Source organism: Mesorhizobium sp. LEGMi-168a (assembly GCF_058312955.1).
Map to the genome: position 1 here is coordinate 1 of NZ_JBZEGV010000011.1, position 115343 is coordinate 115343.

The 115343-nt window shown below is 62.5% G+C and carries 100 protein-coding genes and 6 pseudogenes (1 of these 106 running past the window's edge); 65 read left to right on the forward strand and 41 right to left on the reverse strand.

Annotation, left to right across the window (positions count from 1 at the left end):
• From AC4FWB_RS16200 to AC4FWB_RS16220, 5 genes are all read left to right on the forward strand, one after another.
• The coding region (locus AC4FWB_RS16200) for an amidohydrolase family protein (protein ID WP_491027223.1) at window positions 1-1015 on the forward strand (1015 nt) is incomplete at its 5' end.
• Window positions 1016-1020: 5 nt separating this feature from the next.
• Window positions 1021-1818 (forward strand): iron-sulfur cluster assembly protein, encoded by a 798-nt coding sequence (locus AC4FWB_RS16205; protein WP_491027224.1) that lies wholly within the window; start codon window positions 1021-1023, stop codon window positions 1816-1818.
• Window positions 1819-1894: 76 nt separating this feature from the next.
• Window positions 1895-3526, forward strand: coding sequence for a molecular chaperone GroEL (locus AC4FWB_RS16210; protein WP_491027225.1), 1632 nt, complete (start codon window positions 1895-1897; stop codon window positions 3524-3526).
• Window positions 3527-3556: 30 nt separating this feature from the next.
• Window positions 3557-4600 carry an NAD(P)-dependent alcohol dehydrogenase gene (locus AC4FWB_RS16215; protein ID WP_491027189.1) on the forward strand — a complete coding sequence of 348 codons (1044 nt, stop codon included), beginning with the start codon at window positions 3557-3559 and terminating at the stop codon, window positions 4598-4600.
• Between the two features lie 68 nt (window positions 4601-4668).
• Window positions 4669-5358, forward strand: coding sequence for an aquaporin (locus AC4FWB_RS16220; RefSeq protein ID WP_491027226.1), 690 nt, complete (start codon window positions 4669-4671; stop codon window positions 5356-5358).
• Window positions 5359-5450: 92 nt separating this feature from the next.
• Here the strand turns inward: AC4FWB_RS16220 and AC4FWB_RS16225 are convergent, their stop codons facing one another.
• Window positions 5451-7529, reverse strand: coding sequence for a sigma-54-dependent Fis family transcriptional regulator (locus AC4FWB_RS16225; RefSeq protein WP_491027227.1), 2079 nt, complete (start codon window positions 7527-7529; stop codon window positions 5451-5453).
• A gap of 100 nt (window positions 7530-7629) precedes the next feature.
• Complete coding sequence (locus tag AC4FWB_RS16230) at window positions 7630-8103, reverse strand: hypothetical protein (protein WP_491027228.1); 474 nt, start codon at window positions 8101-8103, stop codon at window positions 7630-7632.
• Window positions 8104-9935: 1832 nt separating this feature from the next.
• On the opposite strand from AC4FWB_RS16230, the gene AC4FWB_RS16235 reads away from it, so the two are divergent.
• From AC4FWB_RS16235 to AC4FWB_RS16290, 12 genes and pseudogenes are all read left to right on the forward strand, one after another.
• Complete coding sequence (locus AC4FWB_RS16235) at window positions 9936-12947, forward strand: SPM autocatalytic domain-containing protein (RefSeq protein WP_491027229.1); 3012 nt, start codon at window positions 9936-9938, stop codon at window positions 12945-12947.
• Window positions 12937-14040, forward strand: coding sequence for a calcium-binding protein (locus AC4FWB_RS16240; protein WP_491027230.1), 1104 nt, complete (start codon window positions 12937-12939; stop codon window positions 14038-14040). The genes AC4FWB_RS16235 and AC4FWB_RS16240 overlap by 11 nt, the downstream gene beginning before the upstream one ends.
• Window positions 14041-14054: 14 nt before the next feature.
• Window positions 14055-14756 (forward strand): annotated as a pseudogene (locus AC4FWB_RS16245) (calcium-binding protein); the annotation flags it as partial.
• A 317-nt stretch (window positions 14757-15073) separates the two neighbouring features.
• Window positions 15074-16963 (forward strand): calcium-binding protein, encoded by a 1890-nt coding sequence (locus AC4FWB_RS16250; RefSeq protein ID WP_491027231.1) that lies wholly within the window; start codon window positions 15074-15076, stop codon window positions 16961-16963.
• Window positions 16964-16989: 26 nt separating this feature from the next.
• Window positions 16990-18738: a type I secretion system permease/ATPase gene (locus AC4FWB_RS16255; protein WP_491027410.1), complete on the forward strand. Its 1749-nt coding sequence runs from the start codon at window positions 16990-16992 to the stop codon at window positions 18736-18738.
• Entirely contained in the window at window positions 18738-20045 is a 1308-nt protein-coding gene (locus AC4FWB_RS16260; RefSeq protein ID WP_491027232.1) for an HlyD family type I secretion periplasmic adaptor subunit, read from the forward strand. The genes AC4FWB_RS16255 and AC4FWB_RS16260 overlap by 1 nt, the downstream gene beginning before the upstream one ends.
• Window positions 20046-20473: 428 nt before the next feature.
• Window positions 20474-20785 (forward strand): annotated as a pseudogene (locus AC4FWB_RS16265) (iron-containing alcohol dehydrogenase); the annotation flags it as partial.
• A 698-nt stretch (window positions 20786-21483) separates the two neighbouring features.
• Window positions 21484-23064, forward strand: coding sequence for an ABC transporter substrate-binding protein (locus tag AC4FWB_RS16270; RefSeq protein WP_491027233.1), 1581 nt, complete (start codon window positions 21484-21486; stop codon window positions 23062-23064).
• Window positions 23065-23114: 50 nt separating this feature from the next.
• Entirely contained in the window at window positions 23115-24044 is a 930-nt protein-coding gene (locus AC4FWB_RS16275) for a carbohydrate ABC transporter permease (RefSeq protein WP_491027234.1), read from the forward strand.
• Window positions 24045-24046: 2 nt separating this feature from the next.
• On the forward strand, window positions 24047-24886 hold the full coding sequence (locus tag AC4FWB_RS16280) for a carbohydrate ABC transporter permease (protein ID WP_491027235.1): 840 nt from the start codon (window positions 24047-24049) through the stop codon (window positions 24884-24886).
• 60 nt (window positions 24887-24946) lie between these two features.
• Window positions 24947-26005: an ABC transporter ATP-binding protein gene (locus AC4FWB_RS16285; protein WP_491027236.1), complete on the forward strand. Its 1059-nt coding sequence runs from the start codon at window positions 24947-24949 to the stop codon at window positions 26003-26005.
• Between the two features lie 12 nt (window positions 26006-26017).
• Entirely contained in the window at window positions 26018-26977 is a 960-nt protein-coding gene (locus tag AC4FWB_RS16290; RefSeq protein ID WP_491027237.1) for a carbohydrate kinase family protein, read from the forward strand.
• Window positions 26978-27011: 34 nt separating this feature from the next.
• On the opposite strand, the gene AC4FWB_RS16295 is transcribed toward AC4FWB_RS16290, so the two are convergent.
• A complete protein-coding gene (locus AC4FWB_RS16295; RefSeq protein ID WP_491027238.1) occupies window positions 27012-28058 on the reverse strand; it encodes a sugar-binding transcriptional regulator in 1047 nt (348 codons plus the stop codon).
• A 131-nt stretch (window positions 28059-28189) separates the two neighbouring features.
• On the opposite strand from AC4FWB_RS16295, the gene AC4FWB_RS16300 reads away from it, so the two are divergent.
• The 14 genes and pseudogenes from AC4FWB_RS16300 to AC4FWB_RS16365 form a co-directional block, all read left to right on the forward strand.
• Window positions 28190-28969: a hypothetical protein gene (locus tag AC4FWB_RS16300; RefSeq protein WP_491027239.1), complete on the forward strand. Its 780-nt coding sequence runs from the start codon at window positions 28190-28192 to the stop codon at window positions 28967-28969.
• A 130-nt stretch (window positions 28970-29099) separates the two neighbouring features.
• Complete coding sequence (locus AC4FWB_RS16305; protein WP_491027240.1) at window positions 29100-29744, forward strand: hypothetical protein; 645 nt, start codon at window positions 29100-29102, stop codon at window positions 29742-29744.
• 278 nt (window positions 29745-30022) lie between these two features.
• Entirely contained in the window at window positions 30023-31351 is a 1329-nt protein-coding gene (locus tag AC4FWB_RS16310; protein ID WP_491027241.1) for an NAD(P)H-dependent oxidoreductase, read from the forward strand.
• A complete protein-coding gene (locus AC4FWB_RS16315) occupies window positions 31348-32382 on the forward strand; it encodes a thiamine pyrophosphate-dependent dehydrogenase E1 component subunit alpha (RefSeq protein WP_491027242.1) in 1035 nt (344 codons plus the stop codon). The genes AC4FWB_RS16310 and AC4FWB_RS16315 overlap by 4 nt, the downstream gene beginning before the upstream one ends.
• Window positions 32382-33380, forward strand: a complete 999-nt coding sequence (locus AC4FWB_RS16320; RefSeq protein WP_491027243.1) for an alpha-ketoacid dehydrogenase subunit beta — start codon at window positions 32382-32384, stop codon at window positions 33378-33380. The genes AC4FWB_RS16315 and AC4FWB_RS16320 overlap by 1 nt, the downstream gene beginning before the upstream one ends.
• Window positions 33381-33383: 3 nt before the next feature.
• Complete coding sequence (locus AC4FWB_RS16325; RefSeq protein ID WP_491027245.1) at window positions 33384-34748, forward strand: pyruvate dehydrogenase complex dihydrolipoamide acetyltransferase; 1365 nt, start codon at window positions 33384-33386, stop codon at window positions 34746-34748.
• A gap of 645 nt (window positions 34749-35393) precedes the next feature.
• Window positions 35394-36548: a TRAP transporter substrate-binding protein gene (locus tag AC4FWB_RS16330; RefSeq protein ID WP_491027411.1), complete on the forward strand. Its 1155-nt coding sequence runs from the start codon at window positions 35394-35396 to the stop codon at window positions 36546-36548.
• Window positions 36549-36638: 90 nt separating this feature from the next.
• Window positions 36639-37307: a TRAP transporter small permease subunit gene (locus AC4FWB_RS16335; RefSeq protein ID WP_491027246.1), complete on the forward strand. Its 669-nt coding sequence runs from the start codon at window positions 36639-36641 to the stop codon at window positions 37305-37307.
• Window positions 37304-39055, forward strand: coding sequence for a TRAP transporter large permease (locus AC4FWB_RS16340; protein ID WP_491027247.1), 1752 nt, complete (start codon window positions 37304-37306; stop codon window positions 39053-39055). The genes AC4FWB_RS16335 and AC4FWB_RS16340 overlap by 4 nt, the downstream gene beginning before the upstream one ends.
• A gap of 579 nt (window positions 39056-39634) precedes the next feature.
• The gene (locus AC4FWB_RS16345; protein WP_491027248.1) at window positions 39635-40522 is read left to right on the forward strand and encodes an ABC transporter substrate-binding protein; all 888 of its coding nucleotides are present in this window, start codon (window positions 39635-39637) and stop codon (window positions 40520-40522) included.
• Window positions 40523-40610: 88 nt separating this feature from the next.
• Complete coding sequence (locus AC4FWB_RS16350; protein WP_491027249.1) at window positions 40611-41765, forward strand: ABC transporter permease; 1155 nt, start codon at window positions 40611-40613, stop codon at window positions 41763-41765.
• The gene (locus tag AC4FWB_RS16355; RefSeq protein ID WP_491027250.1) at window positions 41762-42526 is read left to right on the forward strand and encodes an ATP-binding cassette domain-containing protein; all 765 of its coding nucleotides are present in this window, start codon (window positions 41762-41764) and stop codon (window positions 42524-42526) included. The genes AC4FWB_RS16350 and AC4FWB_RS16355 overlap by 4 nt, the downstream gene beginning before the upstream one ends.
• 88 nt (window positions 42527-42614) lie before the next feature.
• Entirely contained in the window at window positions 42615-42779 is a 165-nt protein-coding gene (locus AC4FWB_RS16360; protein WP_491027423.1) for a hypothetical protein, read from the forward strand.
• A 54-nt stretch (window positions 42780-42833) separates the two neighbouring features.
• A pseudogene (locus tag AC4FWB_RS16365) lies at window positions 42834-43124 on the forward strand (thiolase family protein); the annotation flags it as partial.
• Between the two features lie 122 nt (window positions 43125-43246).
• On the opposite strand, the gene AC4FWB_RS16370 reads toward AC4FWB_RS16365, so the two are convergent.
• Genes AC4FWB_RS16370 through AC4FWB_RS16390 form a run of 5 tightly spaced genes read right to left on the reverse strand, consistent with a single transcriptional unit; the run spans window position 43247 to window position 48228 of the window.
• The gene (locus tag AC4FWB_RS16370) at window positions 43247-44563 is read right to left on the reverse strand and encodes an aspartate aminotransferase family protein (RefSeq protein WP_491027251.1); all 1317 of its coding nucleotides are present in this window, start codon (window positions 44561-44563) and stop codon (window positions 43247-43249) included.
• Window positions 44560-45327, reverse strand: a complete 768-nt coding sequence (locus tag AC4FWB_RS16375; RefSeq protein ID WP_491027252.1) for an N-formylglutamate amidohydrolase — start codon at window positions 45325-45327, stop codon at window positions 44560-44562. Before AC4FWB_RS16375 ends, AC4FWB_RS16370 begins: the two co-directional genes overlap by 4 nt.
• Window positions 45327-46649, reverse strand: coding sequence for a type I glutamate--ammonia ligase (locus AC4FWB_RS16380; protein ID WP_491027253.1), 1323 nt, complete (start codon window positions 46647-46649; stop codon window positions 45327-45329). The genes AC4FWB_RS16375 and AC4FWB_RS16380 overlap by 1 nt, the downstream gene beginning before the upstream one ends.
• A complete protein-coding gene (locus AC4FWB_RS16385; RefSeq protein ID WP_491027254.1) occupies window positions 46646-47293 on the reverse strand; it encodes a cysteine hydrolase family protein in 648 nt (215 codons plus the stop codon). Before AC4FWB_RS16385 ends, AC4FWB_RS16380 begins: the two co-directional genes overlap by 4 nt.
• Window positions 47290-48228 carry a MurR/RpiR family transcriptional regulator gene (locus AC4FWB_RS16390; protein WP_491027255.1) on the reverse strand — a complete coding sequence of 313 codons (939 nt, stop codon included), beginning with the start codon at window positions 48226-48228 and terminating at the stop codon, window positions 47290-47292. Before AC4FWB_RS16390 ends, AC4FWB_RS16385 begins: the two co-directional genes overlap by 4 nt.
• 155 nt (window positions 48229-48383) lie before the next feature.
• On the opposite strand from AC4FWB_RS16390, the gene AC4FWB_RS16395 reads away from it, so the two are divergent.
• The 7 genes and pseudogenes from AC4FWB_RS16395 to AC4FWB_RS16425 form a co-directional block, all read left to right on the forward strand.
• Complete coding sequence (locus AC4FWB_RS16395; RefSeq protein WP_491027256.1) at window positions 48384-49550, forward strand: NAD(P)/FAD-dependent oxidoreductase; 1167 nt, start codon at window positions 48384-48386, stop codon at window positions 49548-49550.
• Window positions 49551-49564: 14 nt separating this feature from the next.
• The gene (locus AC4FWB_RS16400) at window positions 49565-51412 is read left to right on the forward strand and encodes a branched-chain amino acid ABC transporter ATP-binding protein/permease (protein ID WP_491027257.1); all 1848 of its coding nucleotides are present in this window, start codon (window positions 49565-49567) and stop codon (window positions 51410-51412) included.
• A 41-nt stretch (window positions 51413-51453) separates the two neighbouring features.
• Window positions 51454-52626: an ABC transporter substrate-binding protein gene (locus tag AC4FWB_RS16405; protein ID WP_491027258.1), complete on the forward strand. Its 1173-nt coding sequence runs from the start codon at window positions 51454-51456 to the stop codon at window positions 52624-52626.
• Between the two features lie 4 nt (window positions 52627-52630).
• Window positions 52631-53335: an ABC transporter ATP-binding protein gene (locus AC4FWB_RS16410; RefSeq protein ID WP_491027259.1), complete on the forward strand. Its 705-nt coding sequence runs from the start codon at window positions 52631-52633 to the stop codon at window positions 53333-53335.
• Window positions 53336-53338: 3 nt separating this feature from the next.
• On the forward strand, window positions 53339-54220 hold the full coding sequence (locus AC4FWB_RS16415; RefSeq protein ID WP_491027260.1) for a branched-chain amino acid ABC transporter permease: 882 nt from the start codon (window positions 53339-53341) through the stop codon (window positions 54218-54220).
• Between the two features lie 19 nt (window positions 54221-54239).
• Window positions 54240-54869 (forward strand): FMN-binding negative transcriptional regulator, encoded by a 630-nt coding sequence (locus AC4FWB_RS16420; RefSeq protein ID WP_491027261.1) that lies wholly within the window; start codon window positions 54240-54242, stop codon window positions 54867-54869.
• Between the two features lie 27 nt (window positions 54870-54896).
• A pseudogene (locus AC4FWB_RS16425) lies at window positions 54897-55100 on the forward strand (ornithine cyclodeaminase); the annotation flags it as partial.
• Between the two features lie 177 nt (window positions 55101-55277).
• Here the strand turns inward: AC4FWB_RS16425 and AC4FWB_RS16430 are convergent.
• The 5 genes and pseudogenes from AC4FWB_RS16430 to AC4FWB_RS16450 all read right to left on the reverse strand — a co-directional run.
• Window positions 55278-55420 (reverse strand): annotated as a pseudogene (locus AC4FWB_RS16430) (MerR family transcriptional regulator); the annotation flags it as partial.
• A gap of 109 nt (window positions 55421-55529) precedes the next feature.
• Entirely contained in the window at window positions 55530-56159 is a 630-nt protein-coding gene (locus AC4FWB_RS16435; protein WP_491027412.1) for an HAD family hydrolase, read from the reverse strand.
• A complete protein-coding gene (locus AC4FWB_RS16440; protein WP_491027262.1) occupies window positions 56159-57679 on the reverse strand; it encodes an FGGY-family carbohydrate kinase in 1521 nt (506 codons plus the stop codon). The genes AC4FWB_RS16435 and AC4FWB_RS16440 overlap by 1 nt, the downstream gene beginning before the upstream one ends.
• A gap of 164 nt (window positions 57680-57843) precedes the next feature.
• Complete coding sequence (locus AC4FWB_RS16445) at window positions 57844-58644, reverse strand: BtpA/SgcQ family protein (RefSeq protein ID WP_491027264.1); 801 nt, start codon at window positions 58642-58644, stop codon at window positions 57844-57846.
• A gap of 36 nt (window positions 58645-58680) precedes the next feature.
• Complete coding sequence (locus tag AC4FWB_RS16450) at window positions 58681-59541, reverse strand: DeoR/GlpR family DNA-binding transcription regulator (protein WP_491027265.1); 861 nt, start codon at window positions 59539-59541, stop codon at window positions 58681-58683.
• Window positions 59542-59702: 161 nt separating this feature from the next.
• On the opposite strand from AC4FWB_RS16450, the gene AC4FWB_RS16455 reads away from it, so the two are divergent.
• The 5 genes from AC4FWB_RS16455 to AC4FWB_RS16475 all read left to right on the forward strand — a co-directional run bounded on the left by AC4FWB_RS16455 (window position 59703) and on the right by AC4FWB_RS16475 (window position 65073).
• Window positions 59703-60509, forward strand: coding sequence for an SDR family NAD(P)-dependent oxidoreductase (locus tag AC4FWB_RS16455; protein ID WP_491027414.1), 807 nt, complete (start codon window positions 59703-59705; stop codon window positions 60507-60509).
• 162 nt (window positions 60510-60671) lie between these two features.
• On the forward strand, window positions 60672-61847 hold the full coding sequence (locus AC4FWB_RS16460; protein WP_491027267.1) for an ABC transporter ATP-binding protein: 1176 nt from the start codon (window positions 60672-60674) through the stop codon (window positions 61845-61847).
• Window positions 61844-62674, forward strand: coding sequence for a carbohydrate ABC transporter permease (locus tag AC4FWB_RS16465; protein WP_491027269.1), 831 nt, complete (start codon window positions 61844-61846; stop codon window positions 62672-62674). The genes AC4FWB_RS16460 and AC4FWB_RS16465 overlap by 4 nt, the downstream gene beginning before the upstream one ends.
• Window positions 62675-62768: 94 nt before the next feature.
• Entirely contained in the window at window positions 62769-64064 is a 1296-nt protein-coding gene (locus tag AC4FWB_RS16470) for an extracellular solute-binding protein (RefSeq protein WP_491027270.1), read from the forward strand.
• A gap of 295 nt (window positions 64065-64359) precedes the next feature.
• Entirely contained in the window at window positions 64360-65073 is a 714-nt protein-coding gene (locus tag AC4FWB_RS16475; RefSeq protein WP_491027272.1) for a carbohydrate ABC transporter permease, read from the forward strand.
• Window positions 65074-65833: 760 nt separating this feature from the next.
• On the opposite strand, the gene AC4FWB_RS16480 is transcribed toward AC4FWB_RS16475, so the two are convergent.
• The 5 genes and pseudogenes from AC4FWB_RS16480 to AC4FWB_RS16500 form a co-directional block, all read right to left on the reverse strand.
• The gene (locus AC4FWB_RS16480; protein WP_491027274.1) at window positions 65834-66151 is read right to left on the reverse strand and encodes a hypothetical protein; all 318 of its coding nucleotides are present in this window, start codon (window positions 66149-66151) and stop codon (window positions 65834-65836) included.
• Window positions 66152-66445: 294 nt separating this feature from the next.
• A complete protein-coding gene (locus tag AC4FWB_RS16485) occupies window positions 66446-67045 on the reverse strand; it encodes a helix-turn-helix transcriptional regulator (protein ID WP_491027275.1) in 600 nt (199 codons plus the stop codon).
• A 22-nt stretch (window positions 67046-67067) separates the two neighbouring features.
• Window positions 67068-67584, reverse strand: a pseudogene (locus tag AC4FWB_RS16490) (FAA hydrolase family protein); the annotation flags it as partial.
• A gap of 23 nt (window positions 67585-67607) precedes the next feature.
• Window positions 67608-69203 carry a GMC family oxidoreductase gene (locus tag AC4FWB_RS16495; protein WP_491027276.1) on the reverse strand — a complete coding sequence of 532 codons (1596 nt, stop codon included), beginning with the start codon at window positions 69201-69203 and terminating at the stop codon, window positions 67608-67610.
• Entirely contained in the window at window positions 69203-70705 is a 1503-nt protein-coding gene (locus AC4FWB_RS16500; RefSeq protein ID WP_491027278.1) for an aldehyde dehydrogenase family protein, read from the reverse strand. Before AC4FWB_RS16500 ends, AC4FWB_RS16495 begins: the two co-directional genes overlap by 1 nt.
• Window positions 70706-70911: 206 nt before the next feature.
• Here AC4FWB_RS16500 and AC4FWB_RS16505 point away from each other — a divergent pair, with 206 nt between their 5' ends.
• The 10 genes from AC4FWB_RS16505 (at window position 70912) to AC4FWB_RS16550 (ending at window position 79351) form a co-directional block, all read left to right on the forward strand.
• Window positions 70912-71808, forward strand: a complete 897-nt coding sequence (locus tag AC4FWB_RS16505) for a hypothetical protein (protein WP_491027279.1) — start codon at window positions 70912-70914, stop codon at window positions 71806-71808.
• A 39-nt stretch (window positions 71809-71847) separates the two neighbouring features.
• Window positions 71848-72435 (forward strand): YceI family protein, encoded by a 588-nt coding sequence (locus tag AC4FWB_RS16510; RefSeq protein ID WP_491027280.1) that lies wholly within the window; start codon window positions 71848-71850, stop codon window positions 72433-72435.
• Window positions 72436-72607: 172 nt separating this feature from the next.
• Window positions 72608-73396 (forward strand): SDR family NAD(P)-dependent oxidoreductase, encoded by a 789-nt coding sequence (locus AC4FWB_RS16515; RefSeq protein WP_491027281.1) that lies wholly within the window; start codon window positions 72608-72610, stop codon window positions 73394-73396.
• Window positions 73397-73409: 13 nt separating this feature from the next.
• Complete coding sequence (locus AC4FWB_RS16520) at window positions 73410-74204, forward strand: MoaF C-terminal domain-containing protein (RefSeq protein WP_491027282.1); 795 nt, start codon at window positions 73410-73412, stop codon at window positions 74202-74204.
• An 18-nt stretch (window positions 74205-74222) separates the two neighbouring features.
• On the forward strand, window positions 74223-74615 hold the full coding sequence (locus tag AC4FWB_RS16525) for a nuclear transport factor 2 family protein (RefSeq protein WP_491027283.1): 393 nt from the start codon (window positions 74223-74225) through the stop codon (window positions 74613-74615).
• Between the two features lie 67 nt (window positions 74616-74682).
• A complete protein-coding gene (locus AC4FWB_RS16530) occupies window positions 74683-75891 on the forward strand; it encodes an amino acid ABC transporter substrate-binding protein (protein WP_491027285.1) in 1209 nt (402 codons plus the stop codon).
• 163 nt (window positions 75892-76054) lie between these two features.
• Window positions 76055-76774 (forward strand): ABC transporter ATP-binding protein, encoded by a 720-nt coding sequence (locus AC4FWB_RS16535; protein ID WP_491027286.1) that lies wholly within the window; start codon window positions 76055-76057, stop codon window positions 76772-76774.
• Window positions 76767-77477 carry an ABC transporter ATP-binding protein gene (locus AC4FWB_RS16540; RefSeq protein WP_491027416.1) on the forward strand — a complete coding sequence of 237 codons (711 nt, stop codon included), beginning with the start codon at window positions 76767-76769 and terminating at the stop codon, window positions 77475-77477. The genes AC4FWB_RS16535 and AC4FWB_RS16540 overlap by 8 nt, the downstream gene beginning before the upstream one ends.
• A 3-nt stretch (window positions 77478-77480) precedes the next feature.
• Window positions 77481-78374, forward strand: coding sequence for a branched-chain amino acid ABC transporter permease (locus AC4FWB_RS16545; protein WP_491027287.1), 894 nt, complete (start codon window positions 77481-77483; stop codon window positions 78372-78374).
• A gap of 5 nt (window positions 78375-78379) precedes the next feature.
• A complete protein-coding gene (locus AC4FWB_RS16550; protein ID WP_491027288.1) occupies window positions 78380-79351 on the forward strand; it encodes a branched-chain amino acid ABC transporter permease in 972 nt (323 codons plus the stop codon).
• Between the two features lie 88 nt (window positions 79352-79439).
• Here AC4FWB_RS16550 and AC4FWB_RS16555 read toward each other — a convergent pair whose 3' ends face one another.
• Window positions 79440-80393 carry a helix-turn-helix domain-containing protein gene (locus AC4FWB_RS16555; RefSeq protein WP_491027289.1) on the reverse strand — a complete coding sequence of 318 codons (954 nt, stop codon included), beginning with the start codon at window positions 80391-80393 and terminating at the stop codon, window positions 79440-79442.
• 174 nt (window positions 80394-80567) lie between these two features.
• Window positions 80568-81314, reverse strand: coding sequence for an IclR family transcriptional regulator (locus tag AC4FWB_RS16560; protein WP_491027290.1), 747 nt, complete (start codon window positions 81312-81314; stop codon window positions 80568-80570).
• A 184-nt stretch (window positions 81315-81498) separates the two neighbouring features.
• Here AC4FWB_RS16560 and AC4FWB_RS16565 point away from each other — a divergent pair, with 184 nt between their 5' ends.
• The 3 genes from AC4FWB_RS16565 to AC4FWB_RS16575 are packed head-to-tail and all read left to right on the forward strand — an operon-like array spanning window position 81499 to window position 84440.
• Complete coding sequence (locus AC4FWB_RS16565; protein WP_491027292.1) at window positions 81499-82869, forward strand: transaminase; 1371 nt, start codon at window positions 81499-81501, stop codon at window positions 82867-82869.
• 3 nt (window positions 82870-82872) lie between these two features.
• Entirely contained in the window at window positions 82873-83670 is a 798-nt protein-coding gene (locus tag AC4FWB_RS16570) for an SDR family oxidoreductase (RefSeq protein WP_491027293.1), read from the forward strand.
• Entirely contained in the window at window positions 83667-84440 is a 774-nt protein-coding gene (locus tag AC4FWB_RS16575) for an SDR family NAD(P)-dependent oxidoreductase (protein ID WP_491027294.1), read from the forward strand. Before AC4FWB_RS16570 ends, AC4FWB_RS16575 begins: the two co-directional genes overlap by 4 nt.
• Before the next feature lie 141 nt (window positions 84441-84581).
• Here the strand turns inward: AC4FWB_RS16575 and AC4FWB_RS16580 are convergent, their stop codons facing one another.
• From AC4FWB_RS16580 to AC4FWB_RS16600, 5 genes are all read right to left on the reverse strand, one after another.
• On the reverse strand, window positions 84582-85283 hold the full coding sequence (locus AC4FWB_RS16580; protein ID WP_491027295.1) for an IclR family transcriptional regulator: 702 nt from the start codon (window positions 85281-85283) through the stop codon (window positions 84582-84584).
• A gap of 181 nt (window positions 85284-85464) precedes the next feature.
• Window positions 85465-86937 (reverse strand): aldehyde dehydrogenase family protein, encoded by a 1473-nt coding sequence (locus AC4FWB_RS16585; RefSeq protein WP_491027297.1) that lies wholly within the window; start codon window positions 86935-86937, stop codon window positions 85465-85467.
• Between the two features lie 25 nt (window positions 86938-86962).
• Entirely contained in the window at window positions 86963-87742 is a 780-nt protein-coding gene (locus AC4FWB_RS16590) for a MoaF C-terminal domain-containing protein (protein WP_491027298.1), read from the reverse strand.
• A complete protein-coding gene (locus tag AC4FWB_RS16595; protein ID WP_491027299.1) occupies window positions 87739-88149 on the reverse strand; it encodes a carboxymuconolactone decarboxylase family protein in 411 nt (136 codons plus the stop codon). The genes AC4FWB_RS16590 and AC4FWB_RS16595 overlap by 4 nt, the downstream gene beginning before the upstream one ends.
• Window positions 88146-89078 (reverse strand): fumarylacetoacetate hydrolase family protein, encoded by a 933-nt coding sequence (locus tag AC4FWB_RS16600; RefSeq protein WP_491027300.1) that lies wholly within the window; start codon window positions 89076-89078, stop codon window positions 88146-88148. Before AC4FWB_RS16600 ends, AC4FWB_RS16595 begins: the two co-directional genes overlap by 4 nt.
• Window positions 89079-89378: 300 nt before the next feature.
• Here AC4FWB_RS16600 and AC4FWB_RS16605 point away from each other — a divergent pair, with 300 nt between their 5' ends.
• The 8 genes from AC4FWB_RS16605 (at window position 89379) to AC4FWB_RS16640 (ending at window position 97057) form a co-directional block, all read left to right on the forward strand.
• A complete protein-coding gene (locus AC4FWB_RS16605; protein WP_491027302.1) occupies window positions 89379-89939 on the forward strand; it encodes a VOC family protein in 561 nt (186 codons plus the stop codon).
• 59 nt (window positions 89940-89998) lie between these two features.
• Window positions 89999-90823 (forward strand): MoaF C-terminal domain-containing protein, encoded by an 825-nt coding sequence (locus AC4FWB_RS16610; RefSeq protein ID WP_491027303.1) that lies wholly within the window; start codon window positions 89999-90001, stop codon window positions 90821-90823.
• Between the two features lie 114 nt (window positions 90824-90937).
• Window positions 90938-92050 carry an ABC transporter ATP-binding protein gene (locus AC4FWB_RS16615; RefSeq protein WP_491027304.1) on the forward strand — a complete coding sequence of 371 codons (1113 nt, stop codon included), beginning with the start codon at window positions 90938-90940 and terminating at the stop codon, window positions 92048-92050.
• A gap of 53 nt (window positions 92051-92103) precedes the next feature.
• Window positions 92104-93150 (forward strand): ABC transporter substrate-binding protein, encoded by a 1047-nt coding sequence (locus AC4FWB_RS16620; RefSeq protein WP_491027305.1) that lies wholly within the window; start codon window positions 92104-92106, stop codon window positions 93148-93150.
• Window positions 93151-93268: 118 nt separating this feature from the next.
• On the forward strand, window positions 93269-94390 hold the full coding sequence (locus AC4FWB_RS16625) for an ABC transporter permease (protein ID WP_491027306.1): 1122 nt from the start codon (window positions 93269-93271) through the stop codon (window positions 94388-94390).
• Between the two features lies 1 nt (window position 94391).
• On the forward strand, window positions 94392-95192 hold the full coding sequence (locus AC4FWB_RS16630; RefSeq protein WP_491027417.1) for an ABC transporter permease: 801 nt from the start codon (window positions 94392-94394) through the stop codon (window positions 95190-95192).
• 59 nt (window positions 95193-95251) lie between these two features.
• Window positions 95252-96376, forward strand: coding sequence for an ABC transporter substrate-binding protein (locus tag AC4FWB_RS16635; RefSeq protein ID WP_491027307.1), 1125 nt, complete (start codon window positions 95252-95254; stop codon window positions 96374-96376).
• Window positions 96377-96457: 81 nt separating this feature from the next.
• Window positions 96458-97057 (forward strand): NADPH-dependent FMN reductase, encoded by a 600-nt coding sequence (locus AC4FWB_RS16640; protein ID WP_491027308.1) that lies wholly within the window; start codon window positions 96458-96460, stop codon window positions 97055-97057.
• Between the two features lie 202 nt (window positions 97058-97259).
• Here the strand turns inward: AC4FWB_RS16640 and leuB are convergent, their stop codons facing one another.
• From leuB to AC4FWB_RS16675, 7 genes are all read right to left on the reverse strand, one after another.
• The gene (gene leuB, locus AC4FWB_RS16645) at window positions 97260-98333 is read right to left on the reverse strand and encodes a 3-isopropylmalate dehydrogenase (protein ID WP_491027309.1); all 1074 of its coding nucleotides are present in this window, start codon (window positions 98331-98333) and stop codon (window positions 97260-97262) included.
• Window positions 98334-98348: 15 nt separating this feature from the next.
• Entirely contained in the window at window positions 98349-98951 is a 603-nt protein-coding gene (gene leuD, locus AC4FWB_RS16650; protein WP_491027310.1) for a 3-isopropylmalate dehydratase small subunit, read from the reverse strand.
• Window position 98952: 1 nt separating this feature from the next.
• On the reverse strand, window positions 98953-100344 hold the full coding sequence (gene leuC, locus AC4FWB_RS16655; RefSeq protein WP_491027419.1) for a 3-isopropylmalate dehydratase large subunit: 1392 nt from the start codon (window positions 100342-100344) through the stop codon (window positions 98953-98955).
• A gap of 126 nt (window positions 100345-100470) precedes the next feature.
• Complete coding sequence (locus AC4FWB_RS16660) at window positions 100471-101433, reverse strand: LysR family transcriptional regulator (protein WP_491027311.1); 963 nt, start codon at window positions 101431-101433, stop codon at window positions 100471-100473.
• Window positions 101434-101435: 2 nt separating this feature from the next.
• On the reverse strand, window positions 101436-103190 hold the full coding sequence (locus tag AC4FWB_RS16665; protein ID WP_491027312.1) for a putative 2-aminoethylphosphonate ABC transporter permease subunit: 1755 nt from the start codon (window positions 103188-103190) through the stop codon (window positions 101436-101438).
• Window positions 103191-103194: 4 nt separating this feature from the next.
• Window positions 103195-104280 (reverse strand): putative 2-aminoethylphosphonate ABC transporter ATP-binding protein, encoded by a 1086-nt coding sequence (locus tag AC4FWB_RS16670; RefSeq protein WP_491027313.1) that lies wholly within the window; start codon window positions 104278-104280, stop codon window positions 103195-103197.
• An 88-nt stretch (window positions 104281-104368) separates the two neighbouring features.
• Window positions 104369-105439, reverse strand: a complete 1071-nt coding sequence (locus AC4FWB_RS16675; protein WP_491027315.1) for a putative 2-aminoethylphosphonate ABC transporter substrate-binding protein — start codon at window positions 105437-105439, stop codon at window positions 104369-104371.
• A 524-nt stretch (window positions 105440-105963) separates the two neighbouring features.
• Between AC4FWB_RS16675 and AC4FWB_RS16680 the strand changes: the two genes are divergently transcribed.
• Window positions 105964-106293: a hypothetical protein gene (locus AC4FWB_RS16680; RefSeq protein ID WP_491027317.1), complete on the forward strand. Its 330-nt coding sequence runs from the start codon at window positions 105964-105966 to the stop codon at window positions 106291-106293.
• A 16-nt stretch (window positions 106294-106309) separates the two neighbouring features.
• Here the strand turns inward: AC4FWB_RS16680 and AC4FWB_RS16685 are convergent, their stop codons facing one another.
• From AC4FWB_RS16685 to AC4FWB_RS16725, 9 genes are all read right to left on the reverse strand, one after another.
• Window positions 106310-107125: an IclR family transcriptional regulator gene (locus AC4FWB_RS16685; RefSeq protein ID WP_491027318.1), complete on the reverse strand. Its 816-nt coding sequence runs from the start codon at window positions 107123-107125 to the stop codon at window positions 106310-106312.
• Window positions 107126-107275: 150 nt separating this feature from the next.
• Window positions 107276-108307, reverse strand: coding sequence for a histone deacetylase family protein (locus AC4FWB_RS16690; RefSeq protein ID WP_491027320.1), 1032 nt, complete (start codon window positions 108305-108307; stop codon window positions 107276-107278).
• Window positions 108308-108347: 40 nt separating this feature from the next.
• Window positions 108348-108698, reverse strand: a complete 351-nt coding sequence (locus tag AC4FWB_RS16695; RefSeq protein WP_491027321.1) for a cupin domain-containing protein — start codon at window positions 108696-108698, stop codon at window positions 108348-108350.
• Window positions 108699-108724: 26 nt separating this feature from the next.
• Entirely contained in the window at window positions 108725-109477 is a 753-nt protein-coding gene (locus tag AC4FWB_RS16700; RefSeq protein WP_491027323.1) for an HpcH/HpaI aldolase family protein, read from the reverse strand.
• Entirely contained in the window at window positions 109474-110379 is a 906-nt protein-coding gene (locus AC4FWB_RS16705) for a DUF6282 family protein (protein ID WP_491027324.1), read from the reverse strand. Before AC4FWB_RS16705 ends, AC4FWB_RS16700 begins: the two co-directional genes overlap by 4 nt.
• A gap of 14 nt (window positions 110380-110393) precedes the next feature.
• Complete coding sequence (locus AC4FWB_RS16710) at window positions 110394-111452, reverse strand: beta/alpha barrel domain-containing protein (protein ID WP_491027326.1); 1059 nt, start codon at window positions 111450-111452, stop codon at window positions 110394-110396.
• A 78-nt stretch (window positions 111453-111530) separates the two neighbouring features.
• A complete protein-coding gene (locus AC4FWB_RS16715) occupies window positions 111531-112895 on the reverse strand; it encodes an aminotransferase (RefSeq protein WP_491027328.1) in 1365 nt (454 codons plus the stop codon).
• Window positions 112896-113009: 114 nt separating this feature from the next.
• Window positions 113010-114437 (reverse strand): NAD-dependent succinate-semialdehyde dehydrogenase, encoded by a 1428-nt coding sequence (locus tag AC4FWB_RS16720; protein ID WP_491027330.1) that lies wholly within the window; start codon window positions 114435-114437, stop codon window positions 113010-113012.
• Between the two features lie 228 nt (window positions 114438-114665).
• A protein-coding gene (locus tag AC4FWB_RS16725; protein ID WP_491027331.1) for an IclR family transcriptional regulator crosses the window boundary here: on the reverse strand, window positions 114666-115343 show its 3' portion. It continues 123 nt past the right edge of the window; the window shows 678 of its 801 coding nt (coding positions 124-801); its start codon lies beyond the right edge, outside the window; the stop codon is at window positions 114666-114668.

Sequence of the window (115343 nt, forward strand, 5' to 3'; positions counted from 1 at the left end):
GACACCTGAAGGCAAGGATATCTTCGTGGTCGACGGCCACACCCATTTCTGGGACGGCAGCCCGGAAAACCAGAAGAACATCCACGGCAAGCAGTTCATCGACTGCTTCTATGCCTATCACACGGGCTTGAGCCCGAAGGAGCAGCTCTGGGAGAAAGGCAAGTTCGAGAAATACAGCGCCGACGATCTCTATCGCGACCTGTTCATCGACGGCCCGGACGACGTGGCGATCGTCCAGTCGACCTATCTGAAGGATTTCTACAAGAACGGCTTCAACACGATCGAGCGCAACGCCGAGGTCGCCAAGCGTTATCCGGAGCGCTTCATCGTCAACGGCGCCTTCGATCCGCGCGACGGCGAGAAGGCGCTGGAATACATCCACTTCATGAAGGAGACCTACGACATCAAGGGCGTGAAGATGTACACGGCCGAGTGGAATGGGGCCTCCAAGGGCTGGAGGCTCACCGATCCCGATGCCTACAAATGCTTCGAGCTGTGCGAGAAGCTCGGCATCAGGAACATCCACGTCCACAAGGGCCCGACGATCATCCCGCTCAGCAAGGATGCCTTCGACGTGCATGACGTCGACCATGCGGCGACGGATTTCCAGGGGCTCAACTGGATCGTCGAGCATTGCGGCCTGCCGCGCCTCGACGATTTCTGCTGGATCGCGACGCAGGAAACCAACGTCTATGGCGGCCTGGCGGTGGCGCTTCCCTTCATCCACTCGCGCCCCCGCTATTTCGCCGAGGTCATCGCCGAGCTGCTGTTCTGGATCGGCCCGGAGAAGATCCTGTTCGGCTCCGACTATGCGATCTGGACGCCGCGCTGGCTGGTCGAGCGCTTCTGGGCCTACGAGCTGCCGGAGGACATCAAGAAGGAGCGGGGCGTCGATCTCACGCCCGAAACCAAGGAGAAGATCCTCGGCCTCAACGCCGCGCGCCTCTACAACATCGACATCGATGCCAAGAAGAAGGCGCTCGCAAGCTCGCCCTTCAGCATCGCGGCGGAGTAGGGACCATGGCAACCGCCAACGTTTCCGGCAGCCGCGAGAAGGAGCTCTGGCGGCGGCTCGGCGAGGTCAACGACCCGGAGCTCGACGAACCGGTCACCGAGATGGGCTTCGTCGAGCGGGCCGAGGTCAGCAGTGACGGCAGCGTGGAGGTCGACTTCCGCCTGCCGACCTACTGGTGCTCGCCCAATTTCGCCTTCCTCATGCTCGACGGCGTGCGCAAGGCGCTCGACCAGCTCTCCTGGTCGCCCGCCTATCGGGTCAAGCTGCACGATCACATGTTCGCGGAAGAGGTCAATCGCGGCATCGAGGCAGGCAAGACTTTTGGCGAAATATTCGCCGGGCTTGCCGGAGACCAGGACATCGGCGCGTTGCGCGAGACCTTCAGCAAGAAGGCGTTCAAGCGGCGCCAGGAAGCCGTGTTGCTGAGCTTAAGAAAGCAAGGGCTGACGGATCGCGAGATCCTCGGCATGGACTTGGCCGCGTATGACGTCGCCCGGCTCGGGTCCGGCGACGCAGCCAGCCAGAAGGCGAGATACCGGGCAGCGCTGGTCGAGCGCTTTCCGGCGCGAAGGCAGGACAATCCTGTCTTCGTCACGTGGGAGGGGCGGCAAATCCCACCCGCGGACCTCGATGCCTATCTCGCCGAACTGCGTGCCGTGCGCATCAACATGGAGTTCAATGGCGCGCTTTGCCGTGGGCTCAAGCAGGCAAGATACAAGGAACTGGACGTGATCGACGGAGAGCCGACGCTGGTCGATTTCATCCTGTACCGCGTGCCGGAGCGAAGCGCGCCGGTCACCTAAGCAGAACCGAAAGCAACGGCCTCCTTCGCACGAGGCCCCCAACCAACAAACCGCCCGTAAGGCGGAAGGAGGAGTCATGCCCAAAATTATGCTTCACAATTCCGAGGCGCGCCGTGCCCTTGCCCGTGGCGTCTTCCGGCTGGCGACGGCCGTTGAGCCTACGCTCGGTCCCAAAGGCATGAATGCCATGATCGACCGGCCGATCGGCACGCCGATGGTGACCCGCGACGGCGTCAGCATCGCGTCGGAGATCGAGCTCCACGATCGCTTCGAGAACATGGGCGCGCAGGTTGTCCGAGAGGTGTCGATGCAGACCAACGAGGTCGCCGGCGACGGCACCACGACCGCCATCGTGCTGGCCAATGCGCTGATCCAGGGTGGCATCGACGCGAATGAGCGCGGCGCGAAATCCGTCGATCTGTGCAAGGGCATCGAGCTTGCCGTAGGGGCGGTGGTGGCGGCCCTCAAGGCATCGGCCAAGCCCGCCAACGGTAACGGCGTACTCGCATCGGTCGCCAACATTGCCGCGACCGATAGCAAGCTTGGCGCGCTGGTGGCGGAAGCGCATCAGCGCGTCGGGGTCGATGGCGTCATCACCACCGATTTCAGCGTAACCACCGAGACCACGCTCGACGTGGTCGAGGGCATGTCGTTCGACCGCGGCTACCTCTCGCATCACATGGTGACCGACCAGGAGAAGATGGAGGCCGTGCTGGAGCGGCCGTTCATCCTGATGACCGATCTCAAGATCAAGGAGCCCAAAGCGCTCGAAGCCGCGCGCCGCATCGCCGACGAGGCCGGGCGGCCGCTCCTGATCGTGTCCGAGGAAGTGTCGCCGGAAGTCGTGGTGACGCTGCTCGGCAAGCACGGACCCGGCAAGTACCTCGTCGTCCATCCGCCGGAATACGGCCATTGGCGCAAGGCGATGATGGAGGACCTGGCGATCATCACCGGCGGCAGGGTGATCGCCCGCGACCTCGGCGGTCGGTTGGAGGACATCGCGGTCGACGATCTCGGGACCGCCGACCGGGTGAAGACCAGCTCGTCCTACACCACGATCATTCGCGGCGGCGGCGACCATGACGCGATCGCGTCACGGCGCGCTCAGGTGCAGCGGCAGTATGAGGCCGCGCCGCCGAACATCGAGCAGGACAAGCTGCGCGAGCGCCTGGCCAAACTCTCGGGCGGCACCGCGATTCTTTACGCCGGTGGCGTCACGCCGGTCGAGCAGAAGCGGACGATCCAGCTGATCGAGGATTCGCTGAATGCGGTGCGCGCGGCTTCCGAGGAAGGCGTGGTCGCCGGCGGCGGTTCGGCACTTGCCCAGGTCGCGCCGATGCTCGACAAGGTGGCGGCCGATGTCGACGGCGACGTCGCCGAAGGCGTGCGCCTGGTCCGGTCGGTGCTGATACGGCCGCTATGGCGGATCGCCGCCAATGCGGGCGCCGATCCCGAAGCCGTGGTGGCCGAGGTGACGCGCATCAACGGCGGCTACGGCTACAACGCATCCGCCGGCAGCTACCAGAACATGTTCGAGGCCGGGATCATCGACCCCGTCCGCGTCACCTATACGGCGCTCGCCAACGCGGCTTCCGTGGCGACGCTGATCCTGACCACCGAAACATTGATCGGCGACCTCGCCGAGGATGAGGACCCGACCGCCGGGCCGGCGCTCGGCGGCGGCGCGGAAAAGCTTGGCCGCGCCTGAAACAATTCCCGGAACCGAGAGGACACGACGATGAAAGCTGCGAGACTCTACGAATACGATCCGAAAATGAACGTGAAGCTCAAGATCGAGGACGTCGCCGCACCGACGATCACCGCGCCGGACGAGGTGATCGTGCGCGTCGGCGCCGCCGGCTTGTGCCGCACCGACCTCCACATCATCGAAGGCGTGTGGAAGCCGACCATGGATCCCGACGGCAGCCTTCTGCCCTACATCATGGGGCACGAAAATGCCGGCTGGGTCGAGGAGGTCGGCAGCGGCGTCAGGTCGGTCAAGCGCGGCGATGCCGTGATCTGCCATCCGTTCCGCTCCTGCGGCATCTGCCTCAACTGCCGCCACGGCGAGGACATGTACTGCGACAACGGCCAGTTCCCGGGCCTCGGCATGAATGGCGGCTTCGCCGAATACTTCATCACCAGCGAGCGCTCGCTGATCAAGCTCAACGCCAACGTCACGCCGATCGAGGTGGCGCCACTGGCCGATGCCGGGATTACCGCCTACCGCGCCGCCAAGCGAGCCGCGAAGCTTCTGCGGCCGGGCAGCTACTGTGTGCTGCTCGGCATCGGCGGGCTCGGTCACATCGCGCTGCAGTCGCTGCATGCGATTTCCGGCTGCCGCATCATCGCCGTCGATCGCGAGCCGGCGGCTCGCGTGCTGGCCAAGGATCTCGGCGCCGACTTCGTGCTCGATGGCGGGCCGAACGTCATCGAGGAGGTCAAGGCGATCACCGGCGGCGGCGCCCATGTGGTCATCGACTTCGTCGGCGAGCTCGGCGTCGAGAACATCTGCTGGAAGATGGTGCGCAAGGGCGGCCAGCTGTTCGTGGTCGGTTACGGCGGCGCCGTCAACGTGCCGACCGCGCATCTGGTCATCGAGGAGATCAACATCGGCGGCAGCCTGGTCGGCAACTTCACCGAGCTGGTCGAACTGATGGAGCTCAACGCCGACGGCAAGGTGAAGATGCACTACACCGAGTACAACCTCGCCAGCATCAACACCGCCCTCGACGACTTCAAGAACCGGCGGTTCACCGGCCGCGGCGTCATCGTTCCCTGAAAAATCCTGGACCGGATGCCGTGTGGAGAAGCGCCGCCGGTCCAGACCGCTACTACCTGGAGAGGAAAATGAACAAATACATCTGTGAATTCGTCGGGACCTTCGCGCTGGTGTTCTTCGGTTGCGCGACGGTTCTTTTCATGCGCGCCGAGGTGGGCCTTCTGGGCGTCGCCATGGCGTTCGGGCTTTCGGTGGTCGCGATGGCCTATGCGATCGGACCGATCTCGGGAGCACACCTCAATCCGGCCGTCAGCCTCGGCTTCTTCGTCTCCGGCCGGATGAAGCCGAACGATCTGATCGGCTACGTCGTCGCGCAATGTTTGGGGGCGATCGTCGCATCGGCGGTGCTCTATGTGATCGTAGAAGGCAAGGGCGGTGGCTATGATGTTGCCGCGAATGGTTTTGCTCAGAACGGCTGGTCGGCCTATTCGGTGACTTCGGCGTTCCTGTTTGAGGCGGTCGCGTCGTTCCTGTTTCTGGTTGTCATCCTTCGTGCGACCGCCGAAGGCGGCGCAGGTCCCCTGGCCGGACTGGCGATCGGGCTGACGCTGGTCATTATCCATCTTGCCGGCATTGCGGTGTCCGGATCTTCGGTCAATCCCGCCCGCTCGCTCGGCCCGGCGTTGTTTGCCGGCGGGACGGCGCTGTCGCAACTCTGGCTCTATATCGTTGCGCCGTGTTTCGGTGCTGCCGCTGCGGGCCTTGCATTGCGCGCTGGCATGGTCGGTGCGGGCGAACCGGCGCCGCAGGCCGCCTGATCAGCGGCCCTTGGGGGGCCGGCTCGATCCTGCAGGTCAGCATTTCCCCAAACCCATGGCGCGAATGCTATGGGTTTTCTCTTTGCCAGATGTCAGACGAAGCCGCGCCGGATGCCGTATTGCTCGAGCTTGCGATAAAGGGTCGGGCGCGAAATGCCGAGTCTCTGAGCGACCTTGCTCAGATTGCCGTTCTCCGCTGCAAGGGCGTTCCTGATCGCCTGGCGCTCGGCATCCTCGAATGTGAACACCGGCGCCTTGAGCATGGCCGCAGGATGATCGTTGTGCATGGTCGTGTCGTCGCGATTCCCCGCTGTGATTTCCCAGGGGAGGTCCTGAAGGCTGATGGTGCTGTCGCGCGCCAAGATATGCAGGCGCTCCACCAGGTTTTTCAGCTCGCGCACGTTGCCCGGCCAACGATAGGCGAGCAGCGCGTCGAGCGCGTCGCTTGAAAATTCCAGCGGCTCGTTGCCGACCTTGGCAGCAATCTGGCGATTGAAATGCTCGACCAGCAACAGCACGTCGTCGCCGCGCTCGCGCAGGGCGGGGACGCGGATCGAGACGGCTCCGATCCGGTAATAGAGGTCACTGCGGAAGCGACCGGCCGCGACTTCCTGCTTGAGATCGCGATTGGTTGAGGCAACCAGGCGGACGTCCACCGGCCGGCCCCTGCTGTCGCCGATGCGGTGGACGATCCGCTCTTCCAGCACGCGCAACAGGAACGGCTGGATCTCGAGCGGCATCTCGCCGATTTCGTCGAGGCTGAGCACGCCACCGTTGGCCTGCTCGAAAACGCCCGCCTTGCCTTCGCGAGAGGCGCCGGTAAAGGCGCCGGCCACGTGGCCGAACAACTCGCTGCCGAACAGCTCCTTGGTGATGGCGCCGCAATTCATGGCGATGAACGGGTCATTCTCCGTACGCCGGCTGCCGGCATGGACGAGCCGCGCGAACAGCTCTTTGCCGACCCCGGTTTCGCCTTCTATCAGCAGCGATGTGACGCCGCTCGACCGGGCCACGCGCGAGGCGACATCGATGGCGGCCAGCAGCTTTTCGCTTTCGCCGACGATCATCGACGTCGCTGCCTGCAGCTGTTTGCTCGCCTCCCTGTTGATCACCGCCACGCCGGAAACGACCGGGGCGGCCGGGAACACCAGTGCTGCGCCGCTCAGATTGCCGTCCAGCTTCAGGGGCGTGACATGGCAGGACCGCAGGTGCGCCGGCAATGCCTTGGCGAGATCGCTGTCGGAGCCGGACGCCGGCAGGTTCATGAGCCAGCGACCGCAGCCCGGCTCCATCGGGCCATCTGCCATCTCCGTCATGTCGCCATTGGGGACGTTGTTGCAGAAGATCGCCCGGCCCCGATGATCGACGATCACCAAGCCGTCTTTTCCGCGGTAGCCAGGTGCGGAGGAAATGAAGGCTTCGAGCAGGCGGGTGCGCTGTTCCTGCTGTTGCTCCGCCAGCGCCTTTTCGATCTGCCTGGCGGTGGCGGCGACAAGCGCGGTGTTGTGGGGGCGGAAGATCGGTGAATAGCCCGACAGGTCGACGACGCCGATGATCTTCCCATCCAGTGGATCGCGGATCGGCGCGCCGGCGCAGGTCCAGCCTTTGATGCCAGCGCAAAAATGCTCGGCCGCATGGACGAAGATCGGTTCGCCGGTCCAGAGCGCGGTGCCGATGCCGTTGGTTCCGACAGCGCCCTCGTTCCACTTGCCGCCGATTGCGAGATGGATGTCCATGCCGTCATGCAGGGTCTTCTTATCGCCGATGGCTTCGATTAGCACGCCGTCGCTGTCGGCGAGCACTAGCATCGCTCCCGTCCCTTCCAGCAGCGGGCCAAGAGAGGCGAACGGCCGCCGCGCCGCCGAAAGCAACTCGGCGTTGGCGTGGGTTAGATACTCGATCTCGTCGCGATTGCTGTTGAGAGGTGCCTCGACACCCTGCGCGTTGATCCCGCCAGTGGCGCTGCGGTACCAGGAATCGTGGATCAGCGAGCGGACCTGGACTGGATCGCGCGCGCATTTCGGCGCGTCGGACAGAAAGTTTTCCCAGGCGCGCATGGTGGCGCGCTCGTCATAGTCGACGGTGTCCAATACCAGCTGTCCGGTGGCCATCGGCGCGCGCGCCGGAAGAGCACCGGTCTTCATCTGGTTGGCGTCGATCCCGCGTTTCATTCAGTCATCACAGAACCTTTGGGGGCACGGTACTTCTGTATGCTGTCGGGCTGCAGTCTCGAGCGTTGAGCACGCCCGGTACGGTCGTTCGCAAGATGCGTTAGGCGATGCCGAGTTTCACTCCGATGTCGGCAGCAAGCTGTTCTTCGGTGTAGGTGACCGCGAGCCGGGATCCGTCCAGATCGGCCAGCGCTTGTGCCAAGCTTTCATCGACCGGCGAGAAGAATCCGTTCTGCTTCGTCGCCAGGACAAAGACCTGTTCGCCGCCCCGGTTGCGGATATCGCCGATATGATGGAGTTGGCGGCCAGTATTGCGGTCCACCGAGATCACCCGGCCATTGATGGTGACGCGGATGGATGGATCTGCCTCGGCGGCGACTGGCGAACCACCGCCGACATGAATGATCAGGCCTTCGGCTTTAGGCTTCTGGCGTGGTTTCCTGGATGCCGAATAGCCGCCGTCGCTGATCTGGTCGGCAAGGCGCACAATCGTCGAGCGGTTCTGTTCAATCAGTCGCTTGACCTGAACATCCTCGCGCCGCGGGCCATCCCGCTTGGAGATGATTTCGACCATGAATCCTCCCAGATTCACCCGGCTTGTTCGTGCCTGGATCGCATCTTCTTTTTCTGACCCTACACGACCTCGGTGAGGTTCGCCATTCGTTGGCTAGCACAAAAAATTGTTTAGCCGGTAGCAGGCGGCTGCTACAGGCCGCTCAAGGTCTGCGAATTCGGAACATCGATCACATCGAATTTACGAGCATTCAGTGACCCTCCACAATTTACAAAATGTCATGTAAGCTATTGATTTTAATGGCGCATGTTAGAGTTCTATCATCTCGTGGTCTCAGCGTTCTCAGTGGTGCCAATCGGTGGGCGTTGGGCTGAGGATCTTCCCGGCTTCTTAATGTAACGCGTAGCTCGCCCGTCACGGTTCTTCGCAGGATGGTGCTAACGAACTGATTGAGCTTAGAACCTGGGTGCGAATGGCCGCTTCAAGTCAGGGCCGCGACAATGCCTCCGCCAACCCGAATGTCGGCTCTTGAATTCTCGCGCCCCAAAGCTGCCTGACTGCTTCCGGCCCCGTTCCAGACAGTCCTAGCTAGCCGTCCAGTTTGCGCCTGCATCGGAAGTAGCCGCCGCTGCTAGCAACCTGAAGCGCTTCTCCTTCTTCCTTCGCTTAGAGCGGTTTCATAGATCTCCAGCGCAGACTGCAATCCGGTTTGCATTTCTCTGCAACGAACATCCCAATTTCAAGTCGCGCGGCCATCGCTGACCGTGCCAGAACCATAGGATCTGCGAAATTCGCCGTACTAGTCTCGAGCAAGAAATACGGCGGCTTTCTCGCCAACCCATTGAAAAGATTGGTGATCCCGACAGGAATCGAACCTGTGACCTACAGATTAGGAATCAGAGGGTGGCCTTTGCGGCAAGACAAGATGTGGGGGCTTCGTGCCAGATAAGACCTTCTAGGCATTGCTGAGTTAGTGCACGGCGTTTTGTGGCGCGGAACGATACGGAGCAATGCGGGAAGACTTGGAGATTTAGCCCACGAAAAAGGCAATGAAATCAATGGCCGTGATTTGCCCTCCGGGCCCACCATTATCATTATTTATCAATGACTTAGCATCATATTTTGGTTGGGTTAGCCAAGTCAATATCGGCGAACCTCTGGGCATCCCATTGATTTTGTTGATTTATGGTGGGCTCCCGAGGCCCATCGGATGTAGCAGATGGATCACGGCGAGCAAGGGGATCGCCAGTCGACTCAAAGTCGGGTGACTCGGAGCTTCGTGTCTACGTGCGTGGTGGCCGATGGTTTGTCGGGAAAAGGGCCATCCGGACGGTGGCGCTAGCAGCAGCGACAGCACACCGCCTCCGAAACATGCGAAAATAAGAACAAAAGGCGACATATACCTTGCGTGCGCGTCTTCGCGCAGTCGTGTATTCGCCTCGGATCGGCGCGGTAAGTCGTCTGTTAAATTAGACTTGGCTAAACTTCGGAAATATTTCGTGGTGGCCCACATCAGGGTCTTAACAGTCGATCACGGGTATGTTACCGATTTGCAGGGGCTAGTGCGACGATAATCGCTGCAACCTCACAAAAGCGTGGTTCCAATTTTGAAATGAAAACTCTGCACGCGAGAGCGGATTTGCATTCGACTGGCGTAGACTAACACAACACGGGTTCTAACAATGCTGCTGGGCGTGATCGTAGTATGCGGGATTGCGGCACTTTATATTTTTTGGCGCTTCGATTTGTTTGATACCGTAACGATGAAGTGGCGAAGCGCGTCTAGCGGCACGATGCAGGCTGCGTATGTAGCTTTTCACATCATTCTTATAGTAGCGGCCATTAGTCTATTTTTATACAGTTGATACCGTTAATTTTTTGGGGGGAAAATTATGAAGACATTCGGTATAGGTATCACAACTTCCATTGGAGAAGTTGGTGAACTCGGCTTTCAAAGGGCGTTCGTGCGCGACGGCCTTACAGGTCAGTGGTATTATTCTGAAACGACATTCTCTGGGCTCGGTGTAGGAGTTATTCCCGTTGACGGTTCTGTTGATGTGTTTGTGTTGCGCGACGGCCTTGGAGTGGGTGCACTGGAAGGGCCTGGTAGCTTTGGGTACCTGGCAAGTCCAGTTAGCGCCGGTCTTCTGCGATCGAATGGCCAAGTCATCGGCGTTCAGGGGGGATTTGTAACTAATTTTTCCTATGGCGCCGGTAGCACAAATACAGTGCTGACCCCGCTTAGCGAGGCTGCGCCGGCCATCTTGGAGTCGTTAAAAGGCCCTTTGCTGGCTGCAATGTATGGATTCGCTCTGGGAGGGCCCTATGCCGCCATTGCAGCGTTCGCTTGGGCCTCGATCCTGTCGCCCCTATTCAATACGATTCACGACCCTCTTGCTCTCGATTTAGACGGCGATGGCGTCGAACTATCACCGCTGGCTGGCTCCACGATCCATTTCGACTACGACGGCGATGGCTTTGCCGAGCGAACCGGCTGGGTTTCACCGGATGATGGCATCCTTGTCCGCGATGCCAACGGAAACGGCATTGTCGATGGCGCATCCGAGCTCTTTGGTTCCTCGACACAAGACGGCTTCGCCGTTCTGGAGACTTTTGACACCAATGGCGATGGCAAGATCGATACATCCGACGCAGTCTTCAGCACGCTGAAGGTCTGGCAGGACCTGGACCAGGACGGCGCGGTCGATACGGGCGAAATGGTGACGCTGGCGGAAGCCGGCATCGTCTCGATCTCGCTGACGCGCACCGATGTTTCCGGGACCAATGCGGGCCATGATGTCGGTTACGGGGGCACGTTCACGCGGGCCGATGGAACGACCGGGACGGCGCAGACGATCTATTTCCAGACCGATCGCCAGGATACACGTGCCGACAACACCCCAAACTTCACGCCAGCCGAGGGCGTCGACAAACTGCCGCAGCTTCCGGGCTCCGGCCAAATCAATTCGATCGCATGGAAAGCCACGCAGGACGGCGCTTTCAAGGCGGATTGGACTGCGCTGGCTGACGCTGCGGCAACCATCTCGCCCGATCAATTGCGCGCAGCTTTCGAAGACCTGCTGCTGCGCTGGGCGTCGGTGGGCGGCGTCGCGGAAGGGTCGCGCGGACAATATGTCGATGCCCAGCACTTGGCCTTCGTCGAAAAATTCTTCGGCGTCGAATACAAGGAAGTCTATGCCGGGCAGCAGACCACGACCTCCCCGACGACGGAGCAGTTTGGCGCCAATATCGAGGCGAGTTTCGACCAGATTGTTGATGCGATGCTCACCGCCTTCCTGGCGCAGACTGTCGGCAGCACGATCGCCAGGGGTGGCGACCTGACCGCCGCGCTGGAGAGCCCATATTTCTTCTACGCTTTGCTCGATTTCCGCCATGAGTGGCCCGATGGCACCACGCCGCCGGAAACGCCCGGCAATGTCGGCATGGTGCTCGACCTCATCAAGGGGATGATGCCAGACGGCGCAGGCGCAGCGGCAAAATATCTGGCCAAGTCAATCAGTGGGCTGAATGGCGTGGTATCCGCAGCCTTCGAAGGCAACCGAGCCGCCTATGTGACAACCACCAACACCGTGCTTTCGACGATCTCCGATCACGATCTGCGCCTGATCGCCACTGAGATCGCCGGCGGCACGGCTGCGCTCGGCAGCGATGGCGCCGACGGCATGGTGCGAGCCGAAGGCGACAGTCTCTTCATCGGCGGCAAAGGCGACGACCTGCTGGTTTCGGGAGCTGGCAGCGACCTGTTCGTCTATTCGCGCGGCGACGGCACGGACTATATACGCGATTCCTCGACCTCCCTGGTAGAGAAGGACACTTTGTTCCTTACCGATCTTGCGGCGAGCGACCTTACTTTCGAGCGCGTCGGCGACGACCTGATCCTGAAGATTTCGGGCACGACCGAAAAGATCGTGACGGAGGATTTCTTCGCCGATTGGGGCGTCAAGAACCGCGGTATCGACGAGATCCGCTTCGCCGACGGTTCGGTCATGAACCGCGAACAGATCCGCAGCCATACGACCACGGTCGGCGATGGCCGCGACAATCTCGTTCAGGATACGGCGGGCAACGACGTTCTGCAGGGCGGCAAGGGCCACGACGAGATCCGGATCAGTGGCGGCAACGACACGATTCTTTATGCCGCGGGCGATGGATTCGACGTCATCAACGACACCAGTGGCGTCAAAACCGAAAACGACAGGCTGGTGCTGGCCAACATCATGCCTTCAGACGTGGAACTCGCGCGCGCCGGCGATGCCTTGCTGATCAAAATCCTGGCAACAGGGGAAGTGATCGCCGACCAGTCGTTCTTTCGGAACAGCGGGAACCCGACCGCTGCTGACGGCTGGAACAACCGCGGCTGGGGCATCGACCAGATACAATTTGCAAGCGGAGCCGTCTGGGACCGGCAAACGATCGTCAAGGAAGCTTGGATCAGAGGAGACGATCGCGCGAACGGGCTTGCGGGTTCCGGGTTGAACGACACATTCGAAGCTGGGCATGGCAATGACGTGATCTCGGGCGGGCTTGGGGCCGACACCTATTTCTGGAAGAAAGGCGACGGCAGTGATGGGATCATAGACTACGGCAACAATGCTACGGAGATTGACAAGTTGGTCCTCTCCGACGTCTACGTCACTGATGTGAAATTCTCCTACTCTGGCGACAGTCTAGCTATCACCGTGGAATCCACCGGTGAGGTCATATCCGTCGCTCGCTTCTTTCGAAGGTGCCGACAATCTCATCGAGGATTGGGGGCAGACGCCATTCGGTATCGACGAGATCACCTTTGCTGGCGGGACAACGCTCTCAAGGCAGCAGATTTTCTACAAGACAGGCGTAGATTATCTCGGCCGCGAGTTTCATACGAACTCCTTGTACGTTAACGGCGATCTGCAATGGGCCTATTTTGTCGATGAATTCGGCAACTCTGGACGCATAGTTGGCCCAACACCGCCTGGCGTCGGACCTCATGAAGTCTTTTCAGGTTATGTCGACTCCCAGGGCAATGACAACTACGACGACGTTTTTCACGAGTCCGACGGCCACAATTCGGTAGACGGTCGCGGCGGCAATGATTTCCTCACAGGTGGTGCCGGCAACGATTCTCTGCTGGGCGGCAACGGCAACGACCTGCTCTTCGGCGACGAACCAATGCCCGGCTATGGAGGATCCGGCTCGCCAGAGGCACACGGCAACGACTATCTCGATGGCGGCAACGGCAACGACATCCTCTATGGCGGAAAAGGGAACGACACGCTGCTAGGCGGCGGAGGTGTCGATCAGCTCTATGGCGGCGACGGCTCCGACTATCTGCAGGACAAGAGTGTAGAAAGCGACATATTCGAAGGCGGCAAGGGGGACGACATCATTGTTTCCGCCGGTGTGCGCGGCGCCGGCAACGGCGGTGCTGATACCGGGAACGATACTTTCATCTATCATCTTGGCGACGGCAACGACATCATCTTTGACGGGTCTTTTTCTTTCAGCGAGACTGATCGGCTGGTACTTGCCGACATCAACTCTGACGAGGTGGAACTTTCGTTCAACGGCGACGATCTCGTCATCACGATGTTCGAGACCAACCAGACGATAATCAACGAAGACTTTTTTTGGAATTGGGGTACTGTCGGGCAAGGCATCGACCAGATCGAATTCGCCAACGGCGCTGTCTGGAATCGTGCCCAGATGCGTTCGCATGCCGAGGCGACCTGGTTGCGCGGCACGGACGCTCGGGATCTGCTGCAGGACAATGGTTCCTGGGCTGAGACGTTCTTCGGCGGGCTGGGCGATGACCTGATCGTATCGGCCTCCGCAAGAGGATTAAGCAACGGTGGCGCCGCCAACGGCAACGACACATTCATTTATCGCCGTGGCGACGGAAATGATCTTATCTTCGACGGCTCTCATTCTTTGTCCGAGGTGGATCGTCTGATCCTGACCGACATCAATGACGATCAGGTGAGCTTTCCAGAATAGGCGACGATCTGCTTATCAAGGATATCGTGACGGGGCAGACGATCACCAATGAAGGTTTTTACTGGAACTATTCCGGCGCTGCCCAGGGCGTGGATGTCATAGAGTTCGCCAACGGTGTCGTGTGGGACAGGGCGATCCTCCGCGAGAAGGGCTGGTACCGAGGCGGCGTAACCAACGACACGATCCAAAGCGGTCAAAGTTTCGACGATACTTTTGTTGGCGGGCTGGGCGACGATTTGATAATCTCCGCTTATGTGCGCGGCTCCGCAAACAGCGGCACAGCCAACGGCAACGACACATTCATTTACAATCTCGGGGATGGCAACGACCTCATTTTCGACGGGTCCCATTCCCTTTCGGAAACGGACACGCTGATTCTGAATGGGATCAACCCAGAGGATGTCGCGCTCTCTGTTTCCGGGTACGATCTGCGCATTTCGGTAGCTTCGACCGGAGCCCAAATCATCGATGAGGGTGCCTTCTGGAGCCGGAGTACGGTTGGCCAAGGCATCGACCGTTTCGTATTCGCGGATGGCACTATCTGGAACCGTGAGGACATTCGCTATTGGGCGCAGGAGGGCTCGGCGTTTTACGCGGGGACCAGCGCCAACGAGACGCTTATCGGCTCGTATTTGGACCAGCGGATCCAAGGCGGTGGCGGCAACGATTTCATCGATGGTAAGGCAGGCGCCGATCTGTTGTTCGGCGACACTGGTGACGACACGCTCTCAATGAGCATCGCTGAGTTAGGAGACGTCGACGCGTTTGACGGTGGAGCGGGGGTCGACACAGCGACGTTCGCGAATTTTGGTGCTGCAATCCGAGTTGACCTCGTCGAGAACCAGGGAGAAGCGAAGACAAGCGACGGTCCGTCGGTGCAATTCGAAAGCCTGCGGCTCATCGCGACTTTGCGGGCAATCGAAAACGTCACGGGTACCGCCCTCAGTGACGAAATCCACGGCGATGCGGCCAACAATGTTCTGACCGGCGGGCGGGCGACGATCTACTCGATGGCCGGTCAGGCAACGACACGTTGTATGGCGGTGCCGGCAACGACAGTCTGGAGGGCTATCTCGGCAACGACACTTATGAATATTCTCGCGGCGACGGTGATGACACCATACTGGAGACGGTCGTCGCGAGCGGGTCGAACGACCGTATTCGCCTTCATAACATTGACCCGTCCAAGACCAGTTTCGTTCGGTCGAACGGCAATCTTATCATTCAAATAGCCGAAAGCGCTACCGGTGTAGGCGATGGCAGCAGCCTCACCGTCACCGGCCCTCAAAGTGGCAATTTCCACTACGATGAGTATGGCATCGAAACCATCGAATTCGACAACGGCGTCGTCTGGAACACGGATATACTGCGCCAAATGTCGGTGTCCGATTCCGCAACGGATGGCGACGACAATTTGGTGGGGACGATCGCGTCCGGCATCCTGAACGGGCGGCGAGGCAACGACACGCTCAACGGTGGGGGTGGCGACGACACATACATTTATGCCCGCGGCGACGGCAACGACACCATCACGGACGGGACATCAAGCGGCACTAACGACCAATTGCTGTTTACCGACATCAACCCAACCGCCGTCTCTTTGGTCCGCAATGGCATCGACGTGACGGTTGTGGTTGCCGAGAGTTCGCCAGGTGCCGGTGACGGTGGCTCGATCCTTCTCAAGAACAGCTTGGAAGATCTCTACAGCCAAGGCGTCGACAAGGTCGTCTTCGCCGACGGCACGATCTGGACGCGCGCCGCCATGCGGGTCATGCTGCTCGATCAGGCGGGCACGTCCGGCAACGACACCATCACCGGCTTCAACGTGAACGACACGCTACGCGGCAAGGGTGGCAACGACACGCTCAACGGCAGCGGCGGCGACGACACTTACGTCTACGCCCGCGGCGACGGCAACGACACCATCACAGAAGATACGTGGAATGGTTATAATGACCGACTGACATTCACCAATATCAACGCTGCTTCGGTGACGCTGGTGCGAAACGGCAATGACGTGACAATTGTCATCGACGAGAGCACGCCCGGTGCCGGTGACGGTGGCTCAGTGCTACTGAGGAACGGCCTTGCTGGCTCAAACGGCCTGGGCCTTGAGAAGGTCGTCTTTGCCGATGGCACCGTTTGGGCAAGGGCCGACATGATTGCCCATGTTAGTTATGTCGGGGGCACCACAGGCAACGACACGATTACCGGAACCGCGGGCGTTGACGACATCAGGGCGGGCCTTGGAAATGACGTGCTAGTCGGCCAGGCCGGCAACGACAGCTACGCCTATGCCGTCGGTGACGGCAACGACGTAGTTAGCGAAATCACGACGGGCACCGATGTTGATACTTTGATTCTGAGTGGGATCAATCAGGCGGACGTTCGATTCGAGCGTCCATACAATGATCTCACAGATGTGGTCATACGGGTGCTCTCTACCGATCAGACAATCAGCCTTGACAACCAGTTTGATCAAGAGGGTGGTGTCGAGAAGATCCAGTTCCAGGACGGAACCACCCTCGGCGGCAACGACTGGAGTCTTGACGGCGTTCTCGCAAACCTTGCCACAATCACCGGGACGGCCGCAGGTGAGACCATCGTGGGCACCACAGCCGCAGACAAGATCGAAGGCAAAGGCGGAGCGGATACGCTGACGGGTGGAGCGGCAAGCGACACCTTCATCTTCAAGGCGGGTTTCGGCCTCGACAAGATCACCGACTTCGTTGCCGGCGCCGGATCGCTGGACATCATCCAGTTCGACAACGATGTCTTCGCCGACTTCGCCTCGGTTTTAGCGGCGGCGACCCAGGTGGGGGCCGACACGGTTATTACACATGACGCCGGCAATGTGCTCACCCTGAAGAACGTCGCGCTGGCGAACCTTCACCAGGACGACTTCCAGTTCGTCGCCGTTTGAGTGTTTGTGTTGAAAGTCAGGTGACGGTGACGACGCAACTCAAGTCCGCCGAGCCACCGCGGGCAACGCTCGTGGCGGTTTTGGCGTCATTCAAACGCGCGTTCTCGGGCGTGGCCTTGATGAGCGGCGTGGTCAACGTGCTGGCGCTGACCGGCTCGTTCTTCATGCTGCAGGTCTATGACCGCGTCATACCCGGCCGCAGCGTGCCGACGCTTGTTGGGCTCGCCATTTTCGCGGCAATGCTTTTCATCTTCCAAGGTGTTCTCGAGCTGATCCGGTCGCGGCTCCTGGTGCGCATCGGCATGGCGCTCGATCAGCGCATGAGCGGCAAGGTCTACGCCGCCCTCATGCGCCTGCCGCTGCGGACCAAGCTCGGGGGCGACGGCTTGCAGTCGCTGCGCGATCTCGACCAGGTCCGGTCATTCCTCTCCAGCGCCGGGCCGACCGCGCTGTTCGACCTGCCGTGGATGCCGCTCTATCTCGGCATCTGCTTCTTGTTCCATTTCTGGATCGGTATGACAGCCTTGGCCGGGGCCGTCGTTCTCTTCGGGCTCACACTGCTCGCCGAGGCTCGAACCAGGGAGCCGGCGCAAAAGGCGAACAGCCAGGCGGCAGCGCGCAACACGCTTGCCGAGGCGACGCGCCGCAATGTCGAGGTCCTGCAGGCGATGGGCTTCGGCTCGCGCATCGCCGAACGCTGGTCAGGCGTCAATGCCGACTACCTCGGCACCAATGCGAAGGCCAGTGATCTGGCTGGCACGCTTGGGACGATATCGAAGATCCTGCGCATGATGTTGCAGTCGGGCATCCTGGCGATCGGCGCCTATCTCGTTATCCATCAGGAAGCGACGGGCGGCATCATGATCGCCAGCTCGATCATGATGGGCCGGGCACTGGCGCCGATCGAACTTGCGATCGCGCATTGGAAGAGTTTTGTTGGCGCCCGGCAGGCGTGGGCGCGGCTTACCCAGCTTCTGGCACTGCTGCCCGAAGCCGCAACAGGCGTTTCGTTGCCGGCGCCGGCATCCACCCTGGCCGTCGAAGGCATTAGCGTCGCGCCGCCAGGCGAGCGCCGAACGGTCGTTCAGGATGCGGGCTTGGTGCTTGAGAAGGGAGCCGGGCTAGGCATCATCGGCCCCAGCGCATCCGGCAAGTCCTCGCTGGCGCGGGCAATTGCTGGCATATGGCAGCCGGCGCGCGGCACGGTCAGGCTGGATGGAGCAACGCTCGATCAATGGTCGCCCGAAGAGCTCGGCAAGCATGTCGGCTACCTGCCGCAGGACGTGCAGCTCTTCGACGGCACGATCGCCGAGAATATAGCGCGTTTCGAGCCGCAGGCTCCGTCGGACAAGATATTGGCCGCGGCGCGGTCAGCGGGCGTGCACGACCTGGTGACCCATCTGCCTGAGGGCTATGAAACACGGATCGGCGAAGCCGGCTCGGCGCTCTCGGCCGGTCAGCGGCAGCGGGTGGCACTCGCCCGGGCTCTTTACGGCGATCCCTTTCTCGTCATCCTCGACGAGCCGAACTCCAATCTCGATGCCGAGGGGGAGGCTGCGCTGACCGAAGCTATCCAAGGCGTGCGGACGCGCGGCGGCATTGCTATTGTAGTCGCGCACAGGCCGAGCGCACTGACAAGTCTCGACCAGGTCCTGGTCATGGCCAATGGCCGTGTCCAGGCATTCGGGCCGAAGAACGAGGTCCTGAACAAGGTCACGCGGCCGGCCGGAGTTCCCCTGAAGGTCGTGCCTGCGGCCGAGGAGAATGCGTCCTGATGGCTACCGAGGTTCCGACAGTCGAAAAGACCATTCGCCGCTATCTCATTGGCGGCGTCGCCGCTTGCCTCTTTCTCGTCGGTGGTGGAGGCGGGCTGGCCGCCGTCACCGAGCTTTCCGGCGCGGTGATTGCTTCCGGCAGGCTGGTCGTCGATTCCAGCGTCAAGAAAGTGCAGCATCCGACCGGCGGCGTTGTCGGCCAGATACTCGTGCGAGAAGGCGACGCTGTGAAGTCCGGCGACGTTCTGGTGCGTCTTGACGAAACCGTCACCCGTGCCAACCTCGCGATTGTCACCAAGGGCCTGGATGAGTTCGAAGCTCGCCTCGCGCGCCTGGAAGCCGAACGCGATGGCCAGGAGAAGATTTCGTTTCCCCCTTCGTTGACGTCACGACCGGACAACCCAGCAAAAGCAAGCGCGATGGCCGGCGAGCAGTCGTTGTTCGAATTTCGCCAACAGGCGCGGGCCGGCCAAAAGGCGCAGCTGGAGGAGCGCATCGCCCAGCTTTCCGAGGAAAGCTCTGGCCTGACCGAGCAACGGGTCGCCAAAAGCCAGGAAATCGAATTGATCGGAACCGAGCTCGACAGCATCCGCAGGCTCTGGCAACAGAAGCTCGTCTCGATCGATCGCCTGACCGCGCTCGAGCGCGATGCGGTTCGGCTCAAAGGTGAGCACGGTCAGCTCACCGCCTCGATTGCTCAGGCGAAGGGCCGCATTGCCGAAACGCGGCTGCAGATCATTCAGGTCGACCAGGACCTGCGCAAGGAGGTCGCGACCGAACTTCGCGATGTCCAGAGCAAGATATCCGAATTCGTCGAGCGCGAGGTGTCGGCCGAGGATCAGCTCAAGCGCATCGATTTGCGCAGTCCGCAGGACGGCGTTGTGCATCAGCTTGCCGTCCACACCGTGGGCGGCGTCATCACTCCGGGTGAAGTGGTCATGCTCATCGTTCCGGTGGCGGATGACCTGACCGTCGAGGCGCGGATAGCTCCGCAAGATATCGATCAACTGAAGCTCGGCCAGGAAGCTGGCCTGAAATTCTCGGCATTCAACCAGCGCGTCACGCCGGAATTGAATGGCAATGTCAAAGAAATCTCCGCTGACCTCAGCCTCGACGAGCGCAGCGGGGTAGGTTTCTACACCGTCCGCATCGGTATCGCCCGCATGGAGCTGAAGAAGCTGAAAGGCCTGACCCTGGCGCCCGGCATGCCGGTCGAGGTGTTCTTCTCGACAGGCAACCGCACGATGCTTTCCTATCTGGTCAAGCCTTTAACCGATCAGATCGGTCGAGCGTTCAGGGAGGAGTAATGGAGGGCGCTCCACGCACATGCCGGTCGCAGTGCTCGGAGGAAGGGACGTTTATTCCTGCCCTTCATCTTTAGGTTCGCCAGACCATACGAGATCATACGAGGAATATTCGTTGGCGAACCATCCGCTAACGTATTGACTCTTCACGGAAAACCTTATCCCTCCGGGCCTACCAGAATTCTGCGTTAACATATTGAAATTATTATATTTTTCCGTGTCGACCCAAAACGTGGACTCGAACCCCCTCGGGTTTGTGAATTCGGTCGCAAAAAATATCTGGTAGGGCTTCGTGATCAATCTGGACTCTCGAGGCCTATGCGCACAGCAAATGCGGGAGTGCCACAGAACCCGAAAGGGAGAGGAGAGGAAGTTTGCCGAAGCGGCGGGTTATATGTTGGTGCACTAAATTCAGTTTCTGAAAGGTCTTCGTGTTTCTCGTGACCGACAAGGGAGTCCGCGCCGCGGGTCTTACGCAAAAGGCCGAGGCTGCGATCGCGGTGGTGGGGATGGACCTTACGGTTTTCGACGAAGTCGTGGCCGATCCGCCCTCGCACGTCATCGAGGCTGCTGCCGAGCTTTACCGCAGGCGAGGCATCGAGGTCGTGGTGTCGATCGGGGGCGGCAGCGCCCTGGATACCGCCAAGCTCGTGGGCCATTTGGCCAAAACTCGTGACAAGCTTGACGACATTTACGGTGTCGGCCTTGCCAAGGGAGAGCGACTGCCTTGCTGCTCGTCCCCGCGGATCCGCAAGGGTCAGAAACCAGTGCGCGACAGACACTCCGCCCTCTGCCTGTCGTGAGAGGCCTCAGGTTCTCCTGTTCAAGCGCGCGCACCCACTTCATCTCGGACGGTATCATGCCCGTACACTTTTTCTTCTAGGTTGAATTGGATCGCCTTGCTGATCCCAGGCTTCCGGCAGATCTACCTGCATACCCCTTGCCTTGCTGATGATTAACGCCTTTCGCCTGTCCGTGAAACTGCGACGCCTTCATCGCTATCGTCTCTTCTCCCAGCTGAGGAAAGCAGGCAGAAACTCTGAACCAAATCGAGGGCGTTCTGCGGGATCACATCGTTGCTCGTTTCCTGCATCCAATCCCCGTTGAACAAGTCGCTCGCCAAGATGCGCTGAAGTCGGGCGAGACCATATTGACAATGCCTCGCCAATGTGAACATTTGACTTCGTGAGAATAACGATGTTCACGCTGAGGCAAGCGGCCTCCGGTGAAATCGGGGGAGTTGGGAGGCCCAATCACATGTGTCTTTATGCTGTTGCGGGATTGGACAGGCGCGGCTCGGATTCCGCGCGGCTCGCACGGTGTATTTCGTGACTGCTTAATCAGTGCAGGGCCCGGAACGGTCCTGTTCGCGAAGCTAGCATCGTCATCGGCCCGCAACGGTGCATGAAGTCTCTGGCGGGCATTTTTGGGAGGATTTGCAATGCCTATCGGAAGTAGGAAGGATGTGTCGCGCCGGTCGTTTCTGATGTCGACGGCGGCGGTTGGGGCTTCGGCAGTGGCGGCTGGGGGTGTGTCGCTTTTCAATGTCCGGCGCAGCTTCGCGCAGGAAGCCGAGAACCCGGCCGACATTCTCGCCAAGATCAATGTCGGCGGCTACGTCAAAAAGGAATACCGCGATCTCTACAAGCTTGCCGACAATGATGAGCTTTGGGACCCCGCCAAGGATTGGATCCGCACCGTTGACTGGGAAAAGGTGCGCAGTGAGTTTGCCGGAAAGACGGTCAAGTTCGCGATCGGCGCCGCCGACATGGAATCGGCCGCGGACGGGTTGAAGCCCTTCGAGCAGCTTTCCGGAATGAAGGTCGAACTCGTGCCTATTCCGGACGATTCTATGTACGACAAGGTGTTGGCCGAATTCATCTCTGGCAATGCCAGCTTCGACGCTCTGCAGTTCTTCTCGCCGTGGCTGGGCGACTTCGCCGGCCCGGGCTTCCTCGCCAAGCTCGACGATTATGCCGAGAAGTGGAAGCTGCCGCTCGACGACTTCTACGACACCTACCGCCTGAACTACGGCTATTTCGGCGACCAGGGCCTGTACGGCATCCCGTTCGACTGCGACATCCAGATGGTGCATGTGCGTCCGTCGCTCTTGAAGAAGGTGACGGGCAAGGATGCCGACACCAAGCTGACCGTGCCGACCTATGATGAGATGATCCGGCTCTCGGCGGAGCTCAACAAGGTGGAGAAGGGCGTTGCCGGCGTCGGCCTGATGGGCGCCCGCGGCTTCTGGTCCACGTACACCTGGGAGCACATCGCCGCGCAGCACGGCGTCGACCTGTTCAACGATTCCTGGGAGCCTGTCTTCAACAGCGATGCCGGCGTCAAGGCGCTGGAAACCATCCTGGCGCTGAAGGCCTCTTCGGCCGAAGGCGTGGCCGGATGGGGCTGGGGCGAAAACCGCGCTGCCTGGCTCGGCGGCCAGCTCGCCATGAACATCTCCTGGCAGGATTCCGGCACCCAGGCGACGCGCCCGGACCAAAGCCGCATCGTCGGCGACGCGCTGACCATCTATGAGCCGCGCGTTCAGATCGAAGGCGCCCGCTTCGCGCCGCCGAACATCGCCGGGTCGACCTCCTGCGTGACGGCGACGTCGCAAAACCCGGAAGGCGCCTTCCTGATGCTGGCCTTCCTGACCACGGCATCGATCATGGCGATGAACGAAGCCAATGCCAACGGTGTCGCGCCGGGCTACAAGTCGGTGCTGAAGAACGATAAGCTCAGATCGGTGTCGCAGCCCGCCGCGGTCTGGGCCGACTCGCTGGATTACGCCTGGTGCGCGCCGCGCATTCCGGGAATGTTCGAGATGGAACAGGCGCTCGGGAACGAGATAAACAAAGCGATCGTCGGCCAGGCGACGCCGAAGGAAGCACTGGACGCCGGCGCCAAGGCCTGGAAGGAGATCATGACCAAGAATGGCTTCTTCTCCGACAAGGAGCCCTTCAAATATGCCGCCGTGGCTCCGGCGACCTGGATTGGCAAGGGCAAGGCCTCGCCGGTCTGACGCGCCTCATCAAGGCCGATTTGGGGACACTTGAGGGAATGCAGGAATCCATGGTCCAGAACAGTGCAGGATGGGCGGCCAAGGCCGCCCATCCCGGTGCCCGGCTCCGGCCTCGAAGCCGCTGGCGCCGTAAGGCTTTTCCCTATCTTCTGGTGACGCCCTCGGTGCTCTTTCTGCTGGGGATCACGCTCTATCCCGGCCTCTATGCAATCTATCAGGGCTTCTTCCACGTCCGGTTCAACAACTGGTCTTTCGCTGGCTTTGAGAACTACAGCAAGCTGCTGTCGGATTCCGAATTCTGGCAGGCGCTCTGGAACACCTTCGTCATGGGCGCGATCGCGCTTGCCGTCGAGTGCACGATCGCCATCAGCATCGCGGCGTTTGCCTATCGCGATCCATGGGTCAGGTCGTGGCGGATCATCTTCCTGATGCCGATGCTGTTCATGCCGTCGGCAGTGGCCTTCATCTGGAAGCTCGCCTTCAACGATGGCCGCATCGTCAGCGACTTGTTGATGCGGTTGGGATTGATCGACGGCAACCTGGATTTTCTGGGCTCGGTCTGGCTTGCCCGGCTGACCCTGATCGTCGCCGACGTCTGGCAGTGGACGCCTTTCCTCTTCATCATCTTCGTCGCGGCGCTGCAGGGCCAGGACGCCGAGATGGAAGAGGCGGCGCGGCTGGACGGGGCCAAATGGCGGCAGATCTTCTGGAACATCTCGCTGCCGCTGATGATGCCGATCGTCGTTGTCGCGCTGATCCTGCGCGCCATCGACATCATCACAATGTTCGCCTCGGTCTTCATCATCACCGGCGGAACACCCGGCGGCGCCACCGAGACGATCAGCTATTTCATCTACCGTATCGGCTTCAAGACCTTCAACTTCGGCTACGCCTCGGCCGTTTCGGTGGTGATGCTGGCCATGACAGTGATCGTCGCGCAGCTGTTCGTGAAACGCTTCTTCCGCTCGGGACGGGAATAGAAATGGCCGCCAAAGGCAAATCCTCCGAAAGCCTGTTCCTGCGCTATCTGGTGCTCGGGGCATGGGCCGTGTTCTGCCTGGCGCCGATCCTGTGGTTCCTGTCCATCGGATTGCGGCCGAGGACGGAGATCATCGCCGCCCAGCCGATCTATTGGCCGAGCTTCTCGCTTGATGCCTGGGACATGATCTGGACCGACTGGCCGATGGGCAATTACCTGCGCAATTCGGTCGGGGCCGTCGGCGGCAGCGTCGTCATCGATCTTCTGCTCGCCATCCCGGCCGCCTATTCGCTGGCCCGCTACAACTACCGCTTCCGCGAAGACATCGGCTTCTACATCCTGTCGACGCGCATGATGGCGCCGGCCATCGTCGCCATCCCGATCTTCTTCCTTTTCCGCACGCTCGGCCTGCTCGATACGGTCTGGGCGCTGATGCTGGTCTACGCGGCGATCAACCTGTCGCTGGTCACCTGGATCATCCGCTCCTACATGCTCGACATACCGCATGAGATCGAGGATGCCGCCCGCACCGACGGTGCCTCGGACCTGCGCATCCTGGTCTCGATCATCGTGCCGATGTGCCTGCCGGGCATCATCACCGCGGCGGTGATCGCCGTCATCTTCGCGGTCAACGAGTTTCTCTTCACCTTGCTGATCGCGTCGACCAAGAACGCCTACACGCTGTCCGTCGCGCTCGCCAATTTCACCGGCGGCTCCGACGGCATCATCTACAACGCGATCGCTCTCGTCGCCTTCCTCGCCTTCGTGCCGATCATGCTTTTGGTCGTGCTGATCCAGAAGCATCTGTCGCGCGGCCTGACCATGGGCGCGGTCAAGGGCTGAGACATTCCGCGCGGGGGCCTATCGGCTGGCGCGGGCAACGAAAGAATTGGAAAGACGGACATGGCTCAGATTCAGCTCAAGAAGGTCACCAAGGGATGGGGGGCGGTCGTCGGCGTCGACAGTGTCGACCTGGACATACGCGACGAGGAGTTCATGGTCTTCCTCGGGCCGTCGGGCTGCGGCAAGACCACGACGATGCGCATGATCGCCGGCCTCAACGACCTGACGTCGGGGGAGATCTGGATCGATGGCGAGTTGGTCAACGATTTCGATCCGCGCGACCGCGACGTGGCGATGGTGTTCCAGAGCTATGCGCTCTATCCGAACATGACCGTCTACGAGAACATCCGTTTTCCTTTGAGGATGCGTGGCATCCCCAAGGCGGAGCATGATAAGCGAGTGCGGCGGGCCGCCGACATGGTCGAACTCGGGGCCTATCTCGACCGCAAGCCCGGCGCGCTTTCGGGCGGGCAGCGGCAGCGCGCGGCCCTTGCGCGAGCCATTGTCAGGCAGCCGCGCGTGTTCCTGATGGACGAGCCGCTGTCTAATCTCGACGCCAAGCTGCGCAACGCGATGCGGGTGCAGCTGAAGCACGTCCAGCGCCAGCTGAAGATCACGACCATCTATGTCACGCACGACCAGGTCGAGGCGATGACGCTCGCCGACAGAATCGTCATCATGGACAAGGGGCGCATCCAGCAGCTCGGAACGCCCGACGAGATCTACACCAATCCCAACAACACCTTCGTCGCCGGGTTCATCGGCTCGCCGCCCATGAACCTGATCAAGGGCGAGGTGCGCAGCAAGCGGTTTTCCGCCCCAGGGGTCGAGGTCGCCGGCGTGAACCTGCCGGACACCCCAGGCGTCATTCTCGGTGTACGGCCGGAAGATGCGAAAGTGTCGACAGGCACTGCCGCCCACCTCAAGGGCCAGCTCTACGGGCTCGAGCCGACCGGAGACCAGACCTTTCTTTCGGTCCGCACCGAGGCGATGGTCGTCGAGGTGAAGGCCGACCGGGATTTCCGGCAGCCGCTCGACACGGCCATCGCCATTGAGCTCGATTCCGAGCGCCTCTATTTCTTCGAGGCGGAATCGGGCAAGCGCATCCGCCCAAACTGACGGGAAATCACCGTGTTTTACGACTACGCCTCCATCGGCTTCTTCACGTTCGACTGCCTCGGCCGGCCGGTGCGCCGCATTCCGGGCCCGACCGAATTCGATTTCCTCGAGGAGATCACCATCGCCGTTTCCGGCGCCGCGGGCGCTGCGGCGATCGTGGCGGCGAAATACGGAATGAAAGTGCTCGGCGTCGGCGGCGTCGGCGCCGACGACATGGGCGACTGGGTGCTTGGCCGGCTCAGCCGCTATGGCGTCGACACCAGTATGATGCAGCGCATCGAAGGCGTGGGCACCTCGTCGAGCATCGTCGCGGTACAGGAAAACGGCCAGCGGCCCGCCATGCACATGCGCGGTGCCACCGGTTTCTTCGAGATCAAGCCTGACCAGTTCGACCGGGTGCTGGATGCGTCGTTCGTGCATGTCGGCGGCGCGGGTCTGATGGATCGCATGGATGGCGAGCCGACCGTCGATCTTTTGGCGCGCGCCAAGAAACGCGGCTGCGTGACCACGCTCGACGTCGCTTCCGCCCGGCGCGAAGACATGCAGATGATCGCCAGGCTTTTGCCGCATGTCGACTATTTCCTCCCGTCGGTCGAGGAGGCGCGCCTGCTTTCCGGTCTGTCCGATATACAGGATGTGGCGCGCTTCATGATCGATCGCGGCGTCGGCTGCTGCATCCTGACGCTTGGCGAGCACGGCGCCTACTATCACAATGCCGACGGCACGCGCTTCCACATCCCGGCATTCGAGGTCGATGTGGTCTGCACCTGCGGCTGCGGCGACGCCTTCAACGCCGGCTTCGCGGCGGGCCTGCATCGCGGGCTCGACGCGGAAGGCGCGGTCACCCTGGCGCAGGCGACCTCGGCGTTGAACGCAACCGGGCTTGGCAGTCAGGCCGGCGTAACGTCGTTCGAGCACACGATGGAATTCGCGCGGCGCACCAGGAGGAAGACCAACACGCTCGCCGCCTGATGTTCCCGAGGCGCGGGCCGTCCTCGTTCGCGATCTATTTCTTGTTCCGCAATCCGCCCTGCCGCGTCTTTTCGATCATGCTCGCGGCGGTCACCTCGTCGGTGATGAAGACCGTCGGATTGACCAGTTTCATCGCTCCGATCAAGGCGCTGACCTTTTCCGGGCCGCCGGATGCGAGCAGGCGGATCGGCGCCCTGCGCAGCCGGTCGAGGCCAACCGACATCACGCGGTCGTTGATCTCGTGATCGATGAGATTGCCGCGCTCGTCGAAGAAGTGGAACAGAAGGTCGCCTATCGCGCCGGCCGAAACCAGCGAGTCGTGCTGAGCATCGGTCAGGTAGCCGACCTGGTACGAGGTGGCGGTCGATGTGGTTCCGCCGACGCTGAGAAGCACGGCGTCGAGGTCCTCGGCCATTTCGAAGATGGTGTTCAGGCCGCACCGCTCGATCAGGGTGCGCTTCGTCTCGACGCTGTCGACGATTGCCGGCGCCGGCACCAGGAAGCCTTCACCCTGGAAGAGCTCGGCCAGCTGCCAGGCGAACTCGGCCGGGTTGAAGCGGCGCGCCTGGATGATGCCGCCGAGCAGCGAGTAGACGCGGAAGCCGGTGAGCGACTGGCCCTTGATGAAGGGCAGCGTGTTGTAGAGCGTCCGTCCCCAGCCGACGCCGACGCGCATGTTCGACGTCGCGATCTGCGAAATATAGTCGCCCGCCGCGGCGCTGATGACCGGCACTGGATCGGCCTGCGGGCTGGACAGCGGCGCCACGATCGCCTTCTGGATGCCAAACAATTCTTCCAGGCCGCGCTCAAGCTCGGTCGTATCTGCGACTTTCGCGTTGATCGATATCTTGATTTCGTTGCGGGCACGGGCATCGGCCAGAAGCCTGACGACGGTCACTCGGCCGACATTGAGGATTGCCGCGATCTCGCTTTGGGTGAGCTGCTCGACATAGTACATCCAGGCGGTCCGGATGCGCACGCGGTCCGCCTGGCTCGAGCCGCGGACATTCTCGCCAAACGGCATCTCGGGATCTTTCGAGCCCCGTTTCCTCTGGCGCATGGTCCCCTTGGCTCCCGTCATTCCAGCCCACCTGTCACAGCCGGAACACAGGATGCGCGGATCACGATGTCATAGCTTTGCAGCCCATAATTGTCTATCTTTGCAAAGAGTAACGATGGACAGTCAAAGGGACCCAGGTGATGGCGTCGTTTTTGCCGGAGGAACTGCGAACCAAGGTAAAGGAACGCCTGCGCGACGTGCGGTTCGTCGCACGTGAAATGCGTGCTTCAGCACACAAAGGCCAGGGCGACCAATCGGTGGACCGGAACGAGCGCCTCGCTGGCCCGGCTGAGCTGGTAACGGCGATCGCCGACTTCTCCGACGGCGCTCTCTCGGCACTGGAATCGGTCGCAATAGGGCTCCTGTCTTCCGATCCCAACGCGCATTTCGGCGGCGCATCGGCCTATCCGCTCGGCCGTTACTTTGACACCGGGAATGCGGCGTCCAAGGCACTATTCGCACGCGATTGCTATTTTGCGGCCAAGCGAATCCTGCTGGCGAAAGGAGTCGCCAATCCTCGGCTGAGCGAGGAATTGTTCGGCGAAGCCCATCGGCTCGCGGCCAAAGGGTTGGAGCCCGCGCCGTCCGGCCGGTCCAAGGCCAGTCAAGCGTCGCTCGATGACATCGCGCTGCGCGCCGCCGTCATGGCCCACGCCGTTCTTCGCGCCCGCCCCGTCGAAGCGCCTCGATATATCGATGACGCGGCCAACAGCCGGATGCTGGATAGCGGTATCTTCGTCGCGGCGGCGCTTGCGCTCGCCACGGCGGTCGCTAGCTACAGCGACGACGTGAGCGCTGACGAGGATATCTATCCCGGCGTCTGCGCGGCGGTCGATGCGCGCTATGCGCTGTTCGGCAAGGCGCTGGCGAGCCAGGAGCGGCCTGAGGAACTGGCGCGCGTCTTCGCCGATCTGGTCCCGCATCTTCCGTAGTTGATGGTTCGCCAAAAGGCGTGTCGCGCGATCGGAAATGGCTGTACCTTTGCTTTTTCCTCGCGACAGATGTACATTTTGTGCATCGCCCGTGGCGGGATACCCTGGGTGCTTCAACTGGAACGAGGCAATGGACCTGACACCAAAGGACAAATTGTCCTCGATACCGGACCTGCGGCGCCGGCTCAGACAATTGCGTTGGTTTTCCAAGGCGTTTCGGAACAATGTGGAACTGGTGCAGGAGCATTTCGGTTTCTCCTACCGGATCGACGGCAAGCTGTTGAACCAGGTCTTCTTCGACTGGATCGCGGCGATCGACGCGCAGGATGATTCCGCCGCGGTCGATCGCGCCGACTATATCGTCTTCGTGGCGGGGCTTGCCCTGCGCGAACTGATCCGGACCAAGCCGGCGGTCATGGTTTCCGACGCCGGCACGAGCGAAGTGGAAGACAAGGCCACTCTCGAGATCGCGCGTTTCTGGCCGGAAGGCTTTCTGTACACGAATTTCTGTGTCTGCGGCATCGCGGCCGTTCACGAGCAGGAGTTCGGGCAATCCCGCGATCTTGAAAGGGCCGCCTCGGACTTGCGCGTCTGGTGGTCCTATCGCGAGAACGCCGTGGAGGATCCGAACATGTCGATCGCCTTCCTCGATCAGTTCGTCGGCCTGGAACCGAACTGGCTCTTCCCGGCGATGGCGCAGGAGAGGGCGGCGATCAAGAAAGCGCTTGCCGCTCCCCGCGAGCTCGATCGATTGCCCCCGGCAGCGCCGTCATAAGGCGTCATGCCCGACCCTTAAATCGCCGTCCGTCTTCCGACCGACCTTCGCCGTCCGCGTTCCGATGCCCGCATTCGGGACCTGATCGAATTTACCGCCCGGCGAGCCCGGCTTTTCGTAGGCAGCGGCAATGTCGTTGCAAGGCGGAATGCTCTTCCATCGCCCAAGAAATTCCAGCTCGGATTTTGCCGCAAAGATTTGTACATTCGTCTTGATCTAAAGACAGATGTTCAGTATTTGTCAGGCCGGAGGCAAGTCGCCCCTGGGAGGACAGAGGAATGAGCATCAATGTCGCGCCGACTGGCCTAGCGCGCGATCTCTCCGAGCGCGCAAAGTCCGGCAAGCCGATCCGCATCGGACTGATCGGCTCCGGGGAGATGGGCACCGATATCGTGACCAGGGTTGCCCACATGCCAGGCATCGAGATCGGCGCGATCTCCGAACTCAATCTGCCGGCGGCCGCCAAGGCAGTCGACATCGCCTTTCAGGAAGCGGGGCATTCGCGCGAGGTGTCCAGCACCTCGGCCATGACCACAGCGATCGAAGCCGGCAAGGTCGCGGTGACCGGCGATGCCGACCTCGTCATCAACAGCGAGTTGATCGACGTGGTGATCGACGCTACCGGAGTCCCGGCCGTCGGCGCCGAATATGGGCTGCGGGCCATGGAGCACGGCAAGCATCTGGTGATGATGAATGTCGAAGCGGACGTGACCATCGGCGCCTACCTAAAGAGCGAGGCCGACAGACTGGGGGTCACCTATTCGCTGGGCGCCGGTGACGAGCCGTCTTCCTGCATGGAACTCATCGAGTTCGTGTCGGCGATGGGCCACCCGATCGTCGCCGCCGGCAAGGGCAAGAACAACCCGCTCAACTTCGACGCAGTTCCTCACGACTATGCCGAGGAGGCCGCGCGACGCCACATGAACGTGCGCATGCTGGTAGAATTCGTCGACGGCTCCAAGACGATGGTCGAGATGGCGGCGATCGCCAATGCCACCGGACTGGTGCCAGACAGGCCAGGCATGCACGGTCCCACGGCAACGCTGGGTGAATTGTCGAAAGTGCTGGTGCCGCAAAAAGACGGTGGTGTGCTGTCTAAGGTCGGTGTCGTCGATTATTCGATCGGCAAGGGCGTCGCGCCCGGCGTCTTCGTCGTCGCCGACATGTCGCATCCGCGCGTCTCGGAGCGCATGGAAGACCTGAAGATGGGCAAGGGTCCGTACTTCACCTTCCATCGTCCATATCACCTGACCTCGCTCGAGGTTCCGCTGACCTGCGCGCGCGTCGTGCTCTACGGCAAGGCGGACATGGTGCCGCTGGCGACGCCGGTGGCCGAGGTCTGCGCGGTCGCCAAGAAAGACATGCAGCCGGGTGAACGGCTCGATGCGATCGGCGAGTACTGCTACCGCGCCTGGATCATGACCGCGCCGGAAGCGCGGGCGGCCAAGGCGGTTCCCTGCGGCCTGCTTCAAGGCGGCTCGGCGACCGCGCCGATCAGGAGGGGCGATCTCATCACCTACACCAACGCGGCACCGGCGCCGGGTTCCAGGATCGCCGAGCTCAGGGCGCGACAGGACAGGTTGGTTTACGGCGAAGGGAGAGCATGACGATGGCCAGGAAAGCGGTGATGGAAAAGGCCGAGGTCACCAATCTGCCCTTTGCCTACCGGCATTACGACGCCGGGCAGCTCAAGGACGTGTTACGCAAGATGTACCTTATCCGCCGCTTCGAGGAGGGCGCCGAGGACTGCTATATGCGCGGCCTGATCCACGGCACCATGCATCTGTCGATCGGGCAGGAGGCAAGCGCGATGGGCATTTGCATGCCGCTTGGCGAGGACGACCAGATCACCTCCACCCATCGCGGTCACGGCCATTGCATCGCCAAGGGCGCCGAGGTCAGGAAGATGTTCGCGGAGTTCTTCGGCAAGACCACGGGCTACTGCAAGGGGCGCGGCGGCTCGATGCACATCGCCGATGTCGCGAAGGGTAATCTCGGCGCCAACGGCATCGTTGCCGGCGGCATACCGATCGCGGTCGGCGCAGCACTTTCGGCCAAGAAGCTGAACACCGGCAAGGTGGTGGTCTCGTTCTTCGGCGACGGCGCCAACAATGAGGGCGCCTTCCACGAGGCGCTGAACATGGCCTCGATCTGGAAGCTGCCGGTCGTGTTCGTCTGCGAGAACAATGGTTACGGCATGTCGACGTCGACCGAACGCTCGACCGCCGTCAGGAACATCGCCGAGCGGGCGGCGGCCTATTCGATGCCCGGCGTCATCGTCAACGGCAACAGCTTCACGGAAGTCGCGGAAGCCTCGCACGCGGCGGTCGAGCGCGCCCGGGCGGGCGAGGGGCCGACGCTGATCGAGTCCAAGACCTATCGTTATCGAGGCCACTCCAAGAGCGACCGCAACCGCTACCGCACCAAGGAAGAGATCGAGGACTGGATGTCGAACCGTGATCCGATCACGCTGTTCGAGGCCGAACTGAAGGAATTCGGCATCATCGACGACAAGGGCATCGAAACGGTGCGCGAGGCGGTGATGCAGGAGATCGCCGAGGCCATTGAGTTCGCCAAGGCGAGCCCGGCTCCCGACATCGCGGATCTCCAGAACTACGTCTATACGGAGTTGGCGTGATGGAAGCCACCGTACGCGAACTGAGCTATGCTCAGGCGATCCAGGAAGCGATGGCCATCGCCATGAAGACCGACGAGCGCGTTTTCCTGATGGGCGAGGACATCGGCGTCTATGGCGGCGCCTTCCAGGTGACCGGCGATCTCGTCGAGCGCTTCGGCACTGAGCGTGTGATGGACATGCCGATCTCGGAACTCGGCGGCGCCGGTGTCGCCGTCGGCGCGGCGATGACCGGCTTGCGGCCGATCTTCGAATTCCAGTTCTCCGATTTCGCCACGCTTGCGCTGGAGCAGATCGTCAACCAGGCGGCGAAGATGCGCTTCATGCTGGGTGGCGAGGTCTCGGTGCCGGTGGTGATGCGTTTTCCCGCCGGCTCGGGCACGGGAGCCGCCGCCCAGCACAGCCAGAGCCTGGAGGCCTGGCTTGGCCATGTGCCGGGGCTGAAGGTGATCCAGCCGGCGACACCTCACGATGCCAAGGGCATGCTCTTGGCCGCCATCGCCGACCCCGATCCGGTGATGATCTTCGAGCACAAGCTGCTTTACAAGATGAAAGGGCCGGTGCCGGAAGGACATTATACGGTGCCGATCGGCAAGGCGGACATCCGCCGCGAGGGCCGGGATCTCACCATCGTGGCCACCTCGATCATGGTGCATAAGGCGCTGGAGGCGGCGCAGGCCCTGGAGGCCGAGGGCATCGACGTCGAGGTGATCGATCTCAGGACCGTGCGGCCGATGGACAAGCGAACGATCATCGAAAGCGTCAAGAAGACCTCCCGGCTGCTCTGCGTCTACGAGGCGGTCAAGACACTGGGCGTCGGCGCCGAGATCAGCGCGACGATCGCCGAGAGCGAGGCATTCGATTTCCTCGATGCGCCGATCGTGCGGCTTGGGGGCGCAGAAACGCCGATCCCCTACAATCCCGATCTGGAAAGGGCGACCGTTCCGCAAGTGCCGAACATCGTCGCGGCGGCACGGGATCTGGTCAGGGGAGCACGCTAGCCGATGCCTGTCGAAGTCATCCTTCCCAAGGTCGATATGGACATGGCGACCGGGCAGATTTCGCGCTGGTTCGTCGCCGAAGGCGCCGTCGTCAAGCAGGGCGATTTGCTTTTCGAGATCGAGACCGACAAGGCGGCGATGGAAATCGATGCGCCGGCGAGCGGCACGGTCCGCGACATCGTCGGCAAGGAAGGGATCGATATTCCCGTCGGCCAAGCCGTCGCCTGGATCTATACCGACAATGAGGCTTATGGCACCGGCGCTGCGAAGCCAGAGGCCGTTACCTCCCCCCTTGAGGGGGAGGTGTCCGCGAAGTCGACAGGTGCGGGCGCTGTCCCGCCTGCGTCTCATTCCTTCGCGCCCCCCTCTGGCCTGCCGGCCATCTCCCCCACAGGGGGGGAGATCAGCCAATCACCATGGGCCGTCCGCGCGACGCCGCTTGCACGCCGACTGGCGCGGGAAGCAGGTCTCGCATTGTCCGACATCAAAGGCTCAGGCCCGCATGGCCGGGTAGTCCGCGCCGATGTCGAGGCAGCGATCTCGTCCGGCGGCGCCAAGGCGGCGCCGGCGGCCAAGGCCCCCGCAGGCGCGCCGGCAGCCGCTCCGGCCGCAAAGCCGATGTCGGACGATCAGGTGCTGAAGCTGTTCGCGGAAGGCTCCTACGAACTCGTTCCGCACGACAACATGCGCAAGACCATTGCGCGCCGCCTGGTCGAGGCCAAGAGCACCATCCCGCATTTCTACCTGACGCTCGACTGCGAGCTCGACGCGCTGCTCGCGCTGCGCACACAGCTCAATGCGGCAGCGCCGATGAAGAAGACCGAGAAGGGCGAGGTTCCCGCCTACAAGCTCTCGGTCAACGATATGGTGATCAAGGCTTTTGCCGTGGCGCTGATGGCGGTGCCGGACGCCAACGCTTCCTGGACCGACAACGCCATGGTCAAGCACAAGCACGCCGATGTCGGCGTCGCCGTGTCGATCCCCGGCGGCCTGATCACGCCGATCATCCGCCACGCCGACGAAAAGACGCTGTCCACCATCTCCAACGAGATGAAGGATCTGGCGAGTCGTGCCCGCAACCGCAAGCTGAAGCCAGAGGAATATCAGGGCGGCACGACGGCCGTTTCCAATCTCGGCATGTTCGGCGTGAAGGATTTCGCCGCCGTCATCAACCCGCCGCATGCGACCATTCTCGCGGTTGGCGCGGGTGAAGAGCGGGCGGTGGTGAAGAAAGGCGAGATCAAGATAGCCAATGTGATGTCGGTGACACTGTCGACCGATCACCGTGCCGTCGACGGCGCGCTGGGCGCCGAGCTGCTCGGCGCCTTCAAGCGCATGATCGAAAACCCGATGGGCATGCTGGTCTGAACGCCGGTTTGCATTTCCGTGCTTTCGTCTGCCTAGACTAGATGGTCTAAGTGCGTTCCACTTTCCCTGCTGGACTACTTTAATTTCCCTGTTAGGCCGAATAGGGAATTTTCTGCCAAGGCGTTGAAGCTGCGACGAGATTGTACGCCGAAATTGGCTCGGACATCCAAAATCGCCGAAAATTCGCTGTTTTTCGGCGCGTAACAGGGAAAATGAGACAGAGACTGGTTCGCCACTGACTGCAAGCACCACCATGTCGTTATTTATCAATGGCTTAGCTTGTTTTTTCTGCGGGGTTAGTCACGCTGACGATGGCTACCCACCTCATATCCTGTTGATTTCGCTGGATTCTATTGGGCCTCCGAGGATTGCCGCTCGCCCTGCTTTCGGCGTAGCAGCCGAACAGCATCCTGCCAGCTTGGCAACGGGCCGAGCATCGAAATAGAAGGATCAAACTTCGTCGTCAGCTTGGCATCAAGCGCGGCGGTTCGCAGGGCGCGTAGGCTCCTGATCCAGAAATTGTGACGCGCTGGTTGGCCCCGACCTGTAGGCTTGTATGCCGTGCTGCCGCAATTTTGCATGGTTGTCGTTGAGGAGTATTGTTTGGCACGGGCCTTAAAGGCCTACCACCTTCGGGAGGAACCGATGACCAAAACAAGGATCCAGACATGGAATAAGACGAATAAGACGTCGCGCCGCAAGTTCCTTGGCGAGGCGGCTGTCGCAGCTGCGGCAATCGTTGCTGCTCCAAGCATCGTCAGGGCGCAAGGGCCGGTCAACATGCGCTGGCAGAGCACATGGCCCTCCAAGGATATCTTTCACGAATTCGCGCTTGATTTTGCCAAGAAAGTCAATGACATGACGGGTGGCGATCTCCGCATTGAAGTGCTTCCGGCGGGTGCTGTTGTGCCTGCATTCGGGCTGCTCGATGCGGTGTCGCAGGGGACGCTCGACGGTGGCCATGGCGTGCTCGTCTACCACTACGGAAAGCAGACGGCACTCGCGCTCTGGGGATCCGGCCCGGGCTTCGCCATGGACGCCAACATGCTGTTGGCGTGGCACAAATATGGTGGCGGGAAGGAGCTTCTGGCAAAGCTCTATGACTCCATAGGCGCCAATGTGGTTTCCTTCCCTTATGGACCGATGCCAACACAGCCGCTGGGCTGGTTCAAGAAACCCGTTTCCAAGGTCGAAGACTTCAAGGGCCTGAAGTTCCGTACGGTCGGAATCTCCATCGATGTCTTCACCGGCCTGGGCGCAGCCGTCAACGCGCTGCCCGGCGGCGAAATCGTCTCGGCACTGGACCGCGGCCTGCTCGATGCCGCCGAGTTCAACAACGCCTCGTCCGACCGGGTGCTCGGTTTTCCGGACGTGTCCAAGGTCTGCATGCTGCAGAGCTATCACCAGAATGCGGAGCAGTTCGAGATCCTGTTCAACAAGACGAAGTACGGCGCCTTGTCTGATCAGATGAAGGCCATCATTGCCAATGCGGTTGAGGCTGCCTCGCAGGACATGGCCTGGAAAGCGATCGACCGCTATTCGACAGACTATTCGGAGATGCGGACGAAGGATAAGGTCAAGTTCTACAAGACGCCCGAAGCAATCCTCAAGAGGCAGCTGGAGGTTTACGACGAGGTCGTGAAGAAGAAGGCGGCAGAGAACCCGCTGTTCCGGGAGGTCCTCGAATCGCAGATCGCCTTTGCCCAGCGAGCCGCGCAGTGGGAACAGGACACGGTCGTGGGCCGCCGTCTGGCCTTCGATCATTACTTCGGTCCGAACGGCGTAGCGAAGGATATCTGACGCACGGTTAGAGCCGGCAAGGCACCGTCCCGGCTACGACCGAACGGCGCTTTGCCTTCATCCGACACTCCAGCAATTCGGCTGCCGCGCATGAACGTCCAGCATTTCCTGAATACGGTCGAAGCAATTAGCTCGTGGGTCGGCAAGGCCGCGGCGTGGCTCATCATCGGGCTGATGATGCTGGTCTGCGCTGAGGTCTTCAAGCGCTACATCCTGAACATGCCCACGGCATGGATATTCGACGTCAGCAACATGCTCTACGGCACGCTGTTCATGCTCGCCGGGGCCTATGCGCTTGCGCAAAATGCCCATGTACGCGGCGACTTTCTCTACAGCTCGATGCGACCCCGGACACAGGCTGCGCTCGATCTTGCATTGTACGTACTTTTCTTCCTGCCGGGCATCGCGGCCCTCATTTATGCAGGCTACGACTACGCCGCGCTTTCATGGCGGATCGGGGAACACTCGACCGTGACGGCGGAGGGGCCGCCGATCTACCATTTCAAATCGGTCATTCCGCTGGCCGGCGCCCTTGTGATGCTTCAGGGTGTGGCCGAGATGGTGCGCTGCATCGTCTGTCTCAGGACGGGGCAGTGGCCCAGCCGGCGCAGAGACGTTTCGGAGATCGACGTCGTGGAGGAGCAGCTTGCGGCCAGCGAATATGTCGACGAAAAGACGCGCAAGGCTGCGATCGAGCGCGCACAAAAGATCGATGAGGAAGCGCGCCAGCGCGGAATGGGCGGAGACTTGCAGGGGTGAGCGATCCAGCCCTCGGACTGACGATGCTTGCGCTCATCGTGGTCGTTATCCTGATGGGTTTCCCGACGGCCTTCACGCTGATGGGCCTCGGCATGTTTTTCGGGTTCTACGCGTTCTACAATCCGGCGGAGCATTGGATCGACAACCGCATCTTCGACCTGATGGTAGAGCGCACCTATGGCGCAATGACCAATGACGTTCTGATCTCCATCCCGCTGTTCGTGCTCATGGGATATGTGATGGAACGCGGGGCGCTGGTCGACAAGATGTTCTACAGCATCCAGCTTGCGTTCCGGCGGGTACCGGCATCGCTCGCCGTTGCGACGCTCATCGTCTGCACGTTCTGGGGCATTGCCAGCGGCCTCGTCGGCGCCGTCGTGGTGCTGATGGGGGTGATCGCCTTCAACCCGATGCTGCGCGCCGGATACGACGTGAAGCTCGCTTCCGGCGTCATCACCGCAGGCGGCACGCTGGGCATCCTGATTCCGCCATCGGTCATGATCATCGTTTATGCGGCGGTTGCAGGTCAGTCCGTCGTGAAGCTCTATGCCGCCGCGATGTTCCCGGGCTTTTTCCTTGCCTTTCTGTACCTCCTCTACATTCTCGGCTGGGCGACAATCAGTCCGCACATCGCTCCGCCCTTGCCGGAGCATCAAACAAAGGTCCCGGTACCGGCCTGGATGCGAAGCTTCGGGGCAGCTTATTCGCGCAACATGCTGATCGGACTTCTTTCGGCATTGCTCTCGCCATCCAGGGCGATGGTGCTCGAAACGGAGAACGGTCCCCTCACTTATTGGAAGCTGCTCAAGAACAGCTGCGCCGCGCTGGTCCCCTTTGCGTTGGCATCGCTCACTCTTGGGCTCGTGTGGTGGTATGTGGTCATCCATCCGCAAGCAACGGCGGGAGCCGAAGCACCGCCCGAACTGGAGCAGCTCGGCGCTCCGGCGGTGGAGGAGCTCGGCGCTCCAGCGGTGGACGCCGGACCGACGACCGGTTTCTACGTTGCTTTCGGCATCATCGCCGCGGTCGCCGCAGTGATGCTCGTCCGCTACTACCGAAACATGAATGCCGAGCGGCTCGAGGTTGTGAAGCTTCTCACTTCGTCGGTCATGCCGCTTGGCGTACTCACGGTCGTCGTCCTCGCCGTCATCCTGTTCGGAATCACTACCGCGACCGAGTCCGCGGCCGTCGGTGCCGCCGGTGCCTTTCTGCTGGCGTTCCAGGCCCGAACGCTCGACTGGAAGCGCATCAAGGAAGCGGTGTTCCTGACCGCGAAGACCACAGCCATGGTGTGCTGGCTCTTTGTCGGCTCGGCGCTGTTCTCCGCGGTTTTTGCGATCCTCGGCGGTCAGGCGCTGCTCGAGCAGTGGGTGCTGTCGCTCGACCTGTCGCCCGTACAGTTCATGATCCTGTCGCAGGCGATCATCTTCATTCTCGGCTGGCCCCTCGAATGGACCGAGATCATCATCATCTTCGTGCCGATCTTTCTGCCGATGTTAAGGCACTTCAACATCGACCCGGTCCTTTGGGGGACACTCGTCTTCGTGAATTTGCAAGCGGCGTTCTTGTCACCCCCCGTCGCGATGTCGGCGTTTTATCTGAAGGGCGTCTCTCCCCCGCACGTGACGCTCAACCAGATCTTCGCAGGCATGATGCCTTACATGCTAATCGTCATCGTCTGCATGATCATCATGTACATCTGGCCAGGCATAACGCTCTGGCTTCCTCAATACCTTTACGGCGGGTAAGGAAAGTCTGCCGCTCTCTCTGAGAGCAGTTGCGCGATGGCCCTTTTTGGGGGAGAACGCAGTTCGGTGGGTTGGGTGTCCAGGCCCGGCGGGGCGGAACTCGATATCCAGACTCTGCCAAGATCGGAACAGACCCATTACGCCGCCGTGCCAAATGGCATCCGGAACCGCCCGCTTCGATCAGATCTTTGCGCTAAAAGCACCGCTTCTTCAGAACCGCGCGTCGTGTCCCCCGCGCAGCCGGCGGTTCCGTTGAGAACCGGCTCGTGGCCATCTGGCCGATGATTTGCCTAGGCCTGCATCTGCGCCCCTGACCGTCGAAAACATGAGCGTCGGCCGGGTCGAAGCGGAAGCTGGCAAACGGCTTGATCCTGCTCGTCGTTTGCAAGCGATTCAACATTTGGCTAGAATTGCTAAGCTTCAGCGACGAACCGGAAACGTCGGCTGAGCATCCAAAAAAATCAGCTAGGGAGGCTATAAATGTCCAAAAGACAGCTTTGCCTTGCACTGATCACAGCGCTGGCGCTTGCGGCAGCTCCGCTCACTGCTGCCGCCCAAGACAAGATCAAGATCGGCTTTTTGCCCGGCGTCGTCGACCCTTTCTATCAGGTGATGCAGCTTGGCGTTGAGGCTGCGGCGAAGGATCTCGGCGTCGAGATCGTGACGCAGATCCCGCAGACATGGGGCGTCGAGGCCCAGACGCCGATTTTGGACGCGATGGTGGCGCGCGGCGACCTCGACTACATCGTGACCGCGCCGACCGACAAGGACCAGATGATCGGTCCGCTCAAGGCGGCGCTCGACGCCGGCATTAAGATCATCACCGTCGATACATTCCTCGGCGACGGCGACTATGTGAACGGCCCGGTGACCTTCCCCATCAGCTACATCGGCTCTGACAACGTCGAAGGCGGACGCATTTCAGCCCGTGGTCTCGCCAAGGCAATCAGTGGAAAGGGCGTTGTCTATATCAACTCCACGAATCCGAACGTCAGCTCGGTCGAGGGCCGCGAGAAGGGCTTCAAGGAAGTGATGGAAAAGGAGTTTCCGGACATCAAGGTTCTCGGACCGGACTACAATCTCGATGACCCTAACAAAGCGACGCAACAGACCGCCGCGGTCCTCGAACGCCAAGCCGACCTCGCCGGGGTATTTGGCACCAACGTGTTCAGCGCCCAAGGCGCCGGAACGGCCGTCGTCAACGCCGGGTTGGGGGGGCACGTTCAAGTCGTCGCCTATGACGCCACGCAGTTGGCAATCGAGCTCATGAACACCGGCGTCGTCTCGCTGGTGCTGGCGCAAAAACCGTTCGACATGGGCTACATGGCCGTGCAGTTCGCCGCGGCCGATGCTGCCGGCGTCACGAGCCTGCCGCGGCGTGTGGAGACCGGGTTCGCCATCATCGACAAAGACAATGTAAAAGACCCGGCGATTGCCCGCTTCATCTATCAGGTTCCGGCCAAGTAGCGGGGTGACGGTTGAATGACCTGCCGGGGAGCGCCGATCGCGGCGCTCCCCGCATTCGCTCGTGTGCTCTGATGAGGACGGAGGTGACGTGGCTCGCGTTGAAATGAAGGCGGTGGCGGAGATCGCCCCCGCAGCGCAAACCCTGACGCCACCGAAGCGATTCGTGCTAGCGCTGAGCCGGCTCTGGGCCTGGGCTTTCCTCGCCCTGATGATCGTCTTCTTCGTCATCACGGTGCCGATCGACAGCAACGGCGCCGTCAGTTTCCTCACCGTGCGCAACTCGCAGAACATCCTCGTCGCCATCACACCGATACTTTTGCTCGGCCTCGGCCAGACCTTCGTCATCATCGCCGCCGGCATCGACCTCTCCGTCGGCTGGGTCATGAGTCTCGCCTCGGTGCTGTCAGCGCTGGCGATCCGCGCTGTCTTCAATGCCGGACTGCCGCTTTTTCCCTCTGTTGTCATCGGATTCCTTGCCGCAGTGGCTGGCGCCAGTGTCGTCGGTTTCATCAATGGCGTGATTATCGCCAAGCTGAAGGTACCCGCCTTCATCGTCACGCTAGGTAGTTCGTTCATCGTGCGTGGCGTCGCGCTGCTGATGTCCGAGAACACGACGGTGATCGGCCTGCCTCCAGGAATTCGTGCCTATGGCAATGACGCTCTCGTCTATTTCATCCGCGGCGAGGCCGGCGGTCTCTATTTCCTAGCAACACCGGAGGTAAGCGGCGAGTTGCTCCGCCGCATGGACCGTATCCTTCCCTATCCCGTGGTCGTCACCGCCACGGTCGTCGCGATAGCCATCTTCGTTTTGCGAAAAACCCAGTTCGGCCGGCATACCTACGCCATCGGCGGCAATGTCGAGGCGGCGATCCGAACCGGCATCCCCGTCGACCGCCATATTATCTCGCTCTACATGCTCTCCTCGGCAACGGCCGGTATCGCCGGTTTCCTGTCGACACTGCGCTTCACTGCCGGCTCGGCGGTAATCGGCGATCCGTTGCTTCTCTCCTCGATCGCCGCCGTCATTATCGGCGGCGTCAGCCTATTCGGCGGCGCCGGAAGCGTGATGGGTACCGTCATCGGCGCTTTGATCATCGCCGTGCTGACCACCGGTCTCGTCATGCTAAACGTCGAGGCGTTCTGGCAATTCATCGTCGTCGGCACCGTAGTGATCGTTGCCGTCCTGATCGACCAGTCGCGAGACCTGATCATCGGCCGCGCGACAGGAAGGCCGCCGACATGACGGAGCCTGTCCTTTCGATCAGGAAGCTGACCAAGCGCTTCGGCGGCCTTGTGGCGGTCAACGACGTAAGCTGGGATGTCTACCCTGGCGAGGTCGTTGCTCTGCTCGGCGACAACGGCGCCGGCAAGTCGACCCTCATAAAGTGCGTGTCTGGCGTCTATCAGCCGGATGAAGGCGAGATCTGCTTCGAGGGCCGGCTCAGCCATTTTGCCCGCCCGATGGACGCGCGCCGTGAGGGCATCGAGACAATCTACCAGGACCTGGCGCTCGCCAACAATCTCGATGTCAGCGCCAATATCTTTCTTGGGCGCGAAGTGAAGAAGCGCTACCTCGCCGGTCTCATCCGGACGCTCGACGAGCAGATAATGCTTCGGCAGTCCCAAGCGGCGCTGGAGTCGCTGGCGATCCAATTTCCGACACTCACGCAGCCGATCGAGAGCCTGTCCGGCGGGCAGCGTCAGGCCGTCGCTATCGCCCGAGCCGTCTATTGGGACGCCAGGTTGATGATTATGGACGAACCGACCAACAATCTCGGCGTTCCCGAGCAGCAAAAGGTCCTGGAACTCATCAGGAAGTTACGGGACCAGGGGGTCCCCGTCATCCTGATCACGCACACGCTGCCAGATGTCTTCGCAGTCTCAGATCGCCTCATGGTGATGCGCAGGGGGCGCAAGGTGACGGAGAAGCGGACAGCGGAGACGGATACTCAGGAGCTTGTGCAATACATGGTGGGCGCCCTGGACGATTCGCGCGCGCAATAGGCGGCGCGGTGTGTTTTGCCTTGAACGCTTTGACGAGCTGCGGCGCGAGCATCTTGTGCCCCGCCGCGAGCGAAGACATGCCGACGACATGTACCTTGGATTTGACGGCAAGGTCGGCGGCGTCATTCCGAGGCAGGACTATCAATTCCTGCTCGACCGTGGCGTGGCTGCGGTCTTCGGACTAGGCACCAATGTGCTCGACGCTGCGCGCGCCGTGCCCGACCTTTTGGAAGGCAAACGCCGAAATCAGTGAGGCAACCGAAATTCATCGAAACGGGGCTTCGAGGAGCCGCAATGGAGGCACTCCATAGCAAATCAAGTTGTATTCGTATCCGCCGGGCGCACCGCAATCGGCTCATTGGGGCGCTCGCTGAAAGACGTGCCCGCAACGCGACTGGCCAAGATCGCTCTTGAGGGTGCGATCGTGCGAGCCGGGATTGAACCGGCGCGAATAGGTCACGTTGTGTTTGGCAACGTCATTCACGGGGAGCCGCGCGACGCATATATTTCGCGAGTGGCCGCAATCGACGGCGGCCTGAGTAGCGACGTTCCCTGTCTCACGGTCAATAGACTCTGCGGCTCGGGCCTTCAGGCGATCGTCTCGGCTAAGGTGGGGCTGCCTGCATCGCATCTGAAACACCGCATGGCGGATCTCTCGGGTAGCCAAAGCAGCGCCTTGGAATTGCCCGAACATGGCGCTGGAACCGGAGCTGCCGCCTTTCACCACATCGTGAATGCCGCTACGTCCGCATCGGCGACCTTGCCGGCCATGACATCGGCGATCGCCTGGTCGACGATATCAGCGCCCTCGGCCACTTCGTCTTCGGTCAGTGTCAGCGGCGGCATGAATTCCAGCACATTGGCCTTCAGCCCGACATAGGTGAAGGCGGCGCCCAGCTCATAGCCGCGATAGATGATCTTGGCCGTGGTCGTGGCAGGGACAGGCCAGCGTGTCGCGCGGTCCTTGACCAGGTCGACGCCGATCGCCAGCCCGCGCCCGCGCACGTCGCCGACGATCTCGTGTTTTTCACCGAGCGCTCGCAGTGCGTCGGAGAACAACGTCCCGATCCGCGCCGAACGTCCGACGAGACCTTCGCTCTCGATTGTCTTCAGCACCGCGTTGCCGGCCGATGTCGCGACCGGATTGCCGGCGGTCGTCTGCAAGGCGAAGGCCGGCGCATGATCCATGATTTCCTTCGGCCCGACAACGGCCGACAATGGCAGCCCGCCACCAATGCCCTTGCCGAACACGACGAGGTCCGGCGTCAGCCCCTCGTGCTGGAAGCAGTGCATCATGCCGCTGCGGGCGAGCCCGACCTTGACCTCGTCGACGACTATTTTGATGCCGTGCTTGCGGCAGCGCTTCTGCAGCGCCCTCAGGAAGCCCGGCGGCGGCACGATCAGCCCGCCATCCGACATCAATGGCTCGATGAACACCGCTGCGACTTGATGTGGCGGGCAGGTAGTCTCGAACTGGTAGTCGAGCAAGGCAAGCACGTCCTCGCCGCTGAAATTCGGCCGGAACGGATCGGGGTAGGGCAGCAGCACCACGCCCGTCCGCGGCAGAGTATGGGTCATCGCGGTATGCCCGGAAATCCCTATCGAGCCTGACAGGTTGCCGTGATAGGACCCGATGAAGGAAATGAAACGCGAGCGGCCGGTGGCTGCCTGCAGCACACGCACCGCGCAGTCATTGGCGTCGGATCCGGAATGGCCGAACCAGACGCGCCGCTCGCCGTCTCCGGGCGTGATCGCGAGCAGCCGTTCCGCCAGCGAGACGGCAGGCTCATTCGGATAGAGCAGCAGGCTCGCGCCCGCCATATCGCAGATCGAGGCTTCGACCGCCTCGACGATCGCCGGGTGGCCGTAGCCGAGCACCGCCGGGCCAGCCGATCCCGACAGGTCGAGCAGCGAACGGCCGCCTTCCTCGATAAGCCGGTTGCCCTTGCCGCCGACTACGCTGAGCGGCGAGAAGCGCAGCTTGCCGATCTGCGCTATGGTCGCGGCGTCGCGTTCGCGCAGGCTGAGATTGCTCACCGGATCGCCTCCGTCTCATGCGCCGGCAGCGCGGCCGCCAGCCTGTCCGCCCATTCCTCGATACCGGACCGGCTTGCCAGCAGGTCCTGCCTTATCTCGACGAGGACGGCAGGTATGCCGCGATCATCGCCATGGATGGGCACGGCGTAGTCGGCGTCGCGGCTGATCACATAGGGTACGTTGGCTTCGACGTTGAGCGCCGCATCGGCGCGCAGGCCCGAAAGGATCGCTGCGGCGAGGTCGGTCGCATGCTTATGCAGCACGCCCGCATGCCACGGCCTGGCCACCCCTAGGAAGACTGGCGTGAAGGAGTGGATCGTGACGATCTGCGTCGTCCGGCCCTCTGCGATCCGGCGATCGAGATGCGCGGCCACCCGCTCATGGAACGGCGAAAACATGATTCCCGCGCGCCGGTTCCGCTCCGCCTCGTCTATGCCGACATTGCCGGGAATCTCGGTGTCTTCAGACAGCACGGGGATGCTGCCGGGACTGCCCAGTGGCCGGTTGAGATCGATCAGCAGCCGGGAATAGCCGCTGAGGAAGGCTGGCGCATCGAGCCGTGCCGACAAGAGGCGCGACACCTCTGCGGCGCCGATGTCCCAGGCGATGTGGCGCTGCAGATGGCTGGCGTCAAGCCCGAGCCGACCATACTCCGCCGGCATGTGGTTCGACGCGTGCTCGCACAGCAGGACGATTTCGGAGCGCCCGTGCTCGTTGAGAACCTCGACCGCGTCGGGCCAGTCTTTTTCACTCTGCGCAGTCATCAATAGAGCGTCCGGTAGAGATCGCAGATGGCAGCCGGATCGAGGCCGGCCAGACGCTCCGCCTCATATCGCTTCAGCCCGACGAAGGTCTCGATGAAGATCGGCGCGAACCACCCCGTAACGGTCTTGTCGGCAAGAAGCGTGTCCAGCGCCGCCGGCAAGGTTTCCGGCAACCGCACCAGACCAAGCTTTGCCCGCTCTTCGTCACTCATCAGCGTTGGGTCGCCGGTGACCAGCGGCGGCGATGGCAGGTCAGCCTTCAGCCCCTCCAGACCTGCGCGGATGATCGCCGCCAGCGACAGATAGGGATTGCCGGTGGCGTCGGCTGCCCGGTATTCGACATTGTATTGCCGCGCCGGATCGCGTCCAGCGATCGTCACGGTTGGACAGATGCGCAGCGACGCTTCGCGGTCGCGGTCGGCGAGCCATGTGTAAGACGAACTCCAGCTGTGCGGCTTCAGCCGATAGAAGGACGACACGCTTGAAGCCGTCATGGCGGTGACCGCTGGCAGGTGGCGCAGCACGCCGGCACAGAACGCGCCGGCCTTGGCCGAGAGGCCGCCGGGCCGCGCCGCGTCGTAGGTCGCCGGCCTGCCGGTCTCATCGACAAAGCTGAAATGGATGTGCACGCCATTGCCGACGGCATTGGGCGCGACCTTAGGCGCGAAGCTCGCGCGCCAACCAGCATTGCGCGCCACTTCGCATGTGATCTCGCGGATGGCGACGGCGCGGTCGGCCGCCGTCAGCGCATCGGCCGGCTCATGCGTCACTTCGAATTGTTCATTGCCGAACTCGGCGATGACCACTTCGGGTCCGACACCCGCTTCCTCAAGTGCGGCCATCAGATTGGGAGCGAAGGGGTCGGTGCGGCGCAGCGCGGCGAAAGACATCGAATGCGCCGGCGCGAAGCTGCCGTCGGCAATGTGGAACTCATGTTCGAAGGCGGCGATGACGGAAAGGCCGGTTACCGCCTTCAGCTCCGCCAGCGCATCCCTGAGCATGGTGCGCGTGCAGCCGAGCCAGGGGCTGCCGTCGAGCTCAACGATGTCGCCGGCCACCATATCGAAGGGCGTCGCCGTTCCGGTCCGTGCGGTGCGGAAGCGTGCCTTGAGATCAGGGATGAGCCGCAGGTCGCCGGACGAGCCCCAGGGGTTGGGGTCGACGATGGAGTTGAATGGCGTCATCGACAGATTGGCCTGCAGCCAGCCGACGCCGGTGGCGGCGGTTTTCTGCAACCTGCTTTCGACAACGAAGCGGCCCCGCGTGATGGCGGAGAGATCCGTGGTGACGACGGCAACGAGGGGCTCGACGGTCGATGTCATGCCGATTTTCCCAGGGCGTTGAAGCGGGCGACGACGGTGTCGGTGTCGGCGACCCAGCAATAGCCGCCGAAAGCCTTCAGAGCGATGTCGTGGCGCTCCTGGGTGACGGTGGCGCAGGCATCCGACACGCAGGTGACGAGATAGCCACGGTCGGCGCCGTCGCGTACCGTCATGTCGACGCATTGGTCAGTCAGCACGCCGACCACGACGAGGTAACGGATGCCGAGATTCTTCAGCAGATAGTCGATATTGGTCGAGTTGAAGATGCCGGAAGAGGTCTTGGGCAGCATGATCTCGTCGCCGACCGGCACCAGCGATGGCACAGGCAGGCCCCCGGGAAGGCTGGGCGCGACATGGATCGGCGTCAGCTTGTGGTCGAGCGAGCGGTCGCGTCCGTCTTCGGTCAGGCTCTGGATGATGGTGTGCAGCACCTCGACGCCATTGGCACGCGCCGCCGCCAGCAGGCGCTCCTGGTTGGGAATCGTCTGCGACGACGTCGTGCGATAGAAATAGTGGTCGGGCCCGCGCTCCGGATGCGAGGGATCGGCGCCCGGTTCCAGCCAGATGCGCTGCATGTCGACGAGCAGCAATGCCGTCTCGCCGGCGCGGAAGGCTTCGTCTCGCTTGGGTAGGGCTTGGCTCATGCTTTGTCGTCCTGCTTTGCTGATTTAGGGCCGGGTGTCTTGCGGGGTCCGGATATATGGCGTGCGCCATTCTCTTGCGGGTCGTTGTCGAGCGTCACCGCATTGGCGTGGCGCACGTTCTCGATCTTCTCGATGCGGGCGCGGGCCTCGTCGCCCAGTGTCGAAACGATGTGGGCGGTCAGCGCTTCCATCTGCGCGATCGCCGGCGCCAGCGTGTCATAGGGCGACGCGACTTCGAGCGGGCTGACGATGGTGACTTCGGCAAGATCGGCGATGGGCGACAGCCATTGGTCGGTGAAAAGCAGGATATGCACGTCGAGCGCGGCCGCCTGCCTTGCATAGGCCATCACGTCGAGCTGGTAGCGGCGGTAGTCGAACACGACCAGCACGTCGCGGCGGCCGAGATCGGCCAGCGTGTCGAATGTCTGCGGCGAGAGCACGCCGAGATCGCGGACCCCAGAACGGAACTGCACGAGGTACCCCGCGAGCATGCCGGCGATGTGGCGGCTGAACCGGCCACCGACCAGCACGATCTCGCCCTTGGCCTCCATAAGCAGGCGAGCGGCCCGCTCGTAGGTCTGGACCGGCGTCGCGGCGGTGGCTTTCTGCAGGGCTGTGGTGACGGAATCGAGATAGGCAAGCACGGCGCTGTTGCTGGAGCCGCTCTGCCGCTTGGCCTCCATCATCAACAACGGCGAATGCAGCCTGGCCTCGACCTCGGCCAGCAGCTTTGCCTGGAAATCCGGAAACCCCTCATAGCCGAGCTTGACCACCAGCCGGATCACCGTCGGATCGCTGACACCGGCGCGCCGGGCAAGCGACGAGGCGGTGCCGAGGCCTGAGGTCGGATAGTCCGTCAACAGTAGCCGGACGATCTTCTCTTCCGACGGCGTCAGCGCCAGATCCCCGCGCATCAGAGCATCGCGTATCGCCATTGGCCTCCCCGAAAATGCGTGTTGGGCTCTCAGCCTCGTTGTGTCGAGTTTATTACAGGGATTTTAATTCTGGTCAACAATGAAGAGATGTTGACATAGCTGGAAGAGTAGCCTTAGCTTGATTGAAAGCAGCCAAGAGACTGTGGGGAACAGCCATGCGGAATGGAAGCGACGTCATCGTCGTCGGTGCGGGTATTGTTGGATCGAGCACCGCCTATCATCTGGCCAAGGCCGGTGCGAGCGTCACGCTGGTCGAGCAGACCCATCCCGCCGGCGGGCCGTCGGGCAAGTCATCGGCGCTGCTGCATGCCTTCTACCTGATGCCCGAACTGTCGCAACTGTCCATTCGCGGCCGCGAGATATTAGTGTCGCTGCCGGAAATTGCCGGTGAAGGACCCTTTGTGACTGAGATCGGCATGATGTGGGTCTGCGGCAACGACAATGAGGTAAGCTGGAAGGCGGCAGCCGAGCGCATCCGCGGCGAGGGCGCGCGGATAGAGGCCTTGTCGCCACAGGCTTTCGCCGATGCGGCACCTGGCTTTGCGCTGGACAATGTCGCTCTGGCGCTCTGGGAGCCCGAATATGGCTATGCCGATGCCTTCGGCGCCACCAACGCCATCGCCCGGGCCGCCCGCGCAAACGGCGCGAAAATCATGCAGAACACGCTTGTCGAAAGTCTTCGCCGGCAGAGCGACCGCATCACCGGCGTCACCTTGACCGATGGGACGGTGATGGAGGCCGATACGGTCGTGCTGGCCGCCGGGCCATGGACATGCCGCCTGCTGGCGACGGTGAACCTTGACCTGCCGCTGCATATCGAGCGTCATCCGATGGCCGTGCTCGATGCGGCAGGCCAGGCCCGCAAGGTCATGCCTTTCGCCTGGTGCGACGACATTTCCTGCAACTATGCGCGGCCCGATAATGACGGCGTCATTCTGGCCGGCACCTGGGCCGGTGGCGGCACCGGCCTGCGCCACGAACACGCCGGCCGTCCGCGTTTCGTCGAGAATCCAGACACCTATATGGAAGGTGTCGAAGAGTCTGAATCGGTCGAAATCCTGGAGACCTTCGCCACCCGCGTGCCCGCCATGACCGAGCTTGGCATCCGCCGGGGCTATGCCGGGCTCTACGACATGAGCCCTGACGATCTGCCCGTCATCGGCGCCATGCCTGATGTCGAAGGGCTGGTCGTTTCGGCCGGTTCTTCCGGCCACGGTTTCAAGACCGGGCCGGCCGTGGGCGAGGCAATCGCGAAACTCGTCACCGAGGGCGCGCAGCCGATCCTAGCACCGTTTTCGCCCAGCCGCTTCCAGGCCGCGTGATGGTGTCCGCGGCAATGACCAAGAGCAAGCCGCGCGGCTTCATGCCGGCCGCGTTCCGCAACGCCACGGCTGACGCCTTGTGCATGATGGCCGTGCTGCTGCTGGTGGCGCTTGCCGCCTTCTTCTTCGGCGGTGTCGCCATGCAACGCGTCGTCACCTACGCCGCGATCATGCTGACCGCGGTTCTTGGCCTGCAGATATTCTCCGGCAACAGCGGCATCGTCTCCTTTGGCCAGGCCGCCTTTGTCGGTCTGGGCGCCTACGCAACCGGCATTCTCACCATGCCCGCCGCCCTGCAGCGAACGGCGCTGCGCGATTTGCCGCAATTCCTTGCCGGGCATGAACTTTCGTTTTTTGCAGCACTGGCCGTCGTCCTTGTCCTCGCGGTCATCGTCGGCCTGTTGACCGGCACCCCGCTGCTGAGGCTGACAGGGTCGAGCGCCTCGATCGCGACGCTCGCCATGCTGATCATCGTCTACACGCTACTGGTCGCCGGGCGCGAAATCACCCGTGGCAGCCAACCCTTTTACGGCGTGCCGCGCGAGGTTGGGCTGTGGACGGCCGCAGCCGTCGCTTCCGTGGCGCTGATAGCGGCGAGACTGTTTCGCGAAACCTCCTTCGGCCTTGCCAGCCGCGCCGCCGCCAATGACGAGCGCGGTGCAGCCGCTGTTGGCGTCGACCAGCGCATGGCGCGGCTCGCCGCCTGGGTGGCGGGCGTGGTCGCGGCCATGGCCGCCGGCGCGATGATGGCGCAGTTCCTTGGCGCCTTCTCGCCGCGCGATTTCTATTTCGATCTCGGCTTCACCATGCTCGCCATGCTGATCGTCGGCGGCATGACGTCCTCGCTCGGCGCCTTCGCCGGCGTCATCGTCACCATCGTCGTGATCGAGCTCGTGCGCCGCTTCGAAGGCGGCGGCGAAGTGCTCGGCCTGCATTTGCCGGTCCTGTTCGGCCTGACCCAGGGCGTGCTCGCCATCGCCATGATCCTCGTCATCTGGCGCCGGCCGACCGGCCTTTTCGGCGAGCGCGAGCTCAATCTCTTGCGCCGGCCCGGGCGGGCGCCCGAAATGGTTTCAGCCGCCCTGCCGCAGCAGGTTGGCGCGGATCGGCTGGTGGCCGACCATCTGTCACGCCGCTATGCCGGTGTCGTCGCGGTGGACGACGTCAGCTTGAGCTTCGAGACCGACAGCATATCAGGCATTATCGGCCCCAACGGTGCCGGCAAGACGACCCTGCTCAACATGCTGGCCGGCGATGTCCAGCCAAGCGCGGGCACCGTGTCCGTCGGCGGCGTGCAGCGGCAGGCCTCGGCGTTCCGCTTTGCCCGGTCAGGCATCGCCCGCACCTTCCAGAACATCCGCGTCTTCCCGAACATGACCGTGCTGGAGAACGTTGTGGTCGCGGCGCGCCAGGTCGAACCCGATCTCGCCCACGCCGAGGCAGCGGCGATGCGCGAACTGTCCCGCATGGGTCTCGTCAAGTTCGCGGACCAGCCGGCGGCCCGGCTCGCCTATGGCCAGCGCCGGCGACTGGAAGTGGCACGCGCCCTGGCGCTGAAGCCGCGCTTCCTGCTTCTCGACGAGCCAGCAGCCGGCATGAACGCGGTCGAAACCGCGGAGCTTGTCTCCATCCTGTCGGCGGTGCGTGCCGAGCGCCGCATCGGCGTCGTGCTCATCGAGCACGACATGCGGCTGGTGATGAACCTCTGCGAGCGCATCGTCGTCATCGACCACGGCCGCGTCATCGCCGACGGCACCCCTGCCGATGTCCAGAACAACCCGGCCGTCGTCGCCGCCTATCTCGGCAGCCGCACGGCACGCGCCAAGGCCGCGCACCCTACGACTGAAGACAAGACCGCATAGATCACGACAACCAACGATAAGAATCCAGAAGGAGAACCGACATGCCAAGCCTCTATCGCCTTCATCTCGCCGCCCTCCGCGCGGCGGTGTTTGGCGCCACGATTGCCGCCGTCTCGACAGCCTCTGCCGAGGAGATCATCATCGGCGCGGCGACCGCCCAGACTGGCGGCCTTGCTCCCTACGACCAGCCGGCTCTTGCCGGTCTGCGCATGTCGCTCGACGAACTCAACGCCAAGGGCGGCCTCGGCGGCAAATATGCCGTCAAGCTGATGATCAAGGACACCCGCTCCGACACCGCGCAGACCGCCACCGTCGCCCAGGAGCTGATCGACGCCGGCGCCAGGTTCATGATCACGCCATGCGACGCCGATCCCTCGATTTCCGCCGGCCAACTCACCCAGCCGCTCGGCATTCCGACATTGACGCTGTGCGGCTCAGCCCCGGTGCTGACAGGCGCGGTCGGCGACGTCATGTTCGGCACCTATCCGGCCGACAATGTGCAGGCCACGGCGGTTGCCGACTTCGCCGTCTCCGAAGGCAAGAAGAAGGTGTTCCTGCTGACCTCGCCGGATTCCACCTACACCGCCAACCTACCGGAATATTTCGGCAAGGTGTTCGAGAAGAAGGGCGGCGCCATTGTCGGCCGCGGCACCTTCACCATGGGCCAGCCCGACTTCTCCGCCGAGATCACCAACATCAAGGGCCTGGCCGACAAGCCGGACGTGATCATGACGGCGGCCTACGAGCCTGATTTCCCGGCCTTCATCCAGCAATTGCGCGGTGCGGGCGTGACCATCCCGGTCTACGGCGCCGATGCCATCGGCACGCCGACCATCAAGGCTCTGGGCAAGCTGGTCGATGGCGTCGTCTACACCGCAGCGGGCTATGCCGAGCCGGGCAGCAAGCTCGAGGCCTTCAATGCCGCCTTCACCAAATTTGCCGGCCATGCGCCGGAATCGACCTATGAGGTGAATGGCTACGAGATCGGCCTCATCCTCGATCAGGCGGTCAAGACCGCCGGTTCGGACGATCCCAAGGCGATCCGGGACGCCATCGCCAATCTCAAGGATTTCGAAGGCATCACCGGCAAGATCACCTATGCCGGCACCAACCGCATGCCGCTACGACCCGTGGCGCTGATGCGCTACGAAGGCGGCGAGGGCAAGCATGTCGAAACGCTGATCCCCGAGGCCGCCGACGTTCCCGCGCCGTGATGTCATGCTGAGCGTCGAAGCCCTCAAGATCCGCTACGGAGAAGTCGAGGCGGTACGCCGTGTCGACCTCACCGTCGACAGCGGCGAGATCATCGCACTGGTCGGCGCTAATGGCGCCGGCAAGAGCTCGACGCTCGGCGCCATCGCCGGGCTGGTGCCGGCGGCGTCCGGCAAGGTGGTTTTCGATGGTGCCGCCATCACCGGCCTGGCGCCGGAGGCGATCGCCCGCAAGGGCGTCGCGCTGGTACCCGAAGGCCGCCGCATCTTCGCCAGCCTGACGGTGGCAGACAATCTGCGCCTCGGCGGCGCAGTGCACCAGCCCGCGGCCGAGGCGCGGATGCGCGAGGAGGAGATGCTGCAACTGTTCCCGATCCTGCGCCGCTATCATCGCGTCAAAGGCGGTAATCTCTCGGGCGGCGAGCAGCAGATGCTGGCCATCGCCCGCGCGTTGATGGGCAAGCCGCGCATGATCCTGCTTGACGAGCCGTCGCTCGGCCTTGCCCCGCAACTGATCGATACCGTTTTCGACCTGATCGCCGAGCTGCGCCGCAAGGGCCTGACCATCCTTCTGGTCGAGCAGAATGTGGCGCTGGCGCTCGAAATCGCCGATCGCGCCGTCGTGCTCGCTAATGGCGAGGTGGTGCTGTCGGGCACGGCAAAAGAACTCGCCTCTTCGGACCTCGTCCGCCAGGCCTATCTGGGAGCCTAGAGCATGGTCGCGCAGCAGATCATCAATGCGGTCAGCCTCGGCGGCGTCTATGCGCTGTTGGCGCTGGGGTTGGCAATCGTCTTTTCCATCGTCGGCCTCATCAACTTCGCCCATGGCGAGCTGATGACCCTGTCGGGCTATGCGCTGCTGGCCGCGCTGGTCTTCGGCCTTCCTTTCCCAGTGGCCGTGCTTGTCGCTGTTTCCTGTGGCGCGCTTGCCGCCGTCGCCATGGAGCGCGTCGCCTTCAGGCCGATGCGTGGCGCCAGCGTCACCAGCTTGCTCCTGACCAGCTTCGCCGTGTCCAGCCTTTTGAAAGTCGTCTTCCAGAATGGCATTTCCGCCCGGCCACAGGCGGTCGCCATGCCCGGCTGGATGACCGGCGCTTTCTCCTTCGGTGATTTCACCATCGGCGTCGGCCCCAGCATCTCGATCGTCGTTTCCGCTCTGGCTCTGGTTGCGCTGGAAGTCTTCTTGCGCCGTTCGGTTACGGGCACGGCGATGCGAGCCGCTGCCGAGGATTTCAATGTCGTGCGCCTGATGGGCATTCCGGCCAGCCGCATCATCGCCACCGCTTTCCTGCTCTCCGGCCTGCTTGCCGGCCTGGCGGCCATGCTGTGGGTGGCGCAGCGCGCCTCCGTCGATCCGCTGATGGGTTTCACACCGGTGCTGAAAGCCTTCATCGCCGCCGTCGTTGGTGGTCTGGGCAGCCTGCCGGGTGCTGTCGCCGGCGGCTTCCTGCTCGGCATCATTGAGGTGTTATTGCAGGCGACCCTGCCGGCGGCGGTCGCACCCTATCGCGACGCCATCGTGCTGTCGGGCGTCATCGCCGTACTGCTGCTGCGCCCGCAAGGGCTGATCCCGGCCGTTCGCGTCCAGCGAAGCTGATCGCCGGGAGCTGACAACCATGTACAGCAAGCCGGAATATGAACCGCTGTCGCGTGACGACGTATTCGGCCTGATCGAGATCGCAGCCTTCGCCACGGTGGTGACATCAGGCCCACAGGGGCTTGCGGTCTCCCATCTGCCCTTCGTGCTTGACCGGGCGCGTGGCTCGAACGGCACGCTGGTCTCGCATCTCGCCAGGCAGAACCCGCACAGCGCACTGATTGCGCAGGGCCGGGAGACGGTCGCGATCTTTCAGGGACCGCATGGCTACATCTCGTCCTCCTGGTATCCCCGCAATCCGGTGCGCGACAGCGCCCCGACCTGGAATTTCGCCGTTGTGCATTGCCATGGTCATCCCGTGCCGCTCGACGATCACGGCACCGCCCGGCATCTGCTGCAACTGGTCGACGTCCTGGAAAAGGATCGCCCTGACCGCTGGCGCATGCGCGAACTCGGCCCCGGCGGCATGGAGCGGCGCATCCCTCACATTATCAGCTTCGACCTGCCGATCGAACGCCTCGAGGCCAAGTTCAAGATGGGACAAGATGAACGCCTCTACGACACGGCTGGCGCGATCGGCGCGTTGGAACAAGAAGACCCAGCGCTTGCCGTCATGATGAAGACGCACAACGCGCATCGCAAGGACTGAACGGAACGCCGGCAAGGACCACAAAAAATGATCCCCAATCTCAACATCGTGCCGTTCGTCAGCGTCGACCACAGATGAAGCTGGTGCTGAAGATCGGCGTCGAGGGGTTTCCTCGTCGAACTTGCCGGCTACACCGGGGGCCACTTCCGCTGCTGGGAGCTGTTCGACAAGACGCCGCGCGTCCCTCGCACAGCCAGCATCATTGCTGCCAATCCAAGCGACGCAGGTACCTGCGGGACGCTGAGTCGGTCCACCCGGTGGGTTGAGAACGATTACGCCTAGATCCTATCTCTTCGCTCTAATTTGTGCGCCCGAGCTGGATGCTTGAGCTGCTCCCGAGTTCTCGGCAGGTGAACTATGTGTTGGAAGCTTTTCCCGACAACTGCGTTGGTCACCAACTATCGCGCTGGGATTATCCTGCGACGTCAGGAGCGCCCAAATGGCTTCGATATTGGTCCCTAGTTCTCGGGCATGGCGAATGAACGCCAACTGGACAAGTCCTCGTCTCCATACAGACGCCGGTTGCCCACCAAGGCGGAAGAGGCGGCAACAGGCTTATCTGCTCGTGGCAGAAGCGTCACAGAAAGGCTAAGTTGACGGACCTTTGATCGCCTCCTGCGCTCTTCCAGTCAGGCAAGATTGTAACTTCGTACTAAACTCTCAGCCAGGAAACAGATCCAGGATCGACGACAGGTGGCAGGTGCTGAGATCAACATTGCCGAACCGGCCACCGCTTGGGAGATAGCCAACCACGAATAGACCTGCGGCTCGTGCGGCGTCGGCGCCGGTGCGGCTGTCCTCTACCGCAACCACCGTTCCGGGGGCGACGGCGAGCTGTCGGCAGGCCTCGCGATAGGGCGTCGGATCGGGCTTGCCAACCGATACGTCGTCGAGGCTGATTGTGAAACTCATGAGGTCGAGCACGCCGAGCGCATCGAGATTGGCATCGACGACTTGCCGGCTGGAATTCGACACACAGACCTGCGGAATTCCGCGATCGGCCAGTGCCCGGATCGTCTCGACTGCCTCTGGGATCGGGGTGGCGTCCGCCCGGTTGGTGACATAATGGGCATTGATCGCGGCGAGCCACTCCGCCTGATCGAGCCCGGCTGGAAGACGCGGACGGAGCATTGTCCAGACGTCGCCCATATGGATGCCGCGAAAGGCCTGATCGGGTAAGTCGCCGAGATCGACATTCCAGTTGCGGCAGCCAGCGAGGAGAGATTGATGATGCAATGGCTCGCTGTCGATCAGCGTTCCGTCGATGTCCCAAGCGATGGCGCGACGCATCACGATGAAGATCCCGCCTTGGTCGCGGCAGGAGCAAACAGGCGTGCATAGAGATCGCGATAGCGGCGATAACCGTCGCGGTAGATGTCGGCCTTGCGCGGGTCAGGATCGAGCCGATCTGCGAAGCTGACGAAACCGGACACGCCAGACCAATCATCGGTGAGGCCCACGCCGATCGCTGCCGTCCAAGCGGCACCGATGCAAGAGCCGGGGTGCCCGGTCAGGCGTTGTACCGGCTTTTGCAGTACATCCGCGACGATCTGCATCCAGACCTTGCTGTTTGAACCGCCATCGGAGACGAGATAGCGCTCGGTCCGGTGGCCCATGTCGTTGAGCACCTGGACATGATGCGCGATGGCATAGGCATAGGCCTCGAGCAGAGCGCGCCAGACATGGCCAATATCGTGCGAGAGCGTCAGCCCGTCGATCACGCCGCGGGCCGCAGGATCGTGGATCGGCGTCTTCTCGCCGAGGAAATAGGGCAGGATGGTAAGGCCATCGGCGCCGGCGGGACGATCTGCCGCCAGCCTGTCGAGCCGCTGATGCACCGAAATGCCCTCGGCCTCTGCCGCAGCGGTCTCGCCACCGGCGAAATTGCGTACGAACCAGTTGAGGCCCGAGCCGCCGGTCGACATGCAGCCATTGGGTATGAACAGGCCCGGCACCAGATGGTAATCGAGATACATGCGCGGATCGGGCTTAATCCGGTCGGTAGCGATCAGGATGTCAACCGAGCCACCAAATTTCAGGAGGACATCGCCTGCCTTGGCGACGCCGGCGCCGAGCGCCGAGGCGATCATGTCGGCCGCACCGCCGACGACCGGTGTTCCCGCTATGAGGCCGGTCTCACCTGCGGCCTGCGCCGAGACGGAACCGAGGGTGTCATGCGAGGCGATCTTTCGTGGCACGGCCGAGCGCGGTATATGCGCGAGCGCCACCAAATCGTCGTCGATCCGGTTCGTAGAAACGTCGACGAAACCCGCCTCAAGCGCCCAGTTCTGCTCGACCGCGCGTTCGCCGGTGAGGTGCCAGTTGATATAATCATAAGAGCCGAAAACGGTAGCGATGCGGCTGAACACCTCCGGCTCGTGACGTTCTATCCAGCGCAGTTTTGCGGTGACGAGCTGTTGGTTGATGCCGTTGCCGGCCTTGGCGATGAAGGCCGTCTCGTTGCATTCGGCCCTCAGTTCGGCGACTTCGGCGCCGCAGCGTCCGTCGCTCTGCTGGATGCTCGGCCGCAGCACCTTGCCCTGATCGTCCAGAAGAACGACCGCCGGCAGCATGCCGGTGGTGCCGACGGCCACGACCTCCTCAGCCTTGACGCCGCTGGTCTTGAGCAGCTCCTGTACGATGTCCTGAACATTCGTCCACCATTGCGCGGGATCTTCCTCGGCCCAGCCCGCGTGCTCGGAATGCAGCGTGACGGGGCGCGAGGCGAGGCCCAGCACCTGATCGGGAAGCCGGATCAGGATGCCGATCGTCGAGGTGGTGCCTATGTCGAGACCGAGAACGCACGCCATGTCGAATCCACTGAAATGCAAGGAAAGGCAGGCGGTCGAAACCTGTCGGCCTCGTTGTGTCCCGCCGGTCGATACTGTCGGTCATTCCTGACGTCGGCCCGGAATGACTGATATGATGTCGGCGAGCCGGCGCACCGGCCGGCGTCGCTGGGATAACCCATGTCTCAACGCAGGGTGGCGACGACATCCATGAAGCGCTTGACCCGATCGCCGTCGACGGCGTTCCAGGTATTGCCATTGACCTTGAAATGGGTCCCGATCACGACGCCGCTCGCCAATGAGAGGACATCGCGGACATTGTCGATATTCACGCCGGTGTTGGCGAAGACCGGCACGTCTTTGATCGTCTCGCAGACGCTGCGCAGATGGGACTGGTCGGCTGGCTGGCCGGTGATCGGGCCGGAAACGAGGATCGCGTCGGCCATTGACGAGAACACCGCGCTCTTGGCGCGCAATTCAATCGGGCGCTGGTCGAGCGAGTGGGCGAACTCGGCATTGATGTTGAAGAGAAGCTTCATGTCGTCGCGGCCAAGATTGCGCCGGAGACGCGAGGCGGCGGCGCAATCGGGTTCCCACAGGCCCATGTCGGAAGCGAACAGGCCGGTGAATATCTCGCGCACGAAGCGGGCTCCGGTGGCCGCACCGATCGCGACGCTGGCAGTCGGATCCCAGAGATAGTTGACACCAAACGGCACTTTGAGCTCGGGCTTCACCGCCTGAACGACCGCAGTCATCGCGGCAATGCCTTCGGGCGGCGCCTTGAAGACATAGGGCCGGTCGTTCTCGTTGCCGAACATAATGGCATCGACGCCGCCGCTCTGCAGCTTGCGGATGTCGGCGAGTACGCCGTCGATCAGCTTGTCGAGGCCGCCGTCGGCGTCAAAGAGGGGCGTCCCCGGCAGGGCACCGATATGTGCCATCGAGATGACAGCCTTCTTCTTATCGCCGAAAAAATCAAATACCATCGAGTCTTCTCCTTGAAAAAATGAAAAATGTTGCGCTCATTCACGCGTGAGTGGCGGCGCGATGCGCAGGTCAACCTTGGCCGCAGCAAGTGCCGCGGCGATCTTGGGCGGCGGCTCGGCATCGGTGATGAGGATGTCGATGTCCGACAGCGGCGCGATCCGCACCAGCGACATGCGCTGGAATTTCGCGGAGTCGCAGAGCACGATCTTGGTTCCTGATCGTCTGAGATAGGCGCGCTTCATGTCGGTATCATCGAAGGAATAGTCGAAGAGGCCGTCCACCGTGATACCGGAGACACCGATCACGGCGACGTCGAACCACAGCGCCTCGAACTGGGCGATCGCCGTGGGCCCGCCGGTCGACATCTCGTCGGCACGTACGCGGCCGCCGGCAACATAGACCTCGGGCGCGCCGCCGTTCAGTAAAGCTGCGATCCTGAGGCTGTTGGTGAACACCTTGGCGTGCGGAAGGTCCTTGAGGTGCTCGGCCATCAGATAGGTGGTGGTGCCGACATCCATCGCGATCGTGCGACGCCCCGAGACCAACTCGGCAGCGGCGGCGGCAATGGCTGCCTTCGGGTCGCGGCGCTGGCGCAAGCGCGATTCGAAGCTCGGCTCCTCACTGTCCATGGCGACCGGCGGCGGGTTGCCTGCCTCGACCGCGCCGCCGTGGATTCGCACCAGTCTTCCGTCGCGTTCCAGTTCGACGAGATCGCGGCGGATCGTCATATCGGAAACGGCGAGTTCGGCCGCTACCGCGGCGACGGTGATCGACCCTGTCACGTGCAGCAAAGCCAGGATACGTGCGTGCCTATCGTGCGCCAGAAGGCGTTGACGATCGGCATCGCGCGGTGCGCCGTGCGCAGATGATTCAGGAAGGGCGTTGTCGTCTGCCATCGATGCATCCGGTGGGGTGTAAGTCGTCGACGAGGCGATCGGTTGATTTCACTTTATCTCATGCTCAAACATTTTCAAACAAAATCATGTTTGCAGTGTTCGATTTTATTGGTATGCATCTCGATATCAACAATATGCGTCTCGCCATCAAGAGAGAGAATATGACCATACCGGCTGTCTCCGTCACGCCTCCCGTGCTTGCCGAACTCGCGGGTAAGCGTGCCTTCGTGACCGGTGGTGGCGCGGGAATCGGTCGCGCCATCGCGGCTGCCCTGGCGCGGCAGGGTGTAGTCGTGGCGATCGGCGACCTGGATCCCAATGCGGCGTGTCAGGCGGCCGAGGAGATTGGCGGCGGTGCCGCCGCCGTCGCGGTTGATGTTCGCCGTCGTGATTCCGTCGAGGCGGCTTTCGCCACTGTGCTGGAAGCGCTCGGCGGCTGCGACATCCTGATTGCGAATGCCGGCGTATCCACCATGCAGCATGCGCTGGAGCTGACCGACGAGGAATGGGACTTCAACTTCTCGGTCAATGCACGCGGTGTATTCCTGGCAAATCAGATCGCTGGGCGTCATTTTGTCAGGCAAGGCGCGGGCTGCATCGTCAACACCGCTTCGCTCGCTGCAAAGGTCGGCGCGCCGCTCCTGGCACATTATTCGGCGTCCAAGTTCGCCGTGCTCGGCTGGACGCAGGCCTTTGCCCGCGAACTCGCCCCAAAGGGAATCCGCGTCAATGCTGTCTGCCCAGGGTTCGTCAAAACCAGCATGCAATCGCGAGAAGTCGAGTGGGAGGCGCATCTGCGACAGGTCATGCCCGAGCGGGTAGTCGCCGACTATATCGCGCAAACCCCGCTCGGACGGCTCGAACTGCCGGAGGACGTCGCCGACGTCGTCGTATTCCTCTGCTCGGATCAAGCTCGCTTCATGACCGGCCAAGGCGTCAACGTGACTGGCGGCGTCTACATGACCTGACGGCATCTTCACGGCACTGGCTGGGTTCCTGATACCGTCACGTGCTGCCTGATAAACGAACATATGCGATCAGGATGCAGGCTTTTGATGTTCTATTTTGTTCTCTAAGGTGGCCATTCCCTGGCGTTCGACCGGGTCAGACGGGGTGTATGAGGAAAGACTATGGCGTCTATCGAGCTCGATCGCGTTTCCAAGCTCTACGGTAATGGCAATTACGGGGTGCACGAGGTCGATCTCACCATTCCCGACGGTGAATTCGTGATCTTTCTCGGCCCGTCGGGATGCGGCAAGTCGACGACGCTGCGGATGATTGCCGGCCTGGAGAGTATTTCCTCCGGCGATCTTCGCATAGGTGGCAAGAGCGTGGCTCATGTTGCGCCGCGCGACCGCAACGTCGCAGTGGTGTTCCAGAGTTACGCGCTCTATCCGCATATGTCGGTGCGGCAGAATATGGCCTTCGGACTGAAGATGCGTGGCACCGACGCCGCGGTTATCGATGCCAAGATTGCCGACGCCGCGAACCTGCTCGGTCTTCAGAATCTTCTCAGCCGCAAGCCGGCGGCGCTTTCGGGCGGCCAGCGTCAGCGTGTTGCGCTCGGCCGGGCGATCGTTCGCGAACCGGCGGCCTTCCTGCTCGATGAACCGCTCTCGAACCTTGATGCGCAACTGCGCGCCGAAATGCGGCTCCAACTCGTCAAGCTGCACCGGCGCCTTGGCCGCACCATTGTTCATGTCACGCACGACCAGGTCGAGGCCATGACCATGGGTGATCGGATATGCGTCATGCGCGACGGTCGTCTGGTCCAAGCGGGCCGGCCGCTTGAAGTCTATGCCGATCCTGTCAACACCTTCGTGGCGCGGTTCCTGGCGACGCCCCCGATGAACCTCGTTCCGGCCACGCTTCAGGCCGCACCTGGCGAAGGGCTCTCCGTCCTGACCGACAGCGGTACCGTGCTTGCCGTTCCGGCCCGCCACCGCGCCGCCTACGGCGGACGTGTCGGGCGCCGCGTCATTCTGGGCTTGCGGGCCGAAGATTTCCACGAAAGTCCCGACAAGCCTGACTGGCAGAAGGTTGCCGTACGGGTCGTGGCCGTCGAGGCTCTCGGCGCCGAGAATGTCCTGATTGGCCAAATTGCGGGTCAGCCCACGGGCAAGGATGATGCGCGCCAGGCCGGCGACGACAAGCCGTTGGAGATCGCCGCCCGCCTCAGCCGTTATTTCACGGCGCCTGTCGGCTCGATCGTCGAGCTCTACATCGACCCACTGCCGATGCATCTCTTTGATCCTGAGACCTTACTGGTGATTCCGCGGCCGAGCCTCATGGGAGCTGCTCAATGACCAGCATCGACAAGGACGAACGGTCGGCCTTTCGTCGCCGCCTCGGTCTGCATTTCGGACTGATTGTTGTTTCCGCCATCGTGCTGCTGCCACCGCTCTGGGTGCTCCGAACAAGCGTCGTGCCCGAGCAGCTGTCTTACAGCAACGAGCTGATGCCGGCCTTTACGACAGACAATTATTCGGCGCTGCTATCGAGTCGCTTCGGCCAGTCCTACCTTAACAGCCTGATCGTCGCGCTCGGCTCGGTTCTGGTCGCGCTGCCCTTTGCCGCGACCACCGGCTATGCCTTCGCCCGCTTCCGTACCGGCGGGCGCTGGGCGCGTTTCGCCGTGCTCGCGACGCAGATGCTGCCGCCCGTGGTGCTGGTGTTGCCGACCTTCACGCTGTTTCGAAGCCTCGAGCTCAGCAATTCGCTGACCGGGCTGATAATCGTCTATGCCGCGCTCAACCTGCCATTCCTGACCTGGATCCTGATGGGCTTCTTCGAGGGCGTCCCGGTCGATCTGGAATGGGCAGCGATGACCGACGGGGCGACCGCCTGGGGCGCCTTCTGGCGCATTGTGCTGCCGGTATCGCTGCCCGGTATAGCAGCAGCCGGCGTCCTCGGCTTCATCCTGGCGTGGAATGAGTTTCTATTTGCCCTGGTTTTGAGCGGGCCGGCGACGGCGACCATACCGGTGGCGCTCGCCGCATTGCAGACCTCCAACGGCGTCCAGATCGCCAAGGTCTCGGCCGGCGTCGTCCTCGCTATCCTGCCGCTGGTCGTGGCTTCCCGCTTCATCCAGCGCTTCATCGTCCAGGGCTTGACGTTCGGCAGCGTGAAATAGGCCGGCCGCTCCGAGAGCCGACAAGGCTCGCCAGCCGGTTACGAATCGTGGCGGGATCACCGCTGCGTCCAGAGGGAAAGAGGAGTAGAGAGTTATGACTTGGAATAAGCAGACCTTGATCAAAATGCTGATGACGGCCGCGAGCGGGGCAGCTGTTCTCAGCGCATCGCTTCCGGCCAGGGCCGCCGAGTCCATCACCTTGCACGCCTTGATGGAGGACGTGCCCGAAACCAAGATCATCGAAGCGCTGTTGCCCGAATTCGAGAAGCAGACCGGCATCAAGGTCGAGTTCGAGAAGATCGGCTATTCTGATATGCACGACAAGCTGGTATCCCAGCTGACCGCGCCACAGAGCTATTACAATGTGCTCGAGGTCGATTTCCTGTGGGCCGGTGAATTTCCAGCGGCCGGCTGGCTCGCCGATCTGAAACCCTTCGTCGAGAAATCCAAATACGATCTGAGCCCCTTCATTCCCTCGACGCTTGACCTGCTCGGCCGAACCAAGGACCAGCTGTTCCTGGTACCCATGTACAACTACTCGATGGGTCTCCTCTACCGGACGGACCTGATCAGCGACGAGAAACTCAAGGCCGCTTACAAGACGGCAACCGGCAAGGAGCTTGCTCTGCCGACGACGCTCGAAGACTATGTGGCGATCTCCAAATTCATGAAAGCCAACGCCGGCGTCGCCGGAGCCGCAATGCAGGGCCAGCGCGGCGATCCGAACAGCATGGAATTCTCCAACTACCTGTTCTCCGCTGGCGGTACCTATCGCAATGCCGGCGGCAAAGCGAGCTTTGACACACCCGAGGCGAAGAAGGCGCTTGATCTCTATATCGACAACATTCAGCACGGCGCCCAGCAGGGTGCTGTGTCGGCGACGCTCGATGACACCATGCGCCTGATGTGCAGCGGTTCCGCCTTCAGCATGGTCACCTACTGGTGGATGCTGCCGCAGATGGACGATGCCGTGAAGTGTCCGACGGTCGCCCGCAAGGTCGGCCTGTCGGTGATGCCGGGTGGCCATGGCGAGAGCGGCGGTTGGGGTTGGGGCATTCCCAAGAACACTTCGCCGGAAGAGCAGGAAGCCGCCTGGGCGTTCATCCAGTGGGTGCAAAGTAAGGATGTTTCGGTGAAGCGCGCTCTTGAGGGCCATGCGCCTGTGCGAAGCGATGTCTATGCCGATGCTGCGGTGCTCGCAAAGTATCCGTTCTACAAGACTGCCGGGGACGTGGTGTCGACCGGCAAGTCGTTCCCGATCTTCACCTATTCGGCGCAATACGAAGATCTGCTCGGCACCCAGCTCTCGCTCGCGGCTGGCGGCCAGGCAACATCAGAGGCGGCGCTGAAGGCGGCTTCCGACGGGTTGCAGGGACTCCTCGACAAATAGAAGTTCGGCTCGGACAGGAGATCCGGCGCGGCGGTTCAGCCGCGCCGGATCTCGATCAGACCAGGAACGCCACCACGACCAGGGCTCGGTTACAATGCATAGTGCGATCAAAAGAGGATGGGCCGCCCGTGGCCGCGAGTGGCGAACAGGCTGGGCCTTTGCCTTGCCGGGCCTCCTGCTGCTGGCGATCGTGATGGGTTTTCCGCTGGCCTATGCCTGCATCCTCTCGATTTCCTCGATGACCTTGATCAAGCCGCAGCTTCTGCCGCTGGTCGGGTTCAAGAATTTTGCGTCGATGATCGGCGATCCGCTGTTCTGGAATGCGCTCTGGCTCACAGCGCGCTATTCGGCGGTGACGGTGGTCGGCGAATTCGTGATCGGGCTCGGCATCGCCCTGATGCTCAACCGGACGGTCCGGATGAAGCCGGTCTATTTCGCGGTTCTGACCATTCCCATGGCGATGTCGCCAATCAGCGTCGCCTTGATTTGGCGCATGCTGCTCCAGCCCAATCTCGGCATCGCCAACCATCTGATGGAGACGTTTGGCCTGCCGCGCCTCGACTGGCTCGGGACGCCAGGTATGGCGCTCTGGACGATGGCGGCGATTGACATCTGGCAGCAAATGTCCTTCGTCGTGCTGATCCTCGCCGCGGGGCTCGCCGCCTTGCCGCGCGATCCCTACGAGGCGGCGGAAGTTGATGGAGCACGCAGCTGGCAGCAGTTCTTCTACATCACGCTACCGATGCTTCGACCGGTCGCGGCGATCACCATCATTATCCAGTTGATCAACGAGTTCCGGACCTACGATCTGCCATATGTCCTGACCAAGGGCGGGCCAGGCAACGCGACCGAAGTCCTGAGCTTTTTTGCCTATCGACGCGCTTTTCTCGGCCTTTCGCTCAACGAAGGCGCGGCAGCCGCGTTTGTGCTGCTCCTCATCGTCCTTCTCCTCACCGTGATCTTTTTCGCCGTTCTCGAGCGCTCGCAATCGGGGGAGGGCCGGAAGTAGCCCATTCCGCTGGCGACCTTGATCCGAACGGCCTGCACGGCGATTGCGGTGATGCGGTTCTCCGGCGTCGTGATATGTCGAATACTGGCCGGCCGAGAGTCCGACATTGCATGAGGACGTCACGATATAGCGGCGGCTTCGACCGAGCGCGTGGGGTTGCGCCCCCGAAGCAACTGTAAATGTGCTACATATTGTGGAATGTGCCACATATTGTTACATCTATTGTGATACACATCGACTTGAAAACCGGAATAAAGCAAATATAAACGATAGAATGATGCTGGGCATGATCCAGACAACAGTACGTCGGCTTCTTCAAAATTACCACGATCAACGAATGTCGGTGTCGATCGTTGCGAGTCCTGCGACCAACACTCTTGCAATCCGACGCCGTTAGCTTTATTTTGCTTCCGACAACGTTAGTCGGGCGGTGTCTCATTCGGAGTCCTCGCCGCCAGGTTCGCCACCGGATACGAGAACATACGAAGGATATGGCTGGGCGAACGACCCGCTAACTGATTGTTTTTGTTGAAAAGACGGCGTCCCTCCGGGCCAACCAATCAGTCCGTCAGTTTTGGCGTCTTTTCGACCGTCTCAGAATAGTGCCGACATTTCCGCAGGTTAGCGACCTGCTCCAGGCGACGCTTGGCGGAGACGCAGCCTTCTGGAGCCACAATGGCCCGCATTTGGGCCATCGTCTCTCCGGGCCCATTTCCGTAGCCAACTGTTTGGGAAGGAGATGCTCGGCTGATAGTTGGAATCAGAGGCCGAGGAGGGCAGCCTGATCGGTCCAGGCGAGGGGAAGGCCGGAGAGCCGCGATAGCCTGTGGGCTGTGAGTTCGATCGGCTGATTGCCGGCGATGATCTTCGACACAATCTTCGGCGACAGAAACGCCAGCGGCAGGAGCCTGCTTACTTCAGAGACGGTGGTCGCATTCAAGCTGGCGATCTCTGTCAGGCTTCGGCCAGACCCATCCGTGAGTTGATGGAGATAAAGCTGAGAGCGATGGACAACGTCGATCAGAGCGGCGTCCGGCTCAGGGCTGTTGGACGAGGCGTCATTTAGAACTATGCGCATCTCGACGCCGCGCCGCTTGATGTCAAATGGACAATTGATCGACGAGGTCTCGGCACCTCCATCAGATGGCAAAGCTCTATCGAGCAGATGTTCGGGTAGCGCTTGGCAGCCGGATTACGCCAAGCGGCAAGCCGCTGGCTGGTGGCGACTTCGAGTCGCATAGTATGCAATCTGGAAAAGGGCAGACGATCGGGTAGAGACGCCTGGATGCCCTGTGGTTGCGACCTGGGGATCTAGGACTGCCGCTCGGTCTATCCGGCACTATAAAATTAAGAAGCGCGCTCGCTACTCGCACTAAGGCTCTTGCTCGGCAATGCCGGAGAGATAATCGCGGGGGGTATTGCCAAACGCCCGCCGGAAAGTTCGCTGGAAATAGGAAAGGTCTGAAAACCCGGCCTCGAAGGCAATGGTTGATATCAGGCCTGCCCGACGTCCGGCGATGATGTGATCGATCTCCTTTCGCGCGTGTTCCAGCCGCTTTATCAGCAGGTACTTTGTCGGCGTGGTGCCCAAGGAGGCGAACCCGCGCTGGATCTGCTTCATCGACAGCCGAAGCGTTGTTGCCATTTCGCGGATCTTGAAATTCGGATCGCGGTATCGGGTATCGATGAACTGGCGGCTGATCTTCAATGCCCTGTCGGTACCGGTGTCGTTCTGCCCCTTATACACGAAGTCGCCACGCGGCTCTTCGCAGATCATGACGCCAAGGAGCCCGAACAGCGCATCGCGAAGAAGCCTCTCGAGCTTGGCGTTCGAAACAGGAGATACCCGGAATTTCTGGAGTATGGCGGCAATCGCCTTATTGATCGGATCTTCCCTGGCTAGGAAATTCCCTCCCGCGACAGCGCCAGCGGCAACGCGGCTTAGGACGTCGCCTCGCGGCAACAGCGCCAAATGTTGCCGGTTGAACTCGCCGAAGAACGTGAACTCGGACGGCTTTGTCCGAGATCGTGTCGAAGAAGGTCCTGATCCTGCCGGTCTCTTTGTTCATCCGCTCGATGCGGGTGTCGAGGATCTCGAGCGCCGGCGTTATGTAATCCGTGTCGATCGAGCACATCCTCGATCGACACGTCCGGGCCGGCGAGCGGGGCCTTCATGATGAAGGCGATTTCGGCTTCGATGCGCGGCTGGATGAACCGGCCGGCCGGCACCGTGCCGCCATCCTCGAAGAACATGTCGTCGAGCAGGATGCCGGAATCCGGAATGTCGATGCTGAGCGCCGACTGCATCGCCTCCGAGGTCAGGCCGATCTTCCAGCCTTTTATCGCAAGCCCGGAAGCGACCTTTCGCTTCACCAGCGCCGCCTGCACCCTATAGGCGTCGTCCATCGTCGCTTGCGGAAAATCGAGGCTGAGCAGCCTGATCTGGCGGCGGTCGCGCTCGGCCTCGAACAGCCGCTGGGCCGCGTCCTCGACTTGCGCCTCCGGCGGCATGGATCAATCTCGGCTAAACTTCCTCAAGGGTGAGGTCGGCCCAGGATGAAATCGGCGCAGCGGTCGCCGATCATGATCGCCGGCGCGTTGGTATTGCCGCTGGTGAGCCTAGGCATGATCGAGGCGTCTGCGATGCGCACGCGCGGCACGCCGCGCACGCGAAGCTGAGGATCGACCACCGCCTGCTCATCTGTTCCCATCCGGCAGGTGCCACAGGGATGATAGACGGTCTTGGCGTGGCGGACGATGTGGTCGACGATTGTCTCGTCGCCGAGGTCATCGGCAGCGCCGGGCGCAAGCTCCTGGGCCACGACTTCGCGCAACGCCGGCTGGCGAAGGATGGCGCGCGCCACCTTCATGCCGGCGAGCAGCAAGGCAAGGTCGTCGGCGTGCGACAGGAAGCCGGTGGTGAAGCGGATCGGGTCGCTTGCATCGCGGGACCGCAGTTGCACCGAGCCGCGCGATTTCGGCCGCAGCACGCATGGGTTCAGCTCCATGCCGTGGCGCTCGACCGAGCCATGCTCGGCGTTTTCGATCATCACCGGCAGCACGTGAAATTGGACGTCGGGCCGGCCGTCGCCATCGGTGTCGAAGAAGCCGCCACTCTCGACCACGTTGGAGGCGAGCAAGCCGCGCCGGAACAAGAGATATTCGATGCCGTGCCGCAACGCCCTGATGCCGCGATCCTCACCGAGCAGCGAGATCGGCTCGCGGGTCAGCGCATAAAGCGGCGCGGCGACATGGTCCTGCAAATCCTGACCGATGGCAGGCATGTCGCGCATGACGGGAATGCCCATTTCAGCGAGATGCGCGGCAGGCCCGAGGCCGGAGAGCATCATCAGCTTCGGCGTGGCCAGTGCTCCGGCGGCGAGGATGACTTCCTCTTTCGCCGAGGCCGTTTGGCCGCGGCCGTCCGGCGTCGTGTAGGACAGCCCGGTCGCAGCGCCATTCTCCAGCGTCAGTCTCGTCACCAACGCATCGGTGACGACCCTCAGATTGGCGCCGCCGGCGAGCGGCTTGAGAAACACCTTGGCGGCGGATTGCCGCTCGCCTTTTGCCGTCGTAGTCTGGTAGAAGCCGACGCCCTCCTGGCGATCGCCATTGAAGTCGTCATTGTAGCGATAGCCGGCCTGCTGCGCTGCCTTGACATAGGCAAGCGACAGCGGATGGCGGTAGCGCGGGTCGGAGACCGGCAGCGGACCCTCGGTGCCGTGTCGCTCGCCGGCAAGGCGCTCGTTGCGCTCCAGCCGTTTGTAGACCGGCAGCACGTCATCCCAGCCCCAACCGGAGCAGCCAAGGTCGCGCCAGCCATCATAATCCTCCGGCTGACCTCGGACATAGAGCATGGCGTTGATCGAAGAGCCGCCGCCGAGCGTGCGGCCTTGTGGGATCGGCAGCGATCGTCCGCCGACGCTCGGTTCCGGCTCCGACTGGTAGATCCAACTTCGCGCCGTGCCGATGACCTTGGCGAAGGTGGCGGGCATGTCGATGAAACGCGTGTCGTCGGCCGGGCCTGCCTCGACGACGAGCACGCGTTTGCCTGCATTTACCAGCCGGTTGGCGACCGTGCAGCCGGCCGAGCCGGCACCGGCGACGATGTAGTCATAGACCTCGGTCATCAGGCGTAACGCATCAGGGCGGTCTTCGTCTCGAGGTAGCCCTCGATCGCAGCGCGCCCATGCTCGCGGCCGATGCCGGACTGCTTGAAGCCGCCGAAGGGCGCGGCCGGGTCGAGCGTGTTGTGCGAGTTGACCCACACCGTGCCGGCCTTCAGGCCGTGGATCGCCGTCATCGCCTTTCCCATGTCGCGGGTCCAGATCGAGGCCGACAGGCCGTATCGCGTATCGTTGGCGATGCGGATAGCCTCGTCGAGATCGGCGATGGGCATTGCGGCAACCACAGGGCCGAACACCTCCTCGCGCACGATCTCCATGTCGGGCCGGACATTGTGCAGGATGGTCGGCGCCACATAGTGACCCCTGGCCGGCACCGCCCGCGCGCCGCTCACGCGTTCGCCGCCAGCCGCCAGGTTTCGTTCGACAAAGCCCTCAACGCTTTTCCTGTGCTTGGCCGAGACCAGCGGATTGATCTGCGCTTCCGCGTCGCGGCCGGCGCCCATCGTCATGCCATCGGCTATCTCGGCAAGGCGAGCCAACGTGCGGTCATAGATCGGCTTCTCGATCAGCAGCCGCGCGGCCGAGGTGCAGACCTGGCCCTGGTTGAAGAACATGCCTAGCCCGGCGAGCAGTGGCTCGACGCCGTCCTCCATGTCGGCCAGTAGGATCATCGGCGACTTGGAGCCGAGCTCCAGCGTGAACCGAGCGACGCGGTCGACGGCAGCGTGGCCGACGCGTTTTCCCACTTCCGTCGATCCGGTGAAGGTCAGCTTGTCGATACCGGGATGGCGGATCAGCGCTTCGCCGGTGACGGCGCCGCTGCCGGTGACGATGTTGATGACGCCCGGCGGGAAGCCTGCCGCTTCGACCAGCTCGGCGAGTCGCAAAAGGCCAAGCGGCGTCTCTTGCGGCGGCTTCAAGACGATCGTGCAGCCGCAGGCAAGAGCGGGTGCGATCTTCCACATGCCGATCAGCAGCGGAAAGTTCCAGGGCACGATGCCGCCAACCACGCCGACCGGCTCCATGATCGTCATCGCATGATGCTTGGCGCCGGGCGGCACGGGAATAGAGACCTGGAAGGTCGAGCCTTCGATCTTGGTCGCCCAGCCGGCATAGTAACGCAGCCAGTCGACGGTGCCGCCGGCGCTCAGCATGCGCGCGACGCCCAGCGACTTACCGTTCTCGATGCTCTCGATTTCGGCGAGCAGATCGGCGTCGGCCTCGATCGCATCGGCAAGCCTGAGCATCAGGTTCTGACGGTCGACCGGCCGCATCGACGCCCATGGCCCTTCGAGCGCGGCGCGTGCCGCGCGCACCGCCTGGTCGACAAGGTCGGGGCCGCTCTCAGGCACATGCGCGACGATCTCGCCGGTAGCGGAATCGTCGACCGCCAGGCCATCGCCGGCGAGACCATCGACGAAACGTCCGTTGATGAAGGGCCGGTGCGGTCGCAACAGGAATGCGGCGGCGGCAGTGCTGACTGGCGGCACAGTTCTCTCGTTCACGCCATCCTCCTCGAAAAGTCGATGAACATTTTCTACAGCGTTATGGAGCGCGCCAAAGCGCTTCAAGCCGGCGCGGCCGCGAGTGCGCTTTCAGTCAAAACAAAGTTCCCGTTCGGACAAGACGACTGGCCTTCGGCCAATTCAAGATCGCGGATGAGATCGGCCACGCTGGCACGTCTCCGGGGGTTTTGGAAAATGGTGGCGATTTGAGCGCGGTTCTCGGCAATCCGATGGTCACCACGACCGCACTGCCTTTGCTGCTCGGCATCGTGGTTGCGCTGCTTGCGCGCTTTGCCTTGCCGGCCGCGTCGCTGGTGCTCACGCTGTTTTGGGCAGCGCTGCTCGTGTTCTTCTACTGGGAAACCCTTGGTCCGCCGATCGTGCCGCCGGTCGCCGCCAGCCAGAAGCTGATCTATCTCGCCTTCGCCGGCATCGTCATCGGCCTGCTGCCTGAGCGGATGCTGGGCGGCCGAACAGGTTCTCCCGCCGTCATCGCTCTTGCTGCGGCCTTCCTGTGGCTCGGCTGGCGGCGGCTGGCCGGCGGTACTCTCGACTTGCAGATGATCGCCGCGCTGGTCGTCGAACTGCTGATGTTCATAGGTGCCGCGACGCTCACCATGCAGGAAGCTTCGCCATTACCGTCAGCGGAAGAGCCGTTCCTCGCACCAGCAACCGTGCTCGCCCTGTCGCTCTCCGGCGCCATCGTCTCGGTGCTCGGCGCCTCGATCGTCACCGGGCAACTGCTCGGCACGCTCGCCGCGCTGATCGGCGGCTGGTGCCTCGCGCAGTATGTCGCGACGCTGCGCGGCGGCGCGGCCGGTGCCTGGAGCAAGGGCGTTGAATTCCTGCTGCTCTACGCCGCCACCACGGTGCTGATCCAGGTCGCGCTGCTCGCGCCCAAGGCCAATCCCGCCGCACTCGTCCTGTCGTCACTGCCGCCGATCGTTGCCGTGCTCGTGCGCGGCCGGCTGCAAAGCCTGCTTCCCGGCGCGCGGCCTCTGCGGCCGCTGGTCGCCGGCATCCTGATCGCCGCTCCGGCGATTCTGGCCATCGTGACGGCGATCGTTTGGGCGCCGCATGGGGCCGCCCTCGGCTTTTCCTGAGCGGGGTCCAACACAAACACCAACAACAGGGAGAAACATGTGAGGACGAAGAAACTGATTGCCGCGCTCGCTTTCGCCGGCGCATCCATGCTGGCTGCGGCGGCCCATGCGGACAACTACGACATCGACGGCCAGCATGCCTGGGTCACCTTCACCATCAAGCACGGCATCTACGGCATCGCCCATGGCCAGTTCGACGCCGTCAAGGGCACGATCGCGTTGGATAAGGCCGACGTCTCGAAGAGCAGCGTCAAGGCCGAGCTCGACGTCGGCTCCGTCCACACTGCTTTCGACCAGCGCGACAGCGACCTCAAAGGCCCCGACTTCTTCAACGCTGCCGAGTTCCCAACGATCAGCTTCGAGAGCACCAAGGTCGAGAAGGTCGATGACAAGACCGGCAAGGTCACCGGCAATCTCATCATCAGCGGCGTCAGCAAGGAGGTCACGCTGGACGTCAAGCTGCTCAACGAAGCGCCGGCGCCGTGGGATGCGACGCTGACCAAGGCCGCCTTCAGCGCCACCGGCAAGGTCAGCACCGCCGACTTCCCGATGGCCAAGGCGGCCGATGGTTTCGGCCTCGGGCCGGAGGTCGACATCATCATCGATCTCGAGGCGATCAAGAAGTAGCGGAGACGGGGCGCCGCGCGGCGAAGGTCGCGCGGCACTTCGCAAGGCGGGTGCCGAAGTGCGCGCTCAGTCAAAACAAAGTTCCCGCTTGGACAAGACGGCAAAGACCGGTCATCGCACACTCGGTGTCAACAATCAGTGTGTCGGGCCTCGCGCCCTGGGGACAGCGGCAATGAGATTCACCGGTAAGACGGCGTTCATTACTGGCGGCGGCACCGGTATCGGCGCGGCGGTCGCCCGGCGCATGGCCGCTGACGGCGCCAACGTTGTGCTCATGGGAAGGCGGCGCGAGCCGCTCGAAGCAGTCATCAGGGATATTGGTGGTTTGGTCGTGCAGGGCGATGCCGCCGATGCGAACGCAGTGCGCGCTGCCCTTGCCGAAGTGCATGGGAAATTCGGTTCTGTCGACATACTCATCGCCAATGCAGGAGGGCACGGCGTCGGTCCGACCGTTTCGATGAGCGACGAGACATGGGCGCTGGCGACGCGCACCAATCTCGACACCGCTTTCGTCTGCGCCCGCGAATGCCTGCCGGACCTCATCGTGCGAAAGGGCAACATCGTTGTCGTCGCCTCGATCGCCGGGCTTTTCGCCGGACCGGCGGCGGCCGGCTACGTCACCATGAAGCATGCCTGCGTCGGCTTCGGCAAATCGCTGGCGCGCGACTATGGCCGCCAGGGCGTGCGCACCAACATCATCTGCCCTGGCTGGGTGGCGACCGCCATGGCCGACGATCAGATGCAGGTCGTTGTAGACAAGCACGGTCTGGGTTCGATCGAGGAAGCCTACCGGTTGGTGACCAAGGACGTGCCGCTTGGCCGTCCGGCGACGCCTGAGGAGGTTTCGAACGTCATCTGCTTCGCCGCTTCCGCCGAGGCGGCGATGATGAACGGCTCGATCCTGACCGTCGATGGCGGCGCCACCGTCGTCGACCTGCCGACATTGGCCTTTGTCGATTGATGAGGAGATGGCGATGAACGACCAGAACAGGCCCGCCGACTGGAAACATTTCGACGATTTTGCCGCAGGCATCGCCACCAACCGGCTGCCGACGACGGCTACGCTGCGCGGGCAGACCTTCAAGATCACGCTCGCGACCGGCCGCGTCATCGACCTCGCCTTCACCGCAGCCGACACGGCGGCCTGGAGCGAAGGCAGCGATGCCGGCGCCGATTGGTACGAGGCGTTGGAAGTCGCGCCGCAAGTGTTCTTCATCAACATGACCTTCGCCGCCAGGCCGGCCGAGGACGAGGCCTTCATCGTCGACACCAAAACGCGCCGTGTGCTCTCGGTGCGCGAGCGGGTGCGTGAGCCCGGCGAGGCGCCCGGCGAGCCGCGCGTGGCGCAGGTCTATGCGGCCGGCGTGCTCGGCGATTCATCCGTACCGCCGACCGGCATCGAGCCGTCGCCGACGCGCGACCTGGTCGGTCTGACCGCGCACTACACCTACAGCCCGAACCACGTTTACGAGCACATCTATCTGAGCTCGCAGCGCTATGCGTGGCAGAACCTTGTCGGCGTGCAGCGCGGCCATGGCGATGTCGATCTCGCCACCACCTGGAGGTTCGACGATAACCTCTACGTCTTCGGCTTCCGCGAGTTCATTATCCCGGTCGCTTCGCTGTTCTTCTACAATTGGGACACGATGCGTTCGACTGGCAAATTCCTTGGCGTGACCAGCCAGGGCAAGGTCGAGAACAAGCCCGCCGGCGCTTTCATCGAGAAGAAATCCTGGACCGTCTACGACGCCGGCAAGGCGCCGGTCTGAGTGCTTGGGAACATAAGCATGAGCAACAGGAACTACGACGCCATCAAGGCGCACTATGCCAGCTCCGACGCCAAGGACTTGGCGGCAATGATGGCGCCGGTCACCAGCCGCACCGCCTGGACCGAGATGGCCGGCTTTCCCTATGCCGGCACCTATATCGGCCCCGATGCCGTCATCGCCGGCGTCTTCAAGCCGATCGGCGAGGACTGGGACGGCTACACTTTTGCGCTCGAAAAACTGGTCGACGGCGGCTCGACCATCGTCGGCATCGGCACCTACTCGGGCAGGTACAAGAAGACCGGCAAGCCGATGACGGCGCGCGTCGTCCATGTCTGGGAAATGCAGGACGGCAAGGCCGTCAGCTTCGAACAGTTCACCGACACCAAGCTGGTCGCGGCCGCGATGGGCTGAGCACTGGCGCAGTGAATGCGGGCCTCGCCTTGGGAGGATCGGCCCGATGAAAACCTGGGAGGATGGAATGGAAATCACTCTGAAGGGAATGCTGGCCGGCCTGCTGCTGTCCACCGCGCTTGGGCTTGGCGGTACGGTCTTCGCCAGTGCCGCCGGCGATGAGATCGTCATTGGCGCGCCGATCTCGCTGACCGGGCCGCTGGCTGGCGACGGCAAGGAGCAGAAATGGGCCTATGAGCAGGCCATCGCCGACATCAACAAGGCCGGCGGCATCATGGTGAAGTCCGTCGGCAAGAAGCTGCCGGTGAGGCTGGTTGTCGCCGACGACGAAAGCTCCGAGGGCAAGGTCGCCTCGGCGCTGGAGAACCTGATCAAGGTGCAGAAGGTCGACGCGTTGCTTTCGACCCATTCCGGACCGATGAACATCGCCGGCGCCATCGTCGCGGAAAAATACAAGAAGTTCTACATGATCACGACGGCCTTTCCCTTCGAATGGCAGCCGCTGAAGCTGAAATATTCGGCCCTGTTCTTCTTCCATCCGGGGCCGGGCGCCGAAGTGCCGTTCCAGATATGGGACAAGCTGCCGTCCGACGAGAAGCCGAAGCATCCGGCGCTGGTCTCGGAAGACTCGCCAGACGGCAAGGGCTTTGGCGGCGCCTTCGAGGCAGCGGCGAAGAAGTATGGCTACAGCTTCGCCGTCGACGATCCCTGGGCCATCGGCGCCACCGACTATTCGGCGCTGATCACCAAGCTCAAGGCTGCCGATGTCGACGCCATGCTGGTCTTCGGCTCGCCGGCCGATACCATAACGCTGCTCAGGCAAATGAAGGAGCTCGGCTTCTCCGTGCCTTACCTGCATGGTTGGAAGGGCACCTGGACCGGCGAGTTCCACGAAGCGCTGGGACCAGACTCCGACTACATCATGACCGACGGCTTCTGGTCGGCGAGCTACCCTTACAAGGGCGCCAAGGAACTCGGCGACCGCTACGAGGCTGAGTTCAAGAAGGACTCCGTCACCGTGGGCGCATTCTACGCCAATGCCCAGGTGCTGGCGCAGGCGATCGAGAAGGCCGGCGGCACCGATGCTGCGGCGATCCATGACGCGATCTTCGGTCAGGAGTTCAAGGATACGGTGGTCGGCGACCTGAAGTTCGATGGGACCGGCTTCGCGCTGATCCCGAGCGTCGCGACGCAATGGTGGCAGGGCAAGCATCAGCTCATCTACCCTGACGGCAATTGGACCTACAAGCCGGCACCGGCCTGGGACAAGCGCTGACCGAACAGATGCGGCGGAAGGGGCGGGCGCCGGATTGCGAAGCCAGGCGCCCGTCGCTTCTTGCCAGTCCATTTGGGTCGCTTGGCAATGAGGCGGTTTTGACCGCCTAATCCTTTGTGCTTCCGCTGGAAGGAAACAGAACACTATGCAGGCGGACGGGATCTTGCTGCGCCTCGAGGCGGTCAAGAAGCGCTTCGGCGGGCTTGTCGTCCTTCACAATATCGATATCGCGGTTGGCTCCAACGAGCTGATCGGCCTGATCGGGCCTAACGGCGCCGGCAAGTCGACGCTGTTCAACGTCATCACCGCCATCTACGCGCCGACCGAAGGGCGAGTGTCGTTTCGCGGCAAGGACATTACCGGCATCGCGCCGCACCGTATATCGAGGCTGGGCATCGCCCGCACCTTCCAGCTGGTGCGCACCTTCCACACCATGACCGCTTTCGAGAATGTCATGGTCGGCGCCGTCTACGGGGCAGGGGGCCGCGTCAAGCATGCGACCGAGGCGGCCAATGCGGCCCTCGAGCTGGTCGGCCTGACCGCCAGGCGCGACATGCGTACCGCGCATATGACGCTCTCCGACCGACGCATGCTGGAGATCGCAAGAGCCGTCGCCTCCGATCCGGCGCTGCTCTTGCTTGACGAACCGATGGCCGGGCTCAACCCGACCGAGATCCAGCGCATGGTCGACGTTATCCGCCGCGTGCGCGCCGAGCGCGGCATCTCCATGTTGTGGGTCGAGCACAAGGTCGACGCCATCATGAGTGTGTGCAGCAGGGTGATCGTCCTCGACCACGGCGAGAAGATTGCCGACGGGACGCCGCACGAAGTCACGCAAAACCGCAAAGTCATCGAGGCCTATCTTGGCGAACCGGCTGCTTGAAGTAACCAATCTGGAAGTCGCCCATGGCGATGTCGGAGCGCTGTGGGGCGTCTCGCTTCATGTCGATCCCGGCACGATCGTCGCCATCGTCGGCGCCAACGGCGCCGGCAAGACGACGCTGATGAGGACCGTTTCCGGTTTGCTCAAGCCGAAGGCCGGCGACATCCGGCTTGCCGGCCAGTCGCTGGTCGGCAAGGCGCCGCAGGAGATTGCCCGCATGGGCATCGCGCATGTGCCGGAAGGGCGCGGCCTGTTTCGCCAGATGACGGTGCTGGAAAATCTCGAGCTCGGCGCTTTCCTCCCCAAGGCGCGGCCGCGCACGAAAGAGTTGCTCGACAAGGCCTACACGCTTTTTCCGCGCCTCAAGGAGCGCATCCACCAGAAGGCAGGTTCGCTCTCCGGCGGCGAACAGCAGATGCTGGCGATCGCGCGGGCCACAATGTCGGAGCCGTCGCTGCTCATCCTCGACGAGCCATCGCTGGGGCTCAGCCCGCTGGTCGTGCAGCAAATGTTTGCACTGATCCAGACCTTGCACGGCCAAGGCGTCACCATCCTGCTGGTCGAGCAGAACATTCATCAGGCGCTGAAGGTGGCCGACTACGCTTTTGTGCTCAAAACCGGCTCGCTCGCCATGCAGGGCACCGGCGCTGACCTTATCGCCGATCCCGAAATCCAGAAGGCCTATATGGGCGTGTTGGAGTAGAGAATGTTCAATTTGCCGCCGCCCGAAATCCTGCTTCAGCTCTCGCTCAACGGCGCGCTCGGCGGCGCCATGTATGGCGTCGCTGCCGTGGGCTTGAGCCTCATCTTCGGCACCATGCGGCTGATCTTCCTCGCCCAGGGCGCGATGATCATCCTGGCCGCCTATTTCGTGCGAGCGCTGTTCTACGGTTTCGGCATCGACCCGTTCCTGTCGCTCATCATCGTCGTCCCGGTCGGGCTCGTGGTCGGTTGGCTGGTCTATCAGGGCCTGTTCCGCAAGGCTGCCGCTGAAGCAGACCGCAACGTCTCACTACTGATCGCCGTCGGTCTGATGTTCCTGGTCCAAAACCTGATGACGGTTGTGTGGGGCGGGAATACCGCCGGCGTGGTCACCTCCTACACGGCGAGCGGCATCGAACTGCTCGGCGTGCGTACTTCCTTCACGCGCATGATGAGCTTCCTCATCGCGCTCGCCGGCACTGGCCTGGTGATGCTTTTCCTGCGCAAGACGATTGTAGGCAAGGCGGTGCGCGCCGCCTCCGAGGACATGGACGCCGCGACCCTGATGGGCATCAGCCCGCACCGCGTCAACGCCATTGCCTTTGCCATCGGCATTTCGCTCGCGGGTGCCGCCGGCGTCGCAGTGGCGACGACCTTTCCGTTCAACCCCTTCGCCGGTTTCATCTTCAGTCTGAAGGCGCTGGTGGCGCTGGCGCTGGGCGGCATCGGCAACGTAGCTGGCGCTCTGGCAGGCGGCATTATCCTGGGCCTGATCGAGGCCTACGTGCAGTATTTCATCTCAGGCGGCTGGACGAATGCCATCGCCTACGGCGTGTTCCTGGCCGTCCTGATGTTCAAGCCGGAAGGCCTTTTCAGCCGACCCTACAAGAAGGCTTGAGACAAATGAAGCAAATCTGGAAATGGATCGCTGTCGTCGTGGTGGTGGCGCTCGCGTTGGTGGCGTTCGTGCCTGGCGCGGTCGATAGCTACGCCTTCTCCTTCCTGTTCTTCGTCTTCCTCTACGCCATTATGGCGCAAGGCTGGAATCTCGTCGCCGGCTTCGGCGGTCAAATCAGCCTCGGTAACCATGCCTTCTTTGGGCTTGGTGCATACACCACCGCGATTCTGTGGAGTGGCAACTATCTTTGGGGCTCGCTCTATGACGCCCATCCCGGCATCTATTATTTCGATCCGATGACGATGCTGCTCGGCGGACTGGTCGCTGCGCTCGCAGCGGTCCTGATCGGCCTGCCGCTGCTGTCGAAGCTGCATGGCGATTATTTTGCCCTCGGTACGCTCGGCTTCGGCGAGATCGTCAAGGTCATCTTCATCAATGGCGGTGACTTCACCGGCGGCGCCTTCGGCATAGTCGCCCCGGCCAGCAGCTTCGACACGTTGCGCCCGCACTATCTCGTCGGGCTCGGCCTGGTGGTCGGCGTGGCGGTTGCTGTCCACCTCCTGATGCGCTCGCGCTACGGCCTGGCGCTGATTGCCGTGCGCGACGACGAGATGGCGGCCTCGGCCAACGGCATCGATGTGCTCAAAGTCAAGGTTGCCGCCTTCGCCGGCAGCGCCTTCATCGCCGGCGTGGCCGGCAGCCTCTACACCTACTACATCTTCCATGTCGGGCCGGACTCGGTGTTCGACCTCGACTGGATGCTCTTGCCGCTGATGATGACTGTGGTGGGCGGCACGGGCACGCTGCTCGGCCCGATCCTCGGCGCGCTGGTGATGTATGCAGTGTTCGACCTGGCGCGCATCGTGGTGCCCGATTATCACCCGGTGATTTCGGGGCTGACGATCATCGTGGCTATGCTGTTCTTGCCAAAGGGGGTGATGCGGTTGGGGTTGGGACGGCGCCTCAAATCGGCGTGAGACTTGCTGCCAGCGCATCGACAAATTCACTCCCGAAATCGGGCGAAGGACTGAGCAAGGAAACGTCACGGTCTGACGATTCTCGTTGCTAATGCAATGCCGACTGCACTCTCTCCCGTAACTCCCGTGGCGTTACGTCATACTTGCTCTTGAACGCCCGGGAGAAGTGCGCGCTAGAATTAAATCCGCACGCAAAAGAGATTTCGGAGATCGACGCTGAGGCGCGAGCCGGCGAGAGCAATTCCTCCTTGCTGCGCTCCAGCCGCCTGTCCCAGACGAAGCGTTCCAACGTGGCGCCTTCGCCCTCGAACGCGCGGTGCAGGTAGCGGCGGGAACAGCCCATGTGGCGGGCGATGTCCTCGGCCGAGAGGTTGCAGCGTGAAAGGTTGGCGTCGATATAGGCGACAATGCGCTCGCGTAAGGCTTCGAGCGACGAGCGGCGGAATTCGGGTGCCATCGGCTTGGCCTGGATCAGCCCGTTGATGAGCTGGATAAGGCTTTCGCCGACGCGGCGGCAGCCGGCCTCGTCGAGCTTGTGCGCTTCCCCGATCGCCATCTGCATCAGGCCCGACACGATGTGCGTCAGGCTGTCTTCCTGGCCGGGCAGGGGAACGGGTGCTGCGAGGCGGGCCAGCGTCTCATGGCCGAAGGTCGAGCGCGGTACCTGTAGGATCAACTGGTCGACATCACCGAGGTTCTGCAGCGAATAGCTGCGCACCGGATCGTAGATGATCGCCGCGCTTGGACCGAGGTCGACGGCGACCTGCTGCTGCTCGAAGCGGCTGCGGCCGCTGAGTTGCATCAGGATCTTGATCGCGTCGGGATCGAAGCTGCGCCAGAAGGCGCGGTCGTTGACCACCAGATGCGACTTGGCCTTGATTTCGGACAGCCGGCAGGCGCCGAGGTTGACTGAGACCAGCTTCGGCAGCGAGGGCGCCCCGCCGCGCGAAAAACGCTGGGTGATCGGACCGAACAGCAGCCGCGACGCGGACAGGAAGGCCTCGCCGTCGGCAACGCTCACATGGTGGGCGGCAGCGTGCATCGTTTCCTCCTCCAGGGCATGATGCCGAAAAACGGAAACCGGCTTTCGGAAAGGATCATGCTCGAATCAGTACTCCCGTCTTCATGCGGGATTGTGGCCCAGGCATTGCCCGAAGCCATCCACTATGGAAGTTAACATGCTAATCATCTCCGCCGCAACGGCAGATATGCGGGCTCACGCCTCGCCGGTCAGCCGCGCCGAGATCAGTCGCGCCGCCTTGATCGCCGCCACGCCCTGGCCGGCCGCGACCGCGTCGTCGACGCGTGAGACGGGGGAGGCCACCGCCAGCGCCCCGATCGGCTGGCCGTCGGCGCCGAGGATCGCGGCGCCGATGCTGTGCACGCCTTCCTCATAGCCCTGCGCGCTGCGCGAATAGCCGCTGGCGGCGGCGAATGCGATGGCTTTCGCCAGATCGTCCGGTTGCGTCACCGTCTGTGAGGTGAACGCCTGCAGCGGCTTTTCGAGATAGGCGCCGACCACTTCCAGCCGCGAGGCGGCAAGGAAGGCGATGCCCGATGCGGTCCCATGCAGCGGCAACACCTGGCCGACATCGACATTGACGCGGTTGGCCTTGGCCGACAGTTCGACATGGCTGGTGAGCAGCGCGCCGGCGCTGAATTCCGACAGATGCACGGTCTCGCCGGTCTCCAATGACAGTTCTCGCGCCACCGGCGCCGCGACCCGAACGAACGGAAAATGCGCGTCGCGGATGCGGGCCAGCCGCGACAGGCCGGCGCCCAGCCGGTAGCGGCGGCTCTTCGGCTCCTGCTCGATCAGCTGGTGGGCGGCAAGCGCCATCAAAAGGCGCCTGGCGGTCGCCTTGTCGAGGCCGGCGCGGCGGGCCAGGTCGGAGAGCCCGATCTCGGGCTCGTGCAGCGTGAACAGTTCCAGCAGCGACACCGCCTTGCCCACCGTGCTCATTGCGTCTTCTCCGAGATACTTCGCATGTGAATTAACTTGACAGGGGCCGATCCCGCCTGCAGTGTGTCTATAACATACAAAACTCCGGTTCAAATAGTGAACCGATTTGGGAACAACTACGCGCCCCAAAATTTTCGCGCGCCAGGGAGACTTCAGCGCCGTGACGGCCGCCAGCAGAAGCGATTTGCAACCAGCGACCATTAACGACTTGCTCGACCACGAGCAGGCAAGGTTCCTCGACACGCATCCGCGCTCGGCGGCGGCGTGGGAAGAGGGCAAGAAGCATTTTCTCTATGGCGGGCCGTCGCACTGGATGCGGCGCTGGGCCGGCGGTTTCCCGGTCTATGCCGCTTCGGCCAGCGGCGCGCATATCCGTGACATCGACGGCCACGACTATGTCGACTTCGCACTTGGCGACACCGGCGGCATGTGCGGCCATGCGCCCGAAGCGGTGACCCGCGCGGCGCTGCACCAGTTGCAGAACGGCACGACCATGATGCTGCCCACCGAGGACAGCCTCTGGGTCGGCGCCGAGCTGGAGCGCCGCTTCGGCCTGCCTTACTGGGCGCTGACCACATCGGCCACCGACGCCAATCGCGGCGCCATCCGCATCGCCCGCATGATCACCGGCCGGACCAAGGTGCTGGTCTTCTCCGGCTGCTATCACGGCGGCGTCGAGGAAGCGCATGTCGAGATCCGCGACGGCAAGATCGGCATGCGCAACATGATCCATCCGAACGGCGTCGACCATGCCGCCGTCTCCAGAGTGATCGAGTTCAACGACGTCGCGGCGCTCGAGGAAGCGTTGTCGCATGGCGACGTCGCATGCGTGCTGACCGAGCCGCTGATGACCAATTTCGGCATGATCCCGGTCGCCGGGGGTTTTCACGAAGCACTGCGCGAGATCACGCGGCGCACCGGCACGGTGCTGATCATCGACGAGACGCACACCATCTCCAGCGGGCCCGGCGGCTACACCGCGCTGCACGGGCTGCAGCCGGACATTCTGGTCGCCGGCAAGGCGATCGCCGGCGGCATTCCGGCCGGCATCTTCGGCGTCTCGCGGGAAATGGCCGAGAGGCTGTGGGCGATCGTGCCGATGGTCAATCCGCGCGTGCGCCAGTCGGCGCATCTCGGCATCGGCGGCACGCTGGCCGGCAATGCGCTGACCGTCGCCACCATGCGCGCCGTGCTGGAAGAGGTGCTGACGCCAGCCAATTTCGAGATCATGATCGCCAACGCCTCGCGGCTTGCCGAGGCCGCGCGGAAGATCATCGCCGACAACAAATTGCCCTGGCATGTGACGCAGACCGGCGCCCGCGCCGAAATCATGTTCATGCCCAAGCCGCCGCGCAACGGCGCCGACGTCATCGCCGGCCGGCGCGGTGACCTCGAGACGCTTTTGCACGCCTTCTACATGAACGAAGGCATACTGGTGACGCCGTTCCACACCATGTTCCTGATGTGCCCGGCGACCTCGCCGGCCGATGTCGATCGCCACACGGAAGTCTTTTCCCGCTTCGTCGATCTCGTCCGTGGCGCAGGCGTCGTCTGAACGATGGCAAACCCGCTCGACCTCACGGGCAGGGTGGCGCTGGTGACCGGCGGCGGGCGCGGCATCGGTGCAGCCATCGTCACGCGCTTTGCCGAGGCCGGCGCCTCAGTGGTCGTTGCCAATCGCACGCTCGATGCGGCAGAGGCGCTTGCCGCGGAGCTTTTCGCGCGTGGTCTCTCCGTTTGTGCCGTTGCGCTTGCGGGGCTGGATCGCGTGACGTTGCACGCACTCGTCGGGGATGTCGCGCGCGAGGCCGGCCGGCTCGACATCGTCGTCCACAATGCCGGCGGCTGCCCCTGGGCCTCGGTCGAGGAGCTCGACGAAGACAAGCTGGAAGAGGCGCTGGCGGTCAATTTGAAAGCCTGCTTCTGGCTGGCGCAGGCGGCGGCGCCGGAGATGCGCCGGAACCGTTTCGGCCGCATTCTCGTCACCTCGTCGGTGTCGGCGCGCGTGGCGATGGCGGGCGGCGCGCATTATTCGGCGGCCAAGGCCGGCGCCAACGCCTTCATCCGCGGCGCCGCCTTCGAGTTCGCGCGCGACGGCATCACCGTCAACGGCGTCGAGCCCGGCTTCATCGCCAAACCCGGCCGCGGCACGATGAGCAAGCCTGAGGTGGCGGATCGGCTTGGCCAATTCATTCCTGTCGGCCATCTCGGCGAGGCCGACGACATCGCCTACGCCATGCTCTACCTCGCATCCGAGCAGGCCAGATACACCACCGGCCAGACCATCGTCGTCGACGGCGGCTCGACCTTGCCGGAGACCGGCTATGCCGTCGAACGGCACTGGGGGCTGACATGAGCCGGCGCCTCGAAGGCCGCACGGCCCTGGTCACGGGTGCCGCCACCGGCATGGGCCGCGCCACCGCCGAGCTGTTCGGCCGGGCGGGCGCCGATGTCGTCGCCTTCGGTCATGGCGGAGACGTGCTGGAGGATGCGGCCAAAGCCAGCGGCGGCAGCGCCGTGCGCGGCGACATCACCAATGCCGGAGACATCGCACGCGCCATCGATGTCTGCGGCGGTCGTCTCGACATCGTCGTCAACGCCGCCGGCGTCATGATCCTCGACGAGCCGGAGACGCTGAGCGACGAGACCTGGGCGAAGAGTTTCGCCGTCAACGTCACCGGCTCGATGATGGTCTGCCGCGCGGCGCTGCCGCTGCTGAAGCAGCGTGGCGGCGCGATCGTCAACATCGCCTCGGTCGGCGCTTTCAACGCCAGCGGCCAGAATGCCGCCTATTCGGCGAGCAAGGCCGCGCTCGTCTCCTACACGCGTTCGCTCGCCTTCGCGCATGGTCCGGACGGCATCCGCGCCAACGCGGTGGCGCCCGGCTGGGTGCGCACGCCGATGAGCGTCTACGAGATGGAAGTGGCGGCGGCGGCCAACGGCTCGACACCCGAGGACGAGTTCAAGGCACTGACCAATCGCATCGCGCTGCGCCGCGTCGCCGAACCGCAAGAGATCGCCTCCTGCTGCCTGTTCCTGGCTTCCGACGAGGCATCCTTCGTCACCGGCGCGGTGCTGGTCGCGGATGGCGGCGGTCGCGCGCCGACGCAGAACAGGGCAGTGTGACTTGGGCTTAGCTCAGGAGGGTGGCGCGGAGGCCTCGGGCAGTTGATCGTTCCAACGAACGAAACATTGTTGCCCTCAGATCGACGCAGGTGGTTGCCTGAATGGAAGCCAGTCGCAGCGCAGCTCCCCTGTCCGGGATATTTACAACAGCTTTGATATATCGGCAGCCACGTCGAGGAGCCGCGGCGTCAATGCCGTCAGGGTCTTGGCCCTTGTGCTTGGCACCAGTATCGCGATGCTTGCATTGCAGCGGCCGTCTGGTCCGGTCAGTGGCGCCGCGACGCCATGCACACCCATCTGGAGTTCGTCGTGCGAGATGGCGTAGCCGTCCCGCCGGGTCTGCTCGATGCGTGCTAGGGCAACTGCAGGGTCGGCCGCCTTCTTCACGATACGGGCGATCGTCTTCTGGTCCTGGGAGGCGAGCATCGCCCAGCCGCTGGCTCCGAGATGAAGCGGATGGCGCGAGCCTGGGTCGTGCTGGACTCTGACCAGGTGCTTGTTGCCCAGCGCCTGCTCGGTAACCACCGCTTCGTCCTTATTGAGGCAATGCAGCACCACTGTCTCGCCAACCGCATTAGCAAGCGCACCCATCAAGGGCCGGGCTATGACGGAAATGTCGCGATCGAGCTGCCGAACCAGATCGTTGATTGCGCTGCCCAGCGTATAGCCATCATGGCCGCGCCGCACATAGGCGCGCTGCTCCAGTGTGACCAGGAGCCGGTAGGCCACGGTCCTGTTGATGGCGCAAGTGCGGGCGACGTCGGCGGCGCTCACGGGACCGTTCTTCGCGACCGTCTCAAGAACGGTGAGCATCTGGTCGCCAGTCAGCGATATCTCAGCCAAGTCGAAAACTCCGATCCATCAGGGCACCCAACTTGTATTCATATCCATAGTCCGGGCTCCCGGCCACGATTGCCAGCAACGGACATGTGGATTGTCGGATCGCGATTGTCCGATAGTTGAGACCTTTCTGATACCTGGAAGTCCTCAATGAGCGGCCGCACCTATTCCCTGCATCGCGTCCTCAAGAAATGACCGAAACCGTCTTTTCGACCGTGTTGGCGAGAATGCCGGAACGGCCGAGTTCCAACCCGAGACCGCTGGTCTTGACGCCAAGCCAGGGTAGGGCGGGGTGCGGCGGGCCCCAAGCGTTGACCCAAACCGATCCGGCGCGCAAATGCCGCGCAAACCGGTTGGCGGTTGCAAGATCTCGCGTCCAGACGACCGATGTCAGCCCGTAGTCAGTGGCGTTGGCGAGAAGCAGCGCTTCCTCGTCGTCGCGAAAGCGGATGATGGTTCCGACTGGCCCGAAGATTTCCTCGCGCGCGATCGTGAGTTCGTTATCGCCGGCAAACAGCGTGGGCGCGTAGAAATATCCGGGACGGTCTATGCGCCGGCCGCCGGTCAACAGGCGAGCGCCCTCGGCTTTGCCCTTTGCCACATACCCGTCCACACGTTCGAGCTGCCTTTCGCTGACCAGCGATCCCATCTGCGTGTCAGGCGCGAAAGGGTCGCCGACAACGACGCTCTGCGCTGCCGCAACCAGGCGCTCGGTCACCTCGTCGGCGATCGCTTCATGGACAAGTATCCTGCTGCCACACGCGCAGGTCTGGCCCTGATTGGCGAACATCGAGATCGATGCGCCGGCGATGGCGCGGTCGAGGTCGGCGTCGCGGCACACGATCTGGGGCGACTTGCCGCCAAGCTCGAGCGTGACCTTCTTGAGCGCCTCCGAGGCGATGGCGGCAATCCGGCGCCCGACACCCGGGCTGCCGGTGAAGGAGATCTTGTCGATGCCGGGATGCCGCACCAACGCGTCGCCGGCCACCACGCCGCTGCCGGTAACCAGATTAACGACACCGGCCGGGAAGCCCGCCTCCTCGATCAGTTCGACCAGGCGGATTGTGCTCAGCGAGGCATCCTCGGCCGGCTTGATGACCACAGTGTTGCCGGCGGCGAGCGCCGGCCCCAGCTTCCACGACGCAATCATCGTTGGCGCATTCCATGGCGTGATCGCGCCGACCACGCCGATCGGCTGGCGCAGCGTGTAGGAATGGCGTTGGCGGCCGTCGAACTCCGGCAGGTCGAAAGTACTGCCGCCGATCTTGTCGGCCCAGCCGGCGAAATGGCGGAAGGTTTCGGCAGCCAGAGGGATTTCGAACATGAACGGTTCGAAGTAGGGGCGCCCGATGTCGATGGCCTCGAGATAGGCGAGGTTCTCGCGGTTGGCTTCGATAAGATCGGCCAGCCGCCACAATAGTCTGCCGCGATCCGACCCGGACAGGCGCGACCACTCGCCGGTCTCGAACTGCGCGCGCGCGGCAGCCACGGCGGCGGAGACGTCATCTACGGTCGCCATGCTCAGTGCGCCGAGCGGTTGGCCGGTGCTGGGATTGATGACGGTTTGAACCCCGCGATCCGCCGCCGCACGCCACCGTCCGCCGACATAAAGCTCGGCGCGTGGCAGCCGCTTTGCCGTTTCACCAAGTTCGCTCATGCGTTCTCTCCCAGCACCGCAGATTTCAGTAGTGGGTCTGGTTGACCAGCACGCCGGTGGCGCCGACGATCGCCTGGCTAATGACGCGTTTGTCCGGATCCCAGCCGACCAATCGGCCCGCCGACTTCGGGGCCTCGTTGAGGTCGATCACCAGGGCGCCGTTGAAGGGCGTGGCGCGGTCGGACCAGGTGAAGAGATAGAGCTTCTCGGCAATCTTGCGGACCGAAGTCGGTTCCACCGCGCCCATTCCGGCTTCCGGCCCGGTGATGCCGTGCCAGACATAGAGTTCCGGCTCGATATAGATATGCTCGAAGAAGTGGGTCGGGCCGTAGGTCCAGTGAATGCGCTTGCCGACCAGCTCCTTGGTCGGTTCGAAACGCTCGCCGATCTCACCGCCCACGCCTGCCTCGAGAATGACGCTCCTTTCGGCGATGGTCGAGGTACCTCCCATCATGACCGTGTGCACGATCACGGCCCGTTTACGGGCAAGGTCGAAGACCACCATGTCGTTGGAAGTGCTCTCAGGATGATTGATAGTTGCGGCCAGCAGTCCATGGCGCACTTCGATCGCTTCGTAGCTCGCCTCGCCGACCGGGAAGGCAACGTTCGCCGCCGGCTCGGAAGTCCAGCGTACCGTCTTGTCGCCGAAGCTCAGCGACACAGGCGGGCGGTCGGCGAAATGCAGCACTTGCGTCGTTCCGACGAGTGATTGCGTCGCGTCGAGCCGCAGAGCGTCATGACCCGGAAACAGCTTCTCGGGCGTGACGGTGTCGAGGCGCTTGTAGTTCTCCGCTATCTGGCTCATGGCTTACCTTTCGACGGTGTGTTGGATTGGGCTTCTGGGTTTTCCAGGACGTCCTGGGCGATGCGGAAGGATTCCACGCCCGCCGGGACGCCGGCGTAGATCGTGAGCTGGATGAGGGCGTCGCGGATCTCGTCCGGGGTGACGCCGTTGCGCAGCGCGCCGCGCAGATGCAGTGCAAGCTCGGCGCTTCGGCCGAGCGTGCCGAGCATGACGATGTTGAGCAGGCTGCGGTCGCGGCGACTGAGCGCCTCCCGCCCCCATGACGCCCCCCAGCAATATTCGGTGACCAATTCCTGGAAGTCGCGGCCGAATTCGCCCGCCCTGTCGAACGCGCGCTGCACATATTCCTCGCCGACGACCTCCTTGCGTATCTTCAGTCCCTTGTCGAACAGCGCCGGCTTGCTCATGCCGGGACCCCTTCATCGACGACCGGGTTGCTGAGCCTCCCGAGCCCCTCGATCTCGACGGAGATGGTGTCCCCGTTTGTCAGAAAGCGCGGCGGCTTGCGCGTGAAGCCGACGCCGGCCGGCGTCCCCATCGGGATGACGTCGCCGGGCTCCAGATCGATGAATTCTGAAATGTGTTCGATAATCGTCGGAATATCGAACAACATCTCGCTGGTATTGCCCGACTGCACCACTTCGCCATTGAGCGTCGTGGTGATCTGCAGCGCGTGAGGATTGGAGACTTCGTCGCGCAGCACCAAATAGGGTCCGAACGGTCCGGAGTGCGAGAAGTTCTTCCCCGCCGTGTACTGCGTCACCCGGAACTGGTAGTCACGGACGGTCACGTCGTTGAAGATCGAATAGCCGGCGACGTGGTCGAGCGCGTCTTTTCGCGAGATATAGCGGCCGGGTTTGCCGATGATGACGGCGAGTTCGCCCTCCCAGTCGAGTTGATGGGAAACTCGAGGCACGACCACCTTTCCGCCGGAGGCGACCAGCGTCTTGGCGAAGCGGGCAAAGATAATCGGGATCTCGGAGACGGGACGGCCGGCTTCCTCCGCGTGCTTGCCATAGTTGCGGGCAACGCAAATGATCTTGGGCGGGAAGGGGACCGGCGGCAGGAGATTGACAGTATCCGCCCGAACGAGGATCGAGCCGCGGCGCGCGTCCGCTTCATCCAATCCGGACGCCTTTTCGACCAGACGCCCCAGAGCCTTCAGGGCCGCATCGCCGGCTTCCAGAAAACCGACGGCATCCGATGCCCAGTTCTTGCCCGAAGGCACTTCCTGCGGAAAAGCACTGTTCGCATGGGCGAGATCGATGATCAGGTCGCCATATACCGCTCCGAGCCGCGGCTGATCGCCTGATGTGTATGCGACGAGCTTCGTCATTGCGCTCCCTTTGGGTTGTTTAAATCCGAATATCGGATAAATATAGTTCGATATTCGGTATCATAGTGGCCGACGCAACAACGGTCAAGGCAGGCGCTCGAGCTTTGCTCCAATTTACGCGGCACGCCCGCTGACCGGTCAGCACACTCACGACAAGCCGACTTTCCCGGGTGTTTTGGGCCTCCGTGTGCGTTCGACGATCAACCCCTCTTGACGTTCTGCGCTAGCTCATCTAGTTTCGAATAACGAACAAATTATGTCCGATTATAGGACAAGATTTTGACAAGGAGAGGAAGCACAATGACATTGCGCGTGGGTCGGCTCGGACATGTCGGGATCGCTGTCCGGGATATGGAGCGGTCGGTCGGCTTCTACACGGATGTTCTGGGAATGCGGCTGACCGAACAATTCAACTACGGCATGGACGAGGTCGGGCACGGTGTCGCGGTGCTGGCGGGATCTTTCGTGCGAAACGACTCCACCCATCATTGCCTGTCGATCTTCACGCTGCGGAATGCAGTCGAACCGCCAGCCGAACACGCCTTCGGCCTGCATCATATCGCCTTCGAGATGAACAGCTCGGACGACCTGCTGGCGCTCTACCGACGTTTCGAGGAGCGGGGCATCCCCATCGTCAATGCCCGCAAGGGCGGTCCTGGCAACCAGCCGCGCTTCTATGGACGCGATCCCGACGGCAACTTGCTCGAATTCTACTGGGGTATCGACCAGATCGGCTGGGACGGCATTGCTCGCCCCTATCCGCCGATCGAGGAGATCGAGCTTGGCCGCTTCGATTTCGAGGCGTTCGAGCGCGAGCGGGAACGCATGGCCGAGGCCGCCAGGAACGCCAAGACAGTCTGAGAAAACGAGCGTTGGCGCGACCGGAGTGGCGCGCCGCGACTTCACAAAGGGAGGGGCCGATGGCCGCCAGCGCTGCTGCTTCTGCTGCCCATTGGCCGCAGATAGGAGACATTCTGCAAAATCACTCCGGCGGCAGGCCGGACCCGACATCGGACCTTGCGGGCAGATCGCTTGACGTTGCCTTCGCTGACGGGGGCGCGCTCAGGCTGGCGTTCTCCACAGCGGAGCTCTTGTCCTGGAGCGCAGGCTTGAGAGGGCATGATCGGCAGCCATATCAAGCATTCCGGGTACGCGACCGCATGTATTTCGTCGACTTCATCGACGCCGGCGACGAGATGAGATCGATCAGCCTCTGGTTGGATCTGACGCGCAATGCCGTTCTCCTGATCGAGGGTTCGGTGGCCGATCGGACGGCCGAAGACATGAATCTCCTCACCCGCGTCGAGAAGACCGGTGCACAAAGCGTGCCGACGCTGACCTATCGTACCGGCGGCATTGGACGATCCGTCCCTGAGTTTCCTCGAACCGAGAAGCTTTTCGGGAAGTACTTTCGGTATGAGTACAGCGATACGCACGTCTATGATCATTACTACGTGAACCCGAAATACTATTTCTGGTACTGCTGGCGTGGTCCGGATGCAGGCATAGGCGAGTTTGACGAGGCCGACTACTTCGAACTGGCCGAGGACGTATATCTGATCTGCTGGCGGGAAAAGTTCCTACCCTGCCTTGCCGTCACCATCGAGGACCTCAGCTCGATGCGTTCGATCGGCAAGGTGTTCGGCGCCGATTCACACACATGGCGGACCGGCAACAGTACAGTCGGAGCAACGATGAGCATCATCGCGACGATCCCGCCAGGCGCGGTCGGTTCGCTTGCGTAGCGCTCCGGCATGAGGAGCGCCGCAGGCAAGGGCGAGCGTGAAACGAGGAGCGGCTAAGTCACCTCCGCGTGATGAAACCTTGGCGCGGAAGAAGCTGGGAAAGTATCGCCGGAGATGATGCAGCACGACACGACAAGGACGCAGCAGGAACCAACGCCCATCGCGCGGTTCGGCGGTGTTTCCAAGAATTACGGCGCGTTCCGGGCTCTGAGCGGCATCGATCTTGCCATCAGACGCGGCGAGTTCCTCACCCTGCTTGGTCCTTCCGGTTCGGGCAAGACGACCTCTTTGATGCTGCTGGCGGGTTTCGACACCCCGACGACGGGCACGATCGAAATGGACGGCACACGCATCGAAGGCCTGCCGGCGCACAAGCGGGACATCGGCGTGGTGTTCCAGAACTATGCCCTGTTTCCTCACCTCACCGTGGCGGAGAACCTGGCATTTCCCCTGTCCGTACGACGCGTCGCGAAGGCAGAAATCGGCGAGCGCGTCCAGAAGGCGCTGAACCTTGTCCATCTCGACGGCATGGGCGGGCGAAAGCCTTCGCAATTGTCGGGCGGGCAGCAGCAGCGTGTCGCGCTCGCCCGCGCGATCATCTTCAAGCCGCGCCTAATCCTGCTCGACGAGCCGCTCGGCGCCCTGGACAAGAACCTTCGGGAGCACATGCAGGCGGAGTTGAAACACCTGCATCGGCAGCTCGGCATCACCATGGTGTTCGTTACCCATGATCAATCCGAGGCCCTCAATCTTTCGGATCGCGTCGCCGTGTTCAATAAGGGCCGGCTCGAGCAGATCGATCCCCCCGAGCTGCTGTACGAACGACCGTGCACGCCCTTTGTCGCTTCCTTCATAGGCGAGAACAACCTGCTCGACGGTCGGGTGGAGGCGCTTGCGAATGGCCGGGCCACGATCCGGCTGGAGGCAGGAGCAGTCCTGCATATGAAGGTCGCCGGAAATCCGGCGATCGGCGATCTAGTCAAAGTGGGTATCCGACCGGAACATGTGACGGTCGGTGGCAGCGGAGGGTCATTCGCGGCGACGGTCATCGAGATCTCCTACCTCGGCGACGTGCGCCGAGTGGCCGTCGAATGCGTCGGCGTGGGGCGTCTCACGCTCAAACTTCCAACAGGCGCCGAGGCCAGCCAGGTCGGCATCGGCGACGAAATCCGGGTCGTCATCCCGCAGGCGCTGTGCAGGGCGCTGCCCGACACAGGCGGCGACTGACGCTCGCGATGCATTTGCGAAGTACCAATCCAACCAAGAAAGGGGAACTGACCATGAAAATAAGAACAGTCCTTCATGCGGCACTTCTGGCGTCTGTCATCGCGCTGCCCGGGATCGCCGTCGCTCGCGATCTTACCGTAGTGTCGGCAGGCGGCATCTTTCAGGATGCGCAACGCCAGGTGTATTTCGATCCTTTCCGCAAGGAGACAGGCATTCCGCTTGCGGAAGACAGCTGGGATGGCGGTATTGGCGTCCTTCGCACCAAGGTCGGCGCCGGCGAGGCCAACAATTGGGATGTGGTCGAGGTCGAGGCCGAGGAGGAAGCGCTCGGATGTGAAGAGGGTCTCTTCGAAACCATCGACCCCGCCACTGTGGGCGGTGCCGATCGCTATATCGCTGGTAGCGTCACCGAATGCGGCGTTCCTGCCAACGTGTTCAGCATTGTGCTCGCCTATGACGGCGCGGTGTTCAAGGACGGTCCGAAAAGTTGGGCCGATGTCTGGGACACGAAAAAATATCCGGGCAAGCGCGCCTTCCGCAACGGGCCGAAATTCACGCTGGAGGCGGCGCTGATGGCCGATGGGGTTGCGCCAACGGACGTCTACAAGACCCTGCGCACCCCCGAGGGGGTCGACAGGGCCTTCAAGAAACTCGACGAGCTCAAACCCAACATCGTCTGGTGGTCGTCGGGCAACCAGCCGATGCAACTGCTCGGCTCCGGAGAGGTGGCGATGACCACCTCCTACAACGGTCGCATCCGCGGCGCCAATGCCGAGAACAAGCGCGACTTCAAGATCATGTGGCCCGGCAACATCCTCAACATCGATTCCTGGGTCATCCTCAAGGGCTCTCCCAACAAGGACAACGCCGTCAAGCTCCTGGAGTATCTCGGCCGCACCGACCGTCAGGTGGAGTGGCCTGCCAAGCTTGGCTACGGCGTCGGCTCTGTCGCGGCGCAGGCAGGCCTGCCAGCAGATATCGCAAAGACGCTGCCGACATCGCCGGAGCACATCGCCGCCGGCATCACCGTCGACGCCAATTTCTGGGTGCAGAACATCGACGCCTTGAACGAGCGGTTCTCCGCGTGGGCCGCGAAATAGCGGTAAGCATGGCGGCGGACCCCTGTCCGCCGCCGGCATCGCGGAGGCACAGTCGATGATCACCGAGATCAACAGACGGCGACGAGCGTTCGGCGCAAATGCAGTGGGCATTGCCCTCGTGGCCCCTCTTGTCCTGTTCCTCCTCGCCTGCTTCTTCGTCCCGCTCGCGGGCATGCTGTTTCTGTCTGTCGACGATCGCGAACTCGCTGCGGTGATGCCCAGAACGGTTGCGGCACTGGCTGATTGGGATGGCGCCGACATCCCGGCGACGGCGGTCTTCGAGGCGGCGGGCAAGGATCTGGCCGATGCGCGCAAGGCAAAGGTTGCCGGCACGGCCGCGCGTCGGCTTGGCTATGAATCGGCCGAATGGCGCATGATCGTGCAATCGACCGCGCGGGCGCTGCCACGCGACCCCGCCAGTGTCAGCGACTGGAAATCGACGCTGATCGCAACCGACGGCGCATGGGGCAAACCCGAGATCTGGCGCGCGCTCGATCGAGCCAGGGGGCCACTCACCGATCTCTACCTTCGTTCAGCCCTTGGAATGCAGAACGGCCAGGATAGCGCGCTCTACCTCAGCGTGCTTGCTCGCACCTTCGTCATTGCCCTGTCGGCGACGGCGATCTGTATTCTGCTTGCGTTGCCGGCCGCGCATCTTCTTGCCAGCGTCAGTCAGGTGACAGCCAATTTCCTGATGCTGGCGCTGCTGTTGCCGTTGTGGACGTCCGTGCTGGTGCGCTCGACGTCCTGGCTGGTCATTCTGCAAAAGAACGGCGTCTTCAACCAGGTGCTGATCGGATTGGGGATCATCGATGCTCCGCTCGAGCTCGTCTACAACCGCATCGGCGTGCTGATCGCGCTTACCCACATATTGCTGCCTTATGCGGTGCTGCCGCTCTATGCTTCCATGAAGGCGCTGCCGCGCACGCAGATGCAGGCCGCTCGATCGCTCGGCGCCGGTCCGCTCAACTCGTTCTTCCGAATCTACCTGCCGCAGATCGTCCCGGGCATCTCGGCCGGCGGGCTGCTCGTGTTCATCCTGGCGCTGGGCTACTACGTCACGCCGCTGCTTCTCGGCGGCCAGGGCGACCAGATGCTGCCCTTCTACATCGCCTACAACACGCTGCAGGCGCTGAACTGGGGGCTCGCGGCGGCTCTCGCCAGTATCCTGCTCGTCGCGACAGTCCTGCTCTATTCGCTTTATGTGCGACTTGTCGGCGTGCAGCGGGTGGGGGTCTGACATGGTGGACAGCACGCGCATCTGGCTCTGGGGTGCCCGGCTTGCCGGAGCGCTGGTTCTGGTCTTCCTGCTGTTACCGATCTTCGCCATCGTGCCGCTTTCTTTCAACGGCGGCTCGATCTTGGCCTATCCGCTGCAAGGCCTGTCGCTGAAATGGTACGCCGCAGTCATCTCGACGCCACGCTGGATCCACGCGGTCGGCAATTCGTTGATCGTGGCGTTCTCGACGGTCGCCATCTCGACGCCTCTCGGCACACTCGCCGCGCTTGGTCTCGGCAGGATCACCTTCCCGGGAAAGTCCCTGCTGATGGCGCTGCTGATTTCGCCGATGATCGTGCCGGTGATTATCACCGCGGTCGGGGTTTATTTCTTCTTCGCTCCGCTTGGGCTTGCCAACAGCCTGACCGGCCTGGTTCTTGCGCATTCCGTCATCGCCGTCCCGCTTGTGCTGGTGACAGTCAATGCCTCGGTGAGCCAGCTGGACAAGGGCTTGCTGCGGGCTGCGGAGAGCCTTGGCGCGCCGCCCATGACGACGTTCCGCAGGATCACCATCCCACTCATCCTGCCAGGCATCGTCTCCGGAACGATCTTTGCCTTCGCGGCTTCGTTCGACGAAGTGGTCATTGCCCTCATGATCACCGGGCCTAGCCAGAAAACCTTGCCGCGGGAGCTGTTGAGCGGCACCCGCGAGAACCTGGATCCGACCGTGCTGGCCGTCGCCAGCATTCTCATCGCCATTTCGGCCTGTCTGCTGTTGCTGCTGAATGTCGTTCAACATCGATCGGCCATGCAGCGAAGCTGACCGGCGTCACAAGCTCCGGGGCGGGGCTAGATACGACGAAACTTGGAAAGGTAGACAGCGTGAATTTCACTCGCAGAAAAGCCCTGGGGCTTGCCATTGGCTCGGCCGTGCTTGCCAACGCAGGAAAAGCGTCGGCTGGACAATCCGTATCGCCCGAGCGGCGAAGCCTCGATCAGCTCTATAAAGCAGCACTCGCTGAAGGCGGGCGGGTCATCGTCTATGCCGGCGGAGACACACCCGGACAGCAGGACGGGACTAAGAAGGCGTTCGAGCAACGCTTTCCCGGAGTCGTGCTCGACGTGGTTGTGGACTATTCGAAGTTCCATGAAGCGCGCATCGATAACCAGATCGCGACCAAGACCCTCGTTCCCGATATCATCCAGATCCAGACCCTGCAAAACTTCCCGCGCTGGAAGAAACTGGGCGTGCTCCAGCCCTACAAGCCAATTGGCTGGGACAAGGTCTATAGCGCCTTCAAGGATGGCGACGGCGCCTATACCGGCGTGTTCGTCGACGCGTTCTCCAATCTGGTCAATTCAAAGCTGCTCCCGGATCAAGCGACTTGGCCGCGCGAGGCCAAGGACTATTTGCGCCCCGAATTCAAGGGCAAGATCGTGCTGACCTATCCGACCGACGACGACGCGGTGCTGTTCTGGTTCAAGCAGGTCGTCGACAAATACGGTTGGGACTATGTGGCTGAGTTGGCCAAGCAGGAGCCGATCTTCGTGCGCGGCACGCAGGCGCCGACGGACATGGTGGAAGGCGGCCAGGCCACCGTCACCTTCTCGACCGACGGCGGGCTCGTGTCGTTCCCGGGCACCGTCTCCCGCTTCGTGTTGCCAAAGGAAGATCCGTTCGTTGCTTGGCCGCAGCAGGCCGCAATCCTCAAAGGGGCAAAGCATCCTGAGGCCGCGAAGCTCTATCTGAGCTGGCTGCTCGACAGGGAGACGCAGACGAACGTCTGGTACATGTGGTCGGTGCGCACCGACATCGCGCCGCCGGAAGGCTACAAACCGATCTGGGAATACAAGAACGGCGATCCGACCGCTTTCGGGAAATTCCTTGCCGATCGTGCGGCCGTCGAAAGCTTTCGTTCCCAGATAGGACTCTACCTGGGCGAGGCAAAAGGCGAACCCTCGCCGGGCCACCTCGGACTGCACCCCGACAAAGCGCTGCCACACTAGAACTGTTCAGCGTATCGGGTCGACGGGCCGTTGGGCGGACTTTTCACCCCGGCCATGCGTTGCGAAGCAAACAGGTGAGCTATGGACATCGCCGTTATCTGCGGAAGCCTTCGCAAGGGCTCGTTCAATATGATGCTGGCGCGGAACCTTGCCGCGCTGGCGCCAAGCGACATGCGGCTCGCGTTGCTCGAGGGCCTGGAACTCTTTCCGCCATACTGCGCCGACATCGCGGCAACGCCCGAGATCGTCAAGCGATGGGTTGGTGCTATCGCAGCCGCCGATGGCGTCATCCTGGTGTCGCCTGAATACAACCATTCCATCCCGGGTACGCTCAAGAATGCGCTCGACTGGATTTCCCGAGATCCGGGCAAGCCTTTCGCCGGGAAGCCTGTCGCCCTTCAATCGGCTTCAACAGGGATGCTCGGCGGCGCCCGCATGCAATATCACCTGCGCCAGATCATGGTCTTCTTCGACGCGCGCTTGCTGAACAAACCTGAACTGTTCGTCAGCGATGCCGCATCCAGATTCGCCGCCGATGGGATCCTCCGCGACGAAAAAACCGCCGGGGCGATAGCCGCGCATTTGGCCGCTTTTCGGGTGTTCGTGCGCGACCATCAACCTGAAAGACCGTGGGGCTCGAATGACGTTCAAAAGGTGGGCGCTGGCGAACCGATCGTCTGAAGGGCTGGCGGCCTTGAAATATCGGAGCATTTAATTAACCGGTTAAATAAATGATGCGCTGCATGCGACGTTGAGAACGGGAGGACGCAATCCATGCAACTCAAGGAGGGAGGAGGCGTCAGGCGTCAGAGTAGCCCTCGGGCCTACTCTACGATCTACCCGCGAGAACGGGCATTACGGGCGCCACTGCACTAGGGGATCGCTACGAGGCCAGGGCAGCGACAATTCGATCACCCATCTCTTCCGTGCCGATAGGCTGTCTGCCAAGCCTGGCAATGTCGCGGGTGCCATAGCCTTCTGCAAGTATGCTCTTGACGGCATTTTCAAGTGTTCTCGCCGCGTCATCCCGACCAAAACTCAGCCTGAGCATCATTGCGACGGAGAGTATCGCGGCAAGCGGATTGGCTATGTCCTTGCCAGCGATATCCGGTGCGCAACCATGAACCGGCTCGAACAGGCCCTTTTTGTCAGCATTTAGCGATGCTGAAGGCAGCATTCCGATGGATCCGACCAACATCGATGCTTCATCGGACAGGATATCGCCGAAGAGATTGGCGGTGACGATGACGTCAAATGCCTTTGGGGTTCGTAAGAGGGCCATCGCTGCTGCGTCGATGTAAAGGTGGCACAACTCGACGTCCGGATAATCGGCACCAACCTCATTGACGATCTCGCGCCACAATTCCATTGTCTCAAGCACATTTGCCTTGTCGACCGAACAGAGTTTCCTGCGGCGAGACCGAGCCGCGCGGAAGCCTGCATGAGCAATCCTTCGTATCTCAGCCTCAGTGTAGCTCATGGTGTTGAATCCACGTCGGGAGCCGTCGGCCTCCCTCTCGATCCCGCGCGGCTCTCCGAAATAGAGATCGCTGGTGAGCTCGCGCAGGATCATGAAATCGACACCCTGGACAACTTCGGGTTTGAAGATTGTCGTGTCAGCGAGCTCGCTCCATGCCACCACCGGCCGATAGTTGGCGAAGAGGTCGAGCTCGCGGCGCAACGTCAGCAGCGCATCGCCAGGCCGAAGCCCGCGCGGTAGCGTCTCGTATTGAAACCCGCCCTCCGCGCCGAACAATATCGCGTCGGCTTCTCGCGCCAAGGCAAGCGTCTCCGGGGGCAGGGGGTGACCTTTGGCCTCATACGCACATCCGCCTATGAGCGCTTCCTTCAGCTCGATGGCGAGGCCGTAACGTGCCGCGATCGAACGCAAGACTTTAACTGCTTGGCGCGTGACTTCTGGGCCGATGCCATCGCCTGGCAGGATAGCGATTTTCATGTCTTTCTCCGAACGTCAAAGGGAATTGGGCGCGCCGGCCTCGGTGCGCTCGAAATCGTTGACGCGGTCGAGCAGCGACAACGTGTAATCGATCTCGTCGAGACCGGCGAGGAGGCAAGAGCGGCCGAAGGGATCTACGGAAAACGGGTACACCAGGCCGTCCGCATCGATGACCTGCTCATTCTCCAGGTCGATCGTGAGCGACGTTCCCGGAGATGCATCAAGCCTCCACCGGATCGTTCGGACGATCTCTGCAGGCAAGGTGACAGGCAGCAGTCCGTTCTTCAGGCAATTGGCCTGGAAGATGTCGCCGAAGCTTACGGCGACAATGCTGCGGATGCCGAAATCGACGAGCGTGTGAACGGCCTGTTCGCGCGAAGACCCGCAACCGAAGTTCCGGTCGGCGACAAGGATCGTGGATTTCAAGAAGCCGACGCGATTCAGCACGAAATCGGGGAGCTGGTCTCCGGTTGTGGCAAAACGCAGATCATGAAAGCAGAAGCGTCCGTAGTCGATGCGTCGCTTGTGCATGAAGCGTGCCGGCAAGATCTGATCGGTGTCTATGTCCGCACCCTCGATGGGCGCCGCTATGCCGGTTAGAGATCCAAAGCGTTCCATGTCAGTTTCGCACCAGTTGACGCACATCGGTCAGACAGCCGCCGACGGCCGCCGCCGCGGCCATCGGCGCGCTCATCAGGTGGGTGCGTGCTCCGCGCCCCTGCCGTCCAACAAAATTGCGGTTCGTGGTGGAGGCACAACGCTCGCCACTCGGCACAGCATCGCCGTTGATGGCTAGGCACATGGAGCAACCGGCGTAACGCCATTCGCAGCCGGCTTCGAGGAAGATGCGATCGAGGCCTTCCGCCTCGGCCTGCGCTCTCACAAGTCCAGAGCCTGGAACGACAAGAGTCGGCACTAGGGCACGTCTTCCCTTCAGAACTGATGCCGCAGACCGCAGATCCTCGATCCGGCCGTTTGTGCATGATCCGATGAAGACGCGATCGACCTTGAGACCCTCCAATAAGGTGCCAGCGCTAAGTCCCATATAGTGGAGCCCCTTTTCAACCCTGGCGCGCCTCAACGGATCAGCGACATCACCGGGATTAGGAACCTGATCGGTAATCGCCGCGGAATCTTCCGGGCTCGTCCCCCAGGACACCATGGGTGCGAGCATGCCTGCGTCGAGGACTACCTCCGCGTCGAAGACGGCGTCAGCGTCGCTGGAAAGCGCGGTCCACTTCGCAACAGCTTGGTCCCATGCCTGGTTCTTTGGAGCGAAAGGACGACCTTTGAGATAAGCGAACGTCTTTGCGTCGGGGGCGACCATGCCGGCTCGCGCGCCTGCCTCGATCGACATGTTGCAAAGCGTCATGCGGCCTTCGATGGAAAGGTCCCGAATGGCGTCGCCAGCGTATTCGATGACATGGCCAGCTGCGCCCGAGACCCCAATCGACGCGATAATGCCCATGATGATGTCTTTGGCAACGACACCTGGCTTGGCTGAGCCATTTACCGTTACCCGCATGGTGCGCGGCTTGCGCTGCCACAAGGTCTGAGTTGCAAAGACATGGCTAACTTCCGAGGAACCGATACCGAAGCCGAGCGCCCCCAGCGCCCCGTGCGTCGAAGTATGGCTGTCGCCGCATACGATCGTCATTCCGGGCAGGCTCAAGCCCTGTTCGGGGCCGACCACATGCACAATGCCCTGTCTCGCATCGTCGAGTGAAAAGAAGGCGATCTCATTGTCCTGCGAAAAGCGAACGAGCTCTTCGATCAGCTCACGCCGCTCCGCATCGACGGTATCGTCCAGGGTTCGACCACGCGTGGACACATAGTGGTCGGGCATCGCGAAAGTCAGATCGGGTCTGCGGACCTTCATTCCCTTTCGCCGCAACGTTTCGAAGGCCTCAAGCGGCAGGTCGTCGCCCACATAATGTCGGTCGATGTACAGCAATGTCTGTCCGTCCAGTCTCTCAAAGACCTTGTGACGGTCCCAAATCTTGTCGAACATCGTGCCGGACAAGGCGCATCCACTCCGAATCTGGATACTCTGAGGGCGTCCAATCGCCCCTTCAGCAGGATGATAGGGAGCAAGGCCGAGCGCGGAAGTCGTCATTCACCAAGCATGCTGCGCGGATCACGATGCTTGAGCAGCCTCGAGCAAATGACGCAGCAGCAGTCGTGTCGCGACGGGAAGCTCTGCATCGCCGCGCACACAGATCTTGTGCTCGCGCACCGCCCAGTCCTCGTCCAGCGCGACGGTCGAAATATTCATGACCAGGCTGAGCTTGGCAGCGAGCCGGTCCGGAATGATGCCCAGACCCAAGCCGGTTTCAACCATCCGGCACACTGCGTCGAAGCCACCGACTCGAACGCGGGAGCGCAAGACGCACCCAAGCTCGCCAGCGTTCTTCAACAAGAGAGTCTGGATGGAACTGCGGGGTTCCTGCTCGATGAGATCGTATCCGAGCAGCTCGGAAAAAGACACGTCGGCGCGGCCGGCAAGGTCATGCTCGTTCGGCACAACGACGACCAGGCGGTCCTCGAAACAACGGTGCACGACCAGATCACCGGTGGGCAGCGCGCCAGAAAAGATTCCGATGTCGGCGCTGTTGTCCATCACGGCCTGAATGTTCACGGGGCTGAGGTTCGATTGCAACTCCACGCGTACCTGCGGATACCGTTCGGCAAAGCTGGCAAGCTGCTCGGGTATGAAGCCGAAGAGGGTTGATTCATTGGCCCAGATGCGAACCTGGCCGCGAGTGCCGCCCGAGAAATCGATAAGTTCAGCTTCAAGCTCGGCCAGGTTGCGCATGATCAAACGCGCATGCTGGAACAGCGCTTGCCCTGCGGGTGTCGGCTCGACGCCCTGGCGATGGCGGAGCAGCAGCTCTGTACGAAGCGCCTGCTCGAGGTCGCCGATCCGCTTGCTGACCGCGGATGCCGCGATATTCTCGCGTTCCGCAGCGCGCGCAATACTGCGCTCTTCAATTATGGCAACGAAGAGCCGTAACGTCAGAAGATCGATACGCGAGCTGACATTGATCCGGATTGGCTTCGGCGCTCCCGTGCCTCGTGTCGCTGGCCCATAGCTTCGCACTTTCAAGTCGCCGATAGAAGATGCGCGGGACCAGCGGGCAAGTCGCGCCCGCGACGGTGCCGCCACGCCTGAGTGCGGTTGACGACTACCGACGTGAGGATCACCTGAAGCAATTTGGCGCAAGCCGCCGACAGCAGGATCAAGACCGCCATGGCAGCCGCGGCAGCCGTATCGCCTGTATCGTCCATTTCGACAACAGCTACCGAGGCGAGTTTCGTTGCGGGCTGATAGAGGAATACGACAGCGCCGATCGTCGTCATGGCGTTGAGGAAGAAATAGGTAGCTATGTCGATGACCGTGGGCAGACAGATTGGCAGCGTTACGCGGGCAAAAGTCCGCCAAAAAGGTACGCCAAGCGCTGCCGCTGCCTCGTCGATCTCGCGGTCAATTTGCTGTAGCGCCGTTGTCGCCATCAAATGCGGCACAGTGTAGTAGTGCGCAACCGTAGCCATCACCAAAATCGACAATCCGCCATACAGTCCGTTCAGCGGGTTCGACGCGTCGTTGAAAAAGAAGATGTAGCCGAGTCCAAGCACCAGCCCCGGCACGGCAATAGGGAGCATTGCGAGTGCCCGATAGAGCGTCCGCGGCAATACCTGACCCGGTCCTTTCTCAGTCAGATAAGCGCCACCAAAGGCACAGACTGTTCCGGCCAATGCCGTCCAACCAGCCATCTTCAAGCTGTTGATATACGAAGACCAGCCGGCCGCGTCATAGGACGCGAAGTCATAGTTGTTGAGCGAGAGGCTCAAATCGTAAGGCCAGAAGGCTACCAGGGAGGCCAGTATCGCGGTTCCGACCACCGATAGGATGAGGAGGGCGACGACGCTGACAGCCATCAGCATCAACTGGTCGAATTCGCGGCGAGGCTGGGGAACGAGCACCACGGCACGTGCGCTCAACATCGACTTCTGGCGGCGCCGGACATGGAGGTCGACGACAAAGGACAGAACTGCCGGCAACAGCAGCAGTACACCCACGACCGCGCCCATCCGAAAATTCTGCTGGCCAATCACCTGCTTGTAGATGTCGATCGACAAGACGTTGAACTGCCCGCCGATGACCTTGGCAACGCCGAAGTCGGTGACGGCGATCGTGAACACCACGAATATCGCATTGATGAGCCCGTACCGGGCTCCCGGCAGCGTGATGGTGCGAAACATCTTTCGCCGCGATGCGCCCAATGTCTGCGCGGCCTCGTAGAGACGCGCATCCGACATACCCAAGGCCGTCATGAGGATCATTAGCGCGTGCGGGAAGCAGTAGAAAACCTGTGCCGCGACCATCCCGGATAAGCCGTAGATCGTCGCGTCCCCAATCCAATCCTTGAGGAAACCTTGATTGCCGAAAAGATAGATCAGCGCGATCGCCGGCAGCAGCGAAGGCGAAAGGATGGGCAGGAGGCCGATGCCTCGGAAGAGCGGTTTGAGAGGTATGCAACTGCGCGAAAGAGCGTAGGCATAGGCAAAGGCGATCGCGACCGTAATCGCCGTGGTCAGCGCGCCCAGCAACAGGCTGTTTCCAATCGAAACTGAAAGCGATGAGCTGGCGAGATAGGCCTGAAAATTGGCCAGCCCAACAAAGGTCCCGTCTTGGTCTTCGACGCTCTTTACGAGAATTGACGCGACCGGCAGGAGCACCAATGCGATGAGCACTGCGACCAGTATCGCTGTCAGCCCGAAATGGGCGATTGCCTCGGACGTCAACTTGGGTCGGCGGCGCAGGGCGACAATTTCGATCTGGTTCCCGCTAGGCATGATCTTATGCCGACAGCAACTGCATGCGATGTGGGTCCAGCGCTACGGCCACGGATTCACCAGGGCCAATCTTAAGGCCTTGCAGTTCGCGCGCTGAAACATCGGCACACAATGTAGTGACGCCCCATTCTTGCACACAAAGCCGCAGTCTGGTGAAGGGGCCCAGGAATTCCGCCCCCGTCACGCTCGCCAGCGCTTTGCTGGCGGCGCCTGCGCCGTCGCGAGGCGCCGCCGACACCGCGATGTCCTCGGGACGGACGCAAAGCCGTGCTGCGCCGTCGGCCGAACCGACCGGCACCGCTATCGCCACTGTGCCATGCTCAGTCCTGAACACGCCGTGCGAAACATGACCGGTGATCACGTTCATCTTGCCGACGAAGTCCGCGACGAAAAATGAAGACGGACGGCCGTAGATCTCCGCAGGCGAGCCGACTTGTTCAATGGACCCGTGATTCATGACGACGATCCGATCTGCCATCGCCAGGGCTTCTTCCTGGTCGTGAGTGACCATGATCGTCGTCAGTCCAAGCCGGCGTTGCAGATCCTTGATCTGTTCCCGCAAGTGCACGCGCACCTTGGCGTCAATCGCGCTTAACGGCTCATCCAACAGAAGCAGTTTCGGTCTCGGCGCAAGGGCTCGCGCCAAGGCAACGCGCTGCTGCTGCCCTCCCGAAAGCTGCGAGGGATACTTGTCCTCGATGCCCGGCAGGCCAACCATTTCGAGCAGTGCGCTGACCCGCTCATGAGCTTCGCGCCGGCCTGATTTCAGACCATAGCCCACATTGTGGCGAACGGTGAGATTTGGAAATAGCGCATAGGACTGGAACAGTATGCCAAACCCTCGCTCGGCCGCCGACAGATCGGATATGTCGCGGCCTGCGTGTCTGAGCGTGCCGGTGCTTTGCCGCTCCAGCCCAGTTATGATGCGCAAAAGCGTCGTCTTTCCGCAACCTGAAGGGCCTAGGAAACTGACGAACTCGCCATCATGGATGTCGAGATCGATCTTCTTAAGCGCGACATGGCGCCCGAAAATCTTGCCTACGTCGCGGATCTCAAGAAGCGCGGATGCCTTACCATTAGAGGCGTTCATCGAGTTGGGGATCCAAGTCCTTCGAGGTGGTATAATGCCCCCTGAAACTGCCGCGCACTGCAAGTACGCGGCAGCCGGCTGTCAGGTCTCAATTGTTCTTCGGTTCGGATTTGCCGTCGTAACGCTTGACCCATTCCGCCGTGACGGCTTCGCGATCATGCGCGCTCGTGGCAAGGTCCTGATCGGACATCGCAGCCTCGGCGCCGGCCGGATATGCCTTCGGGGTGGGAAAGTCCCCAGGGTAGGCGACGATGGCCATGAACTTGTTGTACTGGTCGTTGGCCGCCTTGCTCACGGAGAAGTCGGCCAGTTCCTGGGCAGCCTTGAGTTTCTTCGTGCCCTTGATAATCGCAGTCGCCTCGATATCCCATCCAGTCTTATCCTTCGGCAGAATGATATCGATGGGCGCACCTTTCGCTTTGAGCTGAGGCGCCGTGATGTCGGTTGAAATACCAATGACATATTCTCCGGTCGCCGCCATCTTGCAGGGCTTTGACCCTGAATGGGTGTAGAGGGCGATGTTCTCATGGAGCGCATCCATGAATGGCCAGGCCTTGTCCCCCATGGACTGCTTCCAATGATTGACGGCCAGATAGCCGGTATGGCTGGAAGCCGGATTGGGCATCGTGATCTGCCCTTTGTAGATCGGCTTGGCCAAATCCGCCCAGGTTTCTGGCGCCGGGATGTTGCGTTTCTTCGCCTCGATCGTGTTGAAACAGATCAAGCTCATCCAGGTGTCCATGCCAGTCCATGCAGGCGGATTCTTGTCATCGCGAAAGCGCGGCTTCAGTTTCTCATAGTCCTTCGGCGCATAGGGCTCGAGCATTCCAAGCTTGTCCAGGCTAACGAGGTGCATCAGGGGCACACCCCAAACCGCGTCCGCGTGTGGATTGTCCTTCTCGGCCAGCAAGCGCGCCAAGACGATTCCAGGACTGTCCCGCAGCCAAGCAATCTCGACGTCGGGATATTGCTTCTCGAACGCGGCCTTACATGGGGCGAGTTGCTCTTTTTCCAGTGCGGTGTAGACGGTGATGGTCTCTTTGGCTGACTGAGCATATCCCGTCGAAACAGTCTGCGCGATGAGGGCGGCGGCAAGAAGCACAGACAGCGTCCACCGATGTCTCCGCGAGTGTTGTGGCGTTTGGACGTTAGTGGTCATTTTGTTCTCCCCTTGTTATGCACCACGGCATGTTTCTACGGTAGACGCCCATCCGGAAGCCGAAAATGCGCGATCCGGAAGTCAGCCATCGCGAACGACGATGGCTGGCGTCAGAGACGACCAATTTTCAAAGTGCGCGGCGGTTTTGAGAGAACGACATGCAACCAAGACCAGGCCTTTTAAAGCCGGTCGCTTGAATCCCTTTCAGCACGACGCGCTTTAGCCGGGCTCGGGGCGGCGTCGATCTTGCGATCAACTATGTCCGCCTCGGCGGCATTCCATGACAAACGGTTGACTTTCCCCATCTGTGCGCATAGTGAGAAACAGTGTTTTGCTGGGAAAAACGCCTGCCTAGTACGGCTCGCGGCAGGTAAGGCCGTCAGGCCAGATGACGGGAACGCGTTGCGGTACTGGACAGTTGAAAAGTCCGCTTGCGCTGACCAGCATCTCCGCGATCAAAGCAGCGTTTCGATCATATTCGGCACTACCGCACGTCCTGGGCGCCTCGATGACCGGTGACTGGAATGTATATTGACTACCAGTATTTGCTCTCAGGCGCCGCGCCGTCGATGCGCTTTGGGCCGGCAACCACTTCCCGTATTGATGGGCTCCTTGCACAGGCAAAAGGTTGCGTGATCGGTCGGCAACACGGTCGGCCTTTTGTCGACATCAATATCGATGGCGCGCCGCGCCGCGTGGAGTTCGAGCGCGACGCGGACCTGGAACTGCTCCTTGCCAGGATAAAGGCGCGTGGAATCCCGCTGCATCGCGATCGCGAAGTGATCGCAGCGGTGCTCGGCATAGGCGCTGTTTTGATCCTGGCGATCGCGCTCGCCGTCTGGCTGAGACCCTGACTCTCGAAAACCGCCGTCAGGAGGCCGCCGGCTGCATGCGCCTGCGCGCGTCGATGGCGCCGCGGTCATAGCCGAGATTCCAGGAGATGCGCAGGCTGGCCTTGAGCAGAGCATCGATCTGAGCCTGATCCGGTATCGGCTTGATGTTCTGCACCGAGCCGACAATGGCAACTGTCCCCGCAACGTCCCCCATGCGATCGAAGATCGGCGCCGCTACCGCATTAATGCCGAACGTCTCCTCGTTGGGAGCAGTGATGAACCCTTGCGCCCGCGCCTGCGCCAGCTCGGCTTCCAGTTTCGCTGCATCGACGATCGTGTGATCGGTCAAGCGGGTGAGGCCTTGGCGCAGCACATGCTGGAGCAGCGAACGATTGCTGAAGGCAAGCGCCACTTTGCCCTGGGCGGTGCCGTGCAGGACCAGCTCGCTGCCCTGCCTGACGCCGATCTCCAGGTTGGATTTCCCGAACACCGTGCGCAGCACGACCAGTGACCGATTGCGCAACGCCGAGACGACTACGGTCTCACCGATCTCGTCGCGCAGCGCGGCGATCGCATCGGACGAGGCGGTCAGCAACTCGATGCGCCCGGCGGCGACTTGGCCGATGAGATAGGATCTGGTGCCGAGCTTATAACGGGCCGAAACCGCGTTCTGGTCGACATAACCACGCTCCACCAGCGTCTGCAGATGGCGGAAGACTGTTCCCTTGGTTGTGCCGAGCAGGGCTGCCAGCTCGCTCACCCCCACTTCGCCAGGCGCTGCGGCGACGGCCTCGAGCACGTCGAAGGCAAGCTGGACCGATTTCACGCCACTGTCAGACCGTGCCGTAGTCATGTCTCTGTCTTCCCCCCGCGTTCGCGTGCGCCGGCTTTGCCGGTTTGAAGCACTTGCTTCGTGCTACCCCGACGTGTCCTCCAATACAAGATTTCCGCAAGCTGCCATCAGACGATCGACAATTCCGGTGTCTGCAGTGGCTCGCTAACCCTACCTCACAGTCGCCGCGAACACTGACAATACCGAGCGCAGTAGATGGCCCACCTCAGAGACGGTGTAGCCGCCTTCCTGCACAAGCGCCGTCGGCAGCCGCAGCGCGGCCAGACGGCGGGCAACCTCGACGAACCCTTCCGAGGTGAGGTTGAGCGAGCCCAGCATGTCGCTTTCATGCGCGTCGAGCCCGAGCGAGACGACCAGGAAGCCCGGATCGAACCGCCTTATGCGCTCGATGGCGATGTCGAGCGCAGCTAGATAGGCCCCGTCGCCGGAGCCGACCTCGAGCGGCAGGTTCAGGTTGAAACCCTCGCCCCTGCCGGACCCGACCTCGTCGGCATGGCCGATGAAGAAGGGAAAGGTCATGTCGGGATCGCTGTGCAGCGACGCGAAGAAGACATCGTCGCGGTAGTAGAAGATGTGCTGCGTGCCGTTGCCGTGATGGACGTCGATGTCGATGACGGCAACGCGGGCGTGGCGGGTTCGCGCCACCGTGGCGGCGATGGCCGCATTGTTCAGGAAACAGAAGCCCTGGCCCATATCGCCATGAGCATGGTGGCCGGACGGGCGGCACAGCGCGTAAGCGACGGGCTCGCCCGCCAGCACAAGACTTGCGGCATGTGCCGCGCTCGAGGCCGACCCGAGCGCTGCTCCCCAGGTCTGCGCCGTCAGCGGCGAGACCATGTCGCCAAGGTAATATCCGGCCTGGCCGAGATAGTGCAGGGGCCGGCGCGCCCGAAAATGCCGCGTCGGGTAGATATTGGGCATCAAGGACGTCAGGCCCGGCATCATGTCTGGCCATCGGCCGGGCGCTTCGGCGAGGAATTCCAGATAGCCGGGATCATGGACGCTTTTGAGGAGAGAGTCGGCGATGACCGGCGGCTCGATCAGGTCCAGTCCCATATCCCGCACCACGGCGATGAACGCTTCCAGCCGCTCCGGCGTGTCCTGGCTTTCGGCGAGTTTGCCGCGGAAGAGGACCGGCGTGGATTTGTATCCGCGTTGCAACGGAGAAACGACGGCGCGCATGATCTTCCTTTCCAACGAAACCGGTGGCTTGCGGCGGCGGTCAGTCGTTCTTCGGCACAGGCGAGTACTGCGGCCGCGCCGGCGTGAAGACGTCGATGTTGATGACCTCCTCGTTACCGACGACGACAGCGTGGTGCATCACGTTCGGCGGGACGACGATCAGGTTGCCCGGCCCCAGGCGCCGGACCTCGTCGCCGACATGGAAATCGACGGTGCCGGAGACGATGTAGGCAATCTGCTCGTAGACATGCTTGTGCGGCTTTGGCTCATGGTCGGGTTGAAGCCGGTGCATCGCAATGGTGGCGCTGTTGCCGGAGAAGGCCTTCTGGTCCACGCCGCTGCGAATCGTCTTCCATTCGATCGCGTTCCAGTCGATGCCGTGGATGGTCATGTCAGGATCCTCTTGCTTGTTGTGCCTCAGTGGACGGCCCGCGCCGCGGCCGCGATGGCGCGGCCGCCGGCCAGCAGGATGCTCTGGTCGGAGCCGCAAATGAACACGGACACGCCGCGATCGACCCAGCGCGCGATATGCGACGGGTCGCCGACGAAAAGGCCGGCAATCTTGCCGGCCTTGTGCGCGGCGGCCGCGACGCTGGCGATCGCGGCGTCCAGCTCGATCGATCCGGGTTCAACCTGCATCGACAGGCCGAGGTCGACCGGGCCGACGAAAAGCACGTCGATCTCGGGCACTGCCGCGATGTCATCGAGGTGCTCGAGCGCCTCGCGATCCTCGATCTGGGCCATGATGATGGATCGCCGGTCGGCGTCGGCGCGATAGCCGGGACCGGCGGTGCCATAGGCGCCGCCTCTGACCGAGGGCGAGAAGCCGCGTTTGCCGCGCCCGTATTTGACCGCGTCGGCAACGTCCTCGGCATCTTCCGGCCCGCTCACATGCGGCACCACGATGCCGGCGCAGCCGATGTCGAGAACGCTGCCGATCGCCTCCGCCCGCCTGGAAGGCACCCGTACCAGCACCGGCATTTGCGCCGCCTTTGCGGCCAGCGCGATCAGGTCCAGCGCCTCGATCCCCAGCGAGGCATGCTCCTGGTCGGCGACGACGAAGGCCAGCCCCGCGAGCCCGAGAATCTCGACCAGGCGCGGGTCCGGCGTTTTCAAGAACGTTCCCGCCAGCACTTCGCCAGCCAGAAGGCGCTGGCGCAGCCCGCTCATGCGTCGAGGCCGACGAAACGGGCCGCGTTGTCGGCAGTCATTTTGCGCACGTCGATGTCGGAGTACCCGAGCTTGAGCAGCAGCGCCGCGATCTGGCGCATGCCCTCGACCGGGGTCGGGTTGTTGTTCTGGCCGAGATCGGAGCCGAAGAAGGTGTTGTCCACGCCGGCGGCGGCGATCACCAGCTTCAGGTGATCCTCATCGAAGAGATAGAAGGTCGACGGGACGAACATGCAGATGGAGTGCTCGATCATCACACCCATCGCGACGAGGGCGCTGACCTGGTCCATAGACGCGCCGTTCACATAGGTCGGGTGGTTCAGGAAAAGGCGCGCGACCCCGCGCTTCTTCGCCTCCTCGTAGAAGGGAAAGGCCTCGTCGATATGGTGGTGGCCGGCCGAGACGCAAGCGTCAGCCTCCGCGATGAGGTCGAGAATGGCCTTGACCTCGTCCAGCACGACGCCTTGCGCGTCGACAAGGCGCAGGCCTTCGGCCTCGACGGTCTTCTTGGTATTCTCCGGGAACTTGCCCTTCAGTTCCTTGGCAGTCTTGATGATATGGTTCTCGGCGTGAGCCGTCGGCATCCACACGATCCGCGCGCCCTGCTTCAGCGCATAGTCGACCGCCGACGGATTGAAACCGCCCAGCGGGTGGTTGAGGACGATGGCGCTGAGCACCTTGGTGTTCTTGCCCATATTGTTGTTGAGCAGCGTCGCGATCGGCATGGTCGGGTAGTAGTGATCCTTGAGCAGGATCGCGCGCATGCCGGCTTCGTCGGCGGCGCGCAGCGCCTCGATGTGGTCGATCTTGCGCGGGTGCAGCGAGGGGCCGGAATGGATGTGAAGGTCCACGGCTCCCTTGATGAGCGAGTCGATCCGCGTCTGGTCAATCTCGATGGTCATGTCTGGCTCCTGTGTCATTCGCTCGCGAGCGGAGCGGGTATGTAGTCGCGCCAGCGCTCGTCGAGTTCGGGCATGTCGGCAAAGCGCTTGCGGGCGTCGGCTGCGCGGCCGACAAGGTCGCGAGCGGATTGCGATTTCGCGTCGCAATAGGCGTCGATGTCGGCGACGGCCTGGGAAAGCACCTGCCAGCCGCGCAGCATCACTTCCGAGGCCATGCCGACCGCCGAGGCGCCGGCAAGCATCATGCGCGCCACGTCGTGGCCATTGGTGGCGCCGTTGATGCCGATTAGGTCGCGGCCGGCCCCGAGCACGGCGCGCGAGTTGGCAAGCCAGTGGCAGGTGAGGGGCAGGTTCCAGAACCCGCCGATGCCGCCGCTGGTTGAGAGGAGGGGAGCCTGGGTTTCGAGATCGGGCAGCATGCCGAGCGCGCGCCCAGCCATGATCACGCTTGCGGCGCCGCTGGCGAAGGCAGCGGCGGCGAGGTCCGGCACGCGTTCGCTCTGGCCGGTGATCTTGATCCAGACCGGAATGTGGAGAGCCTCGGTCATCATCCGGGTCAGAGCTGCCACCCGCTCCGGCGAAAGCACGGTGGAGACAGCGCCTTTCGCGGCCTCGCTGGCGTAAGGCGTTCCGATGTTGAACTCGAGCACGCGCAGCCCGGCGGCTTCGATGCGCCGGGCCATGTCGAGCGCCGGCTCTTCCGCCGCGAGTATGATAGAGGGCACGAACAGGCAGTCGTGCTCGAGGGCGAACCTATCCATTGCGACGGACTGCGCGAGCCAAGCGTCGAAGTCCATTGGCGGCAGTCCCGAGCGTGACAGCACCGTCGTGCCCGTCGGCGCCAACGGTCCCCATGGCGCCTCTGTCCAATCCGGGCCGAGGGCAACGTATTCGGCGCGCCGCAACTGCGACTTGGCCGCCTGCGATTCGTTGACCGACTTACCGACCACCGCGCCTGCTCCGGCCAGGATCGCTGAGCGGATCCCCGCCGCGTCGATCAGGTGCTCGCCCGGAGCCGCGATGACCGGGTTCTTGAGCGTGGTCCTGCCGACCTGGACGCGAAGGTCTGCCACCGCGTCACCTCGTCCGGCGCGAAGCGAAAGAGCGGGCCCGGCCGCCGTCCATCGCCCGTCTGTCCGTCGGCCCGGCCATCATTGCGCCTGCTCCGGCTCGGCAATGCGGGCCAGCGTCGATTCCAGCGCGTCCAGCACCTGCGCGAGTTCTTCCTCGCTGACGACAAGCGGCGGGGCGACGACAAGCGTGTCGCCAAGCGCGCGAAGCAGGACGCCCTGTGCCTGGAGATCGGCGGCAATCCTGGCGCCAAGCCTGCCAGGTTTCTCAAACGGCGTCTTGCCGGTCTTGTCGGCGACAAATTCCAGCGCGCCCATCAGCCCGACGCCTCGGACCTCACCCACCAGCGGATGGTCGGCGAAGCGTCGCAAGCCGTCCTGCAACTGCCCCTGGCGGGCGCGGACCAGGCCGACAATGTCGATCTCGTCATAGATGGCCAGCGTTTCCAGCGCGACCGCCGCGCCGACCGGATGACCGCCGTAAGTGTAGCCGTGGCCGAAACCGCCGAACTCGGCGGTGCGGTCGGCCAGCACCTGGTAGATCCGATCGCTCAGCATCAAAGCGGAGATCGGGAAATAGGAAGCCGAGAGGCCCTTGGCGCAAGTGAGCATATCAGGCTTCATGCCGACGGTCTGGGAGCCCCAGTAGTTGCCGGTACGGCCGAAGCCGCAGATCACTTCGTCGGCGACCAGCAGGATGTCATGCTTCGCCAGAACGGGCTGGAGGAGCTCGAAATAACCCGCTGGCGGCACGACGACGCCGCCGGTACCCATGACCGGTTCAGCGAAGAAGGCCGCGATCGTGTCGGCGCCTTCGCGTTCGATCGTCGCTTCGATTTCGGCCACGAGGCGGGCCGCGAAATCCCGCTCGCTCTCTCCGGCGAAGCCGCCGCGCCAGTGGTGAGGCCGTGAAACATGGACGAAGGTGTCGATCGGCAGGCCGAAACCACGGTGCATGTTGGGCAGCCCGGTCAAGCTGGCCGAGGCGATCGTGCTGCCGTGATAGCTGCCCTGCCGGGACAGAATTTTACGGCGCCGGTCGTTGCCCTTGGCCGCATGGTAATACCAGCAGAGCTTGATCGCCGTATCGACGGCTTCCGAGCCCGACGTTTGGAAGATCACCTTCGACATAGGCGAGGGCGCCTTGTCTATCAGGCGGCTGGCCAGTTCGATGACCGGCGGCGTCGAGCGATGCGCGAAGGTCTGCTGGTACGGCATGGTCAGGAGCTGTCGATGCGCGGCATCTGCGAGCCGCCGGTTCGAGAAGCCGAGCGACGCGCACCACAGCCCCGACACACCCTCGATATACCAACGGCCGTCGGTATCCTGGACCCTTACGCCATCGCCCTGCTGGATGATCAGCGGCCCGAATTCCTCATGCCGCCGGAAGTTCGTCTGCGGGTGCAGATGGGTGGCAATGTCACGGTCGCGCAGGAGGTTTGTCATCGTACTCTGTTCAGCATTACAAAACAGTGTCACTTAATATGAAACAAGATGCTGCTGCAACCTTTTTCGGCTAGGCCAGACCCATAGAGGTCTCGATGCGCGGCTCATGCGCCCTCAGGCATTCAACTGGCTGACGAACTTTGGCGTCAGATAGGCCTGGATGCCTTCCGATCCGCCCTCGCTGCCATGACCGGACTCCTTGATGCCACCGAACGGCGTCTCCGGCGCGGCGAGCCCGAAATGATTGATCGAGACCATTCCGGCCTCGATGCCGCGCATCAGCCGGTCGGTGCGGTCGACCCGCCGCGAGAAGGCGAAGGCGGCAAGGCCGAACGGCAGTCGGTTGGACTCGGCAATGGCGTCGTCGACCTCAGAGAAGCGATTGACGATCGCGATCGGACCGAACGGCTCGTCGTTCATGATCCGGGCTGAGAGCGGTACGTTGGTGAGCACAGTAGGCTCGAAGAAGAAGCCCTCGTTGCCGATGCGTTTGCCGCCCAGGCGAAGCTCGCCACCCGCCTCGACCGCATCGCGAACGAGACCGGCCATCGCGTCGAGCCGGCGTTCATGGGCGAGCGGCCCCATCTGGGTCCCCTCATTCGCTCCGTCGCCGACCTTCAGCTTGCCAGCGCCAGCGACGAAGGCATCGACAAAGGCGTCGAAGACGCCGTCCTGCACTAGGAAGCGGGTCGGCGCGGCGCAGACCTGCCCGGCGTTGCGGAACTTGAGCGCGACGCCGGTTGCGCTCACGGCAGCCGGATCGGCATCGTCGCAGACGATAAAGGGGGCATGGCCGCCCAACTCCATGGTCGTGCGCTTAAGATGGCGCGCCGACAGTTCGCTAAGGTGGCGGCCGACCGGCACGGAGCCGGTGAAGGAAACTTTGCGGATGACCCTCGACGCGATCAGGTGCTGCGATATCTCGGCGGGAACGCCGAAGACAAGGTTGAGCGCGCCGGCCGGAACGCCAGCTTCCTCGAAGCACTTCACCAGTTCGATGACGCAGCTCGGGGTCTCTTCGGGCGCCTTCGCGATGATCGAACAGCCGGCCGCCAGGGCGCCGGCGATCTTGCGCACGCTCTGTCCGATCGGAAAGTTCCAAGGCGAGAATGCGGCCACCGGCCCGACCGGCTCCGGCAGCACCATCTGCAATGTGCTCGGCGCGCGCGCTGGGATGACGCGGCCGTAAGCGCGGCGTCCTTCTTCGGCATACCAATCGATGTGATCTCCGGCGCCGCGCGCCTCCATCAGCGCTTCCGACAACGGCTTGCCCTGCTCGCGTGTGATGGCATGGGCGATGGCGTCGGCGCGCTCCCTGGTCAGGTTCGCGGCCCGCCGCAGGATGTTTGCGCGTTCGTACGCGGAAACTCGGCTCCAACCCTGAAAGCCCTGCTGAGCGGCGGCCAACGCCGCGTCGAGATCCGCCGTCTCGGCAAAGGCGATCTCTCCGATGGACTCACCCGTGGCTGGGTTGAGGACATGTCCCCGGCGAGTGCCGGAGCCCGCGGACCATTTTCCGTTGATGAAGAGATTTTCCGACATGCGATCCATTCCGCTCGAGGTGACGTCGCCCGTGAACAGCCGGGTCCGCCCGCAGAAGCGGCCGGAAACCTCGCCGGTTCCTTTCGGGTGTACAGGAATGGCGGCGCACGGCGCCGCCGATGACCGAGCGGAACACTAGCCGCGATCTTGCGTTCCGTCAATTCATTTGGAACGTAATACAAAACGCTGTTTCTTAATTCGGAATATAAACGGTGCAGCGGCGTTTCGCTAGCCCATCGCTTTCTTCGCCGGAACGCGTCCGCTGCGCACCTCGAAGGGGAGGTGGCCGACATAGCCCAGATTCCACGAAACTCTTTGTGCCGCCCGCAGCACCGCCTCGATCTGCCCGGGCGTCGGCTGGCGGCCGATGTTCTGGATCGACCCGACGATTGCGATCGAGCCCACTGTCTTGCCGGAGCCGTCCATGACCGGCGCGGCGAGCGCGCTGATGCCGAGCAGCATTTCTTCCGCAGCGGTTGCATAGCCGCGCATGCGAACAGCTTCCAACTGGCGCTCGAGCTCGTCGATGTCCGTCACGGTGTGAGGCGTCAGCCCGGCAAGGCCCCTGCGCCGCAATTGCTTGGCAAGGCCCTGGGTGTCGAATGCGAGAACCGCCTTGCCCTGGGCGGTCGCGTGCGGTTCGAGCACGCTACCCACCCTGACGCCGATTTCAAGCGACGACTTGCCGATCAAGGTGTTCAGGACAATGTTGCCGCGATTGCTGAGGCTGGAAATCACCACCGTCTCGCCGGTTTCGTCGCGAAGCGATCGCATCGCATCCTGCGAGCCGGCTATGATGTCAACGCGTTCGGCAGCCGCCCGGCCGATCAGGTAGGTCCGCGCTCCAACCCGGTAGCGCTGGGTCGACGCGTTCTGGATGAGATAGCCCCGATCCACCAGCGTCTG

Coding starts and splice junctions, on each gene's coding strand:
- AC4FWB_RS16205 (WP_491027224.1), top strand. CDS start 1,021: ATGGCAACCGCCAACGTTTCCGGCAGCCGCGAGAAGGAGCTCTGGCGG.
- AC4FWB_RS16210 (WP_491027225.1), top strand. CDS start 1,895: ATGCCCAAAATTATGCTTCACAATTCCGAGGCGCGCCGTGCCCTTGCC.
- AC4FWB_RS16215 (WP_491027189.1), top strand. CDS start 3,557: ATGAAAGCTGCGAGACTCTACGAATACGATCCGAAAATGAACGTGAAG.
- AC4FWB_RS16220 (WP_491027226.1), top strand. CDS start 4,669: ATGAACAAATACATCTGTGAATTCGTCGGGACCTTCGCGCTGGTGTTC.
- AC4FWB_RS16225 (WP_491027227.1), bottom strand. CDS start 7,529: ATGAAACGCGGGATCGACGCCAACCAGATGAAGACCGGTGCTCTTCCG.
- AC4FWB_RS16230 (WP_491027228.1), bottom strand. CDS start 8,103: ATGGTCGAAATCATCTCCAAGCGGGATGGCCCGCGGCGCGAGGATGTT.
- AC4FWB_RS16235 (WP_491027229.1), top strand. CDS start 9,936: ATGAAGACATTCGGTATAGGTATCACAACTTCCATTGGAGAAGTTGGT.
- AC4FWB_RS16260 (WP_491027232.1), top strand. CDS start 18,738: ATGGCTACCGAGGTTCCGACAGTCGAAAAGACCATTCGCCGCTATCTC.
- AC4FWB_RS16270 (WP_491027233.1), top strand. CDS start 21,484: ATGCCTATCGGAAGTAGGAAGGATGTGTCGCGCCGGTCGTTTCTGATG.
- AC4FWB_RS16275 (WP_491027234.1), top strand. CDS start 23,115: ATGGTCCAGAACAGTGCAGGATGGGCGGCCAAGGCCGCCCATCCCGGT.
- AC4FWB_RS16280 (WP_491027235.1), top strand. CDS start 24,047: ATGGCCGCCAAAGGCAAATCCTCCGAAAGCCTGTTCCTGCGCTATCTG.
- AC4FWB_RS16285 (WP_491027236.1), top strand. CDS start 24,947: ATGGCTCAGATTCAGCTCAAGAAGGTCACCAAGGGATGGGGGGCGGTC.
- AC4FWB_RS16295 (WP_491027238.1), bottom strand. CDS start 28,058: ATGACGGGAGCCAAGGGGACCATGCGCCAGAGGAAACGGGGCTCGAAA.
- AC4FWB_RS16305 (WP_491027240.1), top strand. CDS start 29,100: ATGGACCTGACACCAAAGGACAAATTGTCCTCGATACCGGACCTGCGG.
- AC4FWB_RS16310 (WP_491027241.1), top strand. CDS start 30,023: ATGAGCATCAATGTCGCGCCGACTGGCCTAGCGCGCGATCTCTCCGAG.
- AC4FWB_RS16315 (WP_491027242.1), top strand. CDS start 31,348: ATGACGATGGCCAGGAAAGCGGTGATGGAAAAGGCCGAGGTCACCAAT.
- AC4FWB_RS16320 (WP_491027243.1), top strand. CDS start 32,382: ATGGAAGCCACCGTACGCGAACTGAGCTATGCTCAGGCGATCCAGGAA.
- AC4FWB_RS16325 (WP_491027245.1), top strand. CDS start 33,384: ATGCCTGTCGAAGTCATCCTTCCCAAGGTCGATATGGACATGGCGACC.
- AC4FWB_RS16330 (WP_491027411.1), top strand. CDS start 35,394: ATGACCAAAACAAGGATCCAGACATGGAATAAGACGAATAAGACGTCG.
- AC4FWB_RS16335 (WP_491027246.1), top strand. CDS start 36,639: ATGAACGTCCAGCATTTCCTGAATACGGTCGAAGCAATTAGCTCGTGG.
- AC4FWB_RS16355 (WP_491027250.1), top strand. CDS start 41,762: ATGACGGAGCCTGTCCTTTCGATCAGGAAGCTGACCAAGCGCTTCGGC.
- AC4FWB_RS16360 (WP_491027423.1), top strand. CDS start 42,615: ATGTACCTTGGATTTGACGGCAAGGTCGGCGGCGTCATTCCGAGGCAG.
- AC4FWB_RS16375 (WP_491027252.1), bottom strand. CDS start 45,327: ATGACTGCGCAGAGTGAAAAAGACTGGCCCGACGCGGTCGAGGTTCTC.
- AC4FWB_RS16380 (WP_491027253.1), bottom strand. CDS start 46,649: ATGACATCGACCGTCGAGCCCCTCGTTGCCGTCGTCACCACGGATCTC.
- AC4FWB_RS16385 (WP_491027254.1), bottom strand. CDS start 47,293: ATGAGCCAAGCCCTACCCAAGCGAGACGAAGCCTTCCGCGCCGGCGAG.
- AC4FWB_RS16390 (WP_491027255.1), bottom strand. CDS start 48,228: ATGGCGATACGCGATGCTCTGATGCGCGGGGATCTGGCGCTGACGCCG.
- AC4FWB_RS16395 (WP_491027256.1), top strand. CDS start 48,384: ATGCGGAATGGAAGCGACGTCATCGTCGTCGGTGCGGGTATTGTTGGA.
- AC4FWB_RS16400 (WP_491027257.1), top strand. CDS start 49,565: ATGACCAAGAGCAAGCCGCGCGGCTTCATGCCGGCCGCGTTCCGCAAC.
- AC4FWB_RS16405 (WP_491027258.1), top strand. CDS start 51,454: ATGCCAAGCCTCTATCGCCTTCATCTCGCCGCCCTCCGCGCGGCGGTG.
- AC4FWB_RS16410 (WP_491027259.1), top strand. CDS start 52,631: ATGCTGAGCGTCGAAGCCCTCAAGATCCGCTACGGAGAAGTCGAGGCG.
- AC4FWB_RS16415 (WP_491027260.1), top strand. CDS start 53,339: ATGGTCGCGCAGCAGATCATCAATGCGGTCAGCCTCGGCGGCGTCTAT.
- AC4FWB_RS16420 (WP_491027261.1), top strand. CDS start 54,240: ATGTACAGCAAGCCGGAATATGAACCGCTGTCGCGTGACGACGTATTC.
- AC4FWB_RS16435 (WP_491027412.1), bottom strand. CDS start 56,159: ATGCGTCGCGCCATCGCTTGGGACATCGACGGAACGCTGATCGACAGC.
- AC4FWB_RS16440 (WP_491027262.1), bottom strand. CDS start 57,679: ATGGCGTGCGTTCTCGGTCTCGACATAGGCACCACCTCGACGATCGGC.
- AC4FWB_RS16445 (WP_491027264.1), bottom strand. CDS start 58,644: ATGGTATTTGATTTTTTCGGCGATAAGAAGAAGGCTGTCATCTCGATG.
- AC4FWB_RS16450 (WP_491027265.1), bottom strand. CDS start 59,541: ATGGCAGACGACAACGCCCTTCCTGAATCATCTGCGCACGGCGCACCG.
- AC4FWB_RS16455 (WP_491027414.1), top strand. CDS start 59,703: ATGACCATACCGGCTGTCTCCGTCACGCCTCCCGTGCTTGCCGAACTC.
- AC4FWB_RS16460 (WP_491027267.1), top strand. CDS start 60,672: ATGGCGTCTATCGAGCTCGATCGCGTTTCCAAGCTCTACGGTAATGGC.
- AC4FWB_RS16465 (WP_491027269.1), top strand. CDS start 61,844: ATGACCAGCATCGACAAGGACGAACGGTCGGCCTTTCGTCGCCGCCTC.
- AC4FWB_RS16470 (WP_491027270.1), top strand. CDS start 62,769: ATGACTTGGAATAAGCAGACCTTGATCAAAATGCTGATGACGGCCGCG.
- AC4FWB_RS16475 (WP_491027272.1), top strand. CDS start 64,360: ATGATCGGCGATCCGCTGTTCTGGAATGCGCTCTGGCTCACAGCGCGC.
- AC4FWB_RS16480 (WP_491027274.1), bottom strand. CDS start 66,151: ATGCGCATAGTTCTAAATGACGCCTCGTCCAACAGCCCTGAGCCGGAC.
- AC4FWB_RS16495 (WP_491027276.1), bottom strand. CDS start 69,203: ATGACCGAGGTCTATGACTACATCGTCGCCGGTGCCGGCTCGGCCGGC.
- AC4FWB_RS16515 (WP_491027281.1), top strand. CDS start 72,608: ATGAGATTCACCGGTAAGACGGCGTTCATTACTGGCGGCGGCACCGGT.
- AC4FWB_RS16520 (WP_491027282.1), top strand. CDS start 73,410: ATGAACGACCAGAACAGGCCCGCCGACTGGAAACATTTCGACGATTTT.
- AC4FWB_RS16525 (WP_491027283.1), top strand. CDS start 74,223: ATGAGCAACAGGAACTACGACGCCATCAAGGCGCACTATGCCAGCTCC.
- AC4FWB_RS16530 (WP_491027285.1), top strand. CDS start 74,683: ATGGAAATCACTCTGAAGGGAATGCTGGCCGGCCTGCTGCTGTCCACC.
- AC4FWB_RS16545 (WP_491027287.1), top strand. CDS start 77,481: ATGTTCAATTTGCCGCCGCCCGAAATCCTGCTTCAGCTCTCGCTCAAC.
- AC4FWB_RS16550 (WP_491027288.1), top strand. CDS start 78,380: ATGAAGCAAATCTGGAAATGGATCGCTGTCGTCGTGGTGGTGGCGCTC.
- AC4FWB_RS16555 (WP_491027289.1), bottom strand. CDS start 80,393: ATGCACGCTGCCGCCCACCATGTGAGCGTTGCCGACGGCGAGGCCTTC.
- AC4FWB_RS16560 (WP_491027290.1), bottom strand. CDS start 81,314: ATGAGCACGGTGGGCAAGGCGGTGTCGCTGCTGGAACTGTTCACGCTG.
- AC4FWB_RS16570 (WP_491027293.1), top strand. CDS start 82,873: ATGGCAAACCCGCTCGACCTCACGGGCAGGGTGGCGCTGGTGACCGGC.
- AC4FWB_RS16575 (WP_491027294.1), top strand. CDS start 83,667: ATGAGCCGGCGCCTCGAAGGCCGCACGGCCCTGGTCACGGGTGCCGCC.
- AC4FWB_RS16585 (WP_491027297.1), bottom strand. CDS start 86,937: ATGAGCGAACTTGGTGAAACGGCAAAGCGGCTGCCACGCGCCGAGCTT.
- AC4FWB_RS16590 (WP_491027298.1), bottom strand. CDS start 87,742: ATGAGCCAGATAGCGGAGAACTACAAGCGCCTCGACACCGTCACGCCC.
- AC4FWB_RS16595 (WP_491027299.1), bottom strand. CDS start 88,149: ATGAGCAAGCCGGCGCTGTTCGACAAGGGACTGAAGATACGCAAGGAG.
- AC4FWB_RS16600 (WP_491027300.1), bottom strand. CDS start 89,078: ATGACGAAGCTCGTCGCATACACATCAGGCGATCAGCCGCGGCTCGGA.
- AC4FWB_RS16605 (WP_491027302.1), top strand. CDS start 89,379: ATGACATTGCGCGTGGGTCGGCTCGGACATGTCGGGATCGCTGTCCGG.
- AC4FWB_RS16610 (WP_491027303.1), top strand. CDS start 89,999: ATGGCCGCCAGCGCTGCTGCTTCTGCTGCCCATTGGCCGCAGATAGGA.
- AC4FWB_RS16615 (WP_491027304.1), top strand. CDS start 90,938: ATGATGCAGCACGACACGACAAGGACGCAGCAGGAACCAACGCCCATC.
- AC4FWB_RS16620 (WP_491027305.1), top strand. CDS start 92,104: ATGAAAATAAGAACAGTCCTTCATGCGGCACTTCTGGCGTCTGTCATC.
- AC4FWB_RS16630 (WP_491027417.1), top strand. CDS start 94,392: ATGGTGGACAGCACGCGCATCTGGCTCTGGGGTGCCCGGCTTGCCGGA.
- AC4FWB_RS16640 (WP_491027308.1), top strand. CDS start 96,458: ATGGACATCGCCGTTATCTGCGGAAGCCTTCGCAAGGGCTCGTTCAAT.
- leuB (WP_491027309.1), bottom strand. CDS start 98,333: ATGAAAATCGCTATCCTGCCAGGCGATGGCATCGGCCCAGAAGTCACG.
- leuD (WP_491027310.1), bottom strand. CDS start 98,951: ATGGAACGCTTTGGATCTCTAACCGGCATAGCGGCGCCCATCGAGGGT.
- leuC (WP_491027419.1), bottom strand. CDS start 100,344: ATGTTCGACAAGATTTGGGACCGTCACAAGGTCTTTGAGAGACTGGAC.
- AC4FWB_RS16665 (WP_491027312.1), bottom strand. CDS start 103,190: ATGCCTAGCGGGAACCAGATCGAAATTGTCGCCCTGCGCCGCCGACCC.
- AC4FWB_RS16670 (WP_491027313.1), bottom strand. CDS start 104,280: ATGAACGCCTCTAATGGTAAGGCATCCGCGCTTCTTGAGATCCGCGAC.
- AC4FWB_RS16675 (WP_491027315.1), bottom strand. CDS start 105,439: ATGACCACTAACGTCCAAACGCCACAACACTCGCGGAGACATCGGTGG.
- AC4FWB_RS16680 (WP_491027317.1), top strand. CDS start 105,964: ATGTATATTGACTACCAGTATTTGCTCTCAGGCGCCGCGCCGTCGATG.
- AC4FWB_RS16685 (WP_491027318.1), bottom strand. CDS start 107,125: ATGACTACGGCACGGTCTGACAGTGGCGTGAAATCGGTCCAGCTTGCC.
- AC4FWB_RS16690 (WP_491027320.1), bottom strand. CDS start 108,307: ATGCGCGCCGTCGTTTCTCCGTTGCAACGCGGATACAAATCCACGCCG.
- AC4FWB_RS16695 (WP_491027321.1), bottom strand. CDS start 108,698: ATGACCATCCACGGCATCGACTGGAACGCGATCGAATGGAAGACGATT.
- AC4FWB_RS16700 (WP_491027323.1), bottom strand. CDS start 109,477: ATGAGCGGGCTGCGCCAGCGCCTTCTGGCTGGCGAAGTGCTGGCGGGA.
- AC4FWB_RS16705 (WP_491027324.1), bottom strand. CDS start 110,379: ATGACCATCGAGATTGACCAGACGCGGATCGACTCGCTCATCAAGGGA.
- AC4FWB_RS16715 (WP_491027328.1), bottom strand. CDS start 112,895: ATGACAAACCTCCTGCGCGACCGTGACATTGCCACCCATCTGCACCCG.
- AC4FWB_RS16720 (WP_491027330.1), bottom strand. CDS start 114,437: ATGTCGGAAAATCTCTTCATCAACGGAAAATGGTCCGCGGGCTCCGGC.